The following is a 115,343-nucleotide window of genomic DNA, read 5'->3' on the forward strand; positions in this document are numbered from 1 at the left end:
CCCTTGACTCGCTCTTCTTCTTCATCTGCTTCATCGTCTTCTCTTCCGCACTCGTCCCGCCCGCCGCATCCGTTGTCGTCCTACGGCTGGGACGCGGACTGGGACGACGCGTTCGCCCCGTACGCCGCGCAGGGCCTCGTGCCCGGCCGCGTGCTGCGGGTCGACCGTGGTCAGTGCGATGTCGTCACCGCGGCGGGCACCGTCCGCGCCGACACCGAATACGTCGTTCCCCGTGACCCGGCGAAGGTCGTGTGCACGGGCGACTGGGTGGCCCTCGACCCGGACGGCGACCCGATGTATGTCCGTACGCTGCTGCCCCGGCGTACGGCGTTCCTGCGCAGCGCATCGTCCAAGCGGTCCGAGGGCCAGATCCTCGCCGCCAACGTCGACCACGCGATCATCGCGGTCTCGCTCGCCGCCGAGCTCGACCTCGGCCGGGTCGAGCGCTTCCTGGCCCTGGCCTGGGAGTCCGGGGCGCAGCCCGTGGTCGTCCTCACCAAGGCCGACCTGGTGCCGGACCCGGCGACCCTCGGCCATCTCGTCGCGGATGTCGAGACCAGCGCGCCCGGCGTCCAGGTGCTGCCCGTCAGCGCCAGCTTGGGGGAGGGCACCGAGGTGCTCGAAGCCGTGGTCACGGGCGGCACCAGCGTGCTGCTCGGGGCCTCGGGCGCGGGCAAGTCCACGCTCGCCAACGCCCTGCTCGGCGAGGAGGTCATGGACGTCCGGGCCGTCCGGGACATTGACGGCAAGGGGCGGCACACCACGACCACCCGCAATCTGCTCGTCCTGCCGGGCGGCGGGGTCGTCATCGATACGCCGGGGCTGCGCGGTGTCGGCCTGTGGGACGCCGGGACCGGCGTCGGACAGGTCTTCGCGGAGATCGAGGAACTGGCCCGGGGCTGCCGCTTCCACGACTGCGCGCACGAGGCCGAGCCCGGCTGCGCGGTGCACGCCGCGGTCGAGGACGGCACGCTGCCCGAGCGCCGCCTTCACAGCTACCGCAAGCTGCTCCGCGAGAACCGGCGGATCGCCGCCAAGACCGACGTCAGGGTCCGCAACGAGCGGCGCCGCGAGTGGCGGATCAGGAGCGCCCAGGGCAGGGCGGCGATGGAGGCGAAGCAGGGGCGCATCCGCTGAAGACTGCTGCGTCCGAGTGCTTTCGGGTGCGGGGCGCGAAACCCGCACCCGGGAGGGCCGGTGCCTGGCCGGGCACCGGGGAGAGGGCCCGTCGGCCGGCTGTGGCGGCCTGGCCGGCGGGCCCGTTTCGATGTGCGTCTACGTCAATACGCCGACGTCAGTACGCCCTACGTCGATATGCCCTACGTCAGTACGCCCTACGTCGATATGCCCTACGTCAATACGCCGACGGGCGGCGTCAGTTGACGAACTTGTAGCTGTGCCAGGAGTCGGCCTTCGGAGCCAGGTCGCCGTTGAGCCCGCTGCCCACGTACTTCGATGTGTCGGCGTCGCCCGTGCAGTCGTCCGAGACGTAGACGACCAGGTCGGTCAGCGTGCCGTTCTCCACGTGGTGGGCGCCGCCGGGCATCTTGTGGCAGCCCTTGAGCGGCGGGTTGGTCACCGAGGTGGCGCCGGCCTCCGTCTCCTCCTCGGCGTGCGCGGACTTCGCCGCCTCCTCCTCGGCGGCGTGCCCGGACTGCTCTTCCCCGGTGGCGTGCCCGGCCTGCTCCTGCTCGCCGTGGCCGGACTGCTCTTCCCCGGCGGCGTGCCCGGACTGCTCCTGCTCCCCGTGGCCGGACTTCTCGCCGTGGCCCTCGGCCGCGGCCTCCGACTTCGGGGTGTACGTGACGACGCCCACCGCCGCTCCGTCGTCGATGCCGCAGGCCGTGGCGGAGAGGGCGAGCAGCGCGGTGCCGGCGCAGACGGCGAGGATGCGCCGCTTGGGGCGGACGGAAGCAGACATGGCAGGTCCTTGCTCTGACAATGCTCTGACAGGATCGGTGAGGGTAACTTTGCCTGCTCTTTACCGCAAAAGCAAAGTCGCGCAGAGGTCGCGCAGGGCCCGCGCAGAGCGGTGAGCGCCATGTCCGATTCCCGCCAGATCCATCCGCGCCGAGGGCGCACACTGGATCCCGTGATCGATGAAGAGACCAGGTACGAGGCGGTGCGCAGCCGCGACGCACGCTTCGACGGAGAGTTCTTCTTCGCCGTTGCGACCACCGGCATCTACTGCCGCCCGAGCTGCCCCGCCGTCACGCCCAAGCGCAAGAACGTCCGCTTCTACCCGACGGCCGCGGCGGCCCAGGGCGGTGGCTTCCGGGCCTGCCGCCGCTGCCGTCCCGACGCCGTGCCCGGCTCCGCCGAGTGGAATGTGCGGGCCGATGTCGTGGGCCGCGCGATGCGCATGATCGGCGACGGGGTGGTGGACCGCGAAGGCGTTCCCGGCCTCGCCGAGCGCCTCGGCTACAGCGCCCGGCAGGTACAGCGCCAGCTCACCGCCGAACTCGGCGCCGGGCCCGTGGCCCTGGCCCGCGCGCAGCGCGCCCACACCGCCCGGCTGCTCCTGCAGACCACCGGACTCCCCGTCACCGACATCGCGTTCGCCGCGGGCTTCGCCAGCGTGCGGCAGTTCAACGACACCATCCGGCAGATCTACGCCCGTACACCGAGCGCCCTGCGCGCCGAGGCCGCCACCAGGCTGCCCGCCGCCGGCGCCGCGCCCGCCGGGAGCGCCGAGACGGGCCTGGTGGCCGGGGTGCCGCTGCGCCTCGCCCACCGTGGCCCCTACCATCGCGCGGCCCCCTTCGACCGGCTCGCCCGCGCGGCCGTCGCCGGGATCGAGGAGGTCACCGGGGCCGTGGGTACCCGCACCTACTGCCGCACCCTGCGCCTGCCGCACGGCACCGCCATCGCCGCCGTCGACGAGAGCGCGGACGGGCCCTGGCTCGACGCCCGCCTGCACCTCACCGACCTGCGGGACCTGACCACCGCCGTACAGCGGCTGCGCCGCCTCTTCGACCTGGACGCCGATCCGCACGCGGTCGACGAACGCCTCGGCGCCGAGCCCGCACTCGCCCCGCTGGTGGCCGCACGCCCTGGGCTGCGCTCACCCGGCGCCGCCGACCCGGAGGAACTCGCCGTACGCGCCGTCGTCGGGCGGGCGGAGTCCGAGCGGCTCGTCGCCGCGTACGGGCGGCCGCTCGATGTGCCCTGCGGCGCCCTCACCCATGTCTTTCCCGAGCCGAAGGCGCTCGCCGAAGAGCTGCCGGTCGCGGCCGCCCTCGCCGACGGCTCCGTACGCCTGGACGCGGGCGCCGACCGCGACGACGCCGAGCAGGCGCTGCTCGCCGTGCCCGGCGTGGACGCGCGCACGGCCGCGTACATCCGGATGCGGGCCCTCGGCGACCCCGATGTGGCGCTGCCCGGGGAGCCGGTACGGGACGCGTGGCGCCCCTGGCGTTCGTACGCCGTGCAACACCTGTGGACACAAAGCGACTTGGAGACTTCCGTATGAACGCCGCCCTCGCCCCCTGTCACTACACCACCCTCGACAGCCCGCTCGGCGAGCTCCTCCTGACCGGCGACGGCTCCGGGGCGCTCAGCTCGCTGTCCGTGCCCGGACAGAAGGGCGGACGCACCCCGCAGCCCGGCTGGCGGCACGACCCCGGTGCCTTCCGGGCCGCCGAGGAACAGCTGCGCGCCTATTTCGCGGGGGAGTTGAAGGAGTTCACGCTCACCTTCCGCACCCAGGGCACCGCGTTCCGCGAACAGGTGTGGGCCGCCCTCGACTCGGTGCCCTACGGCGCCACCACCAGCTACGGCGAACTCGCCGCACGCGTCGGCGCCTCCCGCGCCGCCGTGCGGGCCGTGGGCGGCGCGATCGGCGCCAACCCGCTGCTCGTCGTCCGTCCCTGCCACCGGGTGATCGGCGCCGACGGCTCGCTCACGGGGTACGCGGGCGGTCTGGAGCGCAAGCAGCTGCTGCTCGGACTTGAGGGTGCTGAGCGCTCCGCGGGGAGGCCGGTCTGATACCTGCGGATGCGTCGTGGCTGGTCGCGCAGTTCCCCGTGCCCCTTTGGGGCACGACGGACCGCACCGGAGTTCCCTTCAGCCGCTCGGCCGCTCGGCCGCTCAGCCGGGGCTCACCGGGCGGGCTCGTCGAGGCCCCAGCTGTGGATCTTCCTGGGGTGGATCCGGATGACTTCCTCGCTGAAGTGCGGCCCCAAGTCGTGCGGCCCGGTGAGGAGTTCGGCCTCGCCGCGGATGTCGACGCCGCGTACGGCCCAGGGCTTGACGCTCACGATGTCGTCGACGACGAGGGCGACCTTCGGGTTGGCCTGCAGATTGCGCCACTTTTTGGTGGTGCCGAGCGCATGGCCGCCCACCAGGATCGTCCCGTCGTCCTGCGGGAAGAACCCGACCGGGTTCGCCTGCGGCTGGCCCTTCGGGTCGACGGTGGCAAGCCGTCCCAGGCGCTGGGACTTCAGGTACGCGCGCTCGGCCTCGCTGAATTCGGTCATGGCCGGAGCCTGGCACGCGTACCGGCCGAGCACATCGGAACCCAGACCTAGGACCTCCGGCGGGGAGCCCGCCACCCCGCTCCTGACCTGCGCCGCGGCGGGCGTTCCGGCACGCTTGGCAGATGGGTGTGTGGGAGCTCCTGCTGGTCGGGGCGGTGATGCTGCTCGGCCTTGTCGGGCTACTCGTCCCCGGTGTGCCGGGGGCGCTGCTCGTGTGGGCCGCGGTGATGGGCTGGGCCTTCAAAGTGCAGACGGGCGCCGCCTGGGCCGTCCTCGTGGGGGCCACGGTGGTCCTGCTCCTGCAGCAAGCCGTGCGCTGGCGGCTGCCGCCGCGCCGGATCCGCGGGGCCGGGATCACCCGCCGGATGGTGGTGTGCGCGGGCCTCGGCGCGCTCGTCGGCTTCGTCCTGGTGCCCGTCGTCGGCTCGGTGCCGGGCTTCATCGGCGGCATCTACGCCTCGGAACGGGCCCGTCTCGGCGGCCACGGGGACGCCGTGGCCGCCACCCGCACGGTGATGCGAGCCGCAGGCACAAGCGTCCTGGTGGAACTGTTCGCTTGCCTCCTGATCGTGGGGGCGTGGATCTGGGCGGCGGTCTGGGCCTGACCTGGCCCGCAGGTGGTGCCTGAAAGGGGCGCGGGGAACTGCGCGACGTCAGCCCGGCCTGGGCCGCAGGTGAGGAACGGGGCCACGGAACGTGCCTGATAAGGGGCGCGGGGAACTGCGCAACCCCAGCCACGAACCGCGGTCACCTGGCAACCCACCCCCGCTCAAACGCATGCCACCCCAACTGCAACCGCGTACTGACGCCCGCCAGCTCCATCAGCCCCTTCACGCGCCGCTGCACGGTACGAAGCCCCAGGTCCAGCTGTTTGGCGACGCTGGCGTCGGTGAGGCCGGCCAGGAGCAGGGAGAGGATCTCCAGGTCCGTGCCGTCGGGGGCGGCGGCCGCTCGTTCCGTCACCGTGCCCCCCTCGCCGAGCCGCAACGGCAGCGCGTCCCGCCACACCGCCTCGAAGAGCCCGGACAGCGACTCCAGGAGGCCGCTGGCGTGCACGACGAGCGCGGCGGGCTCGGCGGTCTTCGACGTGAGCGGCACGAGCGCGAGCTGCCGGTCGGCGATCACCAGCTTGGTGGGGACCCGGTCCACGACCCTGACCTGCTCATCACGGCCGAGCGCGGCCGACAGCTCGGTCAGCCCCGTCGGCAGATCGAGCACCGTGCGCTCGACGACCACGCGATACGTGACACCCCGCCGGGCCGCCTGCGCCTCGGCATCGTTGTCATGCCCCGACACGACGACGGGCCGTCCCGTCACCAGGGCACACACCTCGTCGCTCGCACCGAGCTGCAGCTGCAGAAACCGCTGCGCGACCGCGCCCGCCCCGGTGACCACCTCGACCAGGTCGTGCACGGCGGGCTCCGCGGCCTGCGCGCGGTACTCCTCGGCAAGGACGACGGCCGCGAGTTCGGCCTGCTCCAGCTCGTGCCGCTGCTGAGTGAGCAGCGCACCGAGCGCCACCCCGGGCGGCGCCGCGACCCAGCGGCCCGGGTGGGCCGATGACTGGGCGGCGAGGCCCTGGTGCGCGAGCCGGCGCAGGGCCCGCTCGGTCTCCGTCTCACTGAGCGCGAGCCGCCCGGCGAGGTCCGCCACATCGGCGGCGCCGAGCGAGACCAGCGCGCGGTACGTCGACTCCTGCACCTCATCGAGCCCTATGGCGCCCAACATCAGCCGCTTCCCCTCCCGGGAGCCCTGCGCCCAAGTGCCGTGATCACGGCCGTACTTCCCCCGATGAGGCCCGCTTCGTGGCGGAAACCGGCCACGGCGCAAACCCGCCGACAACATCATCCCCGCACCACCGGCCACTCTGCCAATGTGTCGCCACCGCCGCACCGAGTAGGGGAGACCGATGCGCCCGATAACGCAGTGTGCTCTGGGCCTGGCCACCGCCGTCGTCCTGACCGCCACCGCGGCCCTGCCCTCCGCGGCGGCGCCGCCGGGGGCGGAGCCGGGACAGAGACCCCCGGCCGGTGAGGGCAGCCCCCTCACCGGCAGCCGGCAGGCCGCAGCCGCGCAGAAGTCCGCCGTCGTCACCCTCGTCACCGGCGACCGCGTCCTCGTGACCAAGGACAAGGCGGGCCGCAGCGCCGCCTCCGTACTGCCCCGCGAGGACGGCTCACAGGCCCTCGTGCAGACCCGGCAGTCCGGCGATGACCTGTATGTCTACCCGGAGGGCGCCGTGAAGGCCCTCGCCGCGGGCACCGTCGACGAGCAGCTGTTCAACGTCACCGGCCTGGTGCGGCAGGGCTACGACGACGCCCACGCGAAGCAGTTGCCGCTGATCGCCACGTACGACCGGCAGGTGAACGCGGCCCGCGATCTGCCCGCCACACCGCCCGGCGCCGAGCGGGGACCGGTACTCGGCCCGGTCGACGGCGTCGCGCTGAAGGCCGACAAGGAGAAGGCGGCCGAGTTCTGGGCGGCGGCCACAAGCCCCAAGTCCCGTGCCGGCGGCGGCCTGAAGAAGCTGTGGCTCGACCGCAAGGCAGAGGCCACCCTCGACCGCTCGACCCGCCAGGTGCACGCCCCCGAGGCGTGGGCCGCGGGCTACGACGGCAAGGGCACCAAGGTCGCCGTCCTCGACACCGGCGCGGACGCCGGACACCCCGACCTCAAGGGCCGGATCGCCGCCGCGGAGAACTTCACCGACTCCGACAGCACCGACGACCGCCAGGGCCACGGCACCCACACGCTCTCCACGGCCGGCGGCAGCGGCGCCGCGAGCGGCGGAAAGAAGAAGGGCGTCGCCCCCGGAGCGCAGCTCCTCAACGGCAAGGTGCTCAACGACTCGGGGTCCGGGGCGACTTCCTGGATCATCGCGGGCATGGAGTGGGCCGTGGAGAACAAGGCCGATGTGGTCTCCATGAGCCTGGGCAGCCAGGGCCCGACCGACTGCGACGACCCGATGAGCACCGCGGCCGAGGAACTCGCCCGGAAGTCGGGCGCGTTGTTCGTGGTGGCCGCAGGGAACGAGGGCCCGTCCCTGAACACCATCTCCTCGCCCGGCTGCGCCCCGAGCGTCCTGACCGTCGGCGCCGCGGACCGCGACGACTCCACCGCACCGTTCTCCGGCCGCGGCCCCGCCCGCACCACGCACACCCTGAAGCCCGAGATCACCGCGCCCGGCGTGGCCATCTCCGCGGCGTCGGCGGGCGGCCGGGGCGTCTACGCGTACCAGTCCATGAGCGGTACGTCGATGGCGACCCCGCATGTCGCGGGCGCCGCCGCCGTCCTCAAGCAGCGTCACCCCGACTGGACCCCGGCGCAGCTCAAGGCGGCCCTCGTCAGCGCGGCCGACCCCCGGATACCCGGCGACGTGCACGAGACGGGCGGCGGTCTGCTCGACGTGAAGGGCGCCGTCGACCAGCAGGTGCTCGGCGCCCCCGCCGTGCAGGGCGGCAGCTTCGACTGGCCGCAGGACGAAGGCGACTCCAAGACCGTCGAGGTTCCCTACACCAACACCTCGGACAAGGCCGTGCAGTTGAGGCTGTCCGTCGAGGACGTCACCGGCCACGACGGTTCCCGTGTCCGCTCGGGCGTCGCCCGGCTCGGCGACCGCACCGTCACCGTCCCCGCGGGCGCCACCGCCAAGGTCCCGCTGACCGTGCACCCGGCGGCGCGCCTGGAGCCCGGCCAGTACGGCGACGTTACCGGCCGGATCCGCGCCACCGGCGGGGGAGCCGAGGTCTCCACCCCGTTCTCCCTGTACGTGCAGCCGGAGACCGTGACGCTGACCGTGAAGCTCCTCGACCGTGCGGGCAAGGCGGCCGACGGCGTCTCCTCGCTCGATGTCATCGGCACCGACGACGCCACCGGCGAGCGCCGCTTCAACGAGGGTGCGGCGGAGCAGACGTACCAACTGCGCGCCGGCTCCTACTTCCTGTCCGGCTTCGTGGCCACGCCCGACGCGGGCGAGGGCGCCACGCTCGTCGACTCGCTCAGCCTGCTGGCCCGCCCGCAGCTGAGGCTCACCAAGGACACCACCGTCACCCTCGACGCCCGCGAGGCGCACCGGCTGCGCACCGTCACGGACAGGCCGTCCGAGGCCCGCAGCACGACCCTTGCCTTCGCCCGCTCCTGGGACGAGCAGTGGCTGCACACGGGCTCGCTCAGCGGCGGCCGGGGTGTGCGCGGCTTCTACGCCTCGGTCGAAGGCCGCGCCAGTGACGGCGACTTCGAGTACGGCAGCTACTGGCGCACGTACGCCCCCCTCGTCAGCGAGATGAAGACCACCGACGGGCTCGCCCTGCACCCGGTCTCCGCGAACACCGGTGCCATGAACCTGGACGGCAGCGGCAGCGCCGGGATCGTCGACGCGGGCAAGGGCTCACCCGGGGAACTCGAGGCGGCAGGCGTCCAGGGGAAGATCGCGTTCGTGCTCGTCCCGGACTCCGGCGCCATGGCCGCCCTCGCCCGGGACGCCAAGGCGGCCGGCGCCAAGGCCGTCATCGGCCACCACTCCGGCTCCGCCCGCTGGCTCCCGGACTCGGGCCGCGGCGCCGAACTGCCCGCGCTCGGGCTGCAGTACGACGAGGCGGCGCGGCTGCGCGCCAAGCTGGCGGCGGGCCCGGTGACGCTTGCCTGGAAGGCGACGGCGAAGAGCCCGTACGTCTACAACCTGGCCTTCCCGGAGGCGGGTTCGCCGCACGGCGACCGCACCTACCGCGTACGCGACGACCGGCTCGGCAAGGTGAAGTCCGGCTACCACGCGATGGGTGCCGCCACCGGCTTCCTGGACAGCACCGCCGCCCATCGTCCCGACGGCGTCGCCGTCCACGGCGCCTTCCAGCAGGTCGCGGTACCGGGCGAGCGCACCGAGTTCTACACCGCCGGAGGCGGCACGGCCTGGGACCACTGGGTCAGCAGCAGCTTCCCGTGGGGCGAGTTCATGCTCGACCAGAGGCGCACGTACCGCGCGGGCAGCTCCCGCAGCGAGCGCTGGTACGACGGCGTGATCGCCCCGACGGCCCCGCAGGACGACGCGGGCAAGCCGCAGTTGGCCGCCGAACGCCAGGGCAATCTGATCGGCTTCGCCGCCGCCATGTGGGGCGACGGCGGTCACCACGCGCAGGCGGGCTCCTTCGGTGACGTCGGCAATCTGGTGCTGCGCAGGAACGGCGAGACCGTCGGCGACAGCTGGTACCCCTTCGGTGCCTTCGAGGTCCCGGCCGCGGAGGCGACGTACGAACTGGAGCAGAACATCGAGAAGATGGGCCAGCCCGCGGCGGTCTGGAAGCGCTCGCAGGCCGTGCAGACCCGCTGGACGTTCCGCTCGAAGCAGGACGAGAACACCTACTCGCAGCCGCTGCCGGTGATCTTCCCGCGGCTCCAACTCCCCGAGGACGGACTCAAGACACTGCCCGCGAAGGACGGACTGAGGGTCGGCCTCAGCGCCACGGGGCACGCGGGATACACTCCGGGCTCGCTCAAGTCGGCGGCACTCTCCTATTCGTACGACGAGGGCAGGACCTGGACGAAGGCACCCGTCAGCGGTGCCGGCACGACCCGCACGGCGACCGTGGACCACACCGGCGCCTCCGGGAAGCAGGTCTGGCTGAAGGTGGAACTCACCGACGGCGACGGCAACGCCGTCACGCAGACCGTGGCCCGCGCCTACGACGTGCGCTAGCCGCGGTCACCAGGACCGGTCCGCCGGGCGTCCTTCCCGTGGGGGGTGGGGCCGCCCGGCGGACCCCTTTGTGCGACCCCTTTGTGCGACCGCTTGTGCGGCCGCTGCCTTTGCGCAAATTCTGGATGTCCCGTTTTCGTATGGCCCGTGCCGTGGAAAATAAGGGCATGAGCCAGCAGGGGGACAGGCGCACGGGCAGCTCCGGCCAAGGGGACGACTGGTGGGGGCAGTTGTACGACGAGTCCACCGAGGACACCGGCCCGGCCGCCGCGCCGGACACCCTGGACGACCGCTTCGCCTCGGCGGCCGGCGCGGTCACAGGACCACCGCCGCCGCTTCCCGTACCGCCGCAGGACCCGGTGCCGCAGTCCGCCCCACCACCCGGAAAGCCCCTCGGGAAGCCCTCCGGTAAGCCCACCGAGGACGCCGCCTCCTACACCCCGCCGCGTGCCCCGTGGGAGCCGCTGCCGGACGCGACCGCACCGACGACCTTCGGACCGGGGCGGCGCATTCCTGATGAGGCAGATGGTGCGGCCGGAACGGGAGAGGGGTCCGAGGACCCCGCGGACCCTGCGGAGCCGGACCCCGGCCACCCGGACCCGGCCGCCGCCACCGTGCCGCCCGCCCGTACCCCCGAATCCGCCGCAGCACCCCCGGTGCCCGTCGTCGGCTACGTCGGGGACGGCCCGCCCACCTATGACCCCGAGCCCACCGCGCTGCCCGCCGCCGACCCCGACGAGCTGGACGAACTCGTCGCGGACACCGTCCTGGACGGCGCCAGGTACGGCTCGTGCACGCTGCGCGCCGCGTCCGTGCGCGGGGACTCCGCGCGCTACCGCGGCGAGCCGCGCCGTGACTCGCTCCTGACCGCCCGCTTCGGCACCGGCGACACCGGGCTCGTCCTGGTCGCCATGGCCACCGGCGCCCGGGCCACCGCGGGTGCCCATCTCGCCGCCGCCGAGGCCTGTCACTGGATCGGCCGGGCGGTGGGCCGCAGCCACACCCGGCTCGTCGACGACATCAGGGGAGCCCGCCGCGGCGACCTGAAGTCGGGCCTGCACCGGCTCACCGACCGCAGCCTCGGCAAGCTCCGCGCGGCCGCCGCCGAGCAGGGCGTGGACCCGGAGGAGTACACCGCCACCAGCCTGCGCTGTCTGCTGATCCCGGCCGACCCCGAGTGCCGCACCCGCGTCTTCTTCGGGGTCGGCGGCGGCGGTCTGTTCCGGCTCAGGGACGGCACCCTGCAGGACATCGAGCCGCAGGTCACGGAGGCCACCGGCGAACCGGTCGTGGGCTTCGGCTCGGTACCGCCCGCGGGCTCGGCTCCGTCCGAGACCCCCGAGGGCGACCGGCTCACCTTGGACCTGGGCATCACCACCCCGCCCAGCCCCTACGAACCGGCCGTCGAGCCGCCGCGTGCACCCTTCCGCTTCCGTGCCTCGGTCGCCCGCCCGGGGGACACCCTGCTCCTGTGCACCCCGGGCCTGGCCGAACCGCTGCGCGGCGAGCCACGGCTCGCGGGCCGGCTCCTGCAGCGCTGGGGCGGGACCGAGCCGCCGGGCCTCGCGGCGTTCCTGGCTGATACGCAGCTGCGCGTGAAGGGCTACGCGGACGACCGCACGGCCTGCGCGATCTGGGAGGCATGAGCACCTCCCGGGAGGCGGCAGTCCGCCGACCGTGAGTGGATGGAGGCCAAGGAAAGGGCTCAGAGGAGAGGTGCGCCCCCATGGCCAAGCAGAACGTCGCCGAGCAGTTCGTCGACATCCTCGTCCGCGCCGGGGTGCGGCGCCTTTACGGAGTCGTCGGCGACAGCCTCAACCCGGTGGTGGACGCGATCCGCCGCACCGGCGACATCGACTGGGTGCAGGTACGCCACGAGGAGACCGCCGCTTTCGCCGCCGGTGCCGAGGCCCAGATCACGGGCAAGCTGGCCGCCTGCGCGGGCTCCTGCGGCCCGGGCAATCTGCATCTCATCAACGGCCTGTACGACGCGCACCGCTCCATGGCCCCGGTCCTCGCCCTCGCCTCGCACATCCCCTCCAGCGAGATCGGCCTCGGCTACTTCCAGGAGACCCACCCCGACCAGCTGTTCCGCGAGTGCAGCCACTACAGCGAGCTGATCTCCAGCCCGAAGCAGATGCCGCGCCTGCTGCAGACCGCGATCCAGCACGCGGTCGGCCGGGGCGGCGTCGGCGTGGTCACGCTCCCCGGCGACGTGGCCTCCGAGACCGCCCCCGAGGCCGCCTACCAGCACGCCCTGGTCACCTCGCGGCCCTCCGTACGCCCCGGCGACACGGAGCTCGACAAGCTGGTCACGATGATCGACGAGGCCGACAAGGTCACCCTGTTCTGCGGCAGCGGCACGGCGGGCGCCCACAAGGAGGTCATGGAGTTCGCCGAGACCGTCAAGTCCCCGGTCGGGCACGCCCTGCGCGGCAAGGAGTGGATCCAGTACGACAACCCGTACGACGTCGGCATGAGCGGACTGCTCGGCTACGGCGCCGCCTACGAGGCCACCCACGAGTGCGATCTGCTGATCCTGCTCGGCACGGACTTCCCGTACAACGCTTTCCTGCCCGACGACGTGAAGATCGTCCAGGTCGATGTACGGCCCGAACACCTCGGCCGGCGCTCGAAGCTGGACCTCGCGGTCTGGGGCGACGTACGCGAGACGCTGCGCTGTCTGACCCCGCGGGTCAGGCCCAAGACCGACCGGCGCTTCCTCGACAAGATGCTGAAGAAGCACGCCGACGCCCTGGAGGGGGTCGTCAAGGCGTACACGAGGAAGGTCGAGAAGCACGTCCCGATCCATCCCGAGTACGTCGCCTCGGTCCTGGACGAACTGGCCGACGAGGACGCGGTGTTCACCGTCGACACCGGGATGTGCAATGTCTGGGCGGCGCGCTATCTGTCGCCGAACGGCAAGCGCCGCATCATCGGCTCGTTCTCGCACGGCTCGATGGCCAACGCCCTGCCGCAGGCCATCGGCGCCCAGTTCGCCGACCGGGGCCGTCAGGTCGTCTCGATGTCGGGCGACGGCGGCTTCTCGATGCTGATGGGTGACTTCCTCACCCTGGTCCAGCACGATCTGCCGGTGAAGGTCGTGCTCTTCAACAACTCCTCCCTGGGCATGGTCGAGCTGGAGATGCTGGTGGCGGGACTGCCGTCGTACGGCACCGGCAACCACAACCCGGACTTCGCGGCGGTCGCCCGGGCCTGCGGTGCGTACGGCGTGCGCGTGGAGAAGCCCAAGCAGCTGGCCGGCGCCCTCAAGGACGCGTTCAAGCACAAGGGCCCGGCCCTGGTCGATGTGGTCACCGACCCGAACGCGCTCTCCATCCCGCCGAAGATCAGCGCCGAGATGGTGACCGGCTTCGCGCTCTCCGCCAGCAAGATCGTTCTGGATGGCGGTGTGGGCCGAATGGTGCAGATGGCCCGCTCCAACCTGCGCAACGTTCCCCGGCCCTGACGGGGTTTCAGGAGGGACGGCGGTGGGCCGTCCGGGTGGAGTCCGTGCTCGGGCCGAGCGGTCGGCCGGATGGCGCGGAAAGTGTCATGGGGTGACCATCACACTTTCTCCACAGGAAGGCCCGTGACACCCATGACCGCCTACCGTCGTGTCTCCGCTGTCGCCGTCGCAGCGCTCCTCGTCTCCGGCTTCGCCGCTCCGGCCGCGTTCGCCGCCACCCCCGCCCAGACCCCGGCCGCCGCCACGCAGGTCGCGCCGTCGCCCGAGACCCCGGTCAAGGACGGTCTGCTCCGTGTCGACCTGAGCACGGGTCTCGACCTCGACACCCACGGCGTCGTCGTCGCGGCCGTCGACGGTGCGCTCGATGCCTCCGCCGTGTCCAGCATCGAGGCCGACGCCGGTGTCGTCCTCAAGGTCGGCGCCGGCAGCAAGATCGTGCACGCCAACGGTGAGCTCACCGGCGGCACGATCAAGCTCCAGGGCGGTCTGGAGCTGGGCAAGGGCAACAAGAAGATCAAGATCAGCGGGCTCTCCGTCGACGTCGCGAGCGGTGCCATCAAGGCCACCGTCGGCGCCAAGGCCGGCGTGACCATCGGCTCGGTCGACCTCAGCGACGCCGAGATCGCCCAGACCACGCAGGGCAAGGCGGACGCCGTCGTCGACTTCGGCGGTGGCGCGATCACCCTCAACTCCGACCTCGTCGCGGCGGTCGACGCCGACCTCGCCACCTGCCTGTCGACCTCGGTCGACCTCGACGCCGGCGTCGAGGTCGAGGCCGACCTCGCCACCGCGGTCACCATCGACGCCGACCTGGCCGCGTTCCTGGACATCGACCTGGACGCCCTGCTCGACCTGGAACTCGACCTGGGTATCCACCTCCTGTAAGCACCGCGCACGTCCCCCTTCCTGTGCCCGGTCCCGGCTTGCTGGCGGGACCGGGCACAGGGGTGTCCGGGGGCGTTACGCGGGCGTGAGCCGCAGCGTCAGGATCTGGAACGGCCGCAGGGACAGCGCGAGGCCGCCCTCGCCGGTCTCGGCCGGACGCAGCGGCCGCTCCAGAAGATCCGTCACGTCCGCCCGCGCCACCGGGAACGACGCCTTCAGGACCGTCTGCGCCCGGCCGCCCCGGGACTCGTAGAGACGTACGACGACATCGCCGCCGCGGTCCTCGGCGAGCTTGACCGACTCGACGGTGACCGCCGGGTCGTCGACCGTGACCAGCGGCGCGAGCACCGGGGCGGTCGCGGTGCGCAGCGGCAGATTGAGGGCGAGCCCCTCGGCGACCGCGTCCCCGACGCCACCGCCCGGCAGCAGCGCGTACGTGAAGCGGTGGGCGCCGAGGTCGGTGTGCGGGTCGGGGGAGTGCGGGGCGCGCAGCAGGGTCAGACGGACCGTGGTGCCCAGGCCTTCGGGGTGCGGGGTGCGCGTCACGTCGTGCCCGTACGTCGAGTCGTTGAGCACCGCCACTCCGTAGCCCTCCTCGGCGACCCGCAGCCAGCGGTGGGCGCAGATCTCGAAACGGGCCGCGTCCCAGCCGGTGTTGGCGTGCGTGGGCCGGTGCACATGCCCGAACTGGATCTCGGCGGCGGACCGCTCGGCCTGGACGTCGAGCGGGAACGCGGCCTTGAGTACCTTCTCCGACTCCTGCCAGTCGACGTCCGTGACGATGTCGACGCGGCGGCTGCCCGCGCTCAGCCGCAGCTCCTGGGTGATCCGGGACTTCCCGAAGGCGCGGACGACGCGGACGGTGGCGCGCAGCGGACCCGACTCGAGGAGCTCCACCGACTCGGCCGCCGTGAGGTCGGTGTGCTTGCGGCGGTAGTGCTTGTCGATGTCCCAGGCGTCGTACTGGTTGGGGTGGTCGGGGTGCAGCTGCAGGAGGTTGCCGCGGGCGCCGGGGGCGAGGACCTCGCGGCCCGCGCGCAGATCCCGTACCGAGGTGAGGAGTCCGTCGGCGTCGACGGTGAGGCGCAGATGTTCGTTCTCCAGCAGGTAGCCGCCGTCGGTGTGTTCGGCCCTGACCTGGCCGATCTCGCCGCCCTGGCCGCGGGACTGCGCGGCCGCCGTGGTCAGGCTCTGGCTGCCCAGGGGCGGGACCACGACATGGACCAGGGCGCCGTCGTCGGTCTCCATGACCTCGGCGCGCTCGTACGGCGAGGCGTTCAGGACCGCGTCCCCGCCGGAGCCCCCGTCGAGGGAGCGGACCGCCGCCGCCGTCAGCTCGTCGACTTCCGCGAGCACCGCCGCGTAGGTGTCACGGGCCTCGCGGTGCACCCAGGCGATGGACGAGCCGGGCAGGATGTCGTGGAACTGGTGCAGGAGCACCGTCTTCCACAGCCGGTCGAGCGCGTCGTGGGGATAGGCGTACGACGGGTCGCGAAGGGCGGCGGCCGTGCACCACAACTCGGCCTCGCGCAGGGCGTGTTCGCTGCGCCGGTTGCCCTGCTTCGTCTTGGCCTGGGTGGTGTACGTGGCCCGGTGCAGCTCCAGGTAGAGCTCGCCCGACCACACCGGCGCCGCCGCGGCGTACTCCTCCTCGGCCGCCGCGAAGAACGCCGAAGGGCGTTCGATCTCGACCCGCGGAGACCCCTCCAGGGAGCGCAGGCGCCGGGCCCGCTCCAGCATCTCGCGGGTGGGACCGCCGCCGCCGTCGCCGAAGCCGAACGGCACGAGGGAGCGCGAGGCGCGGCCCTTGTCGGCGAAGTTCTTCTCGGCGTGGGCGAGTTCACTGGCGAGGAACTGGGAGTTGTAGGTGTCCACCGGCGGGAAGTGGGTGAAGACGCGGGAGCCGTCGATGCCCTCCCACCAGAAGGTGTGGTGCGGCATCTTGTTGCTCTGGTTCCACGACAGCTTCTGGGTCAGGAACCAGCGCACCCCGGCCAGCTTCGCCAGCTGCGGGAAGGCCGCCGTGTAGCCGAAGGAGTCGGGCAGCCAGATCTCCTCGGTCTCGACGCCGAACTCCTCGGCGAAGAACCGCTTGCCGTGCACGATCTGCCGGGCGAGCGCCTCACCGCCCGGCATGTTCGCGTCCGACTCCACCCACATCGAGCCGACCGGCGCCCAATTGCCGTCCGTCACGGCCTTCTTGATGCGCTCCCAGATGTGCGGCTGGTGCTCCTTGACCCAGGCGTACTGCTGCGCCTGCGAACAGGCGAACACCAGCTCCGGGTAGTCGCCGGCCAGGGCCGTCACATTGGCGAAGGTGCGCGAGGCCTTGCGGACCGTCTCGCGCAGCGGCCACAGCCACGCCGAGTCGATGTGCGCGTGCCCTGCGGCCGAGACCCGGTGGGCGCTGGCGGCCGCGGGCTGCGCGAGCACGCCGCTCAGGGCGGCACGTGCCGCGGCCGCCGTGCCCGCCACGTCATGGAGATCGAGGCGGTCCAGCATGTCCTCGAGGGCCCGCAGGATCTCGTGGCGGCGCGGCCGGTCCGGCGGCAGCTCGTGCATCAGCTCGGAAAGCACCTCGATATCGAGCACGAGATGCCATACCTCCGGTTCGAGTACGGCCAGTTCGGCAGTCGCGAATCGGTAGAGCGGGCGATCCCCTGCGGTCGTCACGTCGCCCAGGTGCGTCGGTACGAAGTCGTGCAGCACCGCGGGGTTCGCCGCCGCCTCCAGGAGCAGCCGCACCTGCTCCCCGCCGCGCGCGCTCTTTGCCACTGTCAGATGCCGGTTGCGGGGGTGAATTCCCTTCAGGGGCACGCCCGTCCAGTCGTACAGGAGGCCCTCGGCCTGGAAGCCCGGGCCCTCGTGGCTGAAGCCCGGGTCCACCACCACTTCGACATGGCGCCCGGCCCACGCGTCGGGCACCTGGCCCGACATCCTGAACCAGCTGGTCGACCAGGGCTTTCCCCACTCGGTACCGGCGTCGAAGGGTTCGTACGCGGCGTCGAGGGCATCGGCGACGGGCACCGGCTCGCCCGGCGTGTGCCAGACGGAGAGCGTCAGCGGGGTGTGTTCGCGGTAGACGGCGGGACGGATGAACTGGCGCAGCGCGCGCTCCAGGCGGCCCTCCACCAGCAGTCGGTCGTCGTGCATTTGCGGCTCCTCATGAATGGGGCCCGCTCACCGTAGGCGGACCCGGCTCACGCGCGACGTACCCGGCTTCACTTCCCCGGGAGACCGCCGGACATCCGCGGTCACTTGTTGAGGAATGGACATGCGTGCCGCGAGGCCCTCGGGGCATGAATCACCGTGTACGTGTTCGACGTGAAGGGGTTCACGAAAGGAAGAGCCATCGGCCTACGGGCGGGGGTCATGACAAGGCACGCACAGGAAAGTACGGCCGACAGCGTTGCCACGGAGGGGGACCCGGTTCAGCTGCGCTGCAGACTCGGCCGCGCGGATCTCAGAGCAGTGGCCGAAGTGCGGAACGCACTGCGGGAATTGCTCGTCCACTGGGGAAAGCCGGGCAGCGCCGACACAGCGGAATTACTGACCAGCGAAATAGTCACCAACGCACTGGTGCACACGGATTACGACGCGATCCTCACCGCCACCGTGCGCGCACAGCGGCTCCGGGTCGAGGTGCGGGACTTCGTGGCACGTCGGCCCAGGCTGCGGGTACCGAACGCCGACGACGGTACGCACGGCCGTGGCCTGCTTCTGGTCCAGTCGCTCGCCGATGCCTGGGGAGTGCGGACGCACGGAGTGGGAAAGGCGGTGTGGTTCGAACTGGACGGAGGGCTGCTGTGAGGGCCGTGGTCCGCCGTGCGGCCGACGCCCGATGGGCGGGGCGCCGGCCCGCACAGGTCAGCCGAACTGCTGCTCCAGGTCCTTCAGCTTCTGCTCCAGGGAATCGAGCCTGGGCAGTGTCTGGGTGTCGTCCTCCGCGGTGAGGTCGACGGTGACGGGCGCGCCCTCAGTGCCGTTGACGGCCTGCAGGGAGGGTCTTGAGCGCACGGGCAGCTGCTCGGCGCCGGCTATGGCAGGGTCCGCGCCGCCCTGCCCTACCTGCGCGCTCGCGGCCGCCGGCGCCACCGAGGGCGGCTGGCTGCCGGAGCCGAGCTGCCGTCCGCCGGCCGCCCGGCGGGCCAGCAGGGTCTGGCCCCGGCTGACGGCCTTCAGATGGGCGCGCTCCAGCTTCTCCTGCTCGCGCCTGCGGTGACGGTTCTGCGTCTTCTGCTTGCGGTCGTCGCGTACCTCTTCGACCGCCTCGTCCAGGCTGCGTACGCCCTCGAGGAGCATCAGCGACCAGGCGCCGAAGGTCTCACGCGGCGCCCGCAGCCACCGTACGATCCGGATCTGCGGCAACGGCCTGGGTACCAGGCCCTGTTCGCGCAGGGCCGCGCGGCGGGTCTGCTTCAGGGCGCGGTCGAAGAGCACCGCGGCGCTCAGTGACATGCCCGCGAAGAACTGCGGGGCACCGGCGTGGCCGAGGCCGCGCGGCGCGTGCACCCAGTTGAACCAGGCGGCCGCGCCCGCGAACGTCCACACCAGCAGGCGTGAGCCGAGCGCCGCGTCACCGTGGCTGGCCTCGCGTACCGCGAGGACCGAGCAGAACATCGCCGCCCCGTCCAGGCCGAACGGCACCAGGTACTCCCAGCCGCCCGAGAGGTTGAGGTTCTGCCGGCCGAAGCCGACCAGGCCGTGGAAGGACAGCGCGGCCGCGACCGCGGCACAGCAGAACAGCAGCAGATAGGAGGCCGTGCCGTAGATCGCTTCCTTGCGCCTGCGGCGTTCCTCGCTGCGCTCCCAGGTGTCCTCCGCAGCCGCAGCCTTGTCCCCGGCGCGCTTTCCGCGCGCGAGCACCGTCACCGCCACCAGCAGGCCCAGGAGCAGTACGCCGCCGGGAAGCAGCCAGTCCAGCGATATGTCGGTCATTCTCATCTGGGGTCCCTTGCATCGCAGGAAATAAGGGGGGTGCGCGGAGCGCTTCGTCGGAAGGGTGGTGGTGGGTGACGGGAGGGGGTTTCGGGCGCCATATTGGCCCACACCGAAAGGCCCTCAGGGGGTTTCGGAGCAAGAGAACGCCAAGGGGGTGCGACGGGCCGCTGATGAGGGACTTGTGCTCGAACCACCGCACGAAAAGGAGTAGTTGAGTTCGAGTGATGCCACCCTTACGGGTGGTTCAGTGCGGGGCGGTCAACAACGGCGGTGCGGCCGCGGGTGATTCAGCGCGCGGCGCCCGCGCTCAGCTTTTCGATGCGCTGGGCGTCGCAGGTGCGCGGACACGTCACACAGGTGTCCTCGGGGCGCAGCGTGTAGAACAGGCAGCAGCTGGCGCGGTCCCTGGTGGGCAGCGACTCGCCGTCGGGGCCGGTCAGTTCACGGAACGCCGCGGTGCCGACATACGGCTTGGTGGTGCCCGGCAGGAGCTGTTCGAGCTCGGTCATCGCACGCCGCTCCTCGCCGAGGAGATGGGCGACGTACCACAGGCCCTCGACGATCTCGTCCGTCGCCATGCCCCACAGGGCCCGCGAGCGGCGGCGCATCCGCGGCCCGAAGCCGTCGAGCACCGGGGTCAGGTGCTCGGCCACGGCCGCCCGCACCTCACCGCGCAGTGCCTCCTCGTCGGGCACGACACGTGCGCCCGGCGCTCCGGCGGCCGGGTCGTCCGGCAGGCAGGCGAAATCCTCGACCCGGACGGCCATCCGGCCGAGGGTGCGCTGGAAGGTGACGTTCGCCACGGGGAAGCGCGGCACGCGGCGCAGCAGGAACCACGGGATGGTGATGAGCAGGCAGGCCGGCCAGGCGTAGCGGTGCAGTCCGAAGCTGGCGATCACATCGGGGCGGGCCTGTTCCTTGTAGTCCCGCAGGATCTGCGCGTTGTCCCAGGCGAGAAAGGCGTCGAGGTCGGCCCCGCCGGCCGCGAGCCGGTCGGCGGCGACCCAGCCGCCGCCCTCGGGGGCCTGCTGTGCCGGGCTCAGCTCCTCGATCCGCAGTCCCGGGAACACCTCGGTCAGGCGCGCATACGCGTCCGCGACGGGCGAGAAGCCGGTGCGGACGGCAGCTGGGGCCAGGGCGGGCAGGGACATGCGGGGACCACCGATTCAAGCGATCGTTAGCAGGTAAGCCTTACCTTACCCGATGCGATCGATGTTTGAACTCGCGCCCACCCCGCCTATCGTCCTTCTCGGACCACGCCCTGCACGGCAGACCCAATGACGGCACATCGAGGAGGACCCGAGTGGAGCAGGCCAGGCCGCGCCCCGGTGCCACCGATGTGCCGCGCGCACGGATTCCGCAGCAGCAGGCCCGCGGGGAGCACACCCACGGGGAGCCGGTCGAGCACGGCCGCGGTGAGCCGGTCGAGCGCACCCATGGTGAGCCGGTCGAGCGCACCCGCGGGGAACCGCAGGCCGCCGGGGTGCAGCGGCACTCCGTACGCGGACAGATCCTCGAAGCCCTGCGGTCCGCCCTGGTCAGCGGTGACCTGCTGCCCGGCGAGGTGTACTCCGCGCCCGCGCTCGGCGAGCGCTACGGCGTCTCCGCGACACCCGTCCGTGAGGCCATGCAGCAGCTCGCCCACGAGGGGGCCGTCGAGGTCGTGCCCAACCGCGGCTTCCGCGTCACCGAGCGCAGCGCACGCGAACTCTCCGAACTCGCCGAGATCCGGGCCCTGTTGGAGGTCCCGGTGATGCTGCGCCTGGCCCGCACCGTGCCGCCCGAGCGGTGGGCGGAGCTGCGGCCGCTGGCCGACGAGACGTCCGCGGCGGCGGCCCGTGGCGACCTGGCCAAGTACGTCGACGCCGACCGCGCCTTCCACCGGGCGATCCTCGCCCTCGCGGGCAACCAGCAGCTGCTCCTGATCGCCGACGATCTGCACCGCCGCTCGCAGTGGCCGCTCATGACGGGCCCCGTCCACCACCGCCGCGCCGACCTCGTGGCCGACGCGGCCGAGCACTCGGCGCTCCTTGAGGCGCTGGTGGCGCAGGACCTTTCGGTGGTGCGGGAGTTGGTGCGGGAGCACTTCAACGGGGCGGTCTGAGCGCGCTTCTTCAGCTTCGTCGGTTTCTTCAGTGCGCCGAGAAGCCGCCGTCGACGCACAGCGTCTGGCCCGTGACATAGCGGGCCGCGTCGCTCGCCAGGAACACGGTGGCCCCCGCGAAGTCGTCGGCCTCGCCGTTGCGGCCCGCCATGGTGCGGGCCGCCATGGCTTCCGCGCGCTCCGGGTCGGCGAACACGGCCTGCGTCAGGGGCGTACGCACGAAGCCCGGTGCGATGGCGTTCACGCAGACGCCGTGTGCCGACCAGGCCTCGGCCTGCGAGCGGGTGAGCCCGGCGACGGCGGCCTTGGAGACGCCGTAGGCACCGCTGTTGCCGAAGGCGCGGAACGTCTGCTGCGAGGCGAGATGGATGATGCGGCCCCAGCCCCTGGCCGCCATCCCCGGGCCGAATCGCCGGCCCAGGAAGTGCGGCGCGTCCAGGTTCAGCGCCATCGTCAAGTCCCAGTCCGCGTCCGTGAGTTCGTCCATCGGGGGGCGCAGGTTGATGCCCGCGGACGTGACGAGGATGTCCGGTTCGCCGTACGTCTGCGCCATGTCGTCGGCGGCGGTGCGCAGGGCCTCGCGGTCGGTGAGGTCGGCGGTGAGGAAGTCGGCCTCGTGGCCCTGCTTCCGGAGCCCCTCGACGGCTTCCCCGAGCGGCTCCGCGCGGCGGGCCATGAGGACGACGTGCGCCCCGGCGCCGGCGAGGGCGGTCGCCATCGCCAGGCCGATGCCGGAGCTGCCGCCGGTGATGAGGGCTGTGCGGTTGTGCAGGGTGAAGAGGTGGCTGAGGTAGTCGCTCATGCGGCCGATCATGCCGGGGCCCCACCTCGGGGCCCCACCTCGGGGCTTCGCCCCGGGCCCTTTGTCGCCCTTCGGGCTCGTCCTCGATCGCCGGGCGGGCTGGGGGGCTGACTTGTGCCGCTGTGGCCGGGGTGGGGTGGGGTGCCTGCGGCGGGCCTTTTCCCCACCCCGCCCCTTCCCGAAAGTCCTGCGGACGGCCTCGGGGCTTCGCCCCGGGCCCCTTGTCGCCTTTCGGGCTCGTTCTCAATCTCCGGACGGGCTGAAAAGTTGGGCCGCCAGCCAAGTCGGGACGTTGCCGAGGAGGCGGAACAGGCGGGAGGCCTCTGCTCGCAGGCGGGCTGCCTCCGGCTCCGGTTCCGCTTCCGCGAGGGCGGCCAGGGCCGGGGCCGTGCCGACCAGGTAGCCGAGTTCTTCGCGCAGGCGCAGGGATTCGGTGAAGCCGTGTCTGGCCTCGGCCAACTCGCCGTCGCGCAGGGCGAGTCCGGCCAGGTGGCGCCAGGTGAAGGAGAGCAGGAGCTGGTCGCCGTGGGCGGTGGCGCCCGCGTGGGCGCGGCGGTAGGCGGCGCGGGCGGCCTGCGGGGAGTTCGCGAGGTGTTCGGCGATCAGGCCGCGGCGGTAGTCGAGCAGCGGTCGCGTCGCCGCGCCGGGGGCGAGCAGGGCGGCGGCCCGGCCGAGTGCGGCGCGGGCTTCGTCGGCCCGGTCGCGTACGCCGAGCACGGTGGCCGCGTAGGCCAGCTGGCCGCGCTCGCAGGCCGCGGCGCCGCGTTCGTCGTCGGTGCCCGCCAGGGCTTCCGCGGCGCGCAGGGCGTCCTCGGCCTCGCTCCAGCCCTGTTCGGTGAACAGGCAGCGCTCCACGAGGAGCGCGGCCCGCTGGAGTGCGGCGGCGGGGCCGGGGTCGGGTTCGAGCAGGGCCGCGGCGTCGGTCCAGCAGCCGCGGGATCGCAGCCGCCATACCGCGGTCTGGAGGGCAGACACCCGTCCGCCGGACGCGGGGTCCGGCGCGGGTGTGGATACGGGACCAGAACCAGACATGGCGGTATCCGCCACATTCCCCTCCCCGGAGGCGCGTCATTGAGCTGTGGCCCGCATCTCAGCACGAATCCCTGCGGGGCGCCAAGGGGGTAGGTGAAGGAATTCACAAACTGGGGGTTTTCCGTATGCCGGAAAGCGAGTCGGAAAGCGAGCCGGGCGGGCTGATCTGTCAGCCCGTCCGGCGCTTGAGGGGTGGAGTGGGGAGGGGGCCTGCTGCGGGGTGCGGCCTTCCGGGATACGGAAAACTTGGCTAGCTGATCCTCAGTGCCAGGAAGAAGTCCAGCTTGTCCTCCAGGCGCGACAGATCGCGGCCCGTCAGCTGCTCGATCCGGCCCACCCGGTAACGCAGCGTGTTCACATGCAGGTGAAGGCGCGTCGCGCAGCGGGTCCAGGAGCCGTCGCAGTCGAGGAAGGCTTCCAGGGTCGGGATCAGCTCCGCGCGGTGGCGGCGGTCGTAGTCGCGCAGCGGGTCCAGGAGGCGGGCCGTGAAGGCGCGGCGGACGTCGTCCGGGACGAAGGGCAGCAGCAGGACGTGCGAGGCCAGCTCCTGGTGGCCGGCGGCGCAGACCCGGCCGGGGCGGGCCGCGGCCACGCGGCGGGCGTGCCTGGCCTCCTCAAGGGCGCCGCGCAGGCCCTCCGCGGAGTGCACGGACGCGCTGACGCCCAGGGTGAGGCGGCCGTCGCCGTCCAGGCCCGCGCCGAGCGGGTCGCGGACCGTCTCCAGGAGGCTGTCCGCGATCAGGCCGGGGTGCTCCGCGCCCTCGTGGTCGGTGGTCACGGCGGGCAGTGGCACCAGGGCGATCGCCTCGTCGCCGGTGTGTGCGACGGCGATGCGGTCGGAGGGCTCGGGGCCCGCGGCGTGCGGGTCGACCAGGATCTCCTCCAGGAGCGACTGGGCGACCGGACCGCCCTCGATCTCGCCGCCGTCCCACTCGACCCTGGCCACCACGACCTGCCAGTGCGGGGCCGCGCCCAGGCCGGGCAGCAGGACCGGGGCGGCCACCCGCAGACGGGCCGCGATCTCGGCGGGCGCCGCGCCCGTCTGCACCAGCTCCAGGACCTCCTGGGCGAGGCGGCGGCGCACCGTACGGGCCGCGTCGCGGCGGTCGCGCTCCACGGCGATCAGCTGGGTCACGCCCTGGAGCAGGTCGAGGCGCTCCTCGGGCCAGTCGCCGGCGTCGGCCTCGACCGCGAGCAGCCAGTCCGACAGGACCGTCTCGCGGACGTCGCGGGAGGCGGCCGTGGCGCCGCGGCCGCTGCTGCGGATCGGGAACAGCGAGTACGTCGTGCCGTGGGACGTCACGCGGTGCGGGCCGCGACGGCCGGTGCGCGCCGCCGCCAGGTGCTCGGCGGCGAGGGTGGCGCAGACCTCGTCGGACAGGGGAGCCCCGGCGCTGCTGGTGCCCGCGATGGGGCGCCCTGCGGGGGAGAGCACCCAGGCCCGCAGGTCCAGGTCGGTGCCGAGCAGATCGAGGACCACGTCGGGGCCGCCGCCCGCGGGGCCCGAGGTCATCAGGCGGCGGTGGCGGTCCACCACGGCCGCGAGGTCGCCCGCGCGTTCGCCGGAGACCTGGCGGACCACGTACTCGGTGATGGTGGCGAAGGCGACCCGTTCGTTGACCGCGAACAGCGGAAGCCGGTGGCGGACGCAGGCCGAGACCAGATCGTCCGGGATGTCGCCGAGTTCGGCCTCGCCCGCGGCGAGCGCGGCCACACCTGCGGACGCCAGGATGCGGACGAAGGGCTCCGAGTCCGAGGCGTCGCGGCGCCAGGCCAGGCCCGTGAGGACCAGTTCGCCGCCCGAGAGATAGCGGCTGGGGTCGCGCAGGTCCGTGGTCATCACGCCCCGCACCGTGCGGTCCAGCTCTTCGTCGCCGCCGAGCAGCCGCAGCCCCAGCGCGTCGGTTTCCAGCAATGCGCGCAGCCGCATGGGTTCGCCGCCGATCCTGTCTCGATCTTGTCGTTGCTCTGTGGTGATGGTTGCAGCAGGAAAACGATGGGGTTACTGAGCCCTGCCTTTCATACGAATCTACAAGATGAAGCAGACGACCAGCCAACTCCTTCATGGTTTCGGTGACTGACCGCGAGGGCTCCCAGGCGCGTGTAATGACGCCATTCCGCGTGAACAGCACGTGAACGAGTTGCTCGCGGAGCACCAGGGCCCAACGGCTCTGTGGCTCGAAACGAATGACCCGATCCGAACGAAGAGAGCCACCCATGGACTTCCTTCGCCCCGTCAGCCGGGGGAGGCGCTCGCCGTCAGGGCCGAGCACCCCGTCCCTGTGCCAGGGCTGGCATGCCGGCGAGGAGATCAGCTCGACCACCCTCGGCGCGCCGGTCATCCCCGCCGGCGTACTCGAACCGGGCCCGGAGCCCGACAAGACGCCCGTACGACCGGAGCACCTCACCGGAACGTGAGTCTTGCGGGACGAAGAGGGCGTCCGCGTCCTCCTCGTCCCGGTCCTCCGGACGGGACAGCGGCCAGAAGTCATAGGTCAAGTCTTCCGGTGGAGAACGGCGGTTCACCCGTCGCATCCACCCCGCTTCCGTCCGGGAGGCCACAAGTGCCGCACCGCTCGCGGTACTTGGCACCACCCCTAGTTCGTCTCGGGCCGTCCCCCGGGTCGTGCAGCCAGAGCAGCATCCCAAATCTCGCTCTTTGCGGGTGCCCCTATGAACCTTGGGAGTAGGCACCATGACCCAGCAGTCCCTCGAGCCGAAGACCGCCCCAGACGCAGGTGACGGCAGTCGCCCGCCCGCCGGCAGGTCCTGGCTCGACCGGTACTTCCACATATCCCTCAGAGGATCCACGGTCGCGCGAGAGGTGCGCGGCGGCATCACCACCTTCATGGCGATGGCGTACATCCTCCTGCTCAACCCCTTGCTGCTCGGCGGTGAGGACGCGCTCGGCAACAAGATGAGCCAGCCGGCGCTGATCACCGCGACCGCTCTCGCCGCGGCGGTCACCACGCTCGCCATGGGCTTCATCGGGAAGGTGCCGCTCGCCCTGGCCGCGGGACTCAGTGTCTCCGGAGTGCTCTCCACCCAGGTGGCGCCCGACATGACGTGGCCGCAGGCCATGGGCATGTGCGTCGTCTACGGCGTCATCATCATGCTTCTCGTCGCCACCGGCGTCCGGGAAATCATCATGAACGCGATTCCGCTGCCCCTGAAGCACGGAATCACCATGGGCATCGGCCTGTTCATCGCGATGATCGGCTTCGTGAACGCCGGCTTCGTGGGCAAGGGCGCACCCGTCACCCTCGGTGTCGAGGGCCATCTCTCCGGCTGGCCGGTCGCCCTCTTCGCCCTCACGCTGGTCCTGATCTTCATGCTGCAGTCCCGGAAGGTTCCGGGCGCGATCCTGCTCGGCATCGTCGTGGGCACCGTCATCTCGGTCGTGGCCACCTCCACCGGTCTGATCTCCGAGAAGGAGTGGGGCGGCAAGGCCCCGGTCCTGCACGGCAGCTTCACCTCCATGCCCGACTTCAGCCTCTTCGGCAGCATCGAGTTCGGCGGCTGGGAGAAGCTCGGCGCCACCACCGTCGGCATGATCGTCTTCACTCTGGTGCTCGCGGGCTTCTTCGACGCGATGGCCACCATCATCGCCGTCGGCCAGGAGGCCAAGCTCGCCGACGACCGCGGCCGGATGCCCGGCCTCAACAAGGCCCTGTTCATCGACGGCGCCGGCGGCGCGGTCGGCGGTGTGGCCGGTGCCTCCGGTCAGACCGTGTTCATCGAGTCGGCCTCCGGCGTCGGCGAGGGCGCACGCACCGGTCTCTCCTCCACGGTCACCGGTCTGTTCTTCGCCGCCTGTCTGTTCTTCACGCCGCTCACCCAGCTCGTCCCGAACCAGGTGGCCTCGGCCGCCCTGGTCGTCATCGGCGCGATGATGCTGCAGAACGCCCGCCACGTGGACTGGACCGACTGGTCCGTCGCGGCCCCGGTGTTCCTGACCGTCGTCCTCATGCCGTTCACCTACACCATCACCGCGGGTGTGGGCTGTGGCGTCATCTCGTACTGCGCCATCAAGCTGGCCCAGGGCAAGTGGCGGGACCCGAGCATCTTCATGTGGATTCTCTCGGCCGTTTTCATCTTCTACTTCGCCACGGGTACAGGTCACTGACACTGGTCGCGGGTCCGGCGGCGGCCGGACCCGCGACCGCAGGATGCAGCTCTCACGCATCCGCCGGAGACCGATGCACCTGGAGGCCGACATGCTGGACATCGCCGACGAGCTGAACCGGTGGGTCCAGCAGGGACGGGACTTCGCGGTCGCCACCGTGGTGGCGGTCAGCGGCAGCGGTCCCCGGCAGCCGGGTGCCGCACTCGCCGTCGACGGCGAGGGCACGGCCATCGGATCGGTTTCCGGCGGATGCGTCGAGAGCGCCGTCTACGAACTTTGCCGGCAGGCGCTCGAGAACGGCGAGACCGTGCTCGAACGCTTCGGCTACCACGACGAGGACGCCTTCGCGGTCGGACTGACCTGCGGCGGCAGCATCGACATCCTCGTCACCCCCATGCCCGCGAACGCTCCGGGACGGGGAGTGTTCGCGGCCGCGCTGGCCGCCGCCGCCGCACGAAAGGCGGCGGCGGTCGCGCGGATCACCGACGGCCCGGCCGAGCTCATGGGCCGCGCCCTCCTCGTCCGCCCCGACGGCTCCCGTGAGGGAAGCCTCGGCGGCCACCCCGAGCTCGACCGCACCGCCGCCGGTGAGGCGGGCGCCATGCTGGACGCGGGCCGCACCGGCACGACGGAGATCGGCGAGGACGGCTCGCGCTGCGGCCGGCCCCTCACCCTGCTCGTCGAATCGTCCGTCCCCGCCCCCCGGATGATCGTCTTCGGTGCCATCGACTTCGCGTCCGCGCTCGTACGCATGGGCAAGTTCCTGGGGTACGAGGTGACCGTCTGCGACGCCCGCCCGGCCTTCACGACCAGGACCCGCTTCCCCGACGCGGACGAGATCGTCGTCGAGTGGCCGCACACCTACCTGGAGCGCACCGAGGTCGACGGCCGCACCGTCCTGTGCGTCCTCACCCACGACGCCAAGTTCGACGTCCCCCTGCTGCGGCTCGCCCTGCGGCTGCCCGTGGCCTACGTCGGCGCGATGGGCTCGCGCCGCACCCACGAGGACCGCAACCGGCGCCTGCGCGAAGTCGGCGTCACCGACCTCGAATTGACCCGCCTGCACTCCCCGATCGGCCTCGACCTGGGGGCCCGTACGCCCGAGGAGACGGCACTGTCCATCGCCGCGGAGATCGTCGCGAACCGCCGCGGCGGCACCGGTGTCCCCCTGACCGGGGCGCACACGCCGATCCACCACGAGGGGAAGCGGGCACCGGCGGAGCGGATCGGCTCCACGGTCCGAGGCGTTCCTCGCGGTACCGCGCCCACCGGGGTCAGCGGGCCAGGGTGAGGACGAGCGTGGCGACCGCCAGGGCGAAGAAGAGCAGGGGCCCCGCGATGTTGCCGTAGACCTGGGCGCGGACGTGGGCCGCGAGCGCGCAGACGAAGAACAGGACGAGACCGACAGCCGCCGCTACCCCGACGTAGGGGACGCCGAGCAGACCGAGCAACAGGCCTGCGGCCGCGGCGCCTTTGAGGGTGCCGAGCAGTGGAAGACCTGACTCCGGGAAGCCGACCTTTTCGGCGTTGGCCACGACGGCCTTCATCCGGGCGAAGTTGGCGACGGCTTCCGCGGCGTTGGCCGCGATCGTGACGACGGTGACGGCGACGTAGGCGATGAACATGCGTCGAGCGTCCTCCCGTACGGCGACGGGCGTCCAATACCTGTGCCCATAACCTGACGGCATGGATGTCGACACCCGGCTGCTCCGCTACTTCGCCGCTGTCGCGGAAGAGGGGAATCTGACCCGCGCCGCCGAGCGTCTCCACGTGTCGCAGCCCGCCCTGACCAAGCAGATCAGGCAGCTGGAGAGCCTCCTCGGCGTGGCCCTCTTCACGCGGTCGCGGGCCGGGATGGCGCTGACCGGCCCCGGCCGTGCCCTGGCCGCGCGGATGCCGGGTCTCCTCGCCGACTGGGCGCGGGCCGTGCGCGAGACCAAGAGCGCGGCGAGCCGGGCGGCGCGGGTGCTGCGGGTCGGCTTTCTGGCGAGCGCGGCCAACGAGGCGACGCCGCGTATCGTCGCGGCCTTCGCCGAGCGGCGGCCGCGGTGGCGGGTCGAGATGCGGCAGGCGTCCTGGGGCAACCCGAGCGCGGGGCTCGCCGACGGCGAGGTGGACGTGGCGCTGCTCCGGCTGCCGTTCCCGGGCCAAGAGGCCTTGCAGGTAAGGGAGTTGTTCACGGAGGACCGCTGGGTCGTGCTGCCCACGGGGCACCCGCTCGCCGGCCGTGAGGTCATCGCCTTCCGCGAACTGTGGGACGAGCCGTTCGTCGCGGCCCCCGCGGAGACCGGCCGGTGGCGCGAGGAATGGCTGGCCGCGGATGAGCGTGAGGGCCACCCGGTGCGCGTCGGCGCGGTCACCGACCAGCCCGACGAATGGCTCAGCGCCATCGCCAACGGCTACGGCATCGCCCTCGCCCCCGAGTCCGCATCCCGCTACTACTCCCGCCCGGGGGTGACCTACCGCCCCGTGAGCGGCGTCAGCCCCACGCGGGTGGGGGTGGCCTGGGCGGCGGCGGACGAGTCGGATGCGGCGGGTGCGGTGGTCCGGGATTTCGTGGGCTGCTGTGCCGCTGTGTGCGGCTGAGCGCGGAGCGCTCCGCGGGAAGCCCGGTATACACCTGCGGGTGCGTCGTGGCTGGTCGCGCAGTTCCTCGCGCCCCTTCGGGGCGAGGACTTTCGTCCCTGCCGCGGAGCTGTCGCGTTGTTCATGCTTGAGATATGAACAACCACGCCCCGGTCCTTGTCGCGGTCGATGGCTCCGAGCACAGTCTCAGGGCCCTCGACTGGGCTCTCGACGCCGCTCGCCGCCGGGGTGTGGACGTGCTCGCCGCGCATGTACGGAGCGGGCGTGGGGCCACCGCGGCCGACGCCGATCATCATGATCCCGTCAGGCAGCGCGTCGAGGAGACCCTCGCCGCCCGCCAGGACGTGGCGACACCCCATGTGAACTATGTCGCAGTGGAGGGCAGCCCCGCCGCCGCGCTGTGCGAGCTTGCCGCCAAGGCGCAGCTGCTCGTTCTCGGCTCGCGCGGCCTCGGCGGGTTCGCCGCGCTGCTGCTCGGCTCCAACGGGCGCAAGTGTGCCGCGCAGGCGCCGTGCCCCGTGGTCGTGGTGCCGCACGAGTCCCGGTTGGAGCAGGTCGACCGGTCCGGGCCGCCGAGCCGGGTGGTCCTTGGGCTCGACCCCGCCGAGACCGCGGACGACGTGATCGAGTTCGCCTTCGCCGAGGCGGCTCTGCGCGGCGTCGAGCTGCAGGTCGTGGCGACGTATCCGGTGCCGCTGCGGGCGCTGACCGCGATCGGTGAGTTCGTGCCCGGCGAAGTGCCCGACACCTCAAGCACCGCCCTCGCCCTCACCGCCGCGAAGCGCGCGCGCCTCGCGGACTTCGCCGAGCGCTATCCGAAGGTCTCCGTCGACCCCGTCGTCGCCCCCGCCGATCCCGCGGGGCGCCTCGTCACCGCGTCCCTCAACGCCGACCTCCTCGTGGTCGGCCGGCACCGGCGCCGCCTCAAGGCCGACCCGCTGCTCATGGGCTCCGTCGCCAACGCGGTGCTGCTGCACGCCCATTGCCCCGTGGCCGTGGTGCCGTCGGCGTCCGAGGCCTGAAGCTTCAGCGCGTCGCGTGGGCCAGGAAGGCCGACCAGGCGTCAGGTGTCACCGTCAGGTGGGGGAGGTGGGGGTTCTTGGAGTCACGGAGGTGGACGGCACGGTTCTGTTCGTGGGCGACTTCTAGGCATTCGCCTCCGCCGCCGTCGCTGTACGTCGACTTCCGCCAGTCGTAGGCGACTTCGAGGCAGTCTCCGCCGCCCCCGCCGCTGTAGCTCGACTTGAACCAGGCGAGTTCTTCGTTGGAGTTCATCGCATCCCCAGCTTCTTCTCGATCAGCTCCAAGGACTTGCGTGGCGTGAGGGCCACCGCACGCATGATCCCATAGCGCTCAGCGAGTACCCGGGCCTCGGCCGGTTCCGTGATCAGGCGAGGATGTTCCTGACTCTCGGTGTAACCGATCTGATGGTGCTGGCCCTTGGGGATCAGAAGGTTGAACGCGCCCTGCAGGTTGGGATGTTCCAGCACGACTGTCGGCATTACCTGGAGTTCGACGTTGCGCATGCGGCTCACTTCAATGATGCGCCGCAACTGGGTCTCGTGCGCCTCCCTCCCGCCGAGAGGCCGGTCGAGGATGGATTCCTCCAGGACATAGCTGATGACCGGTGCCGGGTGGCGGGCGAAGACCTTCTGGCGGTCCAGGCGGTCGGCGATGCGCTTCTCGACGGTCTCCTCGTCCAGAAGAGGGCGGTGGTTGCGGAACACCGCCTCCGCGTGCTCCGCGGTCTGGAGCAGGCCGTGGAGCGCGTCACAGCAATAGTGGTGCAGCTCAACGGCATCCGCTTCCATCGCCGCGTATCCCCGATACCACTCCGGATGCCGCGTCCGTGCCCGGGACAGCGCCTCCCGTACGTCAGGAATGGCCGCCACCAGCACGCCGCCCGCCTCAAGTACCTTGTCCACGCGCTCAAGGAAGTCCGGCTGCGGCGTGCGTACGCCGCGCTCGATCGCGCCGACCAGATCCATGCTGCAGTGGACGCGGTCGGCCAGTTCCTTCTGGCTGTGCCCCGCCGCTTCCCGCAACACCTTGATCTGCTTGCCGAGGGCACGGAAGAGATGCGCCGTGCCGTCCGCCTCCACAGGCCGCTCGGGCTGTTCGTCACGCATCGCGTACCACCCCGTACACCAAGCGGAGCGGCGCCGTACGGCTACGCTCCGTCGCGTCGTCGTCACTGGTCAGCGTACGGCCAAGTGGACACGCTCGGTGACATGAAAGCTCAAATCCCCGCCTCTGCCGTTCAGTTCAGGCAACTGTTCAGTGCAACCCCACGCGGCGCACGGCTCGCTCGTAGGCTCACGGCGCATCAACTCGAAGAGTGGGGTTTCCCACACGGGAGCGAGACCTCCGACGCGGCCGCGTCGATCGTGGCCGAGCTGGCGGCGAACGCCGTGACGCACGGGCGCGTACCCGGGCGTGATTTCGAAGTACGCCTTGTCAACGGCCGTGGTGTGCTGCGGATCGAGGTCACGGACGCGCGGGGGGACCGGCGTCCGGAGGTGGCCGCGAAACCGCCGGAAGCGGACGCGGAGGGTGGCCGGGGACTGTGTCTGGTGGCCGCGCTGGCGAAGGAGTGGGGTGTGCGCGAGCGGGCCGTAGGTAAGACGGTTTGGGCGGAACTTTCCGTAAATGCCATGATCGCTGGCGGTGGGCTAACGCCGCCTTCATCTGCATAATCGGTGGCTGCTCGAAGGAAGGTGTGTGGACGAACGGTGAGTGGACAGCACTGCCCGGGGTGCGGAACGGAATTCCTGCCGGACTTCCGGCCCGCTTGTGACTGTGCGCTGCGTGCGCGCCAGGCACAGCAGGCGCAACAGGCGCAACAGGCCCAGGAGGCGCCTGAGCAGGCTTCTGAGCAGGTGCCTGACGCGCCGCAGCCGCAGCGCCCGGTCGCTGAGCCGCCCATGGACCCTGTCTTCGGGCATGTGGCGCCGCCGGACGCGGGGGAGCCGCTGCCGCTGAACGACGCGGACCTGGAGCTCTTCGAGTTCGAGCGGCCCGCGCCGGGCGCGCTGCCCGAGGAGGTCGCCGCTGGGCCCCGGCAGGACGTGCCCGAGTTCAGCCGTTCCGCGCCCGGTCCTTCCGGGCGTGGCTGGCGGTACGGGCTCGTCGCCGGGGCGGCCGCGGTGGTTCTGGTGACGGCCGGGGTGGCGAGCGGATTCTTCTCGTCGGGGCCGGACACGGACGACCAGGCGGGCCCGCCCGGTGGCGCGGGCGAGAGCGTGTCCGTCCCGGACTCCTCCTCGCCGTCCCCTTCGAGCACCAAGAGCGAGCGGGCCAGCCGTAGTTCGCAGCGGCCGACGTCTTCACCGAGTGTGTCGGAGAGCGTGACGCCGTCCTCGTCGGCGCCGCCCACGACGTCCCAGCCACCGTCCTCCGCGTCGTCGACGGCCGCCAAGCCGACGCCCACGTCGCAGCGGCCGAGTGAGGACGCGGAGGACGACGGGCCGCAGGTGCTCAGCCGTGGTGACCACGGCGACCAGGTCGTCGAGCTGCAGCAGCGACTGCAGCAGCTCCAGCTCTACATCGGCCCGGTGAACGGCAACTACAGCGCGGACGTCGAGGACGCCGTGGAACGCTTCCAGCAGGCCCGGCAGATCGACGAGGAGCCGGGTGTCTACGGCCCGGCGACGCGGGCGGCCGTGGAGGCGGAGACCTCCGACCCCTCGTAGCCCACCGGGTTCACCTGGCGGGAAGGCCGATCCTGCCGACCGTCGTGTGGTGGTCCCAGGCGACCAGGTGCATCAGCTGGCGCGCCCACGCCGGCCAGCGCTTCGGCGGATACGGCACGAAGGCGACCGCCGCGCACTCGGCGCCGTGCAGGAGGCGGGTCCACTCGCGCCACTCCTCGGGCGTGCCGCGGCGCAGTTCCAGGGGTGGGCCGCCGATGCCCAGGTCACTGAGGAGCAGGACCCGGGTGCCGCGTGCCGGGGGCTTGTAGCGGTGCCAGGTGTGGCGGCCGCCGCTTCCGGTGCCGTGCAGCGGGGAGCCCTCGAAGTAGCGGACCTGGGTGTGCTCGCGCCCGATGGTCTGGCGGATCTGTGTCACCAGCTCCTGCTGGTCCCGGCTGAACGGCTCCATGCCGGCGCCGAGATCCACGAGGACCTCCACCCCGAAACGCAGGGTGCGTTCAGGACGCCGCGGCAGCTGCGCGAGAGGGCGGCCTTCGGCGATGACCCGGACCGTCTCCGGCACGTCGAGGTCGCCGCCGGGAATCAGCTGGGACAGGGCGAGTTGGAGGATCGCCGGAGCCGAGCGGGGGGCCAGCAGCGGGGTGTAGGGGAGCGGGGCGCCGGTCCGGCGCGTGCCGGGGGCGGCGAGGCTGTCCACGAGCCATTCCTCCGGGGGGCGGGGCTCGTGGGCCACGGGGGTGAGGAGCTGCGGGCCGTCGGTGGTGGTGTCGGGCGCGGTCGTCGTGGGGGCCGTCAGGTCGGTGGGCGGGGTGTCGGGGGCGTGGCCGGTGTCGTCGGCGTCGGGGGCGTCGACGGGTGACTCGTCCTCGGGCGCGGAGGCGTGGCGGGGCCGCTCCCCACTCCGCCCCGCGGCCCCCGGCCGTGCGGCCGCGGTGTCGGCGAAGCCGAGGAGCCGGGCGATGTGCCGTTTGTCCTCCTCCGTCGCGGCGGCCGTGGCGAAGGCGTTGAGGAGGTCGCCGATCCAGATGTCCCCCGACATATCCCGTACGGCTCCTGACATATCCCGTGACACGTCCCCGGTCATGGCTATGCCTCGGGCTGCTGGGGCTTGAGCAGCGTCAGGGACCTGATCAGCCACCAGTCGTCGTGCGTGACGCCGATGCCGAGGCTGGTGCAGGCGCGCAGCGCGTCGAGGAACTCGGCGGTGCTGGGCGGCCGTACGTCCGTCGCCCTGGCCTCCTTGCGGGCGTCGAGCAGTTCGCGGGCGAGGGCTTCCGCCAGCTCCTGGTCGAAGCCCTCGGTGCCGCCGTGCTCGTGGCGGAAGTGCTCCGCGGCGATGTCCACGAGGCGCTCGCGGTCCGGTTCGGGCAGTTCCATGACCACGCACCGGCGCAGGAACGCCTGCGGCAGCTCCCGCTCCTCGTTGGTGGTGATGATGATGAGGTGCTGCCCGGCGGCCGTGTGACCCTTGCGGCCACCCCGTTCTGCGCCTTTCTGTCTGCGGACCCGCTCGCCCGTGTCCGTGACGGTGAACTGGTGGGAACCCAGCGGCACCAGAAGGCTGTTGGGCAGATCGGGGTCGGCCTTGTCGATCTCGTCGATGAGGACCACGGCGTGATCCGGGGCCCGGTCCTTGTTGATCCGGGCCCACGGGTCCTTGCGCTTGCGCCGGCCCTTTCTGCCGTCGGCCGCCGTCGCGGGGTTGTAGGCCCACCACAGCGGGCCGGGGGTCACATAGTCCGCGTCGTTCAGGACGGTGCCCGGATCGCGGACCTGGGCGTCGCTGAGGCGGCGGACATGGTCGTACGTCCACAGCAGGTCCTCGGCCTTGGACCTGGACGTCACGACGTACTCGTAATAGCGCCAGTCGTGTTCGCGCGCGACATACGCGGCGAGCGAGGACTTGCCGGAGCCGGGCTCGCCGCGCAGCAGCAGCGGCCGCCCGGTGGCGAGCGCGACCTTCACGGCCATCCGCAGCTCGGCCGTCATCACATACACCTGACCGTCTCTGCGGTCGGGTGAGTTGACCGGTAGCGGTAGCGGGGTGTGCTCCTCGTGCCCTTCCGGGGCGTCGTGCGTGTTCACGCCGTCAGTCTCCTCTCGCTCGCCGGGTGCTTGCTGATCACGGTTGGTCCCCTCGCACGCGTTGGGGCAGTCGGTACAGATCGGTGGAGAGCTGGTTCCCCAGGTCCTCGGCCTTCTCGGTGAGGTGCGGGGTCACGACGACGAGGCCGTCCAACTTCCAGCGGTCCCTGGCCTCTTGAGCCGACTCCGCCTTGTCGGTGAGGAGGACGACGGTGAGCTTCGGGTACGCGTCGCGGAGTTCGCGGACGATCCGTGTCACATGGGCCGGGCGCTCGTGGGCCGTGTCGAGGAACAAGAAGTGCGCGACGTTGGGCCGCCACGCGTAGTCCCTGATGGCCTGGCCGGGGCGGAGGCCGAGCAGCTCCCGGATGGCGTCGAGGCAGGCTTCGTGGAGTTCCTCGAAGATGCCCTCCTCGCCGCCGGGCAGCCGTTGCGCGGACTGCACCTGGAAGCGTCTGAGGCTCATGCAGAACGCCCGCTGTACGTGGAACACCGCGGTGTCCGGGACGCGCGCGGTCAGCACCACCACCCCTCCGTGGTCCGGCTCCCGCGGCAGCAGATGGCGGGCCGCCTCGACGTCGACCCAGATCGACCTGAGCTCTTTGACCAGCTGAGAGAATCGAGCCTCGGGCAGATCGGGGTCGAGTTCGTACAGCGCCTCATGCAGCCTCTGGTCGGCGGTGTCGAGCATCTGGTAGGCGAGGAAGAGCGCGGCGGCGACAGTGCCCTCGACCTGGGCGAGATCCGCGTCGGTCAGGCCGAGTTGTGCCGCGGCCGCCTTCAGGGACTCCGTACCGCACTCGCCCAGACAGCGGGCGATACGAGTGATCCACCCGTGCAGGGCGTCGTCCGTGCCAGTGCAGGCGCCGAGGTCCGGCAGCCGCGCGAACTGGTCGAGGAGCAGCGCCGTGAGCTTCTCGCGGCCGCCGTCGGCCCACTGCGCGGCGGTGAACCGGGCCGACTGCACCGGCGCCATGTCGATGAGGCCCGCCGCGTCCAGATCCTTCGTGTCGAGGTCGCCGAGGAGCACGGGGAACAGCTGGAGGCGCGGGTTGTGAAACCGCCGGAACGTCAGGATGGCCACCTCGCGCCGCACCCAGTCGGAGCGGAGCGCATGGGCGTTGAGGAGGATGACGGCGGCGTCGCATTCGAGCAGCCACTGATTGAGCTCGGGATTCCAGTCCCGGCCGGGGACGATGTCGCGGTAGTCGACCTTCACGTCGTACTTCTTGGCCGTGAGCTCGTCCAGGACGGCCTGCCGCACCTCTTCGGCGAGGGCGTCGTCCTTGACGCTGTGGCTGATGAAGACCTGGGGCATGGAGCTGCCGGCCTAGCCGTCCACGGCGTTCGCGGCGTACGCGGCGTACGCGCGGAGCGGGCCCGCTGCCCGTATCGGTGTGCCACCCCCGTGTACTCCCACGCCAGGGATTCTGTACGACGCCGGGGCGGCAGGCAAAGCGAAGGGCCGAACCGGCCCCGGCGAGGGGGTAGTTCCGGGCCTATCATGGCTGTGCCGGAGAGGGACGGGGCGGAGCGGACGAGCACACGGGGGCGGGGCGGGATGGAGCCGGAACCAAGGATCCGGGCGTACGCCGCCGCCGTGGCAGAGGGGCTCTTCCTGCCCGCCGCCCTGCGGCGCGATCCGGCCCTGCGGCCGAGACATCTGGCAGATCTGGTCTCCTTCCGGGGCGAGAGCCGGACGCTCAGCGGGATGAACCTGCACGGGCAGTGCCGGGATCTGGTGCAACTCGCCGCCGACGACGAGGACTTGTCGCGGAATGTGCCGCAGTCGGAGCAGGAGGCGGTTGCCGCCGCCCTCACGCAGTCGCTGCTGCGGCTCGCCGACATCGGCGTGAGCGATGCCGATGTCGTGGCCATGGGGCCGGCCTCACTCACCGACCGGCTGCTGCGGTCCGACGCGCCGAGCATGATGGCGCTGTCCGGTGCGGGGCTGACCCTGCACGACGCCCTGCTCGTCGGGGTGTGCGCGCAGATCGTGGCCGTGCTCACCCATGGGGCACCGGTGGACGTCCCGGAGCCCGCCGAAGACCTGGTGACGCACTGGGCCCAGGACGGTGACTTCGAAGAGGCGTACCGGGACGCCGTGGAGGCCCGGTACTCCACGCTTGAGCTCGCCGGTGTCCCACTCCGTGACGGCCCGGCCCTGTGGCCGCTCAGGGGCGCCTACATCGAGGGCGCCGCGGAGGGCTACGACGGCGGCGCCTTCCTGCGGGAGCCGGCGCACGAGATGGTCCGCCTTCATCAACGGGTCCTGCTGCGCGGCGAGGTGGGATCGGGCAAGACGACGCTGGTGCAGTGGCTCGCGGTGAGCCACGCGCACGGCGCGCGGGAGAGACGGGTGCCGTTCGTCCTGCGTGCGCGTCACTTCGACCCGGAAGGTCCGCTGCCGACGCCGGAAGAGTTCGTCGGCGCCACCGTGAGGGCCTTGGGCTCGCGGCAGCCGGAGGGGTGGGTGTCGCGTGTCCTGGTGCGGGGCGACGCCCTGATCATGGTCGACGGAGTCGACGAGGCGCCGGAGATCGTCGAGGAGATCGGCCGCTGGATCAGGGCCCTGGGCGAGACCTATCCGGGCAACACGTGGCTGGTCACGTCGCGTCCCGCGGCCCTTCCCGAGCAGTGGCTGCGCTTCGACGGATTCGTCGAACGGACCCTGGAGCCGCTGAGCGAGCAGGACCTGCCGCGGTTCGTCGGCAACTGCTACCAGGCCGCGGCGGACATGTCCGGGCGCGAGGTGCCGCGGGTCATCAGGGAACAGCCGCGGGAGATCAGGGAACAATGGGCGCAGGAGCTGCTCGCCCAACTGCAGAGCGAACCGGACCTGAAGCTGTTCGCGGCCAACCGCCTGCTGTGCGCAGTGCTGTGCGCACTGCACTGGGACCGGTTCGGCGCACTGCCCGAACGCCATTTCGAGCTTCCGGGGCTGTTCCTCGATCTGCTGCTCGGGGACCGGGACAGGGCACGCGGTGTCGATTCCCCGGTGCGCGAACAGGTTCCCCGGCACCAGCTGCCGCAGATCCTCGGAGCGCTCGCTCTCCAGCACCTCCGCGACGGCCACCAGCCGCTCGACCGGGCGACCGCGCTCGACCTCATCACGGAGGAACTGACCGAGGGAGGCGGGCAGTGGCCCGACTTCATCGTGCCGGACCTCCTCGACTACCTGGAGGTACGCACCGGGCTCCTGCGCCGGCTCCGGGGGGAGGGACTCGAACTCGACGAGCTGGCCTTCCCGGTCCTGACCTCCTACGCCGCGGCCTGGCGTCTGCTCATGGAGCCCGATCCCGGTCTCGCCGAGATCGACGAGCACGCTCTCGACCCGCACTGGTACACCGTTATCCTGCATGCCGCCGCACAGGCCGACTTGTACGGCGCGGAGGAACTGCTGACGCGTCTGCTCGCCCTCGGTGAGGCGGCGCGGACGCGCGAGGAGCGGACCCGGCTCTTCGCCCTCGCGGCCCTGTGCCTGCGCCGGATCACGGAGCCCCTCGACGATGCCCTGCGGCAGCGGGTGAAGGAGTGCCTCACGTCCGTGCTGCCGCCGCAGACCGAGGAGGAGGCCGAGGTACTGCAGTCGCTCGGCGTGGAGGTCCTCGCGCTGCTCCCCGACCCGGCCGACGCCGTGAGCGAGGAACAGGCCTCCGTCGTGGTCGAGATGGCGCAGCGGATCGGCGGGGCGGCGGGCGCCGACGCCGTACAGCGCTTCGGGGTGCTCCTGCCGGTGCCGCCCCCGGGCGTCGGCGAGGCCCCGTCCGATCCGCCGGATCTGGCCGAACTCCCGGACGGAGCACGGAAGCTGGCGGTCTCCCTGAGTGTGGCGACCCGTATCGAGCCCGAACTCCTTCGGGCCGTACGGACCCGGGTCCATCCGCGTCTCGACGCCGGTGACGAGGCGGATCTGTGGTTCAGCCCCTGGGTGGCGGTGCGGACCCGTCGGGGGATCGCGCTGCGCCCGGACGTCCTGCCCGTACTCCGCGCCGAGCTGGCCAGACAGCTCGCCCTCGCCGGTCCCGACGATCCGCTGCGGTCCGTGGGCGAGGTGATCGCCGAGGTGCACGCGGAGCTGTCACCGGCCCTCGTCCTGGAGGAGCGGGTCAACTGGCTCCATGTGTCCCGGGAAGCGGGCCGCACCCAGGCGATCGAGCAGGCGCTGCGGCCCGCGCTGCGCGCCCTGGTCGTCGAACGGCGTGCCGGGGTCGCCGACTGGCTGGCCGGAGCGTGGGAACGGCTGCCCGCCGAGGCCAGATCCTCCGTCACCGGCTGGCAACTCCACACGGTCGCCTCGCACTTGGCGCCCGAGCTGCCGTTGCCGGCCGCGCCGGAAAGGGTGGGCCTGACCGCCGACGCCGTCGCCGCGGTGGTGGACGAACTGCCGGATGTGCCGCTCGGCGTGCGGCGCACCGAGGGGCGCCTTGAGCTGGGGGTGGACCCGGAGGCGGCACGGTTTGCGATTCCGGTGCCCGATACGAGGCCGCGGGTCCTTGAAGTCCTGACGGACGACGACTGGCCGCGCACCGTCGCCCTGGACGGCGACGGGTCGCTGACCGTGGCGGCGGCCGGGGAGCGGGTGCGGGTGCGGACGTCGCGGGGCGCGGTGTTCGAGGTGCCTTCCGAGGACGCGGCGGTGCGGGGCGGGCGGGCGGAATGGCGCGAACGTGAAGCGCTTGCGGAGCTGTTGGAGACGGCGGGGCTCAGGGACGCCGAGGTCATGATCGGTTACGTGCTGCCGGGCCGGCCCGTGTCCGAACTGGACGCGATCATCGCGGGCCGCCATCCGCGTACCGGCGAACCCTCGTACGTCATCGTGGACTTCAAGTTCTGGAGGAGACCGCAGGCCGGTCTGCTGCCCGACACCATCGCACGGGTGGAACGCACACGCAGAGAGCTCGTGGCGCGGCACGCCGTGCTCGCCGGGCGCCCCGAGCGGGTGTCGGCGATGCTCTATCTGGTCAACGCCACGGAGACCGACACGTGGAGCGAGGACGACACCCGGGTCGGGCCGGGCGTCGGCGTGTTCACCCGGAACGGGCGCCTGGCCGCCGCCGAGTTCCTGCGCTCTGTGGTGGCACCGGGGCGTCCGGGTGACACGCGGTTCATCGGCGAGCTGCTCGACAGTGCCGATACTCGGACGATCCCGCTGGAGTCCCGGATCCGCTCGGTGCTGCGGAGTGATGGCGAGTTGCTCCCTCGCGCGGAGCAGCGCGATGTCCTGCGGGCGGTGCCCGAGGGTGGTTCGGGGCGCAAGGAAGTCGTCATCGTGAACGGCGGTCCGCGCAGCGGGAAGAGCATGACCGGACTGTTCCTGCTCGGCGCGGCGGTGGAGCGGGACGTACTTGTGCGCCACGTCTCGGGCAGCAGGTCGATGGACCGCGCTCTGCGGCAGGCCGCGCGTGCGGCGGGGCAGCCCCAGGAGCTGTTCGCCTTCCCCCAGTCCTTCGCCGCGGCCGCGCGCAATGACCTCGACTTGCTGATCTGCGATGACGCGCAACGCCTGCGCCGAGGGCCCAGCCAGGTCCTCGAACTGGTCGATGCGGCCCGCGTGACGGTGTTCCTGGTGGACGAGAGCCAGGCGGTCCACCCCGACGACGTCGGCAACGCCCTGGCGATCGAACAGGCCCTGGCGGGACGAGATGTGACGGTACGGGAGATGGGGCTCCAGGGCGCCGGCCCGGCCGCCGAGTACGCGGCATGGGTCGACGCGCTGCTGTACCCGGAGAGCACGACGCCGCATTGGATTCCGAGTGGTATCCGTAGCGTCGAGGTGGTGGACGACCCGGCCGAGATGGAATACATCGTGCGCCACGAGCACTTGGAGGGTCGCGCCGCCCGGATCACCGCCGGCTACTGCTGGCCGCGCACCCCCCGAAGGGACGCGGAGGCCGACGAACCGCTCGCGCGAGACGTGACCATCGGTGACTGGGCGCGGCCCTGGCATCAGCAGGGCGACCGTGCGGGGCCGGGTGCGCCGGCGGGGCAGGACTGGCCGCTGCATCCCACGGGGATCGACCAGATCGGCACCGTATACGCCGCCGCGGGCTTCGAGTTCGACTGGTGCGGGGTGATCATCGGGCCTGATCTGCTCTGGCGTGACGGCCGGTGGGTCGTCGACCGTCATGCGTCGAAGGACCCCGCGCTGCGCAAGCAGTCGGTCAGCGACGAGCTCGCCGACCGCTGTATCCGCAATGCCTACCGCGTCCTGATGACCCGGGGCACGCGGGGCACCGTCCTGTACTCCACCGACCCCGAAACCCGCGACCGCCTGCGGCAGTTGGTGCCGGTGGGAGGGCGAGGACGAGGAGCGGGCTCCGGCAGCCGGCCCTCCGGCGGCGCGCCCCCGCCCATGTGAGCCCTCCGCAATAAGACCCTTACCGGAGGGAAACCGCTTCCTCCCACCGCCCTCCCTAGCGTCGGCGGATGTGAACCAGACACATCGGCAGAGGCTGTCGAAACTCCCCCCACTTCCCGGCTGGAGCACGATCCGAGGGCGCGTGGCCATCGTGCTCGCCGTGCCCACCTGTCTCCTACTCGTGATCACCGGACTCGGCGTCGCCGACCGGGCGGCCGACTGGTCCGCGGCGCGTGAGACCGCCGAGCGCGTCGATGTCGTCCTCAAAGGGCAAGGGCTCGTTCGTGAGCTGCAGCGCGAACGTGGGCTCACCAGCGGCCTGTTGGGCGGTGCCGACGCGTACGAGGATGACGTACGGGCGCAGCGGGAGCGTACCGACCGGGTGCGGGACGCGTTCGACGCGCTCCTCGCCGACGGCGGTGCCGATACCGCGGATGCCGCGCGGGGTGCGCTCGCGACCGTGCGGACCCTGGATTCCGTACGGGTCGAGGTCGATGACAGGACCGCGCGCCGCGGCGCCACCCTGGACGCGTACACCGAGGCCGTCGACGAGCTGATCGCGGCCTGTGCCGCCGAACCCGTACGCACCGAGAAGGGACTCGGTGACGGGCTCGACGCGCTCGGGGCGCTGACTCGTGCCACCGAGGCGCTCGCCCTGGAGCGCGGGTCGCTGAACGGGGTGTTCGCGGCCGGGCGGTTCAGGGGCGACGAGTTTCTCGCGTTCAGTGAGGTGCGGGCCGAACGGCTCGCGTTTCTGCGGCAGTTCGAGCAGCATGCGGGCGCCGCACAGCGGGACGCCCTGAAGGAGGTCTTCGAGACCAAAGAGGCACGGCTCGCGCTCGGTTTCGAGAAGCGGGCCGAAGGCGGGGGCGGCGGAGGGCGGCTCGGGGTCGACCCGGGCGACTGGTGGCAGGCCATGACCGTGCTCGTGGACCGGCTGCACGCTGTGCAGAAGGAGATCGGCGGGGAGGTACGGGCGCGGGTCGACCGGCTCGGCTCCGACGCCACCGCCCAGCTGGGCGGGTTCATCGGGCTCGGCGTGCTGATCCTCGCCGTGGCCGTGGCGCTCGCCGTGCTGTCCGCGCGCTCCATCACCCGGCCGCTCGGCGCGCTCGCCGAAGAGGCCGACTCCGTGGCCCGCGCCGGGCTTCCCGCCGCCGTCGCGCGGATCCAGGAGGCCGAGGCCGGGCAGGACGGGGTGCTGGGCGACGGGGCGACGGATGCTGTCTCGCCGGCATCCGATGCGCGGCTTCAAGTGCCGGGCCGGGCCAAGGAGTTCGAGCAGCTCGGCGCCGCCCTGCGCAACGTCGAGCGGACCGCCATCGGGCTCGCCACCGAACAGGCTGTACTGCGCCGCAACAGTTCCGAGTCCCTCGCCAGCCTCGGCCGGCGCAACCAGGCACTGCTCGACCGGCAGCTCGGGCTCATCACCACCCTGGAGAGCCAGGAGGTCGACCCGGACGCACTCGGTGAGCTCTTCGAACTCGACCATCTCGCCACGCGGATGCGGCGCAACGCCGAGTCGCTGCTCGTCCTCGCGGGCGAGGAACGGCCGCCGCGCACCTGGTCGGGACTCGTCACCGCCGCCGAAGTGGTGCAGTCGGCCGTCGCCGAGGTCGAGCAGTACCAGCGGGTCGCCGTGGTGGACGTACAGGAAGGGCATGTGCGGGGCCGTGCCGTGGCCGAGCTGGCGCACCTCCTTGCCGAACTCATCGAGAACGCCCTGGTGTTCTCGCCGCCCTCACGGCCCGTCGAGGTGTACGGGTGGCGCGACGGCGGCGAGTACTGCCTCGCGGTGGTCGACCGGGGCAGCGGTATGAGCGCCGACGACCTCGCCAGGTCCAACGCCCGGCTCGCGGGCCGTGAGTCCTTCCTGGTCGCGCCGACGCGCCATCTCGGGCACTACGTGGTGGGGACGCTCGCGGCGCGCCTCGGGGCCCAGGTGGAGCTGCGGCCCACCGAGGGCGGGGACGGCGGCGTGACCGCTTATGTGGCGCTGCCCGCGTCCCTGGTGCAGGCGGTGCCGGTACGGGTGGAGCCGGTGCCTGCGGGGTGAGTGCCTGGCCACGGGCCCGGGGGTGAGGTCCTGCCCCGAGGGCCCAGGGGGTGAGGGTCGGGCGCAGCGGGCCGCCAGGGTCAGCCTTGCTGTTCCTGCGGTTTGCTCTCGGTCTCGCGCCGGCCCCGGACTTCGAGTCCGACGCGGGCCTCGGTGCGGTGGCCGCGGGCGATGTAGTCGCGGACGACCACTTCGACGGCGTCCTGCGGCGACCCGACGCCGGCCAGGACCATCACTTCGACCACCAGCTCGGCGTCAAGACCGATATTGACCTTGGCCACGGCTTCTCCCCCGGGTCGCGTCGCAGCCGGGCTCCGACGCCCGGCAAGGGCACTATCATGCCGCGGCCGGGCGCAGGCTCATCGCGTGCAGGGCCAACTGCATCTCGAACTGGGCTTCCGGGTCGTGCAGTTGGGATCCGAAGACCTCGTCCAGCTGGCGCAGCCGGTAGCGGACCGTCTGGGGGTGTACCGCGAGGCGGCCCGCGACCTCGCTCGCGTTGTGGCCGCACTGCAGCCAGCACAGCAGCGTCTCGGCGAGGCGCTCGCGCTGCGGTGAGCGGACCGAGTCGAGCGGCAGCAGATGACGGTCGGCAAGGGCCCGTACCAGCGACTCGTCCTGGAAGAGCAGCAGCGTCGACAGATGGTCGGAGCAGTGCAGGACGCCCGACCGTGGCAGCACACCGCGCCGTGACAGGGACAGGGCCTGCGAAGCCCAGCGCAGCGAGCGGGCCCCCTCGCCCAGCGGGACCGTGGGGCCGACCACCGCACGCAGTCCGTGCAGCGCCGCCCCGATGGCACGGGAGCGGCCCGGTCCCTGTGGATCGGGTACGACGACGATGCCCGGCTGCTCGTCGAAGCGGGCCAGGAACTCCGGCGGCATGATCGGCCGCACCGACTCCGGGGCCAGCGGGTGGTCGGTGACGACGACGGCCAGCTCGCGCGGGATCGGCCACTGCGCGCTGTGCGCCAGGTCCACGATCGCCTCCGGCGAGACCGCGGGGTCCGCGGTCAGCAGGTCGATGAGGCGGTTTCTGCGCTGCTGCAGCTCGCCCGCGGCGTAAAGGCGGGCCTCGGTGTAGCCGGCGGTGGCCGCCGCCGCCAGCTCGTCGAGATGCTGGAACAGCGCCTCACCGAACGTGCCGAGCAGATGCCGGGGGAGCTGGCCCGCGTCGACCATGGCGCTGATCCGGCGCCACGTCACGCGGGCGCCGAGGCGCAGTGCCGCCTGGAACGAGTCGAGACTGCGGCCCTCCTCGGCCTCGCCCCTGCCGATGTGGCGATAGGTGGCCTTCACCGACTCCCAGTCGGAGTCGGGGTGTGCCATGCGGGCCAGGAAGTCGTTGAGGGCCTGCTCCACGCCCCGGTTCACGACATGCATATACGTGTCGTCCATCGGGCGTGCGTACTCGGGGATCTCCGTACCGATGGCCCGGACGACCTCCGTGGTGAGGTCGGAGAGGAAGGGTCTGAGGTGATCGTGCAGATGCGAGGGGAAGGCCCGGAAGGCGGAGTGAGGGGAGTGTGGGGTGTGCGGGGCCTGCGCGGACTGAGGGGTGTGGGCGCGGGCGTGTTCGGGGGCCTGGCCGGCGGCCGGGCCCGAGGTCTGGCCGGGGGAGCGTCCGCTCGTGCGCCGGGTCATCTCTCCGGGCAGTTCGGACAGTAACGGGGAACCGTTCAGCATGGGTTGCACCCTCCGCATGCGGGGGACAAGCGTTCGGTGAAGATATCGCCGTGGCGGCGTGAAGGCCCTATCAATGGATCACAGACCTCGGGGCGCCCCTTGTCATCCATTGACAAGGGGCGCCGCCAGTGGGGAAGAGAGCGAGGTCAGGGCGCGGGGGCCGGTGAGGGTGGGGAGGCCCCGGCGACAAGTAAAGTTGCCCTGGGAAACCGGCAGTTGCTCAGGGGAGGAGGCAGTTGCCGAATTCCGGGCGGCCCTCGAAGCGGTCGCCGAGCCACTTGACCGCGTCGTCCTTCGCCAGCTGATCGGTCGTCAGATGCTCGCCCGGGTAGGTCTTCCACTGGGTGGTGACCTTCGCGGAGCAGTACGCCTTGCGGGTCGCGTCCTCCGTCTCGATCGGGATGACCTCCTCGAACAGGCCGCGGTACTGCATGACGGGGAAGCCGATCTCGTACTTCGCGCCGGAGCCCTTCGGACCGATGCCGACGCCGAGCTTCTGCTCGTCGATGACCTGGCCCCAGGACTTTCCGCTGCTGCCCTTGAGGGCGTAGATCTGCTCCAGGGTCAGCTTGTCCGTCGAGAAGTTCTCGATCTTCTGCCCGGCGAAGTTCGCCAGCGTTCCCGCCAGGCAGTGCGACTTCGCCGTCTGCACCGCCTTACGGCCCTCGTCGTTGAGGATCTCGGCGAACGGCATGTCCGGGTACGCGGCGGCGAGGCCGATCACCGCGTCCGCGAGGAACCCCGCGAACGCGCCCCCGTTGAGTCCCTTCGCGACCACCTTCAGATCGCCCGGCACACCGCCCGACGCGGTCCCGACGACCTTCAGCTCCGGGGCGTACGACGCGGACAGCTGCGCTGCCCACAGGCTCGCCGCCCCGCCCTCCGAGTAGCCCCACAGGCCGATCCGGGTCTTGGGGTCGAGGCCGCTGCCGGGCACCGCGGGTGCGGCACGGGCGATGTCGAGCAGGGCGTGGCCCGCGTCGTGCCCGGAGACATACGGGTGGGTCTGGCCGTCCAGATAGCCCATGCCGTCCGTCGCGGCGACCGCGTAACCCGCCTTCAGGAGCGCCGCGATGTTCTCGCCCTCGTACTCGTCCTGATAGGCGCCCGACAGCTGCTTGGAGAACGCGCACTGCGGGCCGAGGCCGAGCGTGCCGGGGTTGAACGCCACGATCGGCCGGCTCCCCGGTCCCTTCCACTCCGCCTTCGGCACCGCGACCGTGCCGGAGACCGCGGCGCCGCGGCCCGCGTTGTCCTTCGAGCTGTACTGGACCTTCCAGGCGCGCATCGGGATGTTGCCCGGCACGTGCGGCAGCTGTGTCTCGCGGCAGGCGATGACGCGGCCCGGCTCGACCGGGACGCCCCCGGGCGGACGGTAGATCTGGTCGTCGCCCGCCTCGCACGCGGCCCCTGCCGCGGCGGTCAGGGGCGGGGATGAGGACGAGGCGGGCGCCGCGCCCGCCGCCAGATCGGTCGCCGCGAGCCCGAGACCCGCCAGGACCGCCCCGGCGGTGAGTACGCCGAGGGTCTTCTTCCGTTTCGCTCTGGCCCTGCGCACGGGGAACTCCTTCGAGGTGGGGGTGTCGTTTCGAGGGTGGGGCCCACTGTGAAGTTACGGAGGGGTAACCGGAGTTGATAGTCACCGTCCGACAGCGCGAGGACCTGGAACTGTGCGCCGTTGACAAGTCCCCGGACCCGCCTGTGCGGCACCATCGGGGCATGACGGAACAGCCCTGGCTGCGGCACTACGCGCCGGGCGTGCCGCACCACCTCGACGTGCCGGACCTCGCGCTGCCCACGCTGCTCGACGACGCGGTGCGGCGGCACGGCCTGCGCACGGCCCTGGTGCACGACGGGCGCCGTACCGGATACCGGTGGCTGCACCGCGCGGTGCGCCGGTTCACCGCGGCGCTGCGCACCCTCGGCATCGGCTACGGCGACCGGGTCGCGCTCGTCCTGCCCGACGGCCTCCGTGCCGTGACGGCCTGTCACGCGGTGCTGCGGCTCGGGGCGGTGGCGGTGCTGCTCGACCCGGGCACCCCGGTGGAGCTCCTGCGGCACCGGCTCGCGCGGTGCGGGGCGGTCCTCGCGGTCGTGGCGGACCCCGATGACGAGGACGATCCGGCCGGTGACCTGCGGGGCGGATTCCTCGGCCCCTCCTCCGGTTCCGCCTTCGGGTCCCCCTTCGATGTGCGGGTGCGTACCTATGGCTCCGTCCTGGGGCAGCGCCCCCAGCGGCGGCCCGAGCTGCCGCAGCCGGGACCGACGGATCTCGCGGTCGTGCAGTACGCCGACGGGGACGCGGTGCCGTTCACGCACCGCAACCTCGTCGCCGCCGCCCGTCAACTGGGCGGATGGCTGCCTGAGTTGAGGACCGGGCGCGAGACCGTGCTCTGCGGGACACCGCTGTGGGCGCCCCACGGACCGCTCTTCGCGCTCGCCCTGCCCGCGCTCACCGGTATGCGCACCGTGCTGCGGCCACCCGGCGAACCGCGGCAGCTGCTGCGGCTCGCCCGGCGCTGGAAGCCGACGCTGCTGCCGCTCGCCCCGGCCGAACTGCGGCGGCTCCTGGAGCGTCCCGCGCATGAGTGGGAGGCGCTCGCCACCGTACGGACCTGTCTGACGGCGCCCCTCGCGCCGGACGCCGCCACGCGGCTCGACGGACTCCTGGACGCCGCGGTCGTCGAGGGCTACGGCCTGCCGCAGACCGCCGGCATCCTGCTCGCCAACCCGCGCGGCGCCAATGCCCGTGCCGGTACGGCGGGCCTGCCGCTGCCGGGCACCGAGGTGCGGATCGTGGCCGAGGGCGACGGGGGCGGGTACGGGTACGGAGGCGGGGACCTGCCCCTTGGCTCCGCAGGGGAGTTGTGGGTGCGCGGTCCCCAGGTCACGGGCGAGGGCTGGCTGCGTACCGGCGCGACCGCGGTCATGGGACCGGATGGATTCGTGACGGTCCTCGCACCGGGGGAGGTGGGGGCGGTGCTCAGGGCCGGGGTGGTCAGGGGCGACTGTGCGCCGCACGTTGGCGTTGCCGCGCAGCCGCAGCCGCAGCCGCAGCCGCAGCCGCAGCCGCAGCCGCAGCCGGACCCGGACCCGGAGCCGGAGCCGCAGCCGGACCCGGGCCCCGGCCCTGATTCGCACCCGGAGCCCGGCCCGCACCCTGATTCGCACCCGGAGCCCGGACCGCGTCCTGACCCGGACCTGGGCTCGGACCCGCAGCCGTACCCGTCGCGCCGCGAGCCCGCCCGGCAGGGGCCGTCCGTGCCGCCCGTGCCCCCCGATGCCGTCCCGGGCGACGCAGCGTGAGTGCCGTGACCAGGGCTCCCAACAGGACGCACAGCGCGGCGAGTTGAAGTCCCGAGTCATAGCCGTCGAGGAACGCGGAGCGTGGGTCGGCGCCCTCGCGCAGCGCCGAGCGTTCCGTGCGGGTGAGAACCACACCCACCAGGACCACACCGAACACACCGGAGATCTCGCGGGCCGCGCTGACCAGGCCCGAGGCCATGCCCGTACGGGTCGCGGGGACGTCGGCGACGGACCGTACCGTCAAAGGGGTGGTGAGGGCCGAGCCCGCGCCGATGACGATCAGGCCGGGCTGCAGATCCCAGTAGCCGGCGTCCAGACCCGTGCGCGAGACGTACAGCAGGCCGAGCGCCACCATGACGAGTCCCGCCGCGATCGACCAGTGCGCGCCGACCGTCTTCGCCGCGCGCTCCGCGAACGGTGTCACCGCCATCAGGGCCAGCGCGAGCGGCAGAAACGCCAGGCCCGCCTTGGTGGGGGAGAAGCCGAGGATGTGCTGCAGATACAGCGCGGTGAAGAAGAACACCCCGTTCACGCCGATGCCCCACAGCACCTGCGCCGCCGCGCCGCCGCTCAGTGAACGGCTGCGCAGCACCCGCAGATCGACGAGGGGCAGGAACGTCCGCCACTCCACGGCCAGGAACGCGAGCCCGGCCGCCGCCGAGAGCCACAGGCACAGCGGCACGGGCGGGGTGCTGAAGCTGTGCTCGCCGCCCTTCACCAGGGCGTAGGTGAGGAGGAAGAGAGCCGTCGAGGAGAGGATCACACCCGGCAGGTCGAGCAGCGGGAGCAGTCCGTCGCGGCGGCTCATCCGGTCGCGGGCGGCGGGCACGGCCGGTACGAGCAGCAGGGTGAGGACGCCGAAGGGGACGTTCAGGAGGAACACCCAGCTCCAGTCCCAGCGTTCGGTGACGAAACCGCCGACCACCGGACCCATCGCCAGGGCCACCGCAAGGGCCGCCGTCCACAGGCCGACCGCGAGGGCCCGGCTGCGGGCGGGCAGATCGGCGGCCACCACCGCGAGCGAGGCCGGGATGACCAGGGCGGCGCCCACGCCCTGCACGGTGCGGGCGGCGATCAGGGCCGTGCCGCTGTCGGCGAGGGCCGCGGCGAGGGAGGCCAGGGTGAAGACCACGATCCCCGCGGCGAGTACCGGGCGGCGCCCGATCAGGTCGGTGAGCCGGCCGCCGGTCAGGAGCAGGGCGCCGAAGCTCAGGACGTAGCTGGTCGCCACCCACTCCAAGTCCGCGACGGACAGGCCGAGTTCGCGCTGCACCGTGGGCAGCGCGACATTGATCACCGTGTTGTCGAGGGTGGTGATGAACCCGGCAAGGGCAAGCAGGGTGAACAGGGCCAGCTGTCTGCCTCGGCCCACGTTCCGCTCCCTTCCGGCAGGGATGTCGCCTCCGCCTGTGGGGAATTCTGGGCCGGATCCGCCGTCCGGCGCTTGTCAGCGAAGTGACAGTCGGTGTCCGGCGAACTGTCAGTGACTCGTCTTACCCACAGGTCGTACGACGACGGACCCTTGTGCACCGTCCGGAACCCGAACCCAGTCCCCTTGCGCGCCAGTCGGAGCACATCCCGTAGGAGCCGCCATGCCTTCCCCCCAGCCCGCCGAGCAGCCCGTGGGTCCGCTCCTCACCGATCATCTGCGGCACTGGGCGACGCACCGCGCCCGCCGACGCGCCTTCACCTTCGCGGAGTTCCCCGAGCCGGGCTCCGCGGGTCTGCACCACACCCTCGACTGGCGGCGCCTCGAAGCCCGTACGCGCGGCTTCGCCGAACGGATCGCCGCCGTCGCCGGGCCCGGCGACCGGGTCGCGCTGCTGCTGCCGCAGAGCCTCGACTATGTGGCCGCCTTCCTGGGCTGCCTGGACGCCGGAGTGATCGCTGTCCCGCTGTTCAGCCCCGAACTGCCGGGCCATGAGGGCAGGCTGGCGGCCGTACTCGATGACTGCGAACCCAGCTGCGTACTGACCGACACGGCCTCCGCCGCCGCCGTACGCCACTTCCTCGACGGACGGCAGCTGCCGCCGGTGTCCGTCCTCATCCTCGACGACGGTGACGAGACGGCCGCCAAGGGTGAGCTGCCCGCGCGGCCCGAACCCGACGACACCGCCTACCTGCAGTACACCTCCGGGTCCACCCGCACCCCGGCCGGTGTCGTCATCAGCCACGCCAACGTCGTGGCCAACGCCCGCCAGGCCATCGAGGCCTTCGGTGCCGACGGCGACGACAGCGCCGACCGCCACACCGCCGTCGGCTGGCTGCCGCTCTTCCACGACATGGGGCTCCTGCTGAGCGTCGCCGCGCCCGTCATCGTCGGCGCCTCCTCCGTCCTGATGGACCCGGTGGCCTTCCTCGAAGAGCCGTCGCGCTGGCTGCGGCTGCTCGCCGCCTACCCCGGCACCGTCAGCGCCGCCCCCAACTTCGCCTACGACTACTGTGCCTCGCGCGTGCCCTGGGACGATGTCGCCGACCTGCGCCTGGACCGCGTGAAGGTCCTGATGAACGGCAGCGAGCCGGTACGGCCCGGCACCCTGACCCGTTTCACCCGCGCCTTCGAACCCGCCGGGCTCGCCCCCGAAGCGTTGTGCCCCGCCTACGGGCTCGCCGAAGCGACGGTCTTCGTCACCAGCGACACCTACCGCACGGCGCCCACGACCCTCGACTGCGACGCCGCCGCCCTCACCGAAGGCCGTATCAAGCCCTGCGAACCCGGCGACCCGGCCGCCACCCGGCTCGTGTCCTGCGGCACCCCCGTCGGACAGGAACTGCAGATCGCCGACCCCGGCACCGGCGCCCCGCTCCCCGAAGGGCAGATCGGCGAGATCCGGCTCCGCGGCCCCAACATCGGCCTGTGCTACTGGAAGCAGGCCGATCTGTCCGCCGACACCTTCGGCGGGGGCCGGCTGCGCACCGGCGACCTGGGAGCCGTCCACGAAGGGCTGCTCTACGTCACCGGACGCCTCAAGGACCTGATCATCGTGGACGGCCGCAACCACTATCCGCAGGACATCGAGGAGACCGTGCAGTCGGCCGTGGAGACGGTACGGCGCGACCGGCTCGCGGCGTTCTCCGTGCCGGGGGACGAGGCCGACCGTCTCGTGGTGGTCGCCGAACACCGCCGTGACGCCGCCCCCGACGCCGAGGCCGCGGCCGCCGCCCTGCGCACGGCCACCGCCGCCGTCTCCACCCGGCACGGTCTGCGCCTGGCCGAACTCCTCCTCGTGGCACCGGGATCGCTGCCCCGCACGAGCAGCGGCAAGGTCGCGAGGTCGGCCGCGCGGGCCCGGTACGCGGACGGGGGCTTCCCCGTGGACGGCACGGGAGCGGGCCGATGAGCCAGCCCCCGCCCGGCCCGCAGCCTTCGGCCGGCCCGCAGCCTTCGGCCGGCCCGCAGCCTTCGGCCGGCCCGCAGCCTTCGGCCGGCCCGCAGCCTTCGGCCGGCCCGCAGTCTCCGGCCGCCCCGCAGCCTTCGGCCGCCCCGCAGCCTTCGGCCGCCCCGCAGCCTTCGGCCGCCCCGCAGTCTCCGGCCGCCCCGCAGTCTCCGGCCGCCCCGCAGCCTTCGGCCGCCCCGCAGTCTCCGGCCGCCCCGCAGCCTTCGGCCGCCCCGCAGCCTTCGGCCGCCCCGCCGTCCCCGGTCGCCCCGCAGCCTTCGGCCGCCCCGCAGTCTCCGGCTTCCCCGCTGCCCCCGGCTTCCCCGCTGCCCCCGGCTCTCGCGGACATCCGGGCCGTCGTCGTCGACGGGCTCTGCTCCTGGTACGGCCATACGCCCGACGTCATCGCCGACGACCGGCCCCTCGCCGAACTCGGCCTCACCTCACGCGACGCCGTCGCCCTGACCGCACGCCTCGGTCAGCTCACCGGCGAGCGGCTGCCCGCGACCCTGCTGTGGGAGGCGCCGACGATCGAGGCGCTGGCGCGATGGCTGGGAGAGAGGGGTCCGCGGCGGGGCGGTACGCGGGACGGTACGGGGACGGCCGAGACGCCGGAGACCGTCAACTCCCCGTATCTCGAAGGGAGTTCACGTATCGCCGTCGTCGGGATCGGCTGCCGCTTCCCCGGCGGGGCCGGAACGCCCGGCGACTACTGGCGGCTGCTGCGCGAGGGCCGCGACGCCGTCGGCTGCGTACCCGACGACCGGTGGCCGCCGTTCCTGCCCGAAGGCGTCACCCTGCCCGACGACACCAGCAGGCACGGCGCGTTCCTCGGCGGGCTCGACACCATCGCCGCCTTCGACGCCGAGTTCTTCTCCCTCGGCGCCCACGAGGCCACCGCCATGGACCCGCAGCAGCGCCTCCTGCTCGAAGTGACCCGCGAGGCACTGGACCACGCCGCGCTGCCCGTGCCGTCCCTCGCGGGCAGCCGCACCGGGGTCTTCGTCGGCATCAGCGGCAACGAATACGCCCACCTCACCACCGCCGACCCCACCGCCGTCGACGCCTGGACCGCACCGGGCGCGGCCCTGAGCGTCGCCGCGAACCGGCTCTCCTACCTCCTCGACCTGCGCGGCCCCAGCCTCGCCGTCGACACCGCCTGCTCGTCGTCGCTCGTCGCCGTGCACCACGCGGTACGCAGCCTCGCCTCGGGCGAGAGCGACACGGCGCTCGCCGCCGGCGTCAACCTGCTGCTCTCGCCCGCCATCACCATCGGCTTCCAGCGCGCCGGCGCCCTCGCCGCCGACGGCCGCTGCAAGGCCTTCGACGCCGCCGCCGACGGCATGGTGCGCGGCGAGGGCTGCGGCGTCGTCGTACTCAAGCGCCTGCCCGACGCCGAACGCGACGGCGACCGGATCCTCGCCGTCATCGACGCCACCGCAGTCAACTCCGACGGCCGCTCCAACGGCCTGACCGCGCCCAACGCCGAGGCCCAGCGCGCCCTGCTCGCCGAGGTCCACACCGACCCCGCGCGCGTCGACTACGTCGAGGCCCACGGCACCGGCACCCCCCTCGGCGACCCCATCGAGGCGGGCGCGCTCGGCGCGGTACTCGGCCGTGGCCGCGCCGCCGCACAACCCCTCCTGATCGGCTCGGCCAAGACCAACATCGGCCACCTCGAAGCAGCCGCCGGAATCGCCGGCCTCATCAAGACGGTCCTCGCCCTGCACCACGACGAGATACCGCCAGGGCTGCACTTCACCACCCCCAACCCCCATATCGACCTGGACGCCCTGGGGTTGAGCGTCGTCACGGGCGCGCCCGAGCCCTGGCCGCGCTACTCGGGCCGGGCCACGGCCGGGGTGTCCGCGTTCGGGTTCGGCGGCACCAACGCGCATGTGGCGCTCAGCGAGCACCGGACCGCGCGGCGCCGGGGCGCCGCCCCGGTGGCCGGCGAACAGCCGTCGGTACTGCTCGTCGACGGCCCGACCGAGGACCGCGTACGCGGCTACGCGGGCGAGCTGGCCGACTGGCTCGCCACCCCCGCGAGCCGCGGCACCCGCGCCGCCGATCTCGCCCGCACCCTCGGCGGCCGCACCGGGCGCGGCCGCCACCGCGTCGCCGTCGTGGCCCGCGGGCGCACGGCGGCCACCGAGGCACTCGCCCGGTACGCCGCGGGCGAGCCCGATCCGCACCTGGTGACCGGCCGCCCCGGCGCCGCCGCGGGCCCGGCGGTGTGGGTGTTCTCCGGTTACGGCTCGCAGTGGCCCGGCATGGGCCGTGAACTCCTCGCCGCGGAACCGGTGTTCGCCGACGCGGTCGCCCGTATGGAACCCCTCCTGCGCGAACAGGCGGGCCTCTCGCTGCATGACAGCCTCGCCCCGGACGCCGACCTGTCCACGCCCGGCGTCGTCATGCCCGTCCTGTACGGCCTTCAGGTCGCCCTCGCTGAACTGTGGAAGTCGTACGGCTTCAGACCCGACGCCGTCATCGGCCACTCCATGGGCGAGATCGCGGCCGCCGTCGCGGCGGAAGCCCTCGACCCGGCCACCGGCGCGCGGATCGTCGCGGTCCGCTCGCGGCTGCTCGACCGGTTGCGGGGCGGTGCGATGGCGGTCGTCGACCGGGCCGGTGACGAACTGGCCGCACTGGTCGGCGAGTTCAGCTCCCTGAACGTGGCCGTCCACGCCTCGCCCGTGCAGAGCGTCGTCACCGGCGCGGGGCCCGAGGTCACGGCCCTGGTCGCCCGGATCACCGCGGACGGCGGCTTCGCCCGGCCGCTGCCCGTCGTCGGCGCCGGGCACTCCGCCGATGTCGACCCGCTGCTCGACGAGTTCGCCTGGGAGCTCGGGGCGGTGCCGCACGCTAGGCCCGCCTGCCGCCGCTACACCACCGTCCTCGACGATCCCTGCGACGGCGCGCCCTGCGACACCGCGTACTGGGTGGCCAATCTGCGGCGGCCCGTGCGGTTCGCGCAGGCCGTGCGGGCGGCGGCGGAGGACGGGCACCGGGTGTTCGTCGAAGTCGCCCCGCACCCGACGCAGGCCCACCCCCTCACGGAGACCCTCACCGCGTGCGGGGTCACCGACCCGCTGGTCCTGCCGACGCTGCGCCGCGCCACGGACGACGGGCTCACCTTCCGCTCCTCCCTCGCCGGGCTCCTGGTGGCAGGCGTCCCTTCGGCGCGTGGTGCGGCGCGCGGTGCGCTGCATCCGGGCGGCCGGATCGTCGACGTGCCGTCGGCGGAGTGGCGGCGCCGGCTCTTCTGGCCCGGACGCACCGACGAGAACGGCCCGCGGCCGGTGGATCCCGCGCCCCGTGACGCCTCGCCCCTCGACCGGCTGCGGCACTGTGTCGCCTCGGTCATGGGCTACGGCGTCGACCGCGTCGACCCCGACGTCCCCCTGACCGACCTCGGCCTCGACTCCCTCGCCGCGGCCCGGATCCGGGGTGTGGTGGAGCGGGAGTTCGGGGTGGTCGTGGAGCCGGGGACGCTCTTGCGGGGCGGGACGGTGCGGGGGGTCGCGGCGCTGCTGCCGGAGCCCTTTTCCTTCCCCACCCCGCCCCTTCCCGAAAGTCCTGCGGACGGCTGTCCTCAAGCGCCGGACGGGCTGATTCATCAGCCCCTCCGGCGCTTGAGGAGCGGGGGTCCGGGGGCGGAGCCCCCGGTTACGGGAAGGGGCGGGGTGGGGAAGACTCCCCTCTTCCTGGCGCACGCCGCCGGGGGCGACGCCGACGTCTACGGCCCGCTCGCCGAGCGTGTCGGCGACACGCACCCCGTGTTCGGGTTCGACCGAGTCACGGACCCCGACGACGTCACCGGCCGCGCAGCGGAATTCGCCCGCCGCGTACGACACCTGTCCCCCCACGGCCCGTGGCACCTCGGCGGCTGGTCCTACGGCGGGCTCCTCGCCCAGGAGGCCGCACGCCTGCTCGGCGCGCACGGCCCCGTGCACACCCTGATCCTCATCGACTCCGTACTGCCCCTGCCCGCACCCCCGGACCTCGACCCGGCCGCCGAGGCCCACCGCAGGTTCGCGGACTTCGCGACGTATATCGAGCGGACCTACGGGGCGCCGCTGGCGCTGCCCTACGAGGAGCTCGCGCGGCTCGGCGACGCCGAACAGGTCGACCTGGTCGTGAAGTTGCTCGAGCAGGCCGTGGACCTGCCGGCCGCCGTCCTCGACCACCAGCGCGGCTCGTATCTGGATCTGCGCAGCGGGGAGCGGCACACACCGGGGCCGTACGAAGGGCGCACGCTGCTGTACCGGGCGAGCGAGTCCGCCCCGCACACCGTGCGCGACACCCGCTACGAGCGCGACGACGCCGCGCTCGGCTGGGACGCGTACTGCGCCGACCTCACCGTCGCCGCGCTGCCCGGACACCATCTGTCGCTGCTCGACCCGCCGGTCGTGGACACCCTGGCCGAGCTCATCATCCGTGATCTGAACAGCAGTTGAGAGGAGCCTGGCCCATGACGCATCACCCCGACTCGCCCCGGCACCCGCGCCGGCACCGCAGACCACGTACCCGGTTGGCGGCCCTGGCGGCGGTCACCGCGCTGCTCGCCACCGGGGGCTCGCTCGCGGCCACGGACACCCTGGGCAGCGGCACGGCGGCCGCCGCGCCCCGGCCCACCGCCGAGGGCGCCCGCATCACCGGCGTGAAACAAGTGGCCCCGAGGACCTTCGACCTGACCGTCGCATCGGCGGCCGTGGGCAAGCAGCTGCCGGTACGGGTCATCCTGCCCGCCCGCTTCGACGCGCAGCCCGAGCGGAAGTGGCCGGTCCTGTATCTGCTGCAGGGCGCACACGACGACTACACCTCATGGACGCGGGAGACCGATGTCGAGGAGTTCCTCGCCGACCAGGACGTCCTGACCGTGATGCCGTCGTCGGGCGCGACCGGTATACCTACCGACTGGTGGGAGTGGGGCAGGCCTGGAGCGCCCGACTACGAGACGTTCCAGGTCGAGGAGTTGATGGGGCTGCTGCAGCGCGAGTACCGGGCCGGAGACAGACGGGCCGTCGCGGGGGTGTCGACCGGCGGCTACGGAGCGCTCGCCTTCGCCTCCCGCCACCCGGGCACCTTCGGCGCGGCCGCGTCGTACAGCGGAATACTCGATACGACGGCCCTCGGCATGGTGTCGGTGGTGCACGCCATCGTGGCCCGCGAACTGCTCCTTCCGGTCAGCCTGTGGGGAGTTCCGCTGCTGCACCGGGAGAACTGGCGGCAGCACAACCCGTACGCACTGGCGGAGAAACTGGCGGGGACCGGGCTCTATCTGTCGCAGGGCAGCGGCGTGCCGAGCTCGGACTTCGGCAATCTGCAGATCGACATCCTGGAAGGCACGCTGCGCGCCCAGGCCGGGGGTTTCAAGGCCCGCCTCGACCGTCTCGGCATCCCCGCGCAGACCCACTTCTACAGCGGCGGCACCCATGCCTGGCCCAACTGGCAGCAGGAGTTCAAGGCCTCGTGGCCGGTCCTGGCCAAGGGCCTCGGCCTCCTGTAGTGCGGTTCGTCGCGCCCCGAAAGGGGCGCGGGGCTGTGTCGATATGCGGCTCCGCCGCGATGGGGGTCCCCCTTGCTCGAGCGGAGCCGAGAGCTTGGGGGAGCGACCAGCCACGACGCACCCGCAGGTGTCATACCGGGCTTCCCGCGGAGCGCTTCGCCGCGAGCCGACGCTCGTCCGGCCAGTGCACATCCCGGGCCCACGAGGCCAGTTCGAAGAGGCGGATCATCCGGGCGCTGGTGTCGAGCTGGCCGCGCAGGACGCCGTGGCGGGCCGATGTGGGGTCGGCGTGGTGGAGGTTGTGCCAGGACTCGCCGCCGGAGAGGAGGGCCAGCCACCAGACGTTGCCGGAGCGGTCACGGACCTTGAAGGGGCGCTCACCCGTCATGTGGCAGATCGAGTTGATCGACCAGGTGACGTGGTGCAGCAGGCCGATCCGGACCAGGCCCGCCCAGAAGAACGCCGACCACGCGGCGCCCGAGTCCCAGGTGCCCTGGCCCCACAGGCCGCCGGCCACGGCGGGGGCGGCGAAGGAGAACAGGACGAGGACCGGCTGCCAGGCGGTCACGCGCAGCAGGTCGCGGTCGGCGAGGAGATCGGGGACGTACTTCTCCTTGTTGGTCTTCTCGTTGTTGAAGGTCCAGCCGATGTGCGCCCACACCATGCCCTTGGTGAGCGCCCACACGGAGGTGCCGAAGCGCCACGGCGAGTGCGGGTCACCCGCCTTGTCCGCGAACTGGTGGTGACGGCGGTGGTCGGCGCACCAGGTGATCGGGTCGCCCTCCACGGCCAGGGAACCCGCCACGGCGAGCGTGATCTTCAGGGGCCGTGAGGCCTTGAAGGCCTTGTGCGTGAAGAGGCGGTGGTAGCCGATGGTGATGCCGTGTCCCGCGACGAGATACATCACCGCCCCGATGACCAGGTCGTGCCAGGTGACGCCCCAGCCCCACAGCACCACGACGGAAGCGATCACCGCGAGGAAGGGCACGCCGACGAAGATTCCGACAATGATCCGGTCGGACGTGCCCATGCGTTCTCCGAACGGGGCGTCCTGTGCCATCGCCTCTTGCGCCATCGGCCTCACCTTCTCTGTTTTCGCGGTGCGTGCGGCGGACCTTAGTGAGGCGGTTCGTATCGGCTCTATGGTCGGGCCGCGCATTCGGCGGGCTGTGTTCATCAGGGAAATGACAGCCGGCCCGTGCGGGGGAGCGGGGGGAATTCTGAATGTGTCGCGGAGTGATAATCCAGGGCCCAATCACTTGGCAATAGAAGGGAATTGATGGCAATTCCCTTGTGACTTCGTTGTTCAAGTCGCAACCTGTCACCGCTGTCAGCCCGCCCCCGAGGGAGGAAGAGCATGGACGCACTCGCCGAGGCCGTCGTCGCCGATGCCACGGCCGCCGAACTGGAACGGCTGCCCGTTCCGGCGGAGTACACCGCGGCCCATCTCAGGGCCGAGGACGCGGGGAGGTTCGCCGGCATCGCGGACAACATCGACAAGGACGTACGCAAGACGCTGCACGTCGGCGCGGTGCCGATGCCGAAGCTCGCCCCGGACGAGGTCCTGGTGGCGGTGATGGCCAGCGGCATCAACTACAACACCGTGTGGTCGGCGATGTTCTCGCCGATTCCCACCTTCACCTTCCTCAAGCAGTACGGCAGGCAGGGCGGCTGGGCCCAGCGGCACGATCAGCCGTATCACGTGGTCGGTTCCGACGCGGCCGGTGTCATCGTCCGTACCGGGGCCGGTGTGCGCCGCTGGCGGATCGGTGACCAGGTCGTGGTCTCGCCCGTCGTGGTCGACGAGGAGGATCCGGCCACGCACGGGGACGGCATGCTGGACCCCGATATGCGGGCCTGGGGCTTCGAGACCAACTTCGGCGGCCTCGCCCACTACTGCGTGGCCCGCGCCAGCCAGCTCCTGCCCAAGCCGGAGCGACTGACCTGGGAAGAGGCCGCCTGCAACCCGCTGTGCGCGGGCACCGCCTACCGCATGCTGGTCAGCGACCGGGGCGCGCGCATGACGCAGGGCGACGTGGTGCTGATCTGGGGCGCCGCGGGCGGGCTCGGCGCGTATGCCGCGCAGCTGGTGCGCAATGGCGGCGGGATCGCCGTGGGCGTGGTGAGCAGCGCCGAAAAGGCCGTCCGCGCACGGGAGTTCGGGTGCCATGTCGTGATCGACCGCGCGGAGATCGGCCTGACCGGTGACGCGCCCGACGACCCGGCGGCGGTCGGCAAGAGGCTCGGGAAGCGGATCCGCGCCGAGGTCGGTGAGGATCCGCATATCGTCTTCGAGCATGTGGGGCGCGCGACGTTCGGGGTGTCGGTGTTCGTGGTCCGGCGTGGCGGCACCGTGGTGACCTGCGGTTCGTCGACCGGCTATCTGCACGAGTTCGACAACCGCTATCTGTGGATGCGGCTCAAGCGGGTCATCGGCAGCCATGGCGCGAATCTGCAGGAACAGGCCGCGGTGGGACGGCTGCTGTCCCTCGGGCACATCAGGCCCGCGCTCTCCGTGACGTACGGCCTGGAGGAAGCGGGGGAGGCGGCCCGGCTCGTGCAGACGAACCGGCACACCGGGAAGGTCGGGGTACTCGGGCTCGCGCCGCGGGCGGGGCTCGGAGCGCGGGCCGGGGCGACGGATTCGCTCCCCCTGCGCGTGTGACGGCGTGCCGTCTTGTCAGCGACGCATAAGTTGACCACCCGTCAGAATCCGGCTCCGGGAAGGGACTCTAGGGTCGCCGCATGACTGCGTACGAGACCATCCTCGTCGGCACCGACGGCTCCGAGTCGTCCTATGTCGCGGTGGAGCGGGCCGCCGCGATGGCCCGTGTGAACGTCGCCCGGCTCGTCATCCTGTGCGCCTACGAACCGGCCGACCGGCGTCAGGTGCTCGCCGCGCAGGACACCCTGCGGGACGAGGCGCACCAGGTCGTCGGGTCCGCGCCCGCGGAAGAGACACTGCGCACCGCGCGGGAGCGGGCCACGCGGGCCGGCGGGGTCGACATCGGCACGACGGCGGTGCGGGGCGAACCCGTGGCCGCGCTGCTCGACGGCGCGGCCCAGCACAAGGCGACCCTGATCGTCGTCGGCAACCGGGGCCTCAACACCCTCGCCGGGCGGCTGCTCGGCTCGGTGCCCGCGGAGGTCGCGCGCAAGGCCGACGGCGACGTGCTGATCGTGCACACCACATGAGTGACCGGACGCTCGACGCCGTACTCCTGGGCGCCGAGCGGAAGTTGACGCGCCTCGACGTCGCCCGGCAGGCCGGTGTGGAGCCCGAGCGGCTGCGCCGCCTTTGGGGCGCGCTCGGCTTCGCGGCGGTCGACGACGAGGCCCAGGTGTTCACCGAGGCGGATGTACGGGCGGCACGCACCGCGACGGAACTGCTCGGCTCCGGCCTGGTGGACGCCGGGCTCGACGCCGGCCTGACCCGCGCACTCGGCCACCATCTGTCGCGGCTCGCCGAGTGGCAGGTGCAGGTTGTGGCGGAGTGGCTGCGGGCGCAGCCGGGCGAGGGCCTCGACGAGGAACTGGGCGCCCAGCTCGCCGAGTCGGTGCTTCCGGTGGTGGCCGAGCTGCAGGACTACGTGTGGCGGCGCCACCTCGCGGCGTTCGCGGGGCGGATGCTCGCCGAGGGCGCGGAGGGCGGTGACGGTGACGGGGCGCGGCGACACCGGGTGGTGGGGTTCGTCGACATGGTCGGCTACACCCGGCTGACCCGGCGCCTGGACGAGCGTGAACTGGTGCTGCTCCTGGAGTACTTCGAGTCCCTGGCGGCGGAGGTGATCGCGCAGGGCGGCGGCCGTGTGGTGAAGACGATCGGTGACGAGGTGCTGTTCACCTGTGACGATCCCGTCGCGGCCGCCGAGACGGCACTCGCGCTCGGCGAGCGGGCGCTCGACCAGGCGCGACTGCCGGGCCTGCGGACGGGGCTCGCCTGCGGTGCCGTCCTGAGCAGGCTCGGCGATGTGTACGGCGAGGTGGTCAATATCGCGGCCCGCCTCACCGCGATCGCCCGCCCCGGCACGATCCTGGTCGACGAATCCCTGGCCACCCGGCTCGCGGACACCTCGCAGTACCGTCTGCGGGCGCTGCGTCCGGTGCCGGTGCGGGGGTACCGGCGGTTGCGGCCTTGTTTGTTGCGGCGGGCTTAGGCGGGGGGGGGGCTTGCGGGAGGTCGGGTGGGAGGCGGATGGGTTGGGTGGGTACGGCTTGGCCGGGGCCGGGCGGGCAGCCACCCGGCTCGCGGACACCTCGCAGTACCGTCTGCGGGCGCTGCGTCCGGTGCCGGTGCGGGGGTACCGGCGGTTGCGGCCTTGTCTGCTGCGGCGGGCTCAGGCGGTTGCGTGCGTGCGGGCTCAGGTGGGAGGGGGCGTGCGTGCGGCGGCGGGCTCAGGCGGGGGCGTGCGTGCTGCGGGGGTCAGGTTTCCGGGTGGGGGCGGGGGCCGTTGCCCTTCTCCGGGAACGGGGGGTCGTTGACGGCCAGGCCGCGCAGGGCGATCTCGGTGCTGAAGCGCCGGTCCGCGTCGGCGAGTTGGTCGCCGAAGGCGGCGTCGAGCAGACGCATGCGGTAGCGGACGGTCTGGGGGTGCAGATGGAGCAGCTCGGCCATTTGTACGGCGTTGCCACGGGTGGCGAGCCAGGCTTCCAGGGTTTCCACGAGCCGGGTGCGCTGGGTCGCGGTGAGATGGGCGAGGGGGGCCAGGTGCCTGGTGGTGAGGTGGTCCAGGAGGGCCGGGTCGCGCAGCAGCCACAGGGCGGTGAGGTGGTCCTCGCAGTAGGTGACGGGCCGGTCCTCGATCACTCCGGACTCGACCAGGCCCAGTATCTGCCGGGCCCAGCGCAGTGAGGTGGCGGCGTCCTCGAGGCGTACGGTCAGGCCCATCACCGCGCGGATGGTGTGCGGGGCGGCCTGCATCAGCGCGCGCCGCTCGGCGTCGATGGGGCCGGGCACCAGGACGTGCGGCTGCGGATCGTCCAGGTCCACCAGGACATCGCCGGCGAGGAGCCCGCGGCCCGGGGTCGCCGTGGGGCTGAGCGCGACCAGGGTGACCTCGTCGGGCAGCGGCCAGCCGGCCAGGTCCGCGAGCGCCTTGAGGTCGGTGCGGGGGTGATCGGCGGTGCCGGCGAGCAGTTCCCGCAGGAGCTTGGTGCGGTGTGCCTCCTGGCCGCCGTTCATCTCGGCGGTGGCCTCCTGGAATCCCGCACGGGAGATGTCGATCAGTTCCTCGACATAGGTGAAGATCGCGTCGGCGAAGGCGAGAAGGACGGCCGGGGAGAGGTTGTAGCGGCGGCCGACCTTCTTGGCGCGGCGCAGCGCCATCCGGGCACCGATCCGGAAGGCCGCGTGCAGATCGTCCAGGTTGCCGCCCTCGTAGGCCTCGAACCGGCCGATCCTGCGCAGCAGTCTGTCGCGCTGTGAGGTGGAGGTGCCGGGTGAGTCGACCTTGCTGACGAAGCTGGCCAGGGTCTGTTCGGTGGCCAGCTGGACCGCCCGCGCGAAGCGGCCCTCGAAGTAGGCGTTGTACTTCGGGATGGCGCGGCGGATCTCGGTGATGCTCTCCTGGACGAGGCTGGGGATCTCGGGGCGCATGATGGCGGCGAAGCCCGGGGGCAGGGCGGCGAGCGGGTCGTCCGGTTCTGCTCTTCGCCGTGGGGAGTGCGGCGGGGTGGCGATCTCGGGCACGGGGACGCTCCTTACTCCAGAGTAAGTTTACTCCTGAGTTAAATAATTACGGCGGGGTGGACGCACCCGCAAGAGACGTAAACCGGCCATGGTCGTCGGCGTCGCCGCCGAGCCGGGGCCGTGCCCCGGGTGCCGGGGATCACTCCGCCGACCTGGGCTCCTGCGGCAGTGGCGGCAGTCCCGCGGCTTCGCGCAGACGCATCGCGCGCAGTACGATCTCGGTCGCGAACCGGTGCTCCGGATCGGTGAGTTGAGCGCCGAAGGCGGCGTCGATCGTCCGCATCCGGTAGCGCACCGTCTGCGGATGGACCTGGAGTTCCGCGCCGATCTGCGCGGCCGTGCCGCGGGTGGCGAGCCAGGCGCGCAGCGTCTCGATGAGGCGCTCACGGCGTACCGGCGTCTGGCCGCTGAGCGGGGCCAGTTCATGACGGGCCAGCTGTTCGAGCAGCGCCGGATCGCTCAACAGCCACATGGTGGTGAGGTGTTCCTCGCACAGCACCAGCGGTCCCGTGTCGATGACGCCGAGTTCCGCGAGGTCGAGGGCCTGCCGTGCCCAGCGCAGCGAGTCGCCGGCGTCGGAGAGCGGCACGGTGAGCCCGGCCGCGGCGCGCGCCGTGCCCAGGGCGCCCTCGAGCATCTCCCGGCGTCCGTCGCCCAGTTCACCGGGCAGCAGCAGACAGCGGCGCCCCGGAGCGAGGTCGACGAGGGTGTCCGGGTCGAGAGCGCTGCGCGGCGGATCGGCCGCGGTGTCGAGGGCGACCAGGGTGACCTCGTCCGGGAGGCGCCACGCGGCTTGCTCGGCCAGCTCCTCCAGGGTGCCGCGCGGCGCCGTCGAACCCGAGAGGATCATGCGAAGCAGCCGTCTTCGGTGCTTGTCCCGGTCGTCGACGGCGGCGGCCGAGGCCTCCAGATAGCCCTGGCGCGAGAGCGCTTCGAGCTGGTCCATGTACGCGAACAGGGTGTCGGCGAAGGCCAGCATCACGGCGGGCGACAGGTTGTAGCGCCGGCCCATCTTCTTGCCGCGGCGCAGCGCCACCCGGGCCCCGATCCGGAACGCCGCCTGCAGGGTGTCCAGGCTCCGGCCCTCGGACGCGGCGAACCGGCCGAAGTGCCGGAACATCTCGTCGCGCAGCGGCGAGGGCGCGGTCGGCCGGGTGATCTGGTCCACGAAGATGGCGAGGCTCTGCTCGATACCGGTACGGGCGACATGGCCGAGCGGACCGCGCAGGGCGTCCGCGTACTCGGGCACCGAGTGAATGATCTCCGAGCGGATCTCTTCGAGGAGGCTGGGGAGTTCGGACCACATGATCGTGGCCAGCTCCTTCGGGATCGGCCCCAGCTGGTCGGCCGGGTCCGAGCCGCGGATCGCGTGGTGCATGTTCGTCCCCTAACTGGCTGTCGGCGCAGGGGAATCGGCCGGCCCGGTCGGGACGGGCCGGGGTGGGAGGCCCCCGTGCGGACGGCTCATCGGCGGCCGCGGGCTGCGCGGTGCGGTGACGTGGGGGCGTGTGCACCGGCTGTCCGAGACCTGTGACATGCGACAGCGGGAAGCAACGTAGACCACGCCGGGCCGGAACGCAGCACTCCTGACACGATCAACCTCACTTGGTGTGTTCGGACAACCACGGCTTCGAACGGCACGTGAGCACCCCCCCCTGACGGCAGGTGAACACCGGCTCCGGCGGTGCGTGGGCACCGCCCATGACGGCACCCGGGTCCGTCGTCCCTGACGGCACCTGAGCATCCCCGATGGTCCCCTGCGTACTCACCGGTCAGGGAGAGTCGTAACCGCAAAGAGGCGGACGGGCCCGGACATTGGTCAGCCACGGATGAAAGGCGGGTCCCGGCTTTGTCATGCGGCGACAAGACCGCAATCGTGCGGTGCCGGTGCGCCCGGTTTCGGCTGAATGGCTCTTGCGAATTGTAGTTACCCGTTCGTAGCTTCGATGTAGCGGGGTCCGTGCCCTCCCTTTTCGCCGGGCCCCGCGCTCGGGACCTGGCTGCCAACCCCCTTGGTCTGCGGTTCCGCACACGGGGTCCCCTCGCACTCCCCCCGCGACGGGACCCCGTTCCCTTGGGCACGGACCGCGGTCATGGCCGATTACTCATCCGCGGATGAACCGCTCCGGGGTCTTTGTGGCGGCGCCGCTAAAGAATTCCGGGCGCGGCGCCGCCGACCAGAATCCGTACGCCCCGCTATTGCACCGGCTGGTTACTCGTACGTAACGTCACCGCCGCAAGTCACCGCCCCGGGAATGGAGTTCTGAAATTCCGGGGCGATTCCAGTCGGTTTCTCACGGGAGCTGAACCATGAGCAGAGGACGGACCCGGCGCCGTAAGGCGCAGGTGGCCGCCGCCGGAGCCCTCGCGCTCCTGGTGGGGCTCATGGGCGGCTCCGGTGCGCTGGCCGGCGGGGAGCAGGCGCGGGCCACCGCGGCCTACGACTGCCGCCGCGGCGACGGGGAGAGCCACGGCGCCGAGGTCACCGTCACCGGTGACTTCCCGTCAGCGGGCGAGCCCGGCAAGCCGATCGAGGCCGAAGGCGTCACCGTCCGCGTGGCCCCGGCCGACGACGGACCGCTGACCGGGGGCGACGGCGGTGTGCGGGCCGATGGCTCCACCGCGTCGCTCACCGTCCGCGTCGCCCAGAACGGGCGGTCCGCGGACGCCGACTGGGCCGGCCTGACCGCGCGGGACGCGGCACCGGGCGGGCCCTCGACTTCCCCCGGGGGCCCGTCCGGAGGGGCCCCGGCCGCCCCCGGGGGAACCCCCGCTCCGGCCGAGGAGCCGCTGACCTTCGCCGGTGCGGTGGATCCGGTCACCGTCGATGCCGCCGGCGAGGTCACCTACGCACTCGGCCGACTCACCCTGTCCCTGCGGACGGTGGACGAAGCGGCCGCCACCACGCTGAGCTGCGAGCCTCGCGACGAGGTGCGGCTCGCGGCGGTCCCGGTGGCCGGAACGCCGGACGCACAGGACCCGGCCACGGACCCGGCACCCGGGCAGCCGGAGAACGCGCCCCCGGACGTGACTCCGGAAGACGGGGTGCCCAACGCGGCCCCGCAGGCCCGCGCCCCGGGGCCCAGCTGCCCCGCCACCGTCCCGCCCGGAGAGCTCGACAAGAAGCGGCTGCCACCGCTGCCGCCCGACCCCGTGATCACCGACGGCGGCCGGGGCAACCCCGCCTGCGTCGTCGCGGTCGGCTACTCCACCGTGCGCAAGCTCGGCAACTCGATGATCGTCAACGATCCGCGCAAGCGGCCGGGGCCCATGTATCTGGCGATCGGCAAGCGCACCGTCACCTCGAAGACCACCGACTACTACGAGTTCGACAACGTGGGGAAGATCGGCTTCCCCGACGCCGAGTCGACCTTCCTCACCTTCGGTTTCCAGCCGACGACCGCGAAGATCCGCTTCGAGGCCCGGCCGGTCACCATCGCGTCCTGGCGCAAGAACAACAAGCCGGGAACCAGGGCCGGTTACTACATGCACCTGCGGATGTACGACGTGCGGGTGGGCGGTCAGCCCTTGGACGTGGGCCGCGAGTGCCGCACCGCCCGGCCCGTCGACGTACAGCTCGAAGGCGACTACGAGGTGCTCACCGGCGGGGTCCTCAAGGGCCATATCGACATCCCGCCCTTCTCCGGGTGCGGAGTCGGCGAGGACCTCGACCCGCTGCTCACCGCGTCCGTGTCGGGCCCGGACAACTACATCGAGATCAACCAGGGGCCGATCTGCACGGCGCCATGCAAGCCGGACGTACCGGCACTGCCCAAGTAGGGGAGGTGTGATGGGGATCGAAGTCGTCGTCGAAGGCCTGACCAAGTCCTTCGGCAGGCAGACCATCTGGCAGGACGTGTCGCTCACGCTGCCGGCCGGTGAGGTGAGCGTGCTGCTCGGCCCGTCCGGCACCGGCAAGACCGTCTTTCTCAAGTCGCTGATCGGACTGCTCAAACCGGACCGCGGCCGGGTCATCGTGGACGGCGTCGACATGGCGAACAGCCCGGAGCGGGACATCTACGAGACCCGGAAGCTGTTCGGGATGATGTTCCAGGACGGTGCCCTGTTCGGCTCCATGAACCTCTTCGACAACGTCGCCTTCCCGCTGCGCGAGCACACCAAGAAGAAAGAGGGCGAGATCCGCCGCATCGTCATGGAGCGGCTCGACATGGTCGGACTCGTGGGCGCCGAGGGCAAGTTGCCCGGCGAGATATCCGGCGGCATGCGCAAACGCGCCGGCCTCGCCCGTGCCCTCGTCCTCGATCCGCAGATCATCCTGTGCGACGAGCCGGACTCCGGACTCGACCCGGTACGCACCGCCTATCTCTCCCAGGACCTGATCAACCTCAACGCGCAGCTCGACGCCACCATGCTGATCGTCACGCACAACTTGGACATCGCGTCCACCGTGCCCGACAACATGGGGATGCTCTTCCGCCGCAACCTCGTCACCTTCGGCCCGCGCGAAGTGCTGCTCACCAGCGACGAACCGGTGGTCTCGCAGTTCCTCGCGGCCCGCAGGGCCGGGCCCATCGGGATGTCCGAGGAGAAGGACGAGGCCACCATGGAGCGGGAGCTGCGCGAGGGCACCGGACCCGAGGGCTTCGGCACCCGGCCGATCGTGCCGCAGCTGGAGCCGTCCCCGGGGATGCCGCCGCGCCAGGCCGTGCGCCGCCGTACCCTGCGCGTCCTGCGCATGCTCGACCAACTGCCGCCCGCCGCCCGCCAGGAGATAGAGGCCAGCCTGCTCGGCGCCAGAACCTCGGCGCAGGGCACCCCGGGAGGCCGCCCGTGAGCGCCCCCACCCAGCGGCTGCCGCAGCAGCCGGGACCACCGCCGGGGCCGGGCCGTGCCAAGCCGTCGCGGCGCCGCGGCGGCAAGCCGGTGCGCTGGCTGTGGCCGCTGCGGGAGGCCGGAAAGCTGTTCGCGCTCGGCCTCGAAGTGGCGCGGGCGATCTTCCGGCGCCCCTTCCAACTGCGGGAATTCCTCGACCAGTTCTGGTTCATCGCCAGCGTCACCATCCTGCCCGCCGCGCTCGTGTCGATCCCCTTCGGCGCGGTCATCGCCCTGCAGGTCGGCTCGCTCGCCCAGCAGATCGGCGCCCAGTCCTTCACCGGCGGCGCCAGCGTCCTGGTCAATATCCAGCAGGCGAGCCCGATGATCGTGGCCCTGCTCATCGCGGGCGCCGCGGGCTCCGCGATCTGCGCCGACCTCGGCTCGCGCACCATCCGTGAAGAGCTGGACGCCATGCGCGTGATGGGCATATCGCCGGTCCAACGCCTCGTCGTCCCACGGGTGCTGGCGACCATGTGCGTGGCGGTCCTGCTCAACGGCCTGGTCTCGGTGGTCGGCGTGCTCGGCGGCTACTTCTTCAACGTCCTGATGCAGGACGGCACCCCGGGCGCGTATCTCGCGAGTTTCTCCGCGCTCGCCCAGCTGCCCGACCTCTACATCTCCGAGTTCAAGGCGCTGCTCTTCGGGTTCATCGCCGGGGTCGTCGCCGCCTACCGGGGCCTGAACCCCAAGGGCGGGCCGAAAGGCGTGGGCGACGCCGTGAACCAGTCCGTCGTCCTGACCTTCCTGCTCCTGTTCATGGTCAACGCCGCGCTCACCGGGATCTACATCCAGGTCGTCCCGCCGAAGGGAGGCTGAGCGCGCCATGGCCCTCACCAAACCCCTCGGGGACCGGCTCGCCGACCGGCTCTTCGGCTGGCTCGACCGGCCCGGCGAGATGCTGGCGTTCTATGGCCGCGCGCTGGTGTGGATCCCGCGCGCGATCCGCCGCTACTTCAAGGAGATCCAGCGCCTCCTCGCCGAAGTCGCCTTCGGCAGCGGCGGGTTGAGCGTCATCGGCGGGACCGTCGGTGTGATGGTCGCGATGACCGTGTTCACGGGTGTCGTCGTCGGCATCCAGGGGCACGCCGCGCTGAACCAGATCGGCACCGCGGCGTTCACCGGGTTCGTGTCCGCGTACTTCAACACCCGCGAGATCGCCCCGCTGGTGGCGGGGCTCGCGCTGTCCGCCACGGTCGGTGCGGGGTTCACCGCGCAGCTCGGCGCGATGCGGATCAACGAAGAGGTCGACGCACTCGAAGGCATGGGCATCCGCTCCATGCCGTACCTGGTGACCAGCCGTATCGTCGCGGGAGCCGTCGCGATCATCCCGCTCTACGGCATCGGCCTCGCCAGCTCCTACCTGGCGTCGCGGATGGTGACGATCCTGGTCAGCGGGCAGTCGGCGGGCACGTACGACCACTACTTCAATCTGTTCCTGTCGCCGTCCGACGTCGTCCTGTCCTTCCTCAAAGTGCTGATCTTCAGCGTGCTCGTGATCCTCGTGCACTGCTACTACGGCTTCCACGCACAGGGCGGGCCCGCCGGGGTGGGCGTCGCGGTCGGCCGTTCCGTACGGAACGCGATCGTGCTGATCAGCGTCACGGACTTCTTTCTGTCCCTGGCGATCTGGGGAGCGACGACCACGGTGAAGGTGGCGGGCTGAGCATGCGTCACGACGTCCCGAAGGTGGCCAGATGAGCACGCTCACGCTCCGGCAGCCGGAGCAGCCGGGTCCTGCCCCGCAGCCCCGGGCGCCGAAGGTCCGAAGGCCCGGCGAGTCGCGAACGCGGCGTCGCCTCGCGGGAGTTGTCCTGCTGCTCGTGCCGGCGCTGCTCGTGTGGCTGTCGATCGCCGTGTACGAGAAGGAGTTCACGTACGAGCCGACCGTCACCGTGCTCACGTCCAGCGCGGGCAACGAGATGCACCGCGGAGCCGAGGTGAAGATGCGGGGCGTCGTCATCGGCCAGGTGCGCGACATCAGCGCCGACGGCACCGGGGCCCGGCTCACCCTCGCCATCAAACCGGACCGGATCGGCGCGATCCCCGCGGACGTCACCGCGCAGATGCTGCCGACCACGCTCTTCGGGCAGCGCTACGTCGCGCTCGTCGCCCCGCCCGGCACCTCGTCCACACGGGCGCTCGCCGCGGGCGGAGTCATCCCGCAGGACCGTACGAAGAACGCCGTCGAGCTGGAGCAGGTCCTCGACAACGTCCTGCCCACGCTCACCGCCGTACAGCCCGACAAGCTCTCCGCCACCCTCTCCGCCGTCTCGCAGGCACTCGAAGGCCGCGGCGGCGAGATCGGCGACAGCATCGTCACCCTTGAGCGCTATCTCAAGAAGGCCAACCCCCAACTGCCCGCGTTCAACCGGGACATCACCCAGCTGGTGAAGGTCGCCAAGGCGTACGGCGACGCCGCGCCCGATGTCGTCCAGGCCCTCGCCGACTTCTCCACCACCAGCCGCACCCTCGCCGAACAGCGCGCCGGACTCTCCACCATGTACGGGGCGACCACCGCGACTTCGCGTGATCTGACGACGTTCCTGCGGCAGAACAAGGACAACATCATCCGGCTCAGTGCCAGCGGCCGGCCCACCCTCGAACTCCTCGGCCGGTACGCCCCGTCGTTCCCCTGCACCCTGAAGACCCTCGCCGACTTCGTACCCGCCATGGACCGGGCCCTGGGCAAGGGCACCGACAAGCCCGGTATGCACGTCAACGTCAAGTCCGTGCCGTCGCTCGGCAAGTACGTGCCGGGACGCGACACCCCCCGCTACGACTCGGGCGGCGGACCGCGCTGTTACGGCGTGCCCTACGGCACCCGCGCCGCGTCCCTGCGCCAGGGGTCCCTCGGGCTGCCCAACTCGCCCCAGGAGAACCAGCTCGTCACGGAGCTGATGGCACCCGCAGCGAAGAAGGCACCCGCCGATCTGCCCGACTGGAGCAGCGTCCTCGCGGGTCCGGTCCTGCGCGGCACGGAGGTGAAGCTGAAGTGAGCGTCTCCACCGGCCGCTCCCTGCGCGGCCCCCTGGTGAAGTCCCTGATCTTCGTGGTGGTCACCGCCCTCGCCACCACCGTGCTCGCGTTCAGCATCGCGGGCGGCGGCACCGGTGACACCAGCGGCTACCGGGCCCGGTTCAGCGACACCACCGGGCTGATCGAGGGCGACAGCGTCCGTGTCGCCGGTGTCAAGATCGGCCAGGTCGAGTCCATCCGGGTCGTGGACCGGCGGATCGCCGAAGTCCACTTCACCGTCGACGAGGGCCGTGAACTGCCCGCTTCGACACGCGCGTCCATCAAGTACCTGAACATGGTGGGCCAGCGCTTCGTCGACCTGGAGCGCGGCACAGGACCGGTGGACGCGGTCCTCGACCCCGGCGCGACCATCCCGCTGTCGCGCACCACCCCCGCACTCGACCTCACCCAGCTCTTCAACGGCTTCCGGCCGCTGTTCGAAGGCCTCTCGCCCAAGGACACCAATGAACTCGCCGGGTCCCTCGTGCAGGTCCTCCAGGGTGAGGGCGGCACCGTCGACAGCCTCCTGAAGCACGTCGGTTCGCTGACCACCACGGTCGGCAAGAAGGACCAGGTCATCAGCAAGGTCATCAAGAATCTGAACACCGTCGTGGAGACCGTCAACGACCGCGAGGACAGCTTCGACGACCTCGTCTCCACCCTCGAAGCGCTCGTCAAGGGCTTCGCCAAGGACCGGCAGCCCATCGGTGCCGCGGTCGAGGCGATGGGTGAGCTGTCCACCAGCACCGCAGGCCTCCTGCAGGAGGGCCGCGAACCCCTCAAGCAGGACATCCGCCACCTCGGGCGGCTCTCCTCCAACCTGTCGGCGAGCAGCGCCCAGCTGGAGTCCTTCCTGCGCAGGACGCCCGCCAAGATGCAGGCGCTCGGCCGCCTCGCGTCCTACGGATCCTGGTTCAACCTCTACCTCTGCGAGGCGAAGGTGTCAGGCCTGAGCATGTCGGACGGCAGCAAGCCGCCCACCGGCATTCCGGTCACCGCCGGGAGGTGCCGCTGATGAGCCCCCTGATCCGGCGCGGTACTCCGCGCGGTGCCCCGCGCGGCCACGGAAGGGCGCGACTGCTGCTGCGGCGGCTGCCAAGGCCCAGACCCGTACGGGAGCGCAACCCCGTCCTCATCGGCATCGCCGGGATCCTGGCGATCGCGCTCCTCGGGCTCGGCGCGTACAACGCCGACTCGCTGCCCGTCGTCGGCAGCGGCGGCACCACCTACAGCGCCGACTTCAGCGAGGCCGCGGGCATCGAGACCCGAGACGAGGTGCGGATCGCCGGGGTCAAGGTCGGCGAGGTCACCGATGTCGCCCTCGACGGCGCCAAGGTGAAGGTCGACTTCAAGGTCGCCGACGCCTGGGTGGGCGACGCCAGCACCGTCGCGATCGGTATCCGCACCCTGCTCGGCGAGAAGTATCTGGCCCTCGACCCGCTCGGCTCGGGCGAGCAGGACCCGGGGCGGCGCATCCCCCTCGCCCGCACGACCTCCCCGTACGACGTCACGCAGGCCTTTGAAGGGCTCGGCAGGACGGTGGGTGAGCTGGACACCGAACAGCTGGCGAAGAGCTTCCAGACGATCTCGGACACGTTCAAGGACAGCCCCGACGATGTGAAGACCACGGTCGAAGGGCTCTCCGCGATCTCCCGTGTCGTCTCCGAGCGCGACGACGAACTGGCCGAACTCCTGCGCGGAAGCCGGGCGTTGACCAAGACACTGCACACCAAGAAGTCCAGCTTCGAGACGCTCCTCGACGACGGCTCCGCGCTGCTCGGCGAGATCGAGAAGCGCCGCGACGCGATCCACGCCCTGCTGCGCGGCACCCGCAACCTGGGCACCCAGCTCTCCGCGGTCGTCCGCGACAACCAGGGACAGCTCAAGCCCACCCTGGACGCGCTCCGCCGGGTCACCACCGTGCTGCAGAAGAACCGCAAGAGCCTCGACAAGACCCTGGAACTGGCCGGCCCGTACTACCGCCTGATCGGCAACACCCTCGGCAACGGCCGCTGGTTCGACGGCTACCTGTGCGGACTCGTCCCCAAGAACTACCTGCCCGATGGCACACCGCCCGCCAAGGGCTGTATGCCGCCGAGGCGAGGAGGTACCTCGTGATGCGCCGGCTGTTGGTCTTCGCGGTCGCCCTCACCGTGATCGGGGGACTGTCCTGGGCCGGGAGCAGTCTCGCCGGCGGATCGGGGGCGCGGCATCTGACCGCCTACTTCGACCGGACCGTCGGCGTGTACGGCGGCTCCGACCTGCGGGTGCTCGGTGTGAAGGTCGGCACCGTGGACGCCGTACGCCCCGCCGGCCGCCGGGTCAGGGTCGAACTCACCCTGGACGAGGGCCACAAGGTGCCCGCCGGGGCGCGCGCCGTGATCGTCGCGCCCAGCGTCGTCTCCGACCGCTACATCCAGCTCACCCCGGCCTACACCGGCGGCGCCGAGATGAGCGACGGCACCGTCATCCCCAAGTCGCGTACCGCCGCGCCCCTGGAGATCGACCAGCTCTACGACTCCGTCAGCGACCTGACCGAGGCACTCGGGCCGAACGGCGCCAACGCCGACGGCGCCCTGTCGGGACTCCTCGACACCGGCGCGAAGAACCTCGACGGCAACGGCGAGGCCATGGGCCGGACCGTCGGCGACCTCGGCAAGGCCGCCAAGACCCTCGGCGACAGCAGCGACGAACTCTTCGACACCCTCACCTACTTGCAGTCCTTCACCTCGATGCTGAAGAAGAAGGACAAGTCGGTGCGCACCGCGCAGGAGCGGATCGCCGAAGTCGCCGGGTTCCTCGGCGAGGACAAGGAGAACCTCGGCGGCGCCCTGAAAGAACTCGGCACCGCGCTCGGCCAGGTCAAGACCTTCATCCGGGACAACCGCGGCGCCCTCAAGGAGAACGTCACCGCGCTCGCCGACCTCACCCAGGTGCTCGTCGACCAGCGCCACTCCCTGGCCGAGACCCTCGACACGGCGCCCCTGGCCACCGGCAACGCCCTCAAGGCGTACGACCCGGCGCACCGCACCCTCGACACCCGCGCCAACATCAGGGAACTCGCAGGGCTGCCCCTGCCGGCCGTCGGCGGCGCCTATCAGGAGGGCGGACGATGAGCAGGCCCCGCACCCGCAGCCGGCGCCGCACGGCGGGCACCGCCACCGCCTGGATCGCGCTGTTCGCCGGGTTCGCCGTCATCCTCGGCAGCTGTGACGCGCCCGCCGTCAAGGGCATCGAGTCGCTGCCGCTGCCCGGCGGCGCCGACCTCGGCGCACACCCCTACACGGTCACCGCCCGGTTCAAGGACGTCCTCAGCCTCGTCCCGCAGTCCTCGGTGAAGGTCAACGACGTGTCCGTGGGCCGCGTGACGGACATCGAACTGCAGCCCGCGGACTGGTCGGCGAAGGTGACGATGAAGGTCAACGGCGATGTCCGGCTGCCCGCCAACGCCTCCGCACGGCTGGAGCAGTCCAGCCTCCTCGGCGAGAAGTACATCCAGCTCGCCGCGCCCGCGCAGAACGCCGCGGCCGACCGCCTGGAGGACGGCGCGACGATCCCCGCCGAGCGCACCGACCGCAACCCCGAGGTCGAAGAGGTCTTCGGCGCCCTGTCCCTGGTCCTCAACGGCGGCGGCGTCAACCAGCTCAAGACCATCACCAAGGAACTCAACAAGGCCATCGGCGGCAAGGAAGGCAACGTCAAGGCGCTGTTCCGGCGCCTGGACACCCTCGCCACCTCCCTCGACGGAAACAAGGAGAACATCACCAGAGCCCTCGACGGCATCGACCGGCTCTCCGCCCGCCTGGCCACCCGCAAGCAGCAGATCGGCACGTTCCTCAAGGACCTCAGCCCCGGCTTGAAGGTCCTCGAAGAACAGCGCGGCTCCCTGCTGACCATGCTGCGCGCCCTCGACCGGCTCTCCGGCGTCGCCGTGTCCACCGTGAACCGCAGCAAGGACGACATGGTCGCCGACCTGAAGGCCCTCGCGCCCACGCTCAAGGCGCTCGCCGACTCCGGCTCCAACCTGCCCCAGTCGCTTCAGGTCCTGATGACGTACCCGTTCACGGACGAGGTCCTGCGCGGCATCAAGGGCGACTACCTCAACGTCTATCTGAACGTCACCGCGCCGAACGGCACCGTCCTCGTGCCGCCCCGCAAGGGCACGGCCGGCACGGCCTCCGCCCCCCGGTCCGGGGCCTCCGCCGCACAGTCCGGCGCCCCGCTCGCCCTGCCCCCGGTCCAGGAAGGCGGCCGCTGATGCTCACCATGGGAATCCGCCTCAAGAACCTCGCGTTCCTCGCCATCGGCGCCGTCGTCCTCGCGTTCATCGGCGTGCGCTACGCCGAACTCGGCCCCCTCGTGGGCTTCCGCGACCACTACGTCGTACGCGTACAACTGGCCGAGACCGGCGGCCTGTTCACCCACTCCAACGTGACATACCGGGGCGTGTCCGTGGGCCGGGTCGGACCCGTCGAGCTCACCGACGACGGCGTCGAGGCGCAGCTGCGGATCAAGGACTCGGCGCCGGCCATCCCCGCCGACCTGGAGGCCCATGTCGCCAACCTGTCGGCGGTCGGCGAGCAGTACGTCGACCTGCGGCCGCGCCGCGACGACGGGCCGCGCCTCAAGGACGGCTCGGTCATCCGCGCGGCGCACACCCGCACACCCGCCCCGGTCACCCGCGTCCTCGGCAGTGTCGACTCCATGGCGAAGTCCGTGCCGACCGAGTCGCTGCGGATCGTCGTCGACGAGTTCGGCAAGGCCTTCCAGGGCCACGGCGACGACCTCGAAGCGCTCGTCGAGAGCGGCAGTGCCTTCATCGAGGCCGCCGACAAGAGCCTGCCCGCCACCAACCGGCTGATCCAGGACAGCGAGACCGTCCTGCGCACCCAGGCCGAAGAGGCGAAGGCGCTGCGGAAGTTCGCGACCGGCGCCGCCGACCTCGCCGAGGCCCTCAAGGGCTCCGACACCGACCTGCGCAGGATCATCGCCCAGGCGCCCGGGGCCGTCACGCAGGTCAGTGCCCTGCTCAAGGACCTCGACCCGCAGATCAGCGTCCTCATCGCCAATCTCCTCACCACCTCCGAGATCGCCGTGACCCGGCAGCGCGGCACCGAGGAGTTCCTCGTCAAGGTGCCCGCCGTGGCCGCCGCCGGCGCCTCCACGGTCAGCGGCCGCGGCATCACGATGGGCATGGCCGTCACGTTCTTCGAACCGCTGCCCTGCACCGCGGGATACGGCGGCACGCGCTACCGCAACGGCCTCGACCTCGGCACGCCCCCGCCCCTCAACACCCGGGCCAGGTGCGCCGCTTCACCGGGCAGCGGCGTCAACGTCCGCGGCTCGGCGAACGCACCGCGCGGCGGTGCCGTGCCCGAGCCCGCGCGGCCCGGCTCGCGCGGCGGGGCGTCCGGTGGCGGCAACGGCATGCCGGGGGCGCTCGGCCTGCCGGGGGTCGACACCCCGGAAGGCGGCGTGAGCACGCTCCTCGGCGGCCGGTCATGAGCCGCGCCGCCGCCCGGACCCGTGCGGCCGCCCGGACCCGTGGCGAGTCCGGGGCCCATGGTGAGTCCGGGTCCCATGGCGGACCCCGGAACCGTGGCGAGTCCCGGTCCCACGGCGGGCCCCGGAACCGTGGCGGGCTCCTCGTCCGGCTGATCGCCGTCGTCGCGCTGCTCCTGTGCGGATACGCCGGGCTCGCCTACTGGCAGGCGTCCCACGACGACTCCCTCTCCTACGGCCGGGAACGGGACGCCGTACTCGCCGCGGGCCGAGACCGTATCGCCCGGCTCAGCACCATCGACGCGGGCGATGTGGACCGGGGCCTGCGCCGCTGGCAGGACGCCGCCACCGGGCCGCTGCACGAGGAACTGGCCCGCACCCGTGCCGCCAGCGCCAAGGCCCTGCGCGCCTCGGGCACCAGCGCCCGCGCCACCGTCACCGACGCCGCGGTCACCGAACTCGACCCCCGCGCGGGCACCGCCCAGCTGATCGTGACCGTCCGCGTCGAACTCACCCCGCGCGACGGTGAACCGAGCACCGACCGCAAACGCTTCGAGGCCGAGCTGAGCCGCACCCCGCAGGGCTGGAAGGTGCAGTCCCTGACCGCCCTGACGGTGGGCGGCGCGGCGGACGAAGAGAAGAAGGCGAGCAAGTAAGTGGCCAGTGTCCAGGAGCAGTTGACGCCCGACGCGGCGGACGCCCCCGCGGGCTCCGGGCAGCACCGGGTGCCGCGCGGACGCCGTCGTACCACCCTCGTCCTCACCGTCGGCCTGACCGTCGCCCTGCTGCTCGCCGCCGCCGGACTCGGCCTGCGCACCTGGCAGTTGCGCACCGAACCGGCCACCGGAAACCGGGCGCTCACCGACGCGGCCGCCACCGAACAGGTCGCCGTGGCGGTCGGCGACGCCCTGACCCGGGTCTTCTCGTACACCCCGGAGAACACCGAAGCCACCCGGCAGGCCGCGGCGGAGCTGCTCGCGGGCAAGGCGGCCACCCAGTACGAGGCGCTGTTCGGGCAGGTCGCCGAGCGGGCGGGGGAGCAGCGGCTCACCCTGACCAGCCATGTCGTCCGCACCGGAGTCACCCGGCTCACCGGCCGCGAGGCCCGGCTCCTCGTCTTCCTCGACCAGGTCGCCGAACGCAAGGGCGGCAAGCCCGCCGAGGCGGCCGCCCAGCTGTCGGTGACCGCCCGTCTCCAGGGCGGTACCTGGCGCATCACCGAGCTGAAGTCCCGCTGAGGGCCTCCTGTTCGGACTGTTCGGAGCACGCACAAGACCTGTGGAGGAAGCATGAGGCTACGGAAGGGCAGGCCAGGACCCCTGCTGAGCTGTGCGCTCGCGCTGAGCGGCGCGAGCCTCGTGGCCGCCGCGTGGACCGGTACGTCCTGGTACGCCGCGGCCCACGACGAGCGCGCCTCCTACGCCGCCCTGCGCGACCAGGTGCTCGCCGCGGGCGAACAGGGCGCCCAGAACCTGAACACCCTCGACCACCGCGCGCTCGACCGCGACCTCGACACCTGGGGCGAGTCCACCGCCGGCGAGCTGCACACCCAAGTGACCGAAGGGCGCGAGGAGTTCGCCCGGCAGATCCGCGAGGCCAGGACCGTCACCACCGCCAAGGTGCTGTCCGGCGCCGTCACCGAACTCGACTCCCGCGCGGGCCGCGCGAAGGTACTCGTCGCCCTGCGGATCACGGTGACCGCGCCCAAGTCCGAGCCGAGCGCGAAGGAGAGCCGGCTGCTCGGCGAGGTCACCCGCACCGGCGGCGGCTGGAAACTCAGTGCCCTCGGCGAGGCCCCCGTCGGCTACTCCACCGGCACCGCCGGCGAGTGAGAGGACCGTCCGTCCATGTCGACCACCAAGCACCTCATCAACCGGCAACGACGCCTCGCGGAACGCGAACGGGCCCCGGAGGCGACGCGTGAACCTGTCGCCCAGGGCGTACGGGAGCACCGAGCCGAACCCGTCGCAGGGGAGCGGCCTCCCGAGCTCGCCGAGCGGAAGCGCCCTTCCGGGTCCGCCGAACGGAAGCGCCCTTCCGGGCCCGCGGAACGGAAGCGCCCTTCCGGGCCCGCGGAACGGAAGCGCCCTTCCGAGCCCGTCGTACGGGAGGAGTCCTCGCCCGCCGCGGAACGCACCCGGCTCCGCACCCCGCTCCGCGCCCGCCTCCCGCTGTTCCTCGCCGTCCTCACCGTCCTCCTCGGGGCCTTCGCCGCCTACGCCGGTACGCGCGCCGCCGAGCTGCGGGACGCCTCGCCCGCGCGGAACGCGGCCCTCGCGGACACGGCCCGTACGAGCGAGGTCAAGGGCGCCGTCGGCAAGGCGGTCGACGCCCTCTTCTCGTACGACTACGCCGAACCCGGCCGCACCGACCGCGCGGCCGCCGAACTCCTCACCGGCAAAGCGGTCGACCGGCACCGCGAGCTGCTCGCCACCGTGAAGAAGCAGGCGGCCGAGGACAAGCTCGTCCTCACCACGACCGTCACGGACAGCGGCGTCGAACTCCTCGACGGCGACCGGGCCCGCGTCCTGGTCTTCGCCGATCAGCGCAGCACCCGTACCGCCGAGAAGGGCGACACGACGCACGCCGCGGCGATGCTCGCCGTGCAGGCGGTCCACAAGGACGGCCGCTGGCAGCTCGCGGACATCGACACCTTCACCCGGTGAAACCCCTTCCGCCCTGGCCCTGAGGAGCACGTCATGCGCACACGTACGGGAGTCAGGCTCGCCGTGCCCACCGCCCTGGCCGCCACCGCGCTCACCGCATGCGGCGACGGAACCGACGGCCCCGGCGGGCCCTCCCGGCAGCAGATCGCCTGGGCCGAGGAGTTCTGCGCGAACGTCGGCGCCGGCGGCGCCGGTCTCGAGGTGCCGGACGTGCGCGGCGCGCGGCCCGCCACGGCACAGTCCGACATCGCCGCGTTCCTCGACGCACTCGCCAAGCGGCTCGACGCCCTCGGGGTGAAGCTGCAGTCGCAGGGAGCGCCGCCGGTCGAGGGCGGCAAGGCCGCGTACACCGAGGCCATGGCCGATCTGGTGGAGACGAAGCGGGCTCTGGCCGACTCACAGGTGGTGCTCAGGGAGTCCACGGTCAAGGACGCCGCTTCGCTGCGCAGCGCCCTGCGCAAGTCGGGCGCGGGGCTGCGCGGGCTCACCTCGTACGCCGGGCCCGCGCAGGCGCTCCAGCGCAACCGTGAGCTGCGGCCCGCCTTCGACGAGGCGGACTCCTGCCGGGTCATCGGCCGGGCCGGGCCCTCCGCCCCGGACGCCCGGAAGTAGAGAGGCGTATCCCCATGGGTGCCGCTGACGCCGAACCCGGACCTCTCGCACGGAGCCTGGTGGCCGCCGTGGCCGCGGTCGTGGCCGTCGCGGTGCTCGCGCACCTCGCCGTCCTGCTGGTCTTCAACGCCCCGCGGAACGCGATCAGCGCCCGCCACGGCGACACCATCAACGCCTATGTGCACCCCGAACTCTCGCAGAACTGGAAGGTGTTCGCGCCCAACCCCATGCGCCGCAACCTCGACCTCCTGGGGCGTGCCGAGGTGCGCGGACCGGACGGCGCGGTGACCACCACCCGCTGGCGTGACCTGACCGCCGAGGACCTCGACGCGCTGCGCGGTTCGGTCTTCCCCAGCGTCTCCGTGGAGCAGTTCCGGCAGGCCTGGACCGACTTCATCGCCCACCGCACCTCTGAGGGCGCGCCCCTCGGAGTGCGGGGCGACGTGTCGGAGCGGCTCATCACCCGCCTCGCGGTGCGCAGACTCGCCCCCGAAGTGCCGGGCGGGGGACGCGTCGTACGCATCCAGCTGCGTGAGGTCTCCCGGCCCCTCGCTCCGCCCGCCTGGCAGCCGCAGCGGAACACCGCCCCCACCCACCGGGACTTCCCATGGATCGAGGCAGGCCGCCCGTGACCGCGCAGAGCCCCGTGACCACCGGGTCGCCCGCGACCGCCGGACCGCCAGGGACCGCCGGATCGGCCGGGACCACCGGGCCGCCCGGGACCACCGGGTCGCTGCTCGACCGTGTCTCGTGCGCGCCTCTCGCGCCGTACCAGAGTGCCGTCGTACGTATCGGGATCGCCGCCACCTGGCTGTTCTTCCTGCTCCGGCACTGGCCCGAACGACACGCCCTGTACGGCCCGGACGCCCCCTGGAGCCAGGAACTCCTCAACGCCTCCCGCGCGGCGCCGGGCGCGGACGGCTTCTGCGCGCTGCTCTGGTCGGACAGCGGGCTGTGGCTGGAGATCTTCTACGGTGTGGCTGTCGTGTCCGCCCTGGCGATGCTGCTCGGCCTGCGCACCCGCACGGCCACCGTTCTCGTCGCCCTGTGCATGATGTCGCTGCACCACCGGAACGAGTTCGTCACCAACGCCGGAGACCGTGTCTTCCATCTGGTCGCGCTGTACCTGGTGTTCACGCGGTGCGCGGCGGTCTGGTCCCTGGACGCCCGCCGGGCCCGCAAGGAGCGGCCCCAGGGTTCGTGGGCCGCCCGGGATCCGGCCGGGATGGTCCTATGGGTGCTGCTCGGCGCCGCGCTCGGCCACCTCGCCGTGCAGCAACTGATCACTCTCGCCTGGGTGTTGGCCCTCGGAGCGGTGTGGGTGGCGCACGCGGTGGCGTGGGCTCTGCGCGTCCTCGCACCCCCGCAGCCGCGCGCCACCGCCGACCGTATGGCCAACGTCCTGCACGCCGGAGGGCTCGGCGCCCTCATGGCCCAGGTGTGCGTCGTCTACGCCAGCGCCGGCTGGTGGAAGATCACCGGAACGACCTGGCAGGACGGCACCGCGGTGCACTATCCGCTCGGCATCGACTTCCTGTCCCCGTGGCCCGAGCTGTCCCAGGCCCTGGCCGGGCAGCAGGCCCTGGTGCTTCTCCTCACCTACGGCACGGTCGTGGTGCAGGTCGCGTTCCCCTTCGCCCTGCTCAACCGGCACGCCAAGAATGTGCTGCTCGTCCTCATGGCCGCCGAACACCTCGGCATCGCCGTCCTGATGGGCCTGCCGTACTTCTCCCTGGTGATGCTCTCCGCCGACGCGGTGTTCCTGCCGACGGTCCTCCTGGTCCGGGGTTCGAAGATGACAAGCAACCGCCCCGAATTCGTACCGCAGGAACAAAATTCCACGGGTGTTCCGGAGGCGCCCGAACCGGACCTTGTTGCGCCGTCAACACACAACTAACGTGCCCGCGCCGGTATCGCTGAGAAGGAGTCAGAGAAATGTTCCGACGTTTGGTCACCGTAATCGCCGTGTCTGCCGTCATCGGAATTGCGGTGACCGGCTGTGGCTCATCCGATGCCGAGGAACCAGGCCCTGAGGTCGCCTGGGCCGGGCAGGTGTGCGACGACATGAAGAAGAATGGCGCGAAGGTCCAGCTGCCCGAATCCCAGGCGCCGGACCCCGCCAAGGCGAAGCAGCAGATGGTGGATTTCTTCGGCGATGTCGTCACCCAGTTGGGGAGCCTGGAGAAGGACCTCAAGAAATCCGGTCCGCCGCCGGTCGACGCCGCGAAGGCCGACTATGCACGGGCCATGAAGGAACTGGGCGGCGCCAAGCAGGCGTTGGACGATTCCCGGGTGAGTCTGCAGGAGCAGAAGGTCACCGATCAGGCGTCGCTGAACAAGGCCCTGCAGCAGGCGGGGCAGGACATGGCCGCATACGGAAAGTACGACGGCCCGGCAGCGGAACTCGCCAAGAACGCGGCCCTGCAGAACGCCTTCGCCAGCGTCCCGAACTGTTCGGACCTGGTGAAGAGCGCCTCCGGTCCGGTCCCGAGGAGCTGAGGCTCCGATGCCGGTGAGAGGGGAGCCCGGGCCGGGGACACCACCGGCCGGAGAAGAGTCCGTGGCGCTCCGGAGAATCACCGCTGCCGCGGCCGCCGTCATCGCGTTCGCCGGTCTGGCGCACCTCGGCGTCACGTTCCTGCACGTCGCCCCCGACAACGCGGTGAGCAGGAAGTACAGCGCCGAGATCAGGGACTACATGGAGCCGGAGTTCGAGCAGGGCTGGAATCTGTTCGCGCCGGACCCGCCCCGGTCCGACACCCGGCTGTACGCGCGCGCCAGGCTCTCCTCGCCCGGCGGTGGCGCCGAGACCACCCACTGGATCGACATCGGCGTGGACGAACTGAACGAACTGACCGGCAACGTGCTGCCCAGCCATAAGCGCTTCATGCTCCGCAAGGCCTGGTACCTCCTGCTGAAGACACACGACAGCGAGGGGCGGTCGAGCGGCCGGGCGGGCGTCGACACCCAGGAGTTCATGACCCGCCTGGCCATGATGCATCTCTCCGACGACGTGGACAGCGCCCGCGTGCGCCACGTCCAGGTCCGCGCCGAGACCAGGCCGCTGCCGCGCCCCCGCTGGGAGCGGCAGACGGCCGTCGGGCGCCCCGCCGTCACGGTCTTCCCCTGGTGGCCCGCGAGCCGGGCCGACCTGCCGGACGGTGGTGAACGGTGAGCGGCCGGAGAGTCACGACCGCGCCCGGCCCCTGGCCCGCCAGACACCTGGCAACGGCCAGAAGCACCCTGTTCGCCCCCTACCAGACCGCGATCCTCCGTATCGGTGTGGCCGGCACCTATCTGCTGTGGCTCCTGGTCGAGTTCCCCGACCGCCGTGAGCTGTTCGGCCCCGACGGCCCGTGGAGCTGGGAACTGGTGAGCCGTTCGGTCGCCAGGGACGGGCACTTCAGCGTGCTCCTGTGGTCGGACAGCATGCTGTGGTTCGAGATCTGCTACGCGCTGTCGCTCGCCGTCATCGTGTGCATGCTGCTCGGCTGGCGGACGCGGGCGACCGGTGTGCTCTTCGTGATCGTCGTGCTGTCGTTCACCAACCGCAACGACTTCGCCATGAACGCGGGCAACAACATCCTGCGCCTGATGGCCCTTTACCTGCTCTTCGCCCGCTGCAGCCACGTGTGGTCGCTCGACGCCCGCAGAGCAGGCAGACGGCGACGGGACGGGAAGGGACCGGCACGGGACCGCACGGGCCCCCTCCTGTGGTCGGCGCTCGGTGCGGCGCTCGTCCTCGTGACGGCGCTGTCCCGGCTGACCTGGGGCTGGGCGCTGTTCTTCTGGGGACTGTGGGCCGTACAGGGAATCTGGTGGTGGGCGGCGCGCAGGCCCGGAACCCCGCAGCGGGCCCTGGACATGATCACTCACCTGCTGCACAACGGGGCGGTGCTGATGATCATGGCTCAGGTCTGCCTCATCTACGCGACGGCCGGCTGGTACAAGGTGCAAGGCGAGCTCTGGCAGGACGGCACCGCCGTCTACTACTCGGCACAGCTGGAGTTCCTCAACGCCTGGCCCGCCCTGTCCGACCTGATGACGGCCAACAGTGTGGTGGTCCTGCTGCTCACCTACGGCACCGTCATGGTCCAAGTCGCCTTCCCCTTCAGCCTGTTGCGGCAGCGGGCGAAGAACGTGCTGCTCGTCCTGCTGATCGGGGAGCACATCGGCATCGGCGTCCTGATGGGCCTGCCGTACTTCTCCCTCGCCATGATCGCCGCGGATCTGGTCTTCCTGCCGACCCCGGCCGCGCTGTGGGCCGGCCGATGGGTGCTCCGGCTGCGCTCCCGGCTCCGGCCCGCCGCGCCGGGGGACCCGGAACCCGGGCGGAGCGCCGGCACCCGGACCCCGGCGGGCGTGGGCTGACCGGCCGAGGCGGCGGCGCCCCGCGGGGGGAGCGCCGCCGCCTCATTGGTGCTGTTCCGGTGGTCCGCAGCCCGGCGGATCCGCGGCCGCTTCTCAGCAGGTGGAGTCCGCGGGCTTGCCGGCGAAGCGGGCGGCGAGGTACTCCATGCCCGCGTCGTCGGCCGCCTGGATCAGCCGCAGATGATCGTGGACCGGCTTGTACTTCCCGGTGTCGTACGCCTTCCAGCTCAGCTTCACGCCCTGCTCGCAGTACGACTGCTGCAGCCTCTCGGCCTGTCCCGGCGGGACAAGGGCGTCCTTGGTGGCGTGGTACTGGAACACCGGAACCTTGATCTTGGTGTCGCTGCCGAGGCTGTTCTCGGTGTAGCGCGCGACCCACTTCTCGTCGGCGAGCGGATTCTTGGTGGTGAGGTTGTTGATGTTCTGGTTGCCGTAGTTGTTGATCAGCTCCACCGCGCAGACCTTGTCGGCGTAGTCGGCCAGCAGCGCCTTGCCCTTGTCGTTCATGGCGCTCGCGAGGTCGAGCTCCGCGTAGGCGTTGTCCAGGCCGACCAGACCGTAGAAGAGGAACCCGGAGCCGGGCTGCCCGTTCAGGTTGAGGGCCATGTCGACCATGTCCGCCGGGACACCGCCCGCGACGATGCCGGTGAGGTTCATCTCCGGTGCGTAGTCCGCCTTGAACTCGCCGGCCCACATCGCGGCGCCTCCGCCCTGGGAGTAGCCGCGGAAGGCGACCTTGGCGTCGGCGGACAGGCCGGAGCCCCGCAGCTTCTGCGCCGCGCGTACGGCGTCGATGAGGGCCGGGCCGAGGGACTTGCCGGTCATGTAGGTGGTCTTGGGCTTCGCGTGGTAGCCCTGGTAGTCGGGGATGGCGACCGCGTAGCCCGCCTTCAGCATCTTGTTGACGACCCACTGCTCGTACAGCGCACCCTTGGCGATCATGCGCGAGGGTGTGCAGCGGAACGCCGGCCCCTGGGTGCCGGGGCCCCAGCCGACGATGGGCGCCTTGGCGGGGTCACCCTCCCTGGGCACCATGACGGTGCCGGTGAGCGCCACCGGTTTGCCGTTCGCGTCCTTCGACACGTACTTGACCTGCCAGGTCTTCGCCAGCTTGCGTGCGGTCGGTGTGCCGGGCTCGACCTCTCGGGAGTCGATGACATCGCCCGGCTTCCCGGTCGGTGCGGAGCCCGGCGGGGTGTAGAAGTCGTCCGGCGGCAGATCACCGGCGGTGGCCTCGGGCGTCATGGCGTCCGGTATCAGAAGGCCCGCGGTGCCGACCGAGGCGGCTGCGAGGAGGGCAAGCGCGAGCCGTGCCCTTTTCGGCGGTTTCTTGTGCAACATCTCAGCTCCAGAGGGGAGTTCGAGGTCGGCCCGGCAACGCGCCCGGGGCTGGATGGGCGCTGCGGGAGTCCGGGTGGCCCGCGGTGAGAGTTCCGGGACAAGGCCGGTCTGGGAACCTACTGTTGGGTATCCAGGTGGGCAAGAAGTCTTCGCCCACTGCTTTTTGCGTTGCGAATTTTCTGAGTAAAGCGCGGAACGCCTTTGTCACCCGCGTCCAGGCCGTCACCGGTCGACGGTGCCACCGCGTATACACGCTCTTCGAAGTGAGCAGCAAGTGCGCTGAATTCATCACTTCAGAAGCAGTGCGGGCCATGATGAACCCCAGTCGTCGCATGCTCATCGCGCTTATAAATAAACGGGGTTGATGGCACATCGGGGCGGCCTGCTTGATGAAGCTATTGACCCTGCCGGATACCCGTCAGTAGTTTACCGACGCGAAACGTGGCCGTATCGGAACAAGAAACCGATGGAGCCGGCCATATGCCCCCCCATTCTTTTCCCCGCGAGCATCAGGGCCGGAAAGCTCGGACCACGGATTGACCGATTGGCCGGGAGGTGACGTGACACGGCGGGGGCGCAGCAGTGTTCGTGCACACCCACGCAACGCGAAAGGTAGCTCATGCGAGCCCATAGCAGGAGAAGCAGGGTGAAAGCCACCCTGGGTGCGGCGGTCGCAGCCGGTGTGGTGGCGACCTTCGTCACCACCCTCGGCGGTGGCGATTCGGCGTCGGCCGCGCCGGTGAAGCTCACGCAGACCTATGACTGCGTCTTCCCGATCATCAAGAACGACCCGATCGAAATCACCGTGGAAGGCGATGTGCCCACGGAGTTCCCGGTCGGCAAGACGGTGCCGGCGATGGACTTCTCGGGCCCCGCCAAGGTCAGTGCGCGGGCCGCTCAGGGAATGTCCGTCCTCGGTGGCAGGACCCTTGAGGGCAAGGCCACCGCGATCATCGACATCCAGTACCCGGGTGGCCCGCTCAAGGGCGTGCAGATCCCGGCCAAGGTCGACAAGGCCAACATCCCGGACCCGGCCGCGGCGTTCAATCTGAAGTGGGCGGGCAAGTCGCCCGCGGATCTGCTCACCTTCGAGAAGCCCGGTCCGGCGGAGATCCACGTCGTCGGTCTGAAGCTGCACAACCTGACCGTCAAGAACGAGGCCGGCGAGCCGGTCGAGCAGCTCAACGACTTCGACGCCCCTTGCAAGTTGAAGGAGGGCCAGAAGACGCTGCTGGCGAAGGGCGAGATCGTCGACGGCGGTGGCACGGACCCGACGGACGCCACGGACCCGACCGACGCGACGGACCCGACGGACGCCACCGACCCGACCGACGCGACGGACCCGACGGACGCCACGGACCCGACGGACGCGACGGACCCGACGGACGCGACGGACCCGACGGACGCGACCGATCCGACGGACGCCACGGACCCGACCGACGCGACGGACCCGACGGACGCCACGGACCCGACCGACGCGACCGATCCGACGGACGCCACGGACCCGACCGACGCGACGGACCCGACGGACGCCACGGATCCGACGGATCCCAATGAGCCGATCGCTCTGGCGTACGACTTGACGGGTAATTCGTTCATCAAGGCGGCCAATGGCAATGCGCCGTTGTCCGGTGGTATCGATGTCCGTTACGACCTGAGCTCGGGTAAGCATGATTCGAAGCTCGAACTGAAGGACACGACGGGCAAGTTCACCATCATGGGCTTCCTGCCGACGACCGCTGACATTCACTTCGACCAGAAGGGCAAGACCACTGGTTCGCTGGACACGAAGGGCAATCTGACTTCGAAGTCCGAGATGAATGTGACGCTGACCAGTGTGAAGGTCTTCGGTGGTCTGCCGATCGGTGGCGGTGAGAAGTGCACGACCTCCAAGCCCGCGACGATTGAGCTGGCCGGGACGGGCTTCCAGCCGTACAAGGGCGGCAAGCTCGCCACCAAGGACTACACGCTGCCCGCTCTCGATACCGCGAACTGCGGTTTCCTCGGCGGCATCATCAACACCTTCATGGCCGGTGCCGGCAACACCATCGACATGGACCTGAAGTACAAGAAGTGACCCGCTAGCGCATATCCGGTCCCTCGCCACCCCCAATGGCGGGGGGCCGACTTCTTCAGGTCAGAACCGGCGGACACCCCATCACAAGAAGGGCAGCCATGAAGGCGCGACGTATATCCCGGACCATTCCCAGGGGCAGGGAGCTCCTTGCCGCGGTGACTGCCGGCGGTCTGCTCGCCGGCCTGGCCGCCATCACGGGCGGCAGTTCGGCCGGCGCGGTTCCGGCCGATCTCACGCAGACGTATGAGTGTGTGTTCCCGCTGATCGAGGAGCAGCCGCTGAAGGTGGTCATTTCCGCCGACCTGCCGGACCGCGTCGCGGTCGGAGAGCCGGTTCCCGCATTCGACGTCACGTCGGTCGCCACGGTGAGCAAGAAATCAGCCGAGGGTCTCGGGGCCGTCGGCAGCGTCACCCTGGAGGGCAGCGCGGCGGCGAACGTCACGGTGGACATGCCCGGTCAGCCGCTCAACTTCGATCTCGACAACACCATCAAATCGACGAAGCTGCCGAGCCCGCCGGCCGAGTTCGAGATCACGGCCACGGGGAAGTCCCCCGAGCTCAAGTTCTCCCAGCCCGGAAAGGTGAAGATCGACGTCAACAGCCTGCTGCTGACCATGACGCCGAAGGACGCCAACGGGGACAAGACCAGCCTGGACACCTTCGAGTCGGAGTGTGCGCTCGATCCGGCCGACCAGAGCAAGACGCTGCACACCATCGAGGTCACGGACGGCAAACCGGAGGACCCGACGGATGCGACGGACCCCACGGACGCGACCGATCCGACGGATGCGACGGACCCCACGGATGCGACGGACCCGACGGACGCGACGGATCCGACGGATCCCAATGAGCCGATCGCTCTGGCGTACGACTTGACGGGTAATTCGTTCATCAAGGCGGCCAATGGCAATGCGCCGTTGTCCGGTGGTATCGATGTCCGTTACGACCTGAGCTCGGGTAAGCATGATTCGAAGCTCGAACTGAAGGACACGACGGGCAAGTTCACCATCATGGGCTTCCTGCCGACGACCGCTGACATTCACTTCGACCAGAAGGGCAAGACCACTGGTTCGCTGGACACGAAGGGCAATCTGACTTCGAAGTCCGAGATGAATGTGACGCTGACCAGTGTGAAGGTCTTCGGTGGTCTGCCGATCGGTGGCGGTGAGAAGTGCACGACCTCCAAGCCCGCGACGATTGAGCTGGCCGGGACGGGCTTCCAGCCGTACAAGGGCGGCAAGCTCGCCACCAAGGACTACACGCTGCCCGCTCTCGATTCCGCGAACTGCGGTTTCCTCGGCGGCATCATCAACACCTTCATGGCCGGTGCCGGCAACACCATCGACATGGACCTGAAGTACAAGAAGTGATCCCTGGCTCCTGGCCAGGTCGAGCAAGTGGCCGTGCCGTTCGGACAGTTGGCGCCGGATGACTAAACGCGCCCCGGGATTGCTCATCGGATCAGCAAAGAATCGAGGATCTCCGGGTGCGCGCGAATATGCATTCCATCGCTATTGACCGGTCGGCATTCCTGAATCTAGGTTTCCGATTCGAAAATCAATTAAGTCCGGCGAGTTGAGGGGTAGTTCATGGGAGTCAGGAAGAGGCGGCAAAGCCTCCAGTCAAAGGTCGCACTGGGGGTTGCGGGTGCGCTCGGCGCGGCCTCGGCGCTCGTGGGAATCGTCGGCGGCCAGGTCGCGCAGGCCGTACCGATCGAGAAGGACCTCACCGTCAAGTGCAAGTGGCCGCTCATTCAGCCCGACATACTCAAGGTGAAGATCAAGAGCGATATGCCGGAGCAGGTCGATGTCGGCAAGCCCACCGGCAAGTTCGTCATCAACGCGGATGCCACCGTGAGCGAGAACGCCGCCGTCGGCCTCGGCGTCGTCGGCGGAAAGACCATCGAAGGCACCGCGAAGGCCAAGTCCTCCGTCTCGCTGCCCGGCGGCGAGAACCTCAAGGTGACCGTCGACACCAAGATCGCGAAGACCAAGGTCCCCGACCCCGCCAAGTCGTTCACGACCAAGGCGAAGGGCGAGACGCCCTCGCTGCAGTTCGAGAAGGCGGGCAAGGCGAAGATCACGGTCGACGACCTCGATCTGGAGCTGCGGATCCTGGACGCGAACGGCAAGCCGACCAGTCTGGGCGACCCGGTGAAGGTCGACTGCGCCCTTGACCCGGCCGGGCAGAACAACGTGCTGCACGAGTTCACCATCGGCGACGGCGGTGGCCAGGACCCGGGCACGGACCCGACCACCGACCCGGGCACCGACCCGACGGACGACCCGGGCACGGATCCCACGGACGACCCCGGCACGGATCCCACGGACGACCCGGGCACCGACCCGACGGACGACCCGGGCACCGACCCGACGGACGACCCCGGCACGGACCCGACGGACGACCCGGGCACCGACCCGACCACCCCGCCGGGCAGCGACCCGACGGACGACCCCGGCGCCATCGGTGGCGGTGACACCACCGGCGGAACCTCCGGCGGCGGCAGCAGTGGTGGCGGCTCGGCCTCCGGTGCGCAGCTCGGGTCCAGTGGCGGCGCGGGCAGTTCGGGTGGTGGCGGTCTCGCCGTCACCGGATCCTCCGGGATCAGCACCATGCTCGGCGTAGCGGCGGTCCTGACCGCGGGCGGCGTGCTCGTGCTGCGTTATATGCCGGGCCGTTCCAAGGACGGCAACGAGGAAGCCGTCTCCAAGGCCTGACGAATCCTCGATTCCGCCCGGGGCGACCGACTCCCCTCGCCCCGGGCCCCGTCACCGACCACCCATGATGCGGAGCTCCCATGCCGTCCCCCGCTCCACGGCCGTCCCCCAGCGGCCCACCCCCGTACGACCTGGTGCTCGGCATCAGCCCGCTCGGCCGGCCCGATGCCGCGCTGAGTGCCGCACTGTGCCGGGCCGGCGCCCTGGGCGTACTCGACCTGGGCACGGGGGACCGCCGGGCGCGGCAGGCGCTCGCCCGGCTGCAGGAGTGGCTGCCGGGGCGGTACGGGATCAGGGTGGCCGCCGGGTGCGGGCTCACGCCCGCCGACCTGGACGGCCACACCCCCCACACCCTGGTCCTGACCGCGGACGCCGACTCCAGCTGGTGGGAGGCGGGGTGCACGGACGGCTCCCGGCTTCTCGCCGAGGTGACGAGCCGCGATGAGGCCGTCGAGGCGGAGGCGGCGGGAGCGTACGGACTGATCGCCCGCGGCAGCGAGTCCGGTGGCCGGGGCGGCTCGCTCAGTACGTTCCTGCTGCTGCAGCAGCTCCTCGACGCGACCGGCCTGCCGGTCTGGGCCTGCGGCGGCATCGGGGTGCGTACGGCCGTGGCGGCCGTGCTCGGCGGTGCGGCGGGCGTCGTGCTCGACAGCCAGCTCGCGCTGCTCGCCGAGTGCGCGCTGCCCGGCGCCGCCAGGGCCGCACTGCGGGCGACGGACGGCACGGAGACCGTCGTCGAGGAGGGGCGGCGCGTCCTGCGCGGCCGTGAACTGCCCGTCGGACAGGACGGGTTCATCGCCGCCCGGTTCGCCGAGCTGTACGGGGACGCCGCAGGAGTCGTACGGGCCGTACGCACCGCCGTGCAGGACGCGGTGGCCGACGGCGCGGGCGCGGACACCCTGCGGCCCGGCTCGCCCATGAGCCGCGCCCAGGGCACCCGCCTTCCCCTCGCGCAGGGCCCGATGACCCGGGTCAGCGACCGGCCCGGCTTCGCCGCGGCGGTCGCGGCCGAAGGCGGCCTGCCCTTTCTGGCCCTCGCTCTCGCGGACGGCCCCGACAGCCGGCGGCTGCTCCGCGAGACCCGCGAGGCACTCGGTGAACTCCCCTGGGGCGTGGGCATTCTGGGCTTCGCCGACGAGGCGACCCGCGCCGCCCAGCTCGCCGCCGTACGGGAGCTGCGGCCCACGCACGCGATCATCGCCGGGGGCAGGCCCGCGCAGGCCGCCGCGCTCGAAGAGGCCGGCATCAAGACGTTTCTGCATGTGCCCACGCCCGGCCTGCTGCGCCAGTACCTCGACGCGGGGGCACGGCGGTTCGTCTTCGAGGGTGCCGAATGCGGCGGCCACGTCGGCCCGTTGCACAGCTTCCCGCTGTGGGAGGCGCAGCTCGCCGTCCTTGAGGCGTACGACGACGCGGCCGTGGCCGAGGTCGAAGTGCTGTTCGCCGGTGGCGTCCACGACGCGCGCTCGGCGGCCATGGCCGCCGCGGCCGCCGCCCCCCTCGGCGAAAGGGGCGCCGCCGTCGGCGTCCTCATGGGCACCGCCTACCTGTTCACCGAAGAGGCGGTCAGGCTCGGCGCCGTACAAGAGCAGTTCCAGCGACAAGTACTCCAGGCACGGGACACCGCCCTGCTCAAGAGCGCTCCCGGGCACGCCACGCGGTGTGTGCCGAGCCCGTTCACCGCGGAGTACACGCGCACGGCAGAGCAGTTGAAGGACCAGGGCGTGCCCGACCGCGAGGCCTGGGAGCGCCTGGAGCGGCTCAACGTGGGGCGGCTCCGGGTGGCGGGCAAGGGCCTGGAGCGGGTCGAGGGGCGGCTCGTGGAGGTGGGGCCCGAACGGCAGCTCGCCGCCGGGATGTTCATGGCCGGGCAGGTCGCGGCGGTGCGCTCGGCGGCGACCACCGTCGCGGCGCTGCACACCGAAGTCGGCCCGGGAGGCGCCGAGTTCCTGCGCGAGCGGGCCGCCGCCCTGCGCGGACTGCTGCCCGCCGCGGCGGAGCCACCGCAGGCGCCGCCGCCCGCCGACATCGCCGTCGTCGGCATGGCCTGTATGTTCCCCGGCGCCGACGGCCTGGACGCGTACTGGGCGAACATCCTCGACAACACCGACGCCATCACCGAAGTCCCGGCCGAACGCTGGGACCCCGAGGTGTACTACGCGCCGCCCGGCAGCGCGCACGACGGCGACCGCACAGCCTCCAAATGGGGCGGCTTCCTGCCCCGGATCCCCTTCGACGCCCTCGACTACGGCATTCCGCCCGCCTCGCTCGGCGCGATCGAACCCGTACAGCTGCTCGCCCTGGAGGCGGCGCGACGGGCCCTCGACGACGCCGGATACGGCACGCGGCGCTTCGACCGCACACGGGCCGCCGTCGTCTTCGGCGCCGAGTCCGGCAGCGACCTGTCGGGCGCCACCACGCTGCGCACCCTTCTGCCCGGCTACGCCGACGGGGTGCCGGACGCCGTCACCGGTCAGCTGCCGCGGCTGACCGAGGACTCCTTCCCCGGCATGCTCGCCAACGTCATCGCCGGACGGATCGCCAACCGGCTCGACCTCGGCGGCGCCAACTACACCGTCGACGCCGCCTGCGCGTCCTCGCTCACCGCCGTAGACGTCGCCTGCAAGGAACTCACGGCCGGCAGCGCCGACCTGGTGCTCTGCGGCGGCGCCGATCTGCACAACGGCATCAACGACTTCCTGCTGTTCTCCTCCGTCGGCGCGCTCTCGCCGAGCGGCCGCTGCCGTACTTTCGACTCTTCGGCCGACGGCATCGCGCTCGGCGAGGGCGTCGCCTGCGTCGTACTCAAACGCCTCGCGGACGCGGAGCGGGACGGCGACCGCGTGTACGCCGTGATCAAGGGCGTCGGCAGCGCGAGCGACGGCCGCTCCCTCGGCCTGACGGCGCCGCGTCCCGAGGGGCAGCGCGCCGCCCTTGAGCGGGCGTACGCACAGGCCCGGATCTCCCCGGCCGAAGTGGGCCTCGTCGAGGCGCACGGCACCGGCACCGTCGTCGGCGACCGCACCGAACTCACTGTGCTCTCCGAGGTGTTCGAGGAAGCGGGCGCCGCACCCGGACAGTGTGTCGTCGGCTCGGTCAAGTCGCAGATCGGGCACACCAAGTGCGCCGCGGGACTCGCCGGACTCATCAAGACGGCGCTCGCCCTGCACACCGGCGTCCTGCCGCCCACCCTGCACATCGAGACCCCCAACCCCGCCTGGTCCGCGGACACCAGCCCTTTCGTGTTCCGGGACAGGCCCGCGCCCTGGGCCGCGGCCACCGGCCAACGCCTCGCCGCCGTCAGCGCGTTCGGTTTCGGCGGCACCAACTACCACGTCGTCCTCGCCGGGTACGACCACGGCGTACCGCCCCGGCACGCCCGGCGGCAATGGCCCGCGGAGCTGTTTCTGTTCCGGGGCCCGGACGTGGCGGCGGCCGGACGTGAGGCCGCGCGTCTGCTCGCCGCGCTCGACGAACCCGAGTCGGGTGCCGCCTGGGGCCTGCCCGGAGCGCACCGGCACGCCCGCCTCCGCGACCTCGCACTCGCGGCCGCCGCCCGCGCCGAGTCCGGCGGTCACCACCCCGTGCGCATCGCCGTCGTCGCCGAAGACCGGGACACGCTACGGGAGTTGCTGGCCCGCGCGGCACGCGGCGAACACGACCCGGGGGCCGGACTGTTCACCGCGGGTGCTGCGGGTGCTGCGGGTGCTGCGGGTGCTGCGGGTGCCGCGGGTGGCTCGGGTGTCGTGGGTGCCGCGGACGCCCTCGCAGCCGACGGCAAGGTGGCCTTCCTCTTCCCCGGCCAGGGCAGCCAGCGCCCCGGCATGCTCACCGGGCTCGTCGCCGCCTTCCCCGAACTCCACGGACTCCTGGGACTCCTGCCCGGGCCCCGGGCCTACGTCCGCGCCCTGTGCCCGCCCGCCGCCTTCGACGACGCGGGCCGCAGGCGTGCCCGGGCGGCGCTCACCGACACCCGCAATGCCCAACCTGCCCTGGGCATTGCGGGGTTGACCGCCCACGAACTGCTCGAACGCGCCGGCATCCGGCCCGACATGGCCGCCGGGCACTCCTACGGCGAACTCGTCGCCCTGTGTGCCGCCGGATCCCTCGACCCGCGCACCCTGCTCGCCCTGAGCCGCCGCAGGGCCGACGCGATCCTCGCCGCCACGGGCGACGACCCCGGCACGATGGCCGCCGTGACGGCCGACGCCGACACGATCCTCAGGGCCCTCGAAGCGGCGGGACTCGGCGGCCAGGTCGTCGCCGCCAACCTCAACGCGCCGCGCCAGACACTGATCTCGGGCCCCACCGACGCCGTCGCCGCCGCGGCCCAGGCGCTCCGCGCAGACGGACTCGCCGTCCAGGATGTGCCGGTGGCCTGCGCCTTCCACAGCCCGCTCGTCGAAGCGGCCGGGGAGCGGTTCGCCCGCGTCCTCGCCGCCGTACCGGTGCGCGCGCCGGAGTTCCCCGTGTGGACCAACCGCAGCGCCGACCGCTACCCCGCGGACCCCGAACTGATCCGCGCCGAACTCGCCGCCCAGATCGGCGCGCCCGTGCACTTCATGGACGAGATCGAAGCCCTGTACGCCGCCGGTGCCCGGGTCTTCGTCGAGGCCGGGCCCGGCACGGTGCTCACCGGACTCGTCGGCCGGATACTCGGCGACCGGCCGCACCTCGCTGTGCCCTTCGAGCCACGCCCCGGCGCCGGTCTGCGCGGATTCCTGGAGACCCTGGCGCGGCTCGCCGTCGCGGGCCTGCCCGTCGACACCGGGTGGCTGCTGCGTGGCCGTGCCGACCCGTCGGCGACCGGCGGCAGGCCCGCGTGGACCGTCGACGGGCAACTCGTACGCACCGCCGACGGCACCCCGCTCACCGGCGGACTGCAGCCCGCCCGGCGGGTCTTCCTCGGCCCGGACGGCGCGACGGCCGCGCACATCTCACATCCCGCTTCCCACCACGCTTCACATGCCCTGGAGGTGAGGACGGTGTCAGAGCCCGCAGAGCACTCCGGGTCCGAGGCGCTGATCGCCGAGTTCCTGAGGAACAGCCGCGAACTCGTCGCGGCCCAACGCGACGTGCTGCTCGCCCATTTCACGGGTCGGACGGGCAGCACGTCCCCGGCGCCGGAACCGCGTGGGGCGGCACAGCCGGCATCGGGTGGGGTGGAGCTTCCGGTGTCGGCGCCGGAGGCTCCGCCCCGGTGGGAGTCCCCGGCCCCCGGCCCGGCGCCCGGCCCCGCGCCCGCGCTCACCGAGGACGGCATTCTGCAGATCGCCCTCGAAGTGATCAGCGCCCGCACCGGCTATCCCGTCGACATGCTCGAACCCGGCCTCGACCTGGAGGCGGACCTGAGCATCGACTCCATCAAGCGCACCGAGATCGTCGGTGAACTCGCCGCCCGGCTCGGCGGCGGCACCGTCCGGCTCGGCCCGGACGAGCTCGAGGAGCTCACGAAGTGCCGTACGGCCGGGGCGATCGCGCAGTGGCTGAGCGGCCGCCCCGGCCCGGAACCCGCGGCCGCCACGGCCCCGGCGGCGCTCCCGCAGGGCACCGCCGCCGATATGGGCCGGGGCCTCAGCGCGCTGCAGGAGCAGGAGCGGGAGCCGGTGGGGGCACGGGCGCCGGAGCAGGAGCCAGAGCGGGCGCCGGGGCAGGGGCAAGCGCCGGAGCAGGAGTCGGTGCCGGTGGTGGCGGCGTCGTCGTCCTACGAGACCGTCACCTCCTACGAAGAGCCCGCCGAGCCGCCCAACTCGCCCACCGCACCGCGTCGTTACCTGCTTCGCGAGTTCCCCCTCGCCCCCGTCGATCACGCCGCGACGGCCGGTCACCTCGCCGGGCGGCGGTTCGCGCTCCTCGGCGGCGGAGTGGTGGCCGACGCGCTGGCCATCAGACTCGCCGGGTACGGCGCCGTCTGCGAACCGCTCGGGCCACGGCACCTGGTGGGCGGTGAGGGCGGCGACTTCGACGGGGTGCTGTATCTGGGCGCACTCGGCGCGGACGGCGACGAGTCCGTGCTGCCCGAGGCCTTCGACGTCCTGCGGGCCGCGCTGCGCACGGGAGTGCGCTGGCTCGTCACGGCCTCGTGCGGCCACGGCCCGGCGGCGGCCGGACTCGACGGCCTGATGCGGACGGCCGCCTGGGAGTACCCCGACACCCTGGTGCGCAGCGTGCGCCTCGACCCGGACGCGTCCGCCGCCGCCCGCGCCGACGCCCTGGCCGCCGAACTCCTCGCCCGCGACCGGGTGACCGTCGTGCGGCGCGGCGGCGATGAGCGGTGGGGCGCCGAACCCGTCGAGACGCCGCTCGGCGTGCTCGCCCACACCGGCGCGGGACCCGCCCCGGCCGGCGCCGCCGAGACCGCCGCGCTCGGCCTCGGCCCGGACAGCGTGGTGCTGCTCGCCGGGGGCGCCCGGGGGATCGCCGCGCGGTGCGCCGTCGCCCTCGCCGCGGCGTCCCGGTGCCGTATCGAACTGATCGGCCGCACCCCGCTGCCCACCGCGCCCGAACCCGAGGACCTGGCCGCCGCGCCCGACGCCCCGGCCCTGCGTGCCGCTCTCGCGGCCCGCGGCGGTCTGCGCCCCGCCGAGATCGAGGAGCAGCTGCGGACGCTGCTCGCGCAACGCGAACTCACCCGTACCTTCGAGGAGTTGACCTCGCTCGGCAGCCACGCCGGATACCGGGTGGCCGATCTGCGCGACGAAGCGGCCGTCCACCAGGCCGTCAAGGAGATCCACGCCGAGCACGGCCGTCTCGACGGTGTGGTGCACGCGGCCGGGGTCATCGAGGACCGGTTCATCGCGGACAAGGACCCCGAGTCGTTCGGGCGGGTCTTCGGCACCAAGGTCGACGGTGCGCGGGCGCTCCTGGAGGCGGTCGACGAGCACACCGAAGGCCCCGCCTTCACCGTGCTGTTCGGCAGTGTCGCCGCGGTACTCGGCAACCCCGGGCAGTGCGACTACGCCGCCGCCAACGACGCCCTCGACACCCTCGCCGCGCACTGGTCCGTACGCACCGGGCATCGCGCCCTCACCGTGCACTGGGGCCCGTGGGCGCCGACCGGCCCCCACCCCGGCATGGTCGGCGAGGCCCTCGCCCGCGACTACGCACGGCGCGGAGTGCGCCTCATCGACCCGGACGAGGGCGTGACGGCGCTGCTGCGCGAACTGGCCTGGGGCGACAGGTCGGTGAGGTCGGTGCTCTACACGGCGTCACTTGAGCGGGCAGAGGAGCGGTGAGGTGGAGTTTCCAGCTCGTCCGGCATATGAAGCCCCTCCGATGCGTGAAGCCCCTCCGGTACGTGAAGCCCCTCCGGTACGTGAAGCCCCTCCGGTACGTGAAGCCCCTCCGGTACGTGAAGCCCCTTCGGAACGTGAGGGCGAGTCCGGAGCGCGATCCGGCGCCCCGGGCGCCGGGTGCGCACCGCCCGTGGCCATCATCGGCATGGCCGTCCTCCTGCCCGGCGCCGCCGACCTGGACGCGTACTGGCACAACCTCGTGCACGGCGTGGACGCGATCTCCGAAGCGCCCGAACAGCGGCTCGCCGCCCACTACTTCGGGCCGGGGGCCGGGCCCGACCGGATCCACTGCCGCAGGGGCGGATTCGTGGACGGCATCGCCCGTTTCGCCCCCGCCCGCTTCGGCGTGATGCCGCACTCCGTCGCCGACACCGAACCGGACCAGCTGACCGCACTGTCGGTCGCCGCCGCGGCCCTCGCCGACGCCGGGGGTGAGCGCCGCCTTCCCGGCCGTGACCGGGTCGGTGTCGTGCTCGGGCGCGGCGGCTATCTCACCCCGGGCCTGGCCCGGCTCGACCAGCGGGTGCGCACCGCCCACCAGCTCACCCGTACCCTGCGCGAACTCCTGCCGGGCGTCGGCGATGCCCAACTGGAGCGCATACGCGCGGCGTTCACCGAGCGGCTCGGGCCCGAGCAGCCGGATGCCGCGATCGGGCTCGTCCCCAGCCTCGCCGCCTCCCGGCTCGCCAACCGGCTCGACCTGCGCGGCCCGGCCTACACCGTCGACGCCGCCTGCGCCTCCTCGCTCGTGGCCGTCGACCAGGCCGTGGCCGCCCTCGCCTCGGGGCGGTGCGACGTGATGCTCGCGGGCGGGGTGCACCACTGCCACGACATCACCCTGTGGTCGGTGTTCAGCCGGCTGCGCGCGCTGTCCCCTTCGCAGCGCATCCGCCCCTTCCACGCCGCCGCCGACGGCATCCTCATCGGCGAGGGCACCGGCGTCGTCGTACTGAAGCGGCTCGACGACGCGGAGCGCGACGGGGACCGGGTGTACGCGGTGATACGCGGCGTCGGTGTCGCCGGGGACGGACGGGTCGCATCGCTCGTCACGCCCGACCCCGGCGGGCAGGCGCGTGCCGTGCGGATGGCGTGGGCGGCGGCCGGGCTCGATCCGCGCGAGCCCGGCGCCCTCGGCCTCCTGGAGGCGCACGGCACCGGCACACCCGCCGGTGACTCGGCCGAACTCGCCACGCTGGCCGAGGTGTTCGGGCCACCCGACGGCGGGGGTACCGGTGGCGCGGGGCCCGGCGTCATCGGGTCCGTGAAGTCGATGATCGGGCACACCATGCCGGCGGCGGGCGTCGCCGGACTCGTCAAGGCCGCCCTCGCCGTGCACCACGGGGTCCTGCTGCCCACCCTGAACTGCGACGAGCCGCACCCGGCGCTCGCGCGGACCCGTTTCCGTCCGCTGGCCCAGGCCGAGCCCTGGCCCGACGTACCGGTCCGCAGGGCCGCGGTCAACGCCTTCGGGTTCGGCGGCATCAACGCCCATGCCGTCATCGAGCAGGCCCCGGCGGCCGCGCGACGCCCCGCGGCCGCCCTGCGGGTGCGTGAGCCCGAACGGGCGCTGCGGCTCGCGGCGCCCACGGCGGCACGGCTGCGGGAACTCCTCGACGCGGACGACACGGAGCTGACGGCACGCGCCGAGCCGCTGCCGTACGCCGCGTCCGGTCCGCCCCGTCCCGCCGCCGGCGGCGGGACGGCCCGTCTCGGGGTCGTGGCGCCCACCGCCAAGAGCCTCGGCCTGGCCCGGCGCGCGCTGGCCGACGGCCGGGCCTGGCGGGGGCGCGGGGACGTGTGGTTCAGCGCAGAGCCGCTGCTCGCCCCGGGAACGCGCGGCAAGGTGGCCTTCGTCTTCCCCGGCCTGGAGGCGGAGTTCGCGCCCCACGGTCTGGACGAGGTCGCCGACCGCTTCGGGCTTCCCCTGCCCGCCCAGCTGGACGCGGCGGTCGGCGACGTGGCCCGGCACGCCATCGGCGTACTCGGAGCGGGCGGGCTCCTCGACGCGGCGCTGCGGCGTCTGGGCGTGGTGCCGGACGCGGTCGCCGGGCACAGCGTGGGGGAGTGGGCGGCGATGGTCGCGGGCGGCATCTACGACAGCGCGGCCGCCGGTGCCCTGCTCGACGCCTTCGACCCGGACGCACTGCGCGTACCGGGCCTGGTCTTCGCCATGGTCGGGGCGCGGGCCGACGACGTGAGGAAGCTGCTCGTCGAACTCGGCGACGGCCGGATCGTGCTGTCCCACGACAACGCTCCGCACCAGTCGATGGTGTGCGGGCCCGAGCGTGCCGTCACGGAGTTCGCCGGTGAACTGCGCGCCCGGCACCGCATCCTGGCGCAGATCCTGCCGTTCAGGTCCGGCTTCCACACGCCGATGCTCGCGCCGTATCTGGGACCGCTCACCGCGGGCGCGTACCGCTGCGAGGTGCGCACGCCCGAGGTCCCGGTGTGGTCGGGGACGACGGCCGCGCCGTTCCCCGCCGGCCCCGACGCGGTGCGCGCGCTGTTCGTACGGCACCTTCTGGAGCCCGTACGGTTCCGGCCGCTGATCGAGGCGATGTACACGGCGGGCTTCCGGGCGTTCGTGCAGACCGGCACGGGCAAGCTGGGCTCGCTGATCTCCGACACCCTGAACGGCCGCCCGCACCTCACCGTCGCGGCGCACACGGCCCGCCACCCCGGCCTCGGCCAACTGGCGCGGGTGGCAACGGCGTTGTGGGTGGAAGGGCGCCACGACGGCGCGCCGCCCACGACGGACCACACGGTGCCCCTCACCCTCGACACCCCCCTGCTCTCCCTGCCCCCGGCCACGGCAGCGGGCCTCCGCTCGGCCCTCGGGGGCAGGGCGCCCGTCGCCGCGGCGGCTTCGGGCCATGGCGGTCCCGCGACCGGCGGCGCCCTCACCGCCGATTTCCGGGCACTGCTCGCCGAATCGGCCGCCGCGGCTGCCCAGGTGGCCGCCGCCGCTACCGCCACCACCGCCGCCTCGCCCAACACGCCTTCCGTCAGCCGTACTTCACCCCGTACCGCGTCCCGCACCGCATCCCGTATCCCTCATCCCGGAAGGGAGGCGCGGGCCATGGCGAACATCCCCGCCGCTGCCCCGGCCGCCACCATCCCGGCCGCCACTGCCACGGCCGTCACCACTGCCACTGCCACCGCCACGATCACCGGCGCCGCGCCCCTCACCGAACCCGTCCCGCCGATGCGGCGCAGCACGCTTCGGGTGTCCACGCGCGTCATGCCGTATCTCCTAGACCACTGCTTCATCCCGCAGCCGCGCGGCTGGCCCGACACCTCCGACCGGCGGCCCGTCGTGCCCGCCACGACCGTCGTGCGGCACATGGCGGACGCCGCCGAACGGGCCGCGCCCGGGCAACTCGCCGTCGCAGTGCGGGCCGTGCGCCTGGACGCCTGGGTCGGCGCCGAGCCGGGCCATGACGTGGAGATCACCGTGGAGCCGGCGCCCGACGGGCGGAGTGCGAACGTCGCCTTCGGCGGGTACGCGCGCGCCGTCGTCGAACTGGCCGACCGTCACCCCGAGCCGCCGGGCCGGTGGTGGTCCGCGGCCGCCGCCGAGCGCCCCTGCGCGCACACGGCCGCCGCGCTGTACCGGGACCGCTGGATGTTCCACGGCCCGGCCTTCCAGGGCCTGACCGCGCTCACCGCGATCGGCGACACCCATGTGCGCGGCAGGATCACCGTGCCCACCGCGCCCGGCGCGCTGCTCGACAACGTCGGCCAGCTGCTCGGCTACTGGGTGATGGCGACCCGCACCGAACGCACCATCGTCTTCCCGGTACGGATGGAAGCCTTCCGGTTCTATGGGCCCGAGCCACCGGCGGGCACCGAACTCGACTGCACCGTCCGGATCACCTCGCTCACCTCCGCCGGCGTGCGCGCCGACGCCCAGCTCACGCTCCGCGACGGCACGGTGTGGGCGGAGATCGACGGATGGCAGGACCGCCGCTTCGCCGGGCTCGACGCCCGCCGCACCGGCGGCTACCCGGAGCGGCGCGGCCTCGCGGAGGCGCAGCCCGGCGGCTGGGTGCTGCTCCAGGACGACTGGCCCGACCTGGCCTCGCGGGAGCTGGTGATGCGGACCTATCTCAGCGCCGTGGAGCGCCAGGAGTACGAGCGGCGCCCACCGCGCGGACGACGGCAGTGGCTGCTCGGCCGGATCGCCGCCAAGGACGCGGTACGCCACCGGCTGTGGGAGCAGGGCGCGGGCGAGGTGTTCCCCGCGGAGATCCTCGTACGCTCCGACCGGGCCGGACGGCCGTATCTCACCGGACTGCACGGCCGGGCCCTGGCCACGCTCGACCTGACCATCGCCCACCGGGGCGACGCGGCGGTGGCGCTTGTCAGGCCACGGCCGCAGGGCGCCCCGCGGCCGCTGCGCCTCGGTATCGACATCGAGGAGATCACCCACCGCAGCGAGGCCACCTTCGCCGTCGCGCTCGGCCGCGCCGAACGCGCCCTGCTCGCCGCCCGCTGTGCCGCCACCGGCTGGACGCCCGCCCAGTGGTTCACCCGCTTCTGGGCCGCGAAGGAGGCGGTGGCGAAGGCCGAGGGCACCGGACTCGACGGCAGGCCACAGGAGTTCGAGATCGCCGAGGCCGATGTGTACGGGCTCGCGGTGGTCACGCGCGGGCGCCGCTACCCGGTGCGTTGCATGGATGTGACGACGGAGCCGGCCGGCTCGTCGAGGAGGGACTACGTCGTGGCCTGGACCACCCCCGAGAACATCCCCGGGACCACTCCCGGAACCACCCCCGGGACCGGGGCCCACACCGAGGAGCGTGCCCAGTGACGACCCACCAGGACGTGCGGGCGGCTCCCGCACCCCGTCCGGCGCCGGACAGTGAGAGCGCGGTGTTCCACGAGACGGTGCGGATGCTCGCCGATGTCCTCGCCGAGTACGCCATCGACACCGAGGCCGTCACCATGGACACCCGGCTCGGCGACGACCTGGAGCTGGAGTCCATCGACCTGGTCACCCTGGCCGGTCAGCTGGAGGAGCGGTACGGCGAGCGCGTCAACTTCGCCGCGTTCCTCGCGGAGCTCGACATCGACGAGATCATCGCCCTCACCGTCGGCCGCCTCGTCCGCCATGTGGTGCACGCCCTGCGGGGCGACGCGCCGGAACCGGGGGAGTGAGCCGATGGCCCGCGTCCTCGCCAACGGCGTCGACCACCATGTGCGCCGCCTTCCGCCCGGCGGCCGCACCGGCGCTCCCACCGTCGTGTTCCTGCACGGCGCGTTCATCGACAGCCTGGCGAGCTACTACTTCACGCTCGGCCCGGAGTTCGCCGCCGCGGGCTTCGACGTCGTCCTGTACGACCTGCGCGGACACGGGCGCAGCGCACGTCCCGCCACCGGCTACGCCGTCGAGGACTTCGTCGCCGACCTCGACGCCCTCCTCGACGCCCTGGACGTGCACCACCCGGTGCACCTGGTCGGCAACTCCTTCGGCGGCACCGTCGCCCTCGACTTCGCGGTGCGGCATCCGCACCGGGTGGCCAGCGTGACCGTCGTCGAGTCGGGACCCGCGACCTCCGAGTGGGCCCTGACCATGGCGGGCGCCCTGAAGCAGGCCACCGAGACCCTGCCCGAGGAGGAGGCGCTCGCCTGGTTCGTGCAGGAGTACGGCGCCGTCGCCTCCACCCGGCAGGGCGACCCGGCGCACGACGCGCACATCGCCCGGCTCGGCATGGCGGCGGGAAAGCTCATCGCGGCCACCACCATCGCGCAGGACATCCCGGCGGGCCGGGTCCTCACCGAGACCCAACTCCGGGTCCTGGAACGGCCCGTGCTGCTCGTCAACGGAGCCGAAGGACTCGTGGGGCCGCAGTCGGAGCGGCTCGCCGCGCTGCTTCCGGACTGCCGGGTCGCGGTCGTGCCGGGGCAGAAGCACTCCGTACTCGTGGAGGCCTCCGACGAGGTGTGCGAACTGGCCCTCGACTGGGTGCGCAGCCACGCCTGGAGTCCGGCACCGGATCCCGCGCTGGAGCCCGCGCAGGACCAGGCACCGGACCCCGCGCCGGACCTCGTGCCGGATCCCGCGCCGGGACTCGTGCGGGACGGGGCGGGGCCATGAGCCGCTTCCTGTTCGTCGTGCCGCCGCTCGCCGGGCACATCAACCCGGCCGCCGCCGTGGCCGCCCAGCTCACCGTGCGCGGCCACCGGGTGGCGTGGGCGGGCAGCGTCGCCGTACTGCACCGGCACATCGGCGAACACCGCGAGGTGTACGCCTGCGAAGGGCCCGACAACCTGGACGGGCGGCCCGGCGGGCTCCGCGGGATCGCGGCGCTCAAGTTCCTGTGGCAGGAGTTCTTCGTGCCGCTCGCCGAAGCCATGGCGCCCGGCGTCGAGGCCGCCGTCGCCCGCTTCGAACCCGATGTGATCGTCACCGACCAGCAGTGCGTCGCCGGTTCCCTGGTCGCCGAGCGCCTCGGTGTGCCCTTCGCGACCTCCGCCACCACCTCCGCCGAACTCTCCGGCACCCTCGTCGGACTGCCCAAGGTCGGGGACTGGCTCGGCGAGCGGCTCGACGCCCTGCGCGTACGGTTCGGCAACCCGGCCGCGACCCACGACCCGCGCTGGTCGCCCCATCTCACCCTCGTCTTCACCACCCGCGAGCTCGCCGGCCGGCACAGCGACCGGCCGGGGCTCTGCTTCGTGGGACCCGCGCTCGCCGCCCGCCCGGATCTGCCCGACTTCCCCTGGGAGTGGGTGGCCCGTGACCGTACCCGGCGGCTCGTCCTCGTCACCTTCGGCACCGTCAACACCACGGTCACGGGGCCGTTCCTCACCGAGGCACTGGCCGCGCTCCTGGAGCGCTCCGACACCGTGCGCGGCATCGTGGCCGACCCGGGCGGGGCGCTCGGCCACCACCCGGCGTACCACCCCGATGTCCTGGTGCGGCCGGTCGTGCCTCAACTCGCCCTCCTGGAACGGACCGACGCGGTCGTCTGTCACGGCGGCCACAACACCGTCTGCGAGGCGCTGTGGCACGGCGTCCCCCTCGTCGTCGCACCCATCCGCGACGACCAGCCCGTCGTCGCCGACCAGGTGGCGGGCGCGGGCGCGGGCCTGCGCATCAAGTTCGGCCGCAGCGACCGCGGCCACATCGGCGCGGCCGTGGACGCCGTACTCGACCGGCCGCACCACACCATCGCGGCCCGGCACGTCTCCGCGTCCTTCCGCGCCGCGGGCGGTGCGCCCGCCGCGGCCGAACGCCTGGAACAGCTCGCCACCGACCGGCGGCCGCTCCACGAACCGGACGACTCGCAGAAGGGACCATCGCCGTGGCACGGGCCCACCGCACAGCAGCCATAGACAGCGGCACAGGAGCCATGGACAACGGCACAGGAGCCATGGACAACGGCACAGGAGCCATGGACAGCGGCACAGGAGCCATGGACAGCGGCACAGGAGCCATGGACAGCGGCACAGGAGCCATGGACAGCACCGTCGCCGCCATGACCGACCGCACCGCCGCCATAGCCGAGCGCAGAGCCGCCTACCGCGCCGAACTCGCCGACGGCACCGGCAAGTTCCACGAACCCCGGCGCACCACCTGCCCCTGGTGCGGCTCGGGGCGGCTCGGGCGCAGGCTGCGCACCGTCGACTTCGTGCAGGAGAAACCCGGCCGCTTCACTCTCGACGCCTGCCGCGACTGCGGGCACATCTTCCAGAACCCGCGCCTGAACCAGGCCGGACTCGCCTTCTACTACCGGGACTTCTACGACGGCCTCGGCGGCGAGTCGACCGCGAAGATGTTCCAGGGCGGCGGCAGCCGCAAACGCTTCCGAGCCTCCACCCGCGCCCTGCTCCGCTTCGCCACGCCCAAGCGCTGGCTCGACATCGGCACCGCACACGGCCACTTCTGCGAAACCGCCCAACTGCTCGTCACGGAAGCGGAGTTCGACGGCCTCGACATGGGGGAGAGCGTCGAACTCGCCGAGAAGGAAGGCCGGATCGCGCACGCCCACCGCGGGTTGTTCACCGAACTCGCCGCCGCCGAACTGGCCGGGAACTACGACGCGGTCAGCATGTTCCACTACCTGGAGCACACCCTCGACCCGCACGCCGAACTCGCCGCCGCCCACACCGCGCTGCGCCCCGGCGGCCATCTGCTGATCGAGGTGCCCAACCCCGAATCCCCCTACGGGCGTCTGCTCGGCAGGTTCTGGGTGCCCTGGTTCCAGCCGCAGCATCTGCAGCTGATGCCGCGCCGCAATCTGTGCCGGGCCCTGGAAGCGGCCGGATTCACCGTCGTCGCCGCCGAGCACCGCGACGCCCATATCCCCGTGGACCTGGTCTGCGCGGCCTGGTTCCTGGTCACCCGCGTGCTGCCGAAGGACGACGCGCCCTGGCTCGAGCGCCGCCCCGGCCGCGCGAGACGGCTGCTGCGGGCGGCGCTCGCCCTCGTGTCCCTGCCCCTGATCCTCCTCGCGTACGGCGCCGATCTGGCCCTCGCCCCGCTCGTCCGGCGCACCCGCTTCTCCAACGCCTACCGCGTGATCGCCCGAAGAGACCCCGACGGACCCCGCGGCTGACCCCGCCTGCCCCGGCCCACCTCCCTCCGGGCCGACTCCGCACCCCAACTCCGTCCCGTACCCGGAAGGTTGACCCAGGCAAGGAAGCCACCGACGCCGCCGCGCCCTCGGGCCGGCCGCGGCCGCCGCGCTCAGCACGGACGGCGAGGGCCGCAAGGCCAGTGCCGCCCCGGCCGCCGCGCCCGCGGCCGAACTGCCGGGCGACGACTTCTACGCACCGCCGAGCCCGCTGCCCGACGGCAAGCCGGGCGATGTCGTGCGCTCCCGGAAGGTCACCCCGGGCACGCCCACACCGGGCAAGCTCGCCGACACCTGGCAGGTGATGTACCTGACGAAGAACGCCCTGGACAAGACGGTCGCCGCCACCGCCACCGTGCTCGTGCCCAAGGGCACGGACCCGGCCAAGGCGCCGCTCGTGGGCTTCACGCCCGGCACCCAGGGCCCGGCGTTCCGCTGCACCTCCTCGCGGCAGATCGCCCAGGGCACCCACTACGAGGAGTACGTCATGAACGACATGCTCAAGAAGGGGTACGCCCTCGCCGTGCCCGACTACGAGGGCTACACCAAGGAGACCAACACCACGTACATGGTGGGGCGTTCACTGGGCCCGGTCACCATCGACGCGGTCCGCGCCGCCAAGGGCCTGAAGGACGCGGGCCTGGCCGCGGACGGTCCGGTCGCCTTCCGCGGCTACTCGCAGGGCGGCGGCGCCGCCCTGTGGGCGGGCGAGCTGCAGCCCGCGTACGCCCCCGAGCTGAAGCTCGCGGGTGTGGCCGCGGGCGGTGTCCCCGCGAATCTCACCGATGTCGCCATCCAGCTCGACGGCAAGGACGGCTTCGGCTTCCTCGCGTACGCCCTGATCGGCCTCGACAACGCCTACCCGGAGCTGAAGCTCGACGCCGTCATGACGGACAGCGGGCGCACCGCCTTCAAGAAGCTGGAGACCGAGGACTGCGCCCTGGAGATGCTGCGGGACTGGAAGGGCAAGCGGATCATCGACTACACCACCCACAACCCGGTGATCGACGAGCCGTGGATCAAGCGCGTCGCCGAGAACAAGCTGGTCGCGAGCGGCCAGCCCGAGGTGCCGGTGTTCCAGTACCACGCCGGCAAGGACGGCCTCGTCCAGTACAACCAGGCCGACAAACACCACGTACTGCTCCAAGGGCGTCAAGCTGACCTGGAAGGTATACGACGCGGGGGACCGCAAGGACGTGCACGCCGACCTGTGGGGCATCCACGCGGGCAACGCCGACGCCCTGGCGTACCTGGCGGACCGCTTCGCCGGTAAACCCGCGGAGTCGAACTGCGGTTAGGCCTGTTCGGACGCTGGTCGGCGGCCTACTATGCAGCGACTCGCACGCGCTGGGCGTGTGCGAACTCATGTACCGCGATGCTTGGTTGATCCGGCTGCCGACCTGGAGGCCCTGTGTCCGTGCCGTCTGTGCGGAACGCGCAGTCAGTTCCGTCTGCGTATGTTCGCTCCGCCCTGCCCGTGACGGCCGCTGTCGCTGCCGTCGCCCTGCTCCTCACGGGCTGTACCAGCACCAAGGCCAAGGACGACCCGGGCGGAGAGAAGGGCGGCGGCATCCAGCTGGTGTCGTCCGGGACGCTCAAGACCTGTACGCATCTGCCGTATCCGCCGTTCCAGGTGAAGAAGGAAGGCAAGGTCGTCGGCTTCGACGTGGACCTCGTCGACCTGGTCGCCAAGGAGCTGAAGGTCGAGCAGGAGATCGTCAACACGCCCTTCGAAGGCATCGAGACGGGCCAGGACTTCAATATCCGCAAGTGCGATCTGGCCGCCGCCGGCATGACCATCACCGAAGAGCGCGACAAGGTGATGGACTTCTCCGACCCCTACTTCGAGGCGACCCAGGCCCTGATCACCAAGAAGGGCAAGCCGTACAGGAAACTCGACGACCTCGACGGCGAGAAGTTCGGCTACCAGAAGGCCACCACGGGTGGCGAGTACGCCAAGAAGAACGCACCCGAGGGCGCCGAACTCGTCGAGTTCGAGGACGTCGGACTGCTCCTGGCCGCCGTCAAGTCGGGCCAGGTCGCCGCGGGCATCAATGACAACGGCGTCCTCTACGACTACGTGAAGTCGAACCCCGACACCGAGGTCACCGCCGAATTCGACACCGGCGAGCAGTACGGCATCGGCTTCAAGGCCGGGAACGACGCGCTGCGCAAGAAGGTCAACGCCGTCCTCAAGAAGGCCAAGGCGGACGGCCGTTACGACGCGATCTACAAGAAGTGGTTCGGCACCACCCCGCAGAGCAGCTGATGGCGGCACTGTCCCGCCTTTCCCGCAGACAGCGGGCCCGCGCCTTCCGCGGCGCCCAGTACGGCGTCCTCGTCGTGGCCGTCGTCGTGCTCGCCCTCGTCGCCGACTGGGGCACGCTGCGGGAGGCGTTCCTCGATGTCGACGTGATCGTCGCGCAGTTCCCGGAAGTCCTGACCACCGGCCTGGTCAACACCGTGGTCTACACACTCCTGGGCTTCGGTTTCGGCCTGGCGCTCGGGCTGCTGCTCGCCCTGATGCGGCTCTCGCAGGTGCCGCCGTACCGCTGGCTCGCCGTCACCTACATCGAGTTCTTCCGTGGCGTGCCCGCCCTGCTCGTCTTCATCGCACTCGGTTTCGGCGTCCCCCTCGCCTTCGAGGTCTCCCTCGACATGTACGTCACCGTGATGCTGGCCCTCGGCCTGGTCGGGGCCGCCTACATCGCGGAGACCATCAGGGCCGGCATCCGGGCCGTGCCCAGGGGGCAGATGGAGGCGGCCCGTTCGCTCGGGATGTCGTACGGCCGCGCCATGGTCTCCATCGTCATCCCGCAGGCCTTCAGGATCGTCCTGCCGCCGCTGACGAACGAACTGATCCTGCTGACGAAGGACTCGTCCCTGGTGTATCTGCTCGGCCTGTCCATCGGGCAGTACGAACTCGCCAACCAGGGCCGCGACGCCCTGAACGAGTACAAGAGCCTCACCCCGCTCCTCGTCGCGGGCCTGCTCTATCTCCTGATCACGCTGCCGCTCGGGCATCTGGTCAGACGCCTCGAAGCCCGTACGGCGAAGGCCAGGTGAGACCGTGACCGCCCAGCTCACGACCGCTCAGATAGAGATCCGGGACCTGCACAAGGCGTTCGGGGACCTGGAGGTGCTCAAGGGCATCGACATGACCGTCGAACGCGGCGAGGTCGTCTGTGTCATCGGCCCCTCCGGCTCCGGCAAGTCCACGCTCCTGCGCTGTGTGAACCTCCTGGAGGAGCCCACGTCGGGCACCGTCGTCGTGGCGGGCTCCGAGGTCACGGACCCGGATGTGGACATCGACCGGGTACGCCGCCGCATCGGCATGGTCTTCCAGTCCTTCAACCTCTTTCCGCATCTGACGGCCATGGAGAACCTGACGATCGCGCAACGCCGGGTCCTGCGCCGCGACAAGGAGGAGGCGGCCCGGATCGCCCGCGCCAACCTGAAGCGGGTCGGGCTCAGCGACAAGGAGACCGCCTATCCGGCGCAGCTCTCCGGCGGGCAGCAGCAGCGAGTCGCCATCGCCCGCGCCCTGTCCATGGACCCGGAGCTGATGCTCTTCGACGAGCCGACCTCCGCCCTAGACCCCGAACTCGTCGGCGACGTCCTCGCGGTGATGCGCTCCCTCGCACAGGAGGGCATGACGATGCTGGTCGTCACGCACGAGATGAGCTTCGCCCGTGAGGTCGCGGACCGCGTGGTGTTCATGGACGGCGGAGTGATCGTGGAGGAGGGGCCGCCGGCGAGCGTGGTCGGTGCGCCCGAGCACGAGCGGACCCGGACGTTCCTGGCCCGGGTCCTCGATCCGGCGGCCGCACCGCTGCGGACCGAAGAGGCGGAGGAGGCACCACCGGGGACAGGAACTGTCCGCAAGGACGGTTAGCGTGCGCGTATGACGAAGAGGACGGCCACGGCGAAGAGGACGGCCACGGCGAAGAAGACGGCCACGGCGAAGACGGCGCCCGCGGCACCCGTGCTCGGGCCCCGTGCCCTCAACCGGGCCACCCTGGCCCGTCAGCTGCTCCTGGAGCGCTCACCCCTGAAGCCGAAGGACGCCGTCGCGCATCTCCTCGGCCTGCAGGCGCAGAACGTCAAGCCGCCGTACTACGCGCTCGCCGCCCGGCTCGCCGGCTTCGAACCGGACGCGCTCTCGGCCCTGATGGAGGCACGGGAACTCGTCCGGATCGTCACCATGCGCTCCACCATCCACACGCACACGGCGGACGACGCGCTGACCCTGCGGCCCCTGGTGCAGCCCGCCCGCGAGCGCGAGCTGAAGATTTTCCGCAAGGGCCTCGCCGGGGTGGATCTGGAGCAACTCGCCGAGCACGCACGGGAGTTCGTGGAAGAGGAACCGCGCACCCTGAAGCAGATCAGGGAGGCCCTGCTGCGGACCTGGCCGGACGCCGACCCGCAGTCCCTCGGCATCGCGGCCCGCAACACCCTGGCCCTCGTCCAGGTCACCCCGCGCGGACTGTGGCGGCGCAGCGGCCAGGTCGCCCTGACCACCGTCGAGCACTGGCTCGGGCGGCCCGCCGAACCGGCCCCGGCACCGGACGCGACCGTCCTTCGCTATCTCGCCGCCTTCGGTCCCGCCTCCGTGAAGGACATGCAGACCTGGGCGGGCGTCACGCGCCTACGCGAGGCCTTCGAGCGACTCCGCCCGCAGCTGACCGTCTTCCGGGACGAGAACGGCGTCGAACTCTTCGATCTGCCCGACGCCCCGCGCCCCGGCCCCGACACCCCCGCACCGGCCCGCCTGCTGCCGGAGTTCGACAACCTCCTGCTGTCCCACGCGGACCGCACGCGCGTCGTGCCCGCCGCGTACAAGGGCCGCAGCTGGCTGGGCAATTACGCGTACAGCGTCTTCCTCGTCGACGGGTTCCTCGCGGGTGTGTGGCGCCTGGAGGAGCCCAGGAACGGTCCCGTGACGGTGACCGTCGAGCCCTTCGGGACGCTGACGAAGGCACAGCGCGCGGAGGTCGAAGCCGAGGCGGAGCGGCTGCTCACGGGGCCGATGGGGGCAACCGCGGACTCGTACGGCATCGACATCCGCTTCGGGAAGGTCGTCGGGGCGTAAGGGCGGCGGGGGCGAGGGGCCAGGGCTCAGTCGGCCCGGCCCGTGGCCGCCACCGACACCCCGAGGCCGATCATCGCGAAGCCGCCCGCGCCGCCGATCAGCGAAAGGCGCCGGTCCGAGCGGGCGAACCAGGTGCGCGCGGCCGACGCGGTCAGCCCCCACAGCGTGTCCGTCACCATTCCGATGCCGATCGGCACAAGGCCCAAAAGCAGCATCTGCGCGGGCAGATGACCGGCGTCGTGCGCCACGAACTGCGGCAGCACGGCCGCGAAGAAGACGATGCCCTTGGGGTTGGTCACCCCGACCACGACCCCGTCGGCGACGGTCCGCAGATCACCGTGCCGTGGCCCCGCGGGCGCCGCCATGTCCGCCGCCTTCATGTCCTTGCGGTGCCGGAAGGCCTGCACACCCAGAAAGACGAGATACGCGGCACCGGCCAGCTTGACCGCGAGAAACACCGTCACGGACCGCTCCACCAGCGCGCCCACGCCGAGCGCCACGGCCACGACGAGCAGATACGAACCGACGGCGTTGCCGATCGCCGTCGCCACGGCGGTCCTGCGGCCGTGCGTCAGGGCCCGCCCGATCATGAACAGCACGCTGGGCCCCGGCACGACGATGACGATCAACGACATCGCGGCGAACGCGAGCATCCGGTCGACGGACACCATGAATCAGCCACCCCTGGTCGGTACTTCGGACGTCAAAACCCCGGGGCCTCCGGGGCCGCGGGCGTCATCTCAGGGCAACAGCCCCGCACGGCGGGCCGCCACCACCGCCTCCAGGCGGGTGTGCGCCCCCAGCTTCCGCATCGCGGAGCGCAGATAGCCCTTCACGGTCTCCGGGCGCAGACCGAGCCGGGCCGCCGTGGCCGTGTTGGTCGCACCCGACGCCACACACGCCAGGACGTCGACCTCGCGCGGCGCGAGCCGCACCGTGTGCTCCGGCGGCGCCGCTGAGGCGCCGGCCAGACGGCCGCAGACGGCGAGGAGTTCGGCGCGCAGGGCCGGATCGACGATGCGCGGGGCGAGGGCCCGCAGCGCGCCGTGCGCCTCCCGCACCTGCTCCCAGGCGCCGGGACCGGCCACCGGCTCGCGGGCCGCGGCAAGGAGCGCGTGCGCCTCGTCCCGTACCACCAGGGCCTGCTCGATATCGCGGGCCGCGTCCACCGCCGCCGTCAACGCCCGGTCGCCGAGGGGCTGCGCGGTGCGCAGCGCACCGTACAGAACACCCCGCACCCGGCGCCGCACCACCACAGGCACCGCGAGCACGGACCGCAGCCCCTCGGTCTCCACCGCGCTGTCGTACTCGTGGCTGATGTGCCGCGAGGTGCGGTAGTCGGTGACCGCGCAGGGCCGGCCGAGGGCCAGGGTCTTGCCGCCGAGGCCGCTGCCGTTGCTGACGCCGAGCCCGCGCAGCGCGCCCGTCGCCGCCCCGCTCAACTCGCCGATCCGCAGCCTGAGCCCCTCCTCGATCAGCCCGCCGAAGGCGACCGGAAGCCCGGTGGCGCGCCGCAACCGCACCAGGGCCGCCCGCAGCTCGACTCCCTCACCACCGCCCGCCGTCACGACCACCGCGCCCCTTCGCCGATCTCCACCCCCGTCCGGGGGTGGCGCGATCCAACTCATCGATAACACGATGTTAATGAGCGGCCGGGCAGAAGACTGCGCAGTAAGCAGAACGCGGCACGCAGAATGTCGCAGCAGCTGCGGACCATCCCCAGGAGCGAGCATGCGGATACCCATGACCGTCGCGGATTTCTTCGACCGGGCCGAGCTGGGGTTCTCCTCCAGCCTCGGTGTCGTCGACGAACCGGACCAACCAGCCCTTGCGGTACCCGAGTTGAGTTACGGGATGTTCGCCGACCGGGTGCGCGCCTGGCAGGCGGGGCTCGACGCGCTCGGCGTCGGTGAGGGCGAACGGGTCGCGGTGGTCAGCCACAACTCGACCCGCCTTCTTGAGCTGCTGTTCGCGGTGCCGATGAGCGGCCGGATCTGTGTCCCGGTCAACTTCCGCCTCAAGCCGGACGAGATCGAGTACGTGGTGCGGCAGAGCGGTGCCTCGGTGCTGCTCGTCGACCCGGAGCTCGACGAGGCGCTGTCCGGTGTGAAGGCCCGCCACCGCTTCGTACTCGGCGAGCAGACCGAGACCGAGCTGATGCGCTTCGGTGTCGAGCCGCGCCCGTGGGCGCACCCGGACGAGGACGCCACCGCGACCATCAACTACACCTCGGGCACCACGGCCCGGCCCAAGGGCGTCCAGCTGACCCACCGCAACATCTGGGTGAACGGACTGACCTTCGGGCTGCACACCCGCGTGTGGGAGCGCGACGTGTATATGCACACGCTGCCGATGTTCCACTGCAACGGCTGGGGCATGCCGTATGTGATGGCCGGGCTCGGCGTGCAGCAGGTGGTGCTGCGCAAGGTCGACGGCACCGAGATCCTGCGCCGCGTCGAGCGGCACGGCGTCACGCTGATGTGCGGCGCGCCCGCCGTGTGGAACGCGGTCCTGGACGCGGCGGCGGCCTGGCAGGGCGAGATCCCGGGCCGCGACCGGGTACGGATCGTGTGCGCGGGGGCGCCGCCGCCCAGCAGGACGATCCAGCGCGTGGGCGAGGAGCTCGGCTGGGAGTTCACCCAGATCTACGGCCTGACGGAGACATCACCGGTGCTCACCTTCAACCGGATCCGTCCCGAGGACGACGCGCTGCCCGCCGAGGAGCGGGCCCGCAAGCTGTCCCGTGCCGGGCTGCCCGCGCTCGGGGTGCGACTGAAGGTCTCCGACGGCGGCGAGGTCCTGGCCCGTTCCAACGTCGTGCTCGACGGCTACTGGGACAAGCCCGACGAGACCGAGGCGGCCCTCGGAGACGGCTGGTTCCACACCGGTGACGGCGGCACGATCGACGCGTCCGACGGCCATCTGACGATCTCCGACCGGAAGAAGGACGTGATCATCACCGGCGGCGAGAACGTCTCGTCCATCGAGGTCGAGGACACCATCTTCAGCCACCCCGCGGTCGCCGAGGTCGCCGTCATCGGTGTCCCGCACGAGAAGTGGGGCGAGACGATCAAGGCCCTCGTGGTGCTCGCGGAGGGCGCCACCGCGCAGGAGGCCGACATCATCGCCCACTGCAAGGAGCGGATGGCCGGCTACAAGGCCCCGACGTCCGTCGAGTTCCGCACCGCCATCCCCCGTACGGCCACCGGAAAGATCCAGAAGTTCAAACTCCGGGAGCCGTACTGGTCGGGGATGGAACGGGGCGTGAACTGACCCTTCAGGACGTGGGGTTGGGCACCAGGGTGCGCTCACGGTCGAGCGAGGTGTACGTGGTGTCCGCGTTGACGGCGAGCTTGCCCGTGGACCAGCGGGTGAGGAGATCGTCCTCGCGGCCGCCGCCGCC

The 115,343-nt window shown here is 71.9% G+C and carries 86 protein-coding genes and 1 pseudogene (1 of these 87 running past the window's edge); 61 read left to right on the forward strand and 26 right to left on the reverse strand.

The features are described 5' to 3' along the window. Positions 1-72: 72 nt before the first annotated feature. Positions 73-1,137, forward strand: a complete 1,065-nt coding sequence (gene rsgA / locus ACFQVC_RS01890; RefSeq protein ID WP_381825669.1) for a ribosome small subunit-dependent GTPase A — start codon at positions 73-75, stop codon at positions 1,135-1,137. A 238-nt stretch (positions 1,138-1,375) separates the two neighbouring features. Here the strand turns inward: rsgA and ACFQVC_RS01895 are convergent, their stop codons facing one another. Beyond that, the gene (locus tag ACFQVC_RS01895) at positions 1,376-1,921 is read right to left on the reverse strand and encodes a hypothetical protein (protein WP_381825671.1); all 546 of its coding nucleotides are present in this window, start codon (positions 1,919-1,921) and stop codon (positions 1,376-1,378) included. A 174-nt stretch (positions 1,922-2,095) separates the two neighbouring features. Here ACFQVC_RS01895 and ACFQVC_RS01900 point away from each other — a divergent pair, with 174 nt between their 5' ends. Next, complete coding sequence (locus tag ACFQVC_RS01900) at positions 2,096-3,472, forward strand: DNA-3-methyladenine glycosylase 2 family protein (RefSeq protein WP_381827052.1); 1,377 nt, start codon at positions 2,096-2,098, stop codon at positions 3,470-3,472. Then, on the forward strand, positions 3,469-3,987 hold the full coding sequence (locus tag ACFQVC_RS01905; protein ID WP_381825673.1) for a methylated-DNA--[protein]-cysteine S-methyltransferase: 519 nt from the start codon (positions 3,469-3,471) through the stop codon (positions 3,985-3,987). The genes ACFQVC_RS01900 and ACFQVC_RS01905 overlap by 4 nt, the downstream gene beginning before the upstream one ends. Positions 3,988-4,100: 113 nt before the next feature. On the opposite strand, the gene ACFQVC_RS01910 is transcribed toward ACFQVC_RS01905, so the two are convergent. Further along, complete coding sequence (locus ACFQVC_RS01910; protein ID WP_381825675.1) at positions 4,101-4,478, reverse strand: PPOX class F420-dependent oxidoreductase; 378 nt, start codon at positions 4,476-4,478, stop codon at positions 4,101-4,103. A 122-nt stretch (positions 4,479-4,600) separates the two neighbouring features. Between ACFQVC_RS01910 and ACFQVC_RS01915 the strand changes: the two genes are divergently transcribed. Further along, a complete protein-coding gene (locus ACFQVC_RS01915; protein ID WP_381825677.1) occupies positions 4,601-5,083 on the forward strand; it encodes a DUF456 domain-containing protein in 483 nt (160 codons plus the stop codon). 142 nt (positions 5,084-5,225) lie between these two features. Here the strand turns inward: ACFQVC_RS01915 and ACFQVC_RS01920 are convergent, their stop codons facing one another. Continuing rightward, positions 5,226-6,206 (reverse strand): helix-turn-helix domain-containing protein, encoded by a 981-nt coding sequence (locus tag ACFQVC_RS01920; protein ID WP_381825679.1) that lies wholly within the window; start codon positions 6,204-6,206, stop codon positions 5,226-5,228. Positions 6,207-6,387: 181 nt separating this feature from the next. Here ACFQVC_RS01920 and ACFQVC_RS01925 point away from each other — a divergent pair, with 181 nt between their 5' ends. The 4 genes from ACFQVC_RS01925 (at position 6,388) to ACFQVC_RS01940 (ending at position 14,521) form a co-directional block, all read left to right on the forward strand. Continuing rightward, the gene (locus tag ACFQVC_RS01925; RefSeq protein WP_381825681.1) at positions 6,388-10,167 is read left to right on the forward strand and encodes a S8 family peptidase; all 3,780 of its coding nucleotides are present in this window, start codon (positions 6,388-6,390) and stop codon (positions 10,165-10,167) included. A gap of 167 nt (positions 10,168-10,334) precedes the next feature. Next, a complete protein-coding gene (locus tag ACFQVC_RS01930) occupies positions 10,335-11,813 on the forward strand; it encodes a protein phosphatase 2C domain-containing protein (protein ID WP_381825683.1) in 1,479 nt (492 codons plus the stop codon). Between the two features lie 80 nt (positions 11,814-11,893). Continuing rightward, a complete protein-coding gene (locus ACFQVC_RS01935) occupies positions 11,894-13,636 on the forward strand; it encodes a pyruvate dehydrogenase (RefSeq protein ID WP_381825685.1) in 1,743 nt (580 codons plus the stop codon). 123 nt (positions 13,637-13,759) lie between these two features. Then, positions 13,760-14,521, forward strand: coding sequence for a hypothetical protein (locus tag ACFQVC_RS01940; protein WP_381825687.1), 762 nt, complete (start codon positions 13,760-13,762; stop codon positions 14,519-14,521). Between the two features lie 75 nt (positions 14,522-14,596). Here ACFQVC_RS01940 and ACFQVC_RS01945 read toward each other — a convergent pair whose 3' ends face one another. Then, positions 14,597-17,674, reverse strand: a complete 3,078-nt coding sequence (locus ACFQVC_RS01945) for an alpha-mannosidase (protein WP_381825689.1) — start codon at positions 17,672-17,674, stop codon at positions 14,597-14,599. Between the two features lie 219 nt (positions 17,675-17,893). Between ACFQVC_RS01945 and ACFQVC_RS01950 the strand changes: the two genes are divergently transcribed. After that, positions 17,894-18,331, forward strand: coding sequence for an ATP-binding protein (locus ACFQVC_RS01950; RefSeq protein ID WP_381825691.1), 438 nt, complete (start codon positions 17,894-17,896; stop codon positions 18,329-18,331). Between the two features lie 57 nt (positions 18,332-18,388). Here the strand turns inward: ACFQVC_RS01950 and ACFQVC_RS01955 are convergent, their stop codons facing one another. Both ACFQVC_RS01955 and ACFQVC_RS01960 read right to left on the reverse strand, forming a co-directional pair. Then, the gene (locus ACFQVC_RS01955; protein ID WP_381825693.1) at positions 18,389-19,465 is read right to left on the reverse strand and encodes a DUF2637 domain-containing protein; all 1,077 of its coding nucleotides are present in this window, start codon (positions 19,463-19,465) and stop codon (positions 18,389-18,391) included. 284 nt (positions 19,466-19,749) lie between these two features. Beyond that, complete coding sequence (locus tag ACFQVC_RS01960; RefSeq protein ID WP_381825695.1) at positions 19,750-20,613, reverse strand: (2Fe-2S)-binding protein; 864 nt, start codon at positions 20,611-20,613, stop codon at positions 19,750-19,752. A 152-nt stretch (positions 20,614-20,765) separates the two neighbouring features. Here ACFQVC_RS01960 and ACFQVC_RS01965 point away from each other — a divergent pair, with 152 nt between their 5' ends. Beyond that, positions 20,766-21,566 (forward strand): GntR family transcriptional regulator, encoded by an 801-nt coding sequence (locus ACFQVC_RS01965; protein WP_381825697.1) that lies wholly within the window; start codon positions 20,766-20,768, stop codon positions 21,564-21,566. Between the two features lie 28 nt (positions 21,567-21,594). On the opposite strand, the gene ACFQVC_RS01970 is transcribed toward ACFQVC_RS01965, so the two are convergent. The 3 genes from ACFQVC_RS01970 to ACFQVC_RS01980 form a co-directional block, all read right to left on the reverse strand. Then, positions 21,595-22,368 carry an SDR family NAD(P)-dependent oxidoreductase gene (locus ACFQVC_RS01970; RefSeq protein ID WP_381825699.1) on the reverse strand — a complete coding sequence of 258 codons (774 nt, stop codon included), beginning with the start codon at positions 22,366-22,368 and terminating at the stop codon, positions 21,595-21,597. Positions 22,369-22,611: 243 nt separating this feature from the next. Next, positions 22,612-23,415 carry a hypothetical protein gene (locus ACFQVC_RS01975; RefSeq protein WP_381825701.1) on the reverse strand — a complete coding sequence of 268 codons (804 nt, stop codon included), beginning with the start codon at positions 23,413-23,415 and terminating at the stop codon, positions 22,612-22,614. Between the two features lie 235 nt (positions 23,416-23,650). Next, on the reverse strand, positions 23,651-25,330 hold the full coding sequence (locus ACFQVC_RS01980) for a PucR family transcriptional regulator (RefSeq protein WP_381825703.1): 1,680 nt from the start codon (positions 25,328-25,330) through the stop codon (positions 23,651-23,653). A gap of 287 nt (positions 25,331-25,617) precedes the next feature. Between ACFQVC_RS01980 and ACFQVC_RS01985 the strand changes: the two genes are divergently transcribed. From ACFQVC_RS01985 to ACFQVC_RS01995, 3 genes are all read left to right on the forward strand, one after another. Then, positions 25,618-25,818, forward strand: coding sequence for a hypothetical protein (locus tag ACFQVC_RS01985; RefSeq protein WP_381825705.1), 201 nt, complete (start codon positions 25,618-25,620; stop codon positions 25,816-25,818). A 277-nt stretch (positions 25,819-26,095) separates the two neighbouring features. Then, positions 26,096-27,526 (forward strand): NCS2 family permease, encoded by a 1,431-nt coding sequence (locus tag ACFQVC_RS01990; RefSeq protein WP_381825707.1) that lies wholly within the window; start codon positions 26,096-26,098, stop codon positions 27,524-27,526. 91 nt (positions 27,527-27,617) lie between these two features. Next, positions 27,618-28,817, forward strand: a complete 1,200-nt coding sequence (locus ACFQVC_RS01995; protein ID WP_381825709.1) for an XdhC family protein — start codon at positions 27,618-27,620, stop codon at positions 28,815-28,817. On the opposite strand, the gene ACFQVC_RS02000 is transcribed toward ACFQVC_RS01995, so the two are convergent. Then, positions 28,801-29,151 carry a DoxX family protein gene (locus ACFQVC_RS02000; protein ID WP_381825711.1) on the reverse strand — a complete coding sequence of 117 codons (351 nt, stop codon included), beginning with the start codon at positions 29,149-29,151 and terminating at the stop codon, positions 28,801-28,803. The genes ACFQVC_RS01995 and ACFQVC_RS02000 overlap by 17 nt on opposite strands. A 61-nt stretch (positions 29,152-29,212) precedes the next feature. On the opposite strand from ACFQVC_RS02000, the gene ACFQVC_RS02005 reads away from it, so the two are divergent. Together ACFQVC_RS02005 and ACFQVC_RS02010 are read left to right on the forward strand one after the other, a co-directional pair. Continuing rightward, the gene (locus ACFQVC_RS02005; protein WP_381825713.1) at positions 29,213-30,112 is read left to right on the forward strand and encodes a LysR family transcriptional regulator; all 900 of its coding nucleotides are present in this window, start codon (positions 29,213-29,215) and stop codon (positions 30,110-30,112) included. 134 nt (positions 30,113-30,246) lie between these two features. Further along, positions 30,247-31,134 carry a universal stress protein gene (locus ACFQVC_RS02010; RefSeq protein WP_381825714.1) on the forward strand — a complete coding sequence of 296 codons (888 nt, stop codon included), beginning with the start codon at positions 30,247-30,249 and terminating at the stop codon, positions 31,132-31,134. 4 nt (positions 31,135-31,138) lie between these two features. On the opposite strand, the gene ACFQVC_RS02015 is transcribed toward ACFQVC_RS02010, so the two are convergent. Continuing rightward, positions 31,139-31,387 carry a DUF397 domain-containing protein gene (locus ACFQVC_RS02015; RefSeq protein WP_381825715.1) on the reverse strand — a complete coding sequence of 83 codons (249 nt, stop codon included), beginning with the start codon at positions 31,385-31,387 and terminating at the stop codon, positions 31,139-31,141. Continuing rightward, on the reverse strand, positions 31,384-32,241 hold the full coding sequence (locus ACFQVC_RS02020) for a helix-turn-helix domain-containing protein (protein WP_381825717.1): 858 nt from the start codon (positions 32,239-32,241) through the stop codon (positions 31,384-31,386). The genes ACFQVC_RS02015 and ACFQVC_RS02020 overlap by 4 nt, the downstream gene beginning before the upstream one ends. An 84-nt stretch (positions 32,242-32,325) precedes the next feature. Here ACFQVC_RS02020 and ACFQVC_RS02025 point away from each other — a divergent pair, with 84 nt between their 5' ends. Beyond that, positions 32,326-32,808: an ATP-binding protein gene (locus tag ACFQVC_RS02025; protein ID WP_381825719.1), complete on the forward strand. Its 483-nt coding sequence runs from the start codon at positions 32,326-32,328 to the stop codon at positions 32,806-32,808. Between the two features lie 228 nt (positions 32,809-33,036). Then, the gene (locus ACFQVC_RS02030; protein WP_381825721.1) at positions 33,037-33,804 is read left to right on the forward strand and encodes a peptidoglycan-binding domain-containing protein; all 768 of its coding nucleotides are present in this window, start codon (positions 33,037-33,039) and stop codon (positions 33,802-33,804) included. 10 nt (positions 33,805-33,814) lie between these two features. Here the strand turns inward: ACFQVC_RS02030 and ACFQVC_RS02035 are convergent, their stop codons facing one another. From ACFQVC_RS02035 to ACFQVC_RS02045, 3 genes are read right to left on the reverse strand one after another with little or no spacing between them, the layout of a single operon-like run. After that, positions 33,815-34,804, reverse strand: a complete 990-nt coding sequence (locus ACFQVC_RS02035) for a hypothetical protein (protein WP_381825723.1) — start codon at positions 34,802-34,804, stop codon at positions 33,815-33,817. 47 nt (positions 34,805-34,851) lie between these two features. Then, positions 34,852-35,850 (reverse strand): AAA family ATPase, encoded by a 999-nt coding sequence (locus tag ACFQVC_RS02040; RefSeq protein WP_381825725.1) that lies wholly within the window; start codon positions 35,848-35,850, stop codon positions 34,852-34,854. 37 nt (positions 35,851-35,887) lie between these two features. Next, the gene (locus tag ACFQVC_RS02045) at positions 35,888-37,168 is read right to left on the reverse strand and encodes a toll/interleukin-1 receptor domain-containing protein (protein WP_381825727.1); all 1,281 of its coding nucleotides are present in this window, start codon (positions 37,166-37,168) and stop codon (positions 35,888-35,890) included. Positions 37,169-37,450: 282 nt separating this feature from the next. Between ACFQVC_RS02045 and ACFQVC_RS02050 the strand changes: the two genes are divergently transcribed. Together ACFQVC_RS02050 and ACFQVC_RS02055 are read left to right on the forward strand one after the other, a co-directional pair. Then, on the forward strand, positions 37,451-42,211 hold the full coding sequence (locus tag ACFQVC_RS02050; protein ID WP_381825729.1) for a DNA/RNA helicase domain-containing protein: 4,761 nt from the start codon (positions 37,451-37,453) through the stop codon (positions 42,209-42,211). Positions 42,212-42,353: 142 nt separating this feature from the next. After that, a complete protein-coding gene (locus ACFQVC_RS02055) occupies positions 42,354-44,267 on the forward strand; it encodes a sensor histidine kinase (protein ID WP_381825731.1) in 1,914 nt (637 codons plus the stop codon). An 80-nt stretch (positions 44,268-44,347) separates the two neighbouring features. On the opposite strand, the gene ACFQVC_RS02060 is transcribed toward ACFQVC_RS02055, so the two are convergent. The 3 genes from ACFQVC_RS02060 to ACFQVC_RS02070 form a co-directional block, all read right to left on the reverse strand. Further along, entirely contained in the window at positions 44,348-44,548 is a 201-nt protein-coding gene (locus ACFQVC_RS02060) for a type II toxin-antitoxin system VapB family antitoxin (protein WP_381825733.1), read from the reverse strand. A gap of 55 nt (positions 44,549-44,603) precedes the next feature. Then, positions 44,604-45,950 carry a PucR family transcriptional regulator gene (locus ACFQVC_RS02065; RefSeq protein ID WP_381825735.1) on the reverse strand — a complete coding sequence of 449 codons (1,347 nt, stop codon included), beginning with the start codon at positions 45,948-45,950 and terminating at the stop codon, positions 44,604-44,606. 220 nt (positions 45,951-46,170) lie between these two features. Then, complete coding sequence (locus tag ACFQVC_RS02070; protein WP_417851971.1) at positions 46,171-47,448, reverse strand: lipase family protein; 1,278 nt, start codon at positions 47,446-47,448, stop codon at positions 46,171-46,173. Positions 47,449-47,669: 221 nt separating this feature from the next. Here ACFQVC_RS02070 and ACFQVC_RS02075 point away from each other — a divergent pair, with 221 nt between their 5' ends. Then, complete coding sequence (locus ACFQVC_RS02075) at positions 47,670-49,256, forward strand: AMP-binding protein (RefSeq protein ID WP_381825739.1); 1,587 nt, start codon at positions 47,670-47,672, stop codon at positions 49,254-49,256. A gap of 13 nt (positions 49,257-49,269) precedes the next feature. Here ACFQVC_RS02075 and ACFQVC_RS02080 read toward each other — a convergent pair. Then, a pseudogene (locus ACFQVC_RS02080) lies at positions 49,270-50,628 on the reverse strand (MFS transporter); the annotation flags it as partial. Between the two features lie 220 nt (positions 50,629-50,848). Here ACFQVC_RS02080 and ACFQVC_RS02085 point away from each other — a divergent pair. From ACFQVC_RS02085 to ACFQVC_RS02095, 3 genes are read left to right on the forward strand one after another with little or no spacing between them, the layout of a single operon-like run. After that, positions 50,849-52,597, forward strand: a complete 1,749-nt coding sequence (locus tag ACFQVC_RS02085) for a fatty acyl-AMP ligase (RefSeq protein WP_381825741.1) — start codon at positions 50,849-50,851, stop codon at positions 52,595-52,597. Continuing rightward, complete coding sequence (locus ACFQVC_RS02090) at positions 52,594-57,093, forward strand: beta-ketoacyl synthase N-terminal-like domain-containing protein (protein ID WP_381825743.1); 4,500 nt, start codon at positions 52,594-52,596, stop codon at positions 57,091-57,093. The genes ACFQVC_RS02085 and ACFQVC_RS02090 overlap by 4 nt, the downstream gene beginning before the upstream one ends. A 14-nt stretch (positions 57,094-57,107) precedes the next feature. Further along, positions 57,108-58,145, forward strand: coding sequence for an alpha/beta hydrolase (locus tag ACFQVC_RS02095; RefSeq protein WP_381825745.1), 1,038 nt, complete (start codon positions 57,108-57,110; stop codon positions 58,143-58,145). Positions 58,146-58,275: 130 nt separating this feature from the next. On the opposite strand, the gene ACFQVC_RS02100 is transcribed toward ACFQVC_RS02095, so the two are convergent. Further along, positions 58,276-59,220, reverse strand: coding sequence for an acyl-CoA desaturase (locus ACFQVC_RS02100; protein WP_381825747.1), 945 nt, complete (start codon positions 59,218-59,220; stop codon positions 58,276-58,278). A gap of 282 nt (positions 59,221-59,502) precedes the next feature. Here ACFQVC_RS02100 and ccrA point away from each other — a divergent pair, with 282 nt between their 5' ends. The 3 genes from ccrA to ACFQVC_RS02115 all read left to right on the forward strand — a co-directional run bounded on the left by ccrA (position 59,503) and on the right by ACFQVC_RS02115 (position 62,302). Next, the gene (ccrA, locus tag ACFQVC_RS02105) at positions 59,503-60,810 is read left to right on the forward strand and encodes a crotonyl-CoA carboxylase/reductase (protein ID WP_381825749.1); all 1,308 of its coding nucleotides are present in this window, start codon (positions 59,503-59,505) and stop codon (positions 60,808-60,810) included. Positions 60,811-60,890: 80 nt separating this feature from the next. After that, entirely contained in the window at positions 60,891-61,340 is a 450-nt protein-coding gene (locus ACFQVC_RS02110; RefSeq protein WP_381825751.1) for a universal stress protein, read from the forward strand. Next, a complete protein-coding gene (locus tag ACFQVC_RS02115; protein ID WP_381825753.1) occupies positions 61,337-62,302 on the forward strand; it encodes an adenylate/guanylate cyclase domain-containing protein in 966 nt (321 codons plus the stop codon). The genes ACFQVC_RS02110 and ACFQVC_RS02115 overlap by 4 nt, the downstream gene beginning before the upstream one ends. Positions 62,303-62,568: 266 nt before the next feature. On the opposite strand, the gene ACFQVC_RS02120 is transcribed toward ACFQVC_RS02115, so the two are convergent. After that, positions 62,569-63,834 (reverse strand): PucR-like N-terminal domain-containing protein, encoded by a 1,266-nt coding sequence (locus ACFQVC_RS02120; RefSeq protein ID WP_381825755.1) that lies wholly within the window; start codon positions 63,832-63,834, stop codon positions 62,569-62,571. A gap of 139 nt (positions 63,835-63,973) precedes the next feature. Continuing rightward, positions 63,974-65,212: a PucR family transcriptional regulator gene (locus ACFQVC_RS02125; protein WP_381825757.1), complete on the reverse strand. Its 1,239-nt coding sequence runs from the start codon at positions 65,210-65,212 to the stop codon at positions 63,974-63,976. Between the two features lie 932 nt (positions 65,213-66,144). Between ACFQVC_RS02125 and ACFQVC_RS02130 the strand changes: the two genes are divergently transcribed. The 20 genes from ACFQVC_RS02130 to ACFQVC_RS02225 all read left to right on the forward strand — a co-directional run bounded on the left by ACFQVC_RS02130 (position 66,145) and on the right by ACFQVC_RS02225 (position 84,836). Then, entirely contained in the window at positions 66,145-67,614 is a 1,470-nt protein-coding gene (locus ACFQVC_RS02130; RefSeq protein WP_381825759.1) for a DUF6801 domain-containing protein, read from the forward strand. Positions 67,615-67,624: 10 nt separating this feature from the next. After that, the gene (locus tag ACFQVC_RS02135; RefSeq protein ID WP_381825761.1) at positions 67,625-68,629 is read left to right on the forward strand and encodes an ABC transporter ATP-binding protein; all 1,005 of its coding nucleotides are present in this window, start codon (positions 67,625-67,627) and stop codon (positions 68,627-68,629) included. Then, entirely contained in the window at positions 68,626-69,486 is an 861-nt protein-coding gene (locus ACFQVC_RS02140) for an MlaE family ABC transporter permease (RefSeq protein WP_381825763.1), read from the forward strand. Before ACFQVC_RS02135 ends, ACFQVC_RS02140 begins: the two co-directional genes overlap by 4 nt. Before the next feature lie 7 nt (positions 69,487-69,493). Next, positions 69,494-70,333, forward strand: a complete 840-nt coding sequence (locus ACFQVC_RS02145) for an MlaE family ABC transporter permease (protein WP_381825765.1) — start codon at positions 69,494-69,496, stop codon at positions 70,331-70,333. Positions 70,334-70,364: 31 nt separating this feature from the next. Further along, a complete protein-coding gene (locus ACFQVC_RS02150; RefSeq protein ID WP_381825767.1) occupies positions 70,365-71,666 on the forward strand; it encodes an MCE family protein in 1,302 nt (433 codons plus the stop codon). Next, complete coding sequence (locus tag ACFQVC_RS02155; protein ID WP_381825769.1) at positions 71,663-72,700, forward strand: MCE family protein; 1,038 nt, start codon at positions 71,663-71,665, stop codon at positions 72,698-72,700. The genes ACFQVC_RS02150 and ACFQVC_RS02155 overlap by 4 nt, the downstream gene beginning before the upstream one ends. Further along, the gene (locus tag ACFQVC_RS02160) at positions 72,700-73,803 is read left to right on the forward strand and encodes an MCE family protein (protein WP_381825771.1); all 1,104 of its coding nucleotides are present in this window, start codon (positions 72,700-72,702) and stop codon (positions 73,801-73,803) included. Before ACFQVC_RS02155 ends, ACFQVC_RS02160 begins: the two co-directional genes overlap by 1 nt. Next, positions 73,803-74,801 carry an MCE family protein gene (locus ACFQVC_RS02165; RefSeq protein WP_381825773.1) on the forward strand — a complete coding sequence of 333 codons (999 nt, stop codon included), beginning with the start codon at positions 73,803-73,805 and terminating at the stop codon, positions 74,799-74,801. Before ACFQVC_RS02160 ends, ACFQVC_RS02165 begins: the two co-directional genes overlap by 1 nt. Continuing rightward, the gene (locus ACFQVC_RS02170; protein WP_381825775.1) at positions 74,798-75,943 is read left to right on the forward strand and encodes an MCE family protein; all 1,146 of its coding nucleotides are present in this window, start codon (positions 74,798-74,800) and stop codon (positions 75,941-75,943) included. Before ACFQVC_RS02165 ends, ACFQVC_RS02170 begins: the two co-directional genes overlap by 4 nt. After that, the gene (locus ACFQVC_RS02175; RefSeq protein ID WP_381825777.1) at positions 75,943-77,190 is read left to right on the forward strand and encodes an MCE family protein; all 1,248 of its coding nucleotides are present in this window, start codon (positions 75,943-75,945) and stop codon (positions 77,188-77,190) included. The genes ACFQVC_RS02170 and ACFQVC_RS02175 overlap by 1 nt, the downstream gene beginning before the upstream one ends. Beyond that, on the forward strand, positions 77,187-77,843 hold the full coding sequence (locus ACFQVC_RS02180; protein ID WP_381825779.1) for a hypothetical protein: 657 nt from the start codon (positions 77,187-77,189) through the stop codon (positions 77,841-77,843). The genes ACFQVC_RS02175 and ACFQVC_RS02180 overlap by 4 nt, the downstream gene beginning before the upstream one ends. Continuing rightward, positions 77,844-78,425 (forward strand): hypothetical protein, encoded by a 582-nt coding sequence (locus tag ACFQVC_RS02185; protein ID WP_381825781.1) that lies wholly within the window; start codon positions 77,844-77,846, stop codon positions 78,423-78,425. 51 nt (positions 78,426-78,476) lie between these two features. Next, on the forward strand, positions 78,477-79,019 hold the full coding sequence (locus ACFQVC_RS02190) for a hypothetical protein (protein WP_381825783.1): 543 nt from the start codon (positions 78,477-78,479) through the stop codon (positions 79,017-79,019). Between the two features lie 15 nt (positions 79,020-79,034). After that, positions 79,035-79,853: a hypothetical protein gene (locus tag ACFQVC_RS02195; RefSeq protein ID WP_381825785.1), complete on the forward strand. Its 819-nt coding sequence runs from the start codon at positions 79,035-79,037 to the stop codon at positions 79,851-79,853. Between the two features lie 33 nt (positions 79,854-79,886). After that, positions 79,887-80,465 carry a hypothetical protein gene (locus ACFQVC_RS02200; RefSeq protein WP_381825787.1) on the forward strand — a complete coding sequence of 193 codons (579 nt, stop codon included), beginning with the start codon at positions 79,887-79,889 and terminating at the stop codon, positions 80,463-80,465. 14 nt (positions 80,466-80,479) lie between these two features. Next, entirely contained in the window at positions 80,480-81,097 is a 618-nt protein-coding gene (locus ACFQVC_RS02205) for a DUF5819 family protein (RefSeq protein ID WP_381825789.1), read from the forward strand. Then, positions 81,094-82,362, forward strand: a complete 1,269-nt coding sequence (locus tag ACFQVC_RS02210; protein ID WP_381825791.1) for an HTTM domain-containing protein — start codon at positions 81,094-81,096, stop codon at positions 82,360-82,362. The genes ACFQVC_RS02205 and ACFQVC_RS02210 overlap by 4 nt, the downstream gene beginning before the upstream one ends. Positions 82,363-82,529: 167 nt before the next feature. Then, positions 82,530-82,964, forward strand: a complete 435-nt coding sequence (locus ACFQVC_RS02215; RefSeq protein ID WP_381825793.1) for a hypothetical protein — start codon at positions 82,530-82,532, stop codon at positions 82,962-82,964. Positions 82,965-83,025: 61 nt separating this feature from the next. Continuing rightward, positions 83,026-83,640 carry a DUF5819 family protein gene (locus ACFQVC_RS02220; RefSeq protein WP_381825795.1) on the forward strand — a complete coding sequence of 205 codons (615 nt, stop codon included), beginning with the start codon at positions 83,026-83,028 and terminating at the stop codon, positions 83,638-83,640. Beyond that, positions 83,637-84,836: an HTTM domain-containing protein gene (locus ACFQVC_RS02225; RefSeq protein ID WP_381825797.1), complete on the forward strand. Its 1,200-nt coding sequence runs from the start codon at positions 83,637-83,639 to the stop codon at positions 84,834-84,836. Before ACFQVC_RS02220 ends, ACFQVC_RS02225 begins: the two co-directional genes overlap by 4 nt. Before the next feature lie 93 nt (positions 84,837-84,929). On the opposite strand, the gene ACFQVC_RS02230 is transcribed toward ACFQVC_RS02225, so the two are convergent. Next, a complete protein-coding gene (locus ACFQVC_RS02230) occupies positions 84,930-86,177 on the reverse strand; it encodes a lipase family protein (protein ID WP_381825799.1) in 1,248 nt (415 codons plus the stop codon). A 646-nt stretch (positions 86,178-86,823) separates the two neighbouring features. On the opposite strand from ACFQVC_RS02230, the gene ACFQVC_RS02235 reads away from it, so the two are divergent. The 14 genes from ACFQVC_RS02235 (at position 86,824) to ACFQVC_RS02300 (ending at position 111,940) form a co-directional block, all read left to right on the forward strand. Further along, positions 86,824-88,254, forward strand: a complete 1,431-nt coding sequence (locus tag ACFQVC_RS02235) for a DUF6801 domain-containing protein (RefSeq protein WP_381825801.1) — start codon at positions 86,824-86,826, stop codon at positions 88,252-88,254. Between the two features lie 155 nt (positions 88,255-88,409). Next, entirely contained in the window at positions 88,410-89,624 is a 1,215-nt protein-coding gene (locus ACFQVC_RS02240) for a DUF6801 domain-containing protein (protein WP_381825803.1), read from the forward strand. A 219-nt stretch (positions 89,625-89,843) separates the two neighbouring features. After that, positions 89,844-90,971 (forward strand): DUF6801 domain-containing protein, encoded by a 1,128-nt coding sequence (locus ACFQVC_RS02245; protein ID WP_381825805.1) that lies wholly within the window; start codon positions 89,844-89,846, stop codon positions 90,969-90,971. Between the two features lie 80 nt (positions 90,972-91,051). Next, the gene (locus tag ACFQVC_RS02250) at positions 91,052-98,206 is read left to right on the forward strand and encodes an SDR family NAD(P)-dependent oxidoreductase (protein WP_381825807.1); all 7,155 of its coding nucleotides are present in this window, start codon (positions 91,052-91,054) and stop codon (positions 98,204-98,206) included. Between the two features lie 190 nt (positions 98,207-98,396). Beyond that, the gene (locus ACFQVC_RS02255) at positions 98,397-103,079 is read left to right on the forward strand and encodes a type I polyketide synthase (protein ID WP_381825809.1); all 4,683 of its coding nucleotides are present in this window, start codon (positions 98,397-98,399) and stop codon (positions 103,077-103,079) included. Beyond that, positions 103,076-103,426 (forward strand): acyl carrier protein, encoded by a 351-nt coding sequence (locus ACFQVC_RS02260; RefSeq protein ID WP_381825811.1) that lies wholly within the window; start codon positions 103,076-103,078, stop codon positions 103,424-103,426. Before ACFQVC_RS02255 ends, ACFQVC_RS02260 begins: the two co-directional genes overlap by 4 nt. Positions 103,427-103,430: 4 nt before the next feature. After that, the gene (locus tag ACFQVC_RS02265; RefSeq protein WP_381825813.1) at positions 103,431-104,366 is read left to right on the forward strand and encodes an alpha/beta fold hydrolase; all 936 of its coding nucleotides are present in this window, start codon (positions 103,431-103,433) and stop codon (positions 104,364-104,366) included. Beyond that, complete coding sequence (locus ACFQVC_RS02270) at positions 104,363-105,607, forward strand: glycosyltransferase (RefSeq protein WP_381825815.1); 1,245 nt, start codon at positions 104,363-104,365, stop codon at positions 105,605-105,607. The genes ACFQVC_RS02265 and ACFQVC_RS02270 overlap by 4 nt, the downstream gene beginning before the upstream one ends. A gap of 17 nt (positions 105,608-105,624) precedes the next feature. Next, on the forward strand, positions 105,625-106,830 hold the full coding sequence (locus ACFQVC_RS02275) for a class I SAM-dependent methyltransferase (RefSeq protein WP_381825817.1): 1,206 nt from the start codon (positions 105,625-105,627) through the stop codon (positions 106,828-106,830). 256 nt (positions 106,831-107,086) lie between these two features. After that, positions 107,087-108,121: a lipase family protein gene (locus ACFQVC_RS02280; RefSeq protein ID WP_381825819.1), complete on the forward strand. Its 1,035-nt coding sequence runs from the start codon at positions 107,087-107,089 to the stop codon at positions 108,119-108,121. Between the two features lie 198 nt (positions 108,122-108,319). Beyond that, positions 108,320-109,117, forward strand: coding sequence for an ABC transporter substrate-binding protein (locus ACFQVC_RS02285; RefSeq protein ID WP_381827054.1), 798 nt, complete (start codon positions 108,320-108,322; stop codon positions 109,115-109,117). Next, positions 109,117-109,914 carry an amino acid ABC transporter permease gene (locus ACFQVC_RS02290; RefSeq protein WP_381825821.1) on the forward strand — a complete coding sequence of 266 codons (798 nt, stop codon included), beginning with the start codon at positions 109,117-109,119 and terminating at the stop codon, positions 109,912-109,914. The genes ACFQVC_RS02285 and ACFQVC_RS02290 overlap by 1 nt, the downstream gene beginning before the upstream one ends. A gap of 4 nt (positions 109,915-109,918) precedes the next feature. Then, positions 109,919-110,743, forward strand: coding sequence for an amino acid ABC transporter ATP-binding protein (locus ACFQVC_RS02295; RefSeq protein WP_381825823.1), 825 nt, complete (start codon positions 109,919-109,921; stop codon positions 110,741-110,743). Between the two features lie 9 nt (positions 110,744-110,752). Further along, on the forward strand, positions 110,753-111,940 hold the full coding sequence (locus ACFQVC_RS02300; protein WP_381825825.1) for a winged helix DNA-binding domain-containing protein: 1,188 nt from the start codon (positions 110,753-110,755) through the stop codon (positions 111,938-111,940). Positions 111,941-111,966: 26 nt separating this feature from the next. Here the strand turns inward: ACFQVC_RS02300 and ACFQVC_RS02305 are convergent, their stop codons facing one another. Beyond that, positions 111,967-112,611, reverse strand: a complete 645-nt coding sequence (locus tag ACFQVC_RS02305) for a LysE family translocator (protein ID WP_381825827.1) — start codon at positions 112,609-112,611, stop codon at positions 111,967-111,969. A gap of 69 nt (positions 112,612-112,680) precedes the next feature. Next, positions 112,681-113,568 carry a helix-turn-helix transcriptional regulator gene (locus tag ACFQVC_RS02310; RefSeq protein WP_381825829.1) on the reverse strand — a complete coding sequence of 296 codons (888 nt, stop codon included), beginning with the start codon at positions 113,566-113,568 and terminating at the stop codon, positions 112,681-112,683. A gap of 103 nt (positions 113,569-113,671) precedes the next feature. Between ACFQVC_RS02310 and ACFQVC_RS02315 the strand changes: the two genes are divergently transcribed. Beyond that, the gene (locus ACFQVC_RS02315; protein ID WP_381825831.1) at positions 113,672-115,213 is read left to right on the forward strand and encodes an AMP-binding protein; all 1,542 of its coding nucleotides are present in this window, start codon (positions 113,672-113,674) and stop codon (positions 115,211-115,213) included. 4 nt (positions 115,214-115,217) lie between these two features. Here ACFQVC_RS02315 and ACFQVC_RS02320 read toward each other — a convergent pair whose 3' ends face one another. Next, on the reverse strand, positions 115,218-115,343 hold the 3' end of the coding sequence (locus ACFQVC_RS02320) for a trypsin-like serine peptidase (protein WP_381825833.1). The gene runs 1,743 nt beyond the window's last position; 126 of the gene's 1,869 nt are visible here — the last part of the coding sequence; its start codon lies off the right edge, out of view — the gene reads right to left on this strand; the stop codon is at positions 115,218-115,220.

The organism is Streptomyces monticola (assembly GCF_042665355.1).
GTDB classification, from domain to species: Bacteria; Actinomycetota; Actinomycetes; order Streptomycetales; family Streptomycetaceae; genus Streptomyces; species Streptomyces monticola.

Coding starts and splice junctions, on each gene's coding strand:
- ACFQVC_RS02100 (WP_381825747.1), bottom strand. CDS start 59,220: ATGGCGCAAGAGGCGATGGCACAGGACGCCCCGTTCGGAGAACGCATG.
- ACFQVC_RS02315 (WP_381825831.1), top strand. CDS start 113,672: ATGCGGATACCCATGACCGTCGCGGATTTCTTCGACCGGGCCGAGCTG.
- ACFQVC_RS02045 (WP_381825727.1), bottom strand. CDS start 37,168: ATGCCCCAGGTCTTCATCAGCCACAGCGTCAAGGACGACGCCCTCGCC.
- ACFQVC_RS02180 (WP_381825779.1), top strand. CDS start 77,187: ATGAGCCGCGCCGCCGCCCGGACCCGTGCGGCCGCCCGGACCCGTGGC.
- ACFQVC_RS02085 (WP_381825741.1), top strand. CDS start 50,849: ATGCCTTCCCCCCAGCCCGCCGAGCAGCCCGTGGGTCCGCTCCTCACC.
- ACFQVC_RS01950 (WP_381825691.1), top strand. CDS start 17,894: ATGACAAGGCACGCACAGGAAAGTACGGCCGACAGCGTTGCCACGGAG.
- ACFQVC_RS02190 (WP_381825783.1), top strand. CDS start 78,477: ATGAGGCTACGGAAGGGCAGGCCAGGACCCCTGCTGAGCTGTGCGCTC.
- ACFQVC_RS02110 (WP_381825751.1), top strand. CDS start 60,891: ATGACTGCGTACGAGACCATCCTCGTCGGCACCGACGGCTCCGAGTCG.
- ACFQVC_RS02300 (WP_381825825.1), top strand. CDS start 110,753: ATGACGAAGAGGACGGCCACGGCGAAGAGGACGGCCACGGCGAAGAAG.
- ACFQVC_RS02215 (WP_381825793.1), top strand. CDS start 82,530: ATGAAGAAGAATGGCGCGAAGGTCCAGCTGCCCGAATCCCAGGCGCCG.
- ACFQVC_RS02195 (WP_381825785.1), top strand. CDS start 79,035: ATGTCGACCACCAAGCACCTCATCAACCGGCAACGACGCCTCGCGGAA.
- ACFQVC_RS02265 (WP_381825813.1), top strand. CDS start 103,431: ATGGCCCGCGTCCTCGCCAACGGCGTCGACCACCATGTGCGCCGCCTT.
- ACFQVC_RS02125 (WP_381825757.1), bottom strand. CDS start 65,212: ATGCACCACGCGATCCGCGGCTCGGACCCGGCCGACCAGCTGGGGCCG.
- ACFQVC_RS02000 (WP_381825711.1), bottom strand. CDS start 29,151: ATGTTCATCGCCTACGTCGCCGTCACCGTCGTCACGATCGCGGCCAAC.
- ACFQVC_RS02015 (WP_381825715.1), bottom strand. CDS start 31,387: ATGAACTCCAACGAAGAACTCGCCTGGTTCAAGTCGAGCTACAGCGGC.
- ACFQVC_RS01925 (WP_381825681.1), top strand. CDS start 6,388: ATGCGCCCGATAACGCAGTGTGCTCTGGGCCTGGCCACCGCCGTCGTC.
- ACFQVC_RS02160 (WP_381825771.1), top strand. CDS start 72,700: ATGAGCCCCCTGATCCGGCGCGGTACTCCGCGCGGTGCCCCGCGCGGC.
- ACFQVC_RS02090 (WP_381825743.1), top strand. CDS start 52,594: ATGAGCCAGCCCCCGCCCGGCCCGCAGCCTTCGGCCGGCCCGCAGCCT.
- ACFQVC_RS02305 (WP_381825827.1), bottom strand. CDS start 112,611: ATGGTGTCCGTCGACCGGATGCTCGCGTTCGCCGCGATGTCGTTGATC.
- ACFQVC_RS02170 (WP_381825775.1), top strand. CDS start 74,798: ATGAGCAGGCCCCGCACCCGCAGCCGGCGCCGCACGGCGGGCACCGCC.
- ACFQVC_RS02145 (WP_381825765.1), top strand. CDS start 69,494: ATGGCCCTCACCAAACCCCTCGGGGACCGGCTCGCCGACCGGCTCTTC.
- ACFQVC_RS02095 (WP_381825745.1), top strand. CDS start 57,108: ATGACGCATCACCCCGACTCGCCCCGGCACCCGCGCCGGCACCGCAGA.
- ACFQVC_RS02150 (WP_381825767.1), top strand. CDS start 70,365: ATGAGCACGCTCACGCTCCGGCAGCCGGAGCAGCCGGGTCCTGCCCCG.
- ACFQVC_RS01990 (WP_381825707.1), top strand. CDS start 26,096: ATGACCCAGCAGTCCCTCGAGCCGAAGACCGCCCCAGACGCAGGTGAC.
- ccrA (WP_381825749.1), top strand. CDS start 59,503: ATGGACGCACTCGCCGAGGCCGTCGTCGCCGATGCCACGGCCGCCGAA.
- ACFQVC_RS02135 (WP_381825761.1), top strand. CDS start 67,625: ATGGGGATCGAAGTCGTCGTCGAAGGCCTGACCAAGTCCTTCGGCAGG.
- ACFQVC_RS02130 (WP_381825759.1), top strand. CDS start 66,145: ATGAGCAGAGGACGGACCCGGCGCCGTAAGGCGCAGGTGGCCGCCGCC.
- ACFQVC_RS01895 (WP_381825671.1), bottom strand. CDS start 1,921: ATGTCTGCTTCCGTCCGCCCCAAGCGGCGCATCCTCGCCGTCTGCGCC.
- ACFQVC_RS02030 (WP_381825721.1), top strand. CDS start 33,037: ATGGACCCTGTCTTCGGGCATGTGGCGCCGCCGGACGCGGGGGAGCCG.
- ACFQVC_RS02175 (WP_381825777.1), top strand. CDS start 75,943: ATGCTCACCATGGGAATCCGCCTCAAGAACCTCGCGTTCCTCGCCATC.
- ACFQVC_RS02020 (WP_381825717.1), bottom strand. CDS start 32,241: ATGCGTGACGAACAGCCCGAGCGGCCTGTGGAGGCGGACGGCACGGCG.
- ACFQVC_RS01945 (WP_381825689.1), bottom strand. CDS start 17,674: ATGCACGACGACCGACTGCTGGTGGAGGGCCGCCTGGAGCGCGCGCTG.
- ACFQVC_RS02065 (WP_381825735.1), bottom strand. CDS start 45,950: ATGCTGAACGGTTCCCCGTTACTGTCCGAACTGCCCGGAGAGATGACC.
- ACFQVC_RS02310 (WP_381825829.1), bottom strand. CDS start 113,568: ATGAGTTGGATCGCGCCACCCCCGGACGGGGGTGGAGATCGGCGAAGG.
- ACFQVC_RS01910 (WP_381825675.1), bottom strand. CDS start 4,478: ATGACCGAATTCAGCGAGGCCGAGCGCGCGTACCTGAAGTCCCAGCGC.
- ACFQVC_RS02165 (WP_381825773.1), top strand. CDS start 73,803: ATGCGCCGGCTGTTGGTCTTCGCGGTCGCCCTCACCGTGATCGGGGGA.
- ACFQVC_RS02250 (WP_381825807.1), top strand. CDS start 91,052: ATGCCGTCCCCCGCTCCACGGCCGTCCCCCAGCGGCCCACCCCCGTAC.
- ACFQVC_RS02230 (WP_381825799.1), bottom strand. CDS start 86,177: ATGTTGCACAAGAAACCGCCGAAAAGGGCACGGCTCGCGCTTGCCCTC.
- ACFQVC_RS01995 (WP_381825709.1), top strand. CDS start 27,618: ATGCTGGACATCGCCGACGAGCTGAACCGGTGGGTCCAGCAGGGACGG.
- ACFQVC_RS02290 (WP_381825821.1), top strand. CDS start 109,117: ATGGCGGCACTGTCCCGCCTTTCCCGCAGACAGCGGGCCCGCGCCTTC.
- ACFQVC_RS02075 (WP_381825739.1), top strand. CDS start 47,670: ATGACGGAACAGCCCTGGCTGCGGCACTACGCGCCGGGCGTGCCGCAC.
- ACFQVC_RS01915 (WP_381825677.1), top strand. CDS start 4,601: ATGGGTGTGTGGGAGCTCCTGCTGGTCGGGGCGGTGATGCTGCTCGGC.
- ACFQVC_RS01935 (WP_381825685.1), top strand. CDS start 11,894: ATGGCCAAGCAGAACGTCGCCGAGCAGTTCGTCGACATCCTCGTCCGC.
- ACFQVC_RS02005 (WP_381825713.1), top strand. CDS start 29,213: ATGGATGTCGACACCCGGCTGCTCCGCTACTTCGCCGCTGTCGCGGAA.
- ACFQVC_RS02115 (WP_381825753.1), top strand. CDS start 61,337: ATGAGTGACCGGACGCTCGACGCCGTACTCCTGGGCGCCGAGCGGAAG.
- ACFQVC_RS01930 (WP_381825683.1), top strand. CDS start 10,335: ATGAGCCAGCAGGGGGACAGGCGCACGGGCAGCTCCGGCCAAGGGGAC.
- ACFQVC_RS02010 (WP_381825714.1), top strand. CDS start 30,247: ATGAACAACCACGCCCCGGTCCTTGTCGCGGTCGATGGCTCCGAGCAC.
- ACFQVC_RS02200 (WP_381825787.1), top strand. CDS start 79,887: ATGCGCACACGTACGGGAGTCAGGCTCGCCGTGCCCACCGCCCTGGCC.
- ACFQVC_RS01920 (WP_381825679.1), bottom strand. CDS start 6,206: ATGTTGGGCGCCATAGGGCTCGATGAGGTGCAGGAGTCGACGTACCGC.
- ACFQVC_RS02270 (WP_381825815.1), top strand. CDS start 104,363: ATGAGCCGCTTCCTGTTCGTCGTGCCGCCGCTCGCCGGGCACATCAAC.
- ACFQVC_RS01985 (WP_381825705.1), top strand. CDS start 25,618: ATGGACTTCCTTCGCCCCGTCAGCCGGGGGAGGCGCTCGCCGTCAGGG.
- ACFQVC_RS01960 (WP_381825695.1), bottom strand. CDS start 20,613: ATGTCCCTGCCCGCCCTGGCCCCAGCTGCCGTCCGCACCGGCTTCTCG.
- ACFQVC_RS01970 (WP_381825699.1), bottom strand. CDS start 22,368: ATGAGCGACTACCTCAGCCACCTCTTCACCCTGCACAACCGCACAGCC.
- ACFQVC_RS02205 (WP_381825789.1), top strand. CDS start 80,480: ATGGGTGCCGCTGACGCCGAACCCGGACCTCTCGCACGGAGCCTGGTG.
- ACFQVC_RS01955 (WP_381825693.1), bottom strand. CDS start 19,465: ATGAGAATGACCGACATATCGCTGGACTGGCTGCTTCCCGGCGGCGTA.
- ACFQVC_RS02245 (WP_381825805.1), top strand. CDS start 89,844: ATGGGAGTCAGGAAGAGGCGGCAAAGCCTCCAGTCAAAGGTCGCACTG.
- ACFQVC_RS01980 (WP_381825703.1), bottom strand. CDS start 25,330: ATGCGGCTGCGCGCATTGCTGGAAACCGACGCGCTGGGGCTGCGGCTG.
- ACFQVC_RS02275 (WP_381825817.1), top strand. CDS start 105,625: ATGGACAACGGCACAGGAGCCATGGACAACGGCACAGGAGCCATGGAC.
- ACFQVC_RS01905 (WP_381825673.1), top strand. CDS start 3,469: ATGAACGCCGCCCTCGCCCCCTGTCACTACACCACCCTCGACAGCCCG.
- ACFQVC_RS02035 (WP_381825723.1), bottom strand. CDS start 34,804: ATGTCGGGGGACATCTGGATCGGCGACCTCCTCAACGCCTTCGCCACG.